Genomic DNA, 92,763 nt, shown 5'->3' on the forward strand with positions numbered 1-92,763 from the left:
AGCACCGGGTAGCCGCCGGCCCATTTGCCCTTGGTGGGGATGGTGCGCGACCACAGGTCCCGGCCGGTCTGCGACGGCGAGCCCATCAGCACCGCGTCGTCCCAGTGCCGGCGCAGCGCCTGCCACAGCAGCGTGAACGCCTGGCGGCAGGTGACGACGTCGGCGCCGTCCGGGTCGAACCACTCCCCGAGGGAGCGGATCTCGGTGGTGCCGCTGTCGGGGGCGGCGGCGGGGGCGTAGCGGCCGACGGGCTGGCGCTGGTGGACGAAGTGGCCGGCCAGCTTGTCCCGGCCGCTGCCGACGGCGGTGGTCCATCGCTCGGACGGGGTGTTCAGCCACGCGGCGACGGCGTCCTTGAGGGTGGAGTAGCGCTCGGCGCCGTCGTGCCAGGGGGCGCCGGCGGTGATGTAGATCCGCTCCGTGCCGGGGGCGGTGGCGAGGACGGCGTCCAGGATCTCCCCGGGGGTGCGGGCGCCGAGGTCGAGGCGGACGGTCTGGTCGCGGACGGCGAGCAGCCCGGCGGCCGCGTCCAGGAACACCGTGCTGCGGGCCTGCTGGGTGAAGTTGGGGCGTTTGGAGAGCAGGCCGGTGGTCACCGCCTCGAACCGTGCGCCGGCCGGGCCCTCGGGGAGGGTGGGCAGCTCGCGCGGGGCGACTGCGGCCGGCGGACGCTCCACGGCAGCGGCGGGGGCGGCTGGGGCGGCCTGGTCGGCTTGGTCGGCTTGGTCGGCCGGCGAAGCGGCGGGGGCGGGGCGGGTCAGCGCCGGGGCGACGGCGGCGACGGGCTCGGCGGCCGGCGCGGACTCGGGCGCGGGCTCGGGCTCGGGCTCGGCCGCGGGCGCCTGGACGGGCGCGGGCGCGGCGGCCTGGTCCTCGGACTTGGCCGCGCGGACGGCCGCCGGCGTCGGGTCCAGCACCGGGGCGATCCGCACGACGTCGCCGACCGACAGACCCGCGGCCTTCGCGATGGCGTCGGCCTTCGCGCCCTCGTACCCCGCGAGCCCGGTCACCCGGCGCGCCCGCTGGGCGGCGAGCCTGTCCAGTTCCTTCTGCGCGGCCGCGATCTGCTTCTCGGCGGCCGTGATCTCGGCGCGCAGCTCCCGCAGCGAGGCGAGCTCGGTGGTGTACGTCTTGCGGTCCATCAGCGGGTCACTCCCCCTCGGCGGTGGTGGTGGCGGTGGTCGGGTTGGTGGTGACGTAGGCGATCGGGCCGCCGGAGACCGATGGCAGGCGGACGCCGGGGACCACGCCGGTGGCGATCAGCTTCCTCACCGTCGGGATCGAGCACCCCAGGGCCAGCCCGGCCTGTCCGGTCGTCACGAACACACCCGCATACCTTCCACGCCTATCGACCTGGCTTGAAACGCCAGGACGACCCTACGCCTCCCCGCCGACACCGCCCGCACTGGTCGTGACCTGGTCCTGAGGATGTCCCCGGCGCGCTCTGCCGACGGCCCCGCCGGGCCGGTGGCGGTCGGTCAGGGCCGGCGGCACAACCAATTAGCGTGCGCAGCGCACGCTTTTCCTGTACAGTCATAAGCGTGCTTCAGGCACGCATCTCCGATCGAGCCACGGCGGGACACTCCCGCCCGTCACCGAAGGAATCCCCGTGAACCGCACCGGTATCCGCACCGACATCCGCACCGCCATCACCGACCTGCTCCTCACCCCGGGCCTCGACCTGGACGAGGCCGCCGACCGGCACTTCGCCCCCGACTACCGCCAGCGCACCGACGGAAGCTGGGCGGACCGCACCGAGTTCCTCGCCCACATCGCCCACCTGCGCACCGTCGTGGCCGGCGGCTCGGTCGAGGTGCACGACGAGCTCGCCGACGGCAACCGGTACGCCGACCGCCACACGATGGAGGTCCGCAAGACCGACGGGTCCACCGTCCGCATGGAGGTCTACGTCTTCGCCGAGTTCGCCCCCGACGGCCGCTTCCGCCGCGTCGAGGAGACCACCCTCCTGCTCGAAGGCGCCGAGCACGACCGGAACCTCGGCAGCGCCCGCTGACCCCCGGCCCGTCCGCCCCCCCCCCCCGAGCACCCGGCACCCGGCACCCCGCGAAACCGCCTCCCGGCCGGGCCGGGCCGATCCCCGTGCTGCGCCGTGGGAGGTTCCCCGGAGAGGCGACCACGGTCTGCCCCATCGTTCCCGTACGGATTCGGGCGGGACTCGCGAGCGGCGGCCGCGGATCGGAAGGGTCGTGCGGTGTCGGGGCGGCCGGGCGAGGACGATTCGGTCTCGATGCGACGGTGACGTCGAAGGCGCTGCGACTTCTACCGACTACCGTCGGCATGACGGTCATCTCGGCCAACTGTCGTATCACCGAACAGGATTGGACGTCCGCCCCGCAGGGGAGGCGGTACCGCCGGTAGCCCCGCCGAGTGGGGGGCGCACAGAGGATTTCCTCCCGTTGGCGTCGAACATCCTGCGTGTCCGAAACTCCACCGTGCTCAACCAGCCTTTCCCTTTCGTGCAGTTCCGTTCTGTTCCCTTTGGATTGCGCCGGTTCCGGCACCACGCCGGCACGGCCGGAATCCGTCACCTCCCCGGGCGCAAGTGCCTCCGGGCGGAGACCGTGTCATCCCGTCGAACGAGCTCCCGGTACCCGATCGACGGGAATTCCGCTGCGGCCATCCGGGATGGCCCAAGATGCCCCGAGTGCCGGAATCTTCGACTGCTACGTTCCCAAAGCCGGTTGCCACCAAGGCAGTTCCCGATCCCGGGGGCTGCCGGGCCGGCCACGAATTCGGGGAGCCCACTCATGTCACAGCCGCAGTCGCAGTCGCAGTTACGGACCTCACGGTCCCGACGGATCACCGCCACCGTTGCCCTCGCCCTGAGCGCGGCGGTTCTCGCGCCGATACCGGCGGCCCACGCCGGGCCGGCCCAGGCGGAGCCCTCCACGGCACGGGCCGGTGCCACGTTCACCGTCACCGAGGACCTCGGCAACGCCACCGCCACGCTCACCGTCGACCTCGACCCGCCCACCCCGTCGAGCGACGGCTCCCCGCCGGCCCGCTCCGATGCGGACATCGCCCAGGAACTGACGAAGCTGACCGAGGTGGTGGCCGCCACCCCGGCCTCCGCGAACGACCTGCTGAGCGCGGAGGAGCGGGCCGTCCTGGAGGCCGACGTCGTCTCCCCCGACGAGCCGGATGCCGTCACGGTCCCGGCGGCGACTGCGGCCAAGGGCGGTGACCCGGTCGCCGCCGGTCAGGACCCGGGCGGCGGCTCGCCCGGCCGGGGCGTGCTCAAGTGCTACGACAACCGCAGCTGGACGGACGCCCGGGGGACCTTCTCCGCCCGCCACAACTGCGCCTACAACAACATCAACTGGGGGTACAAGATCTCCCCGGCGATCCAGGCCATCATCAGCAGCCCGGTACGGGAGACCGGTCTGCGCTGGTGGCGCAACGGCAAGTCGCAGCCGGCCAACAGCCCCCACACGGTGGGCAAGTCCTACCTGTTCCACGGGACGATCGGCCAGGTCGCCTCCTGGGACGCGATCGACTACCAGGACTACTTGACATCCTCTCCCCCCTAAAGGGGGGCGATTCCCCTCAGCCTCGCGGCTGAGACGCCCCGCGTGTGCGGGGTGCTGGGACGACTTCCTGCTTCACCGACGACTGCCCGCCCGGAGTGCTCCGTTGAGGTCTGACACCGTCTCCACAGGCTGTAACCGCCAGCCCGGCGGCCAGGATGTTCTTCGCCGCGTTCACGTCCCGGTCGTGGGTCGTCCCGCAGCCGCACGTCCACTCGCGGACGTTCAGCGGCATCCTGCCTTGCAGGGTGCCGCAGGCCGAGCACAGCTTCGAGCTGGGGAACCACCGGTCCACGGTGATCACCTCGCGTCCGTACCAGTCGGCCTTGTACTCCAGCATCGACCGCATCTCGGTCCAGCTCGCGTCCGCGATGGCTCGGGAGAGCCTGCGGTTCTTGAGCATGTTCCTCACGGTCAGGTCCTCGATCACGACCACTTGGTTTTCGCGGACGAGTCGAGTGGTGAGCTTGTGCAGGAAGTCCCTGCGCCGGTCGGCGATCCGCGCATGGGTCTTGCCGACCCTGATACGCGCCTTCGCCCGGTTGGTGCCGTCGCCCTTGGCCTTGCGGGCAAGGTCCCGCTGGGCCCTGGCCAGGCGTTCCCGGTCCCTGCGCTCGTGCCGCGGGTTGGTGATCTTCTCTCCGGTGGAGAGTGTCACCAGTGCGGTGATGCCGGCGTCGACACCCACTGCCGCATTGACCGGGGCGGGCATCAACGGCCTGTCGTCGCACAGCATCGAGACAAACCAGCGTCCCGCGCCGTCCTGCGACACCGTCACCGTGGACGGCAAGACACCCTCCGGAAGCGGACGCGACCACACGATGTCCAGCGGCTCCGCCATCTTCGCCAAGGTCAGCCTGCCGTCGCGGAACCGGAACCCGCTGGTGGTGTACTCCGCGCTCTTGCGGGACTTCTTCCGGGACTTGAACGTCGGGTACTTCGCCCGCTTCTGCCAGAAGTTGGTGAACGCCCCCTGCAAGTGCCGCAGCGTCTGCTGCAACGGAACGGAGGAGACCTCGGACAGGTAGGCCAGATCCTCGGTCTTCTTCCACCCGGTCAGCATCGCGGAGGTGGCGTTGTAGTTCACCCGCTCCTGACGCAGGGTCCACGCCTCCGTGCGCGCCTGCAACGCCAGGTTGTAGACCTTGCGAACACACCCGAACGTGCGCGACAGCTCAGCCGCCTGCGCATCGGTCGGGTAGAAGCGGTACTTGAACGCCCGCTTCACGTGATTCGTGGTCACGCTCACAAACTAGCGGGGCCACAGGATAACGATCAAATCTGCGGATCAGAGCACCGCGGTCCGCCTTGGCTGCGAATCGCAGCCCCATGCCCTGCTCCGCAGGAGTTTCGTTTCTCCCCCGCAAGCGGGAGGCACCCCCACCCCCGGCTGAAGCCGGGGGTATCCACGAAAGGACTCAGATGACCTTCTCGGTCACCGTGGGCGGGCGTCCCGGTCGCGGCACGCTGACGTTCGCCGGCGGCCTGGTGCCGCTTCGCGGATAATCGCCGGATGACCAATCCTGCGACGACGGCGGCCGTGTGGGCCGGGACGGTCGTCGACCGTCTCGGCCTGGGCGGCCGGTGCCGTATCGACGTGACGACCGTGCCGGAGGGTCGGCCCTCCCCCGCCCCGCTGCCCGGCCCCGACGCGCCGTACCGCTCGGCGCTGACCATCGCAGCGCCGGACGGACCGTCGGCCTCGTCCGACGGCCCGCCGCTGGACGCCGGCGTGTACGTGACCGTCACCCTGGACGCGGAGTGGACGCGGGTCCACCTGCCACTCGACCTGGCACCGACCGATGCCCTGGTGCTGCTCGCGGACCGGCTGCAGGACTGGGCGGTCGAACTGACCCACGGAACGGCGCTGCCCCCGTGCCCGGGGCACCCGCACCCGATGCGCGCGGCCGTGGTGGACGGCGCCGCCGTGTGGTGCTGCCCGGCCCGGCCGGACGGCACCGGCCCGCTCCTCCCGATCGCCTGACCGACCGTAGCGCCGCCCCGAGGGCCGCGGGAGCCGGCGCCTGGTGCGGCGGTCGGCGCCGGCTGCGGTGGGTTTTCTCGGTGTCGTGGGGTTCGGATAGGTTGCCCGGATGATTGACACGGACCCGCTGGTGCCCGTCCTCGCCGGACTGGTCGTGGACACTCTCTGGTTCCTCGACAACTGCGGGGACGAGGAGGTGGATCCCGACTCCGCGGTGAAGATGGCGGAGAGCGTGACCTGGGTGCTGCGGCAACTGCCGCCGGGCCAGCGCGGCCGCTTCCTGCGGGTGCTCGGGGACTTGGCCGCGGTCGAACCGGATCCGAGGCGGCGCGAGTACCTGGAATCGTTCCCCTTCGCCTGCGGCCTGGTCGAGGAGCGACCTGCCTGAGGCCGGGAGCGGTCCGGCCGGGCTCGCTCCGGGTCGAGTCGCACCGTGCGCAGGCACATACGATCATCGCCGCATCGGGCGCCGGGTGAGGGAGCGAACATGGTGGTGTGGCGGCGGAGTCGGGCGCGCAAGCACGACCCTCGGCTTGTCGGCTCCCTGACCGACGAGGCGAACCGCCTGCTGACCGGCGGTTCGTGGGCGGAGGCCGAACCCGTCCTGCGGCAGGTCGTCCGACTGCTGACCGAGCAGCTGGGCGCAACCGATCGGACCACCCTGAGCGCGCGCATCGGCCTGGCATGGGCACTGATCGAGCTGCGGCGCCACGAGGAAGCAGTGGCGGAGCTGCGTGTGCTGCTCCCCCTGGCCCTGGCCGCCTGGGGAGAGCGGCACGAGTCCGCCAACGGGGTCCGACTGCACCTGGGGAAGGCGCATTTCGCGTCGGGGCGCCCTGAGCGCGCCGAGGAACTGGCACGCGTCATCCTGGCCGTGTACCCGACCATGGACGGGCTGCGCCTGCGGGCATGGAGGCTCCTGGCGGAGGCACTCAGCGACCTGGGCCGCCACCGCGAGGCCGCGGACGAGTACACCGCTCTCCTGACCGCCGCCTCACCGGTCTACGGCGGAGACGACAAGCAGCTGATGTGGGTGCGTGCCGCCCGACTGCACCAACTCGCGTTCCTGGGAGAGCGCGACCTGGTCGAGCGGGAGTCCCGGGCCCTTCTGACCGGCCTTGTCGACGACGACCCCCTGCGGGAGAACGTCAGCGGCGCCCATGCCTTCGTCCTCAACAGTGCCGGCCACCACGCCCAGGCCGAGACCGTCCTCAGGGCCGCCCTCGCCCACCACGACCGAACCGGCCTCTCCCTCGGCCTCGCGCGCAGCCTCAACGGCCAAGGCCGCCACGAGGAAGCGTTGCAGGTGCTCACCGACGTCGAGGCGAGGTGCCGGCAGGCCCGCGGTACCGGATACGCGGGCCTGCTCCACACCCTCACCGCCCAGGCCCTGCTCGGTCTCGGACGACCGGACGAGGCCGAGCCCGAGGCCCGTCAGGCGGTTGAGGCCGCTGAGGCCGCTGAGGCCTGCCACGGCCTCACCGATCACCGCAGTCTGGAAGCGGCCACCGTCCTCGGCAGCGTCCTCGCCGCGCAACACCGCCGCGCCGAGGCGAGGGAACACCTCACCCGCTGCGCCGCCGCCTGGCGCCGGCGCTTCGGCCCCCACCACCCCCGCACCATCGCCACCGACGCCGAACTCTCCGCCGTGCCGCAGTCCTGACCTCGCCTCGGCGTGGCCATCGCCGGCAAGCAGGGCGGATCGACTTCGCTGACGGGTCTCTGACCTGCTAGTATTCTTCTCGTCGCGAGGAGCTGATTCCTCGCCAGGCGTCAGCGGTGCTACCAGAGCACGTCCTACTTTCAGTAGGGAGAGTCCGTGCGATCCGGGCCTGGCGCTCCACGGTCGGACGAGGTCCGGTGCCCTTCGGGGTGCCGGGCCTCGTCCGCGTTTGCTGGCCGTTCGCGGGGCAGGGCGGTCCGTCGGCGCACGCGGATGTGTCGATCTCGGCGGGCGCTGGCGGGGCGTCAACTCGGTTGCCGGGCGGGCGTCGAGTGCGGGTGAGCCCGCAGGTGAGCCGGCGAAGTACATAGATCATCTTGTAGTAATCTCGCTCCGCCGAGGGACGGGGGAAGCGGCGTCACCCTCGTGCGGAGGCCGTGCACGGGCCTCCCGCCGATTGCGAAAGTCGTCGTCGAAGATGTCCGTCCTGACCTATCCCGAAGCCGTCGGTATCGGCCTGTTGCAAGGCGTCACCGAGCTGTTCCCGGTCTCCAGCCTGGGCCACGGCATCCTGCTGCCCGCGCTGATCGGCGGGCGCTGGCGGCACGACCTCGACGTGTCCGCGCCGGGCTCGCCGTACCTGGCCGTCCTGGTGGGGCTGCGGCTGGCCACCACGCTGGCGCTGGTGATCAGGTTTCGGCAGGACTGGGCGCGGATCGTGCGGGGCCTGTGCGGTTCGGTCCGCCGGCGGCTGATCCGCGAACCGGACCAGCGCCTCGCCTGGCTGGTGATCGCGGGCGCCACGCCCGTCGGGGTCGCCGGGCTGGCCATCAGCGGGGTGTTCAAGGCGGCGCTGGGCAAGCCCGTCCCCGCCGCCGTCTTCCTCACCGTGAACGGACTCGTGCTGTTCGGCGTCGAGTTGCTCCGGCGCGACGGCTCCGGCCGGCGCCGGGCGCAGCCGTACGTCGCCCCGGGCGACGAGCACCTCTCCGCCGAGGGGCAGTCGGACCGCCGGATCGTCCAGTTGAGCTACTGGCAGGCGGCCTGCATCGGGGCGGCGCAGATCACCGCCTTCCTGCCCGGGATCAGCCGCACGGGGATCACCATCGGCGCCGGCGTCCTCAACGGCCTGTCCCACGAGGACTCGGCCCGCTTCGCGTTCCTCCTCACCGCGCCCGTGATCGGGTCCGCCGCCCTGTTCGAACTGCCCTCGCTGATCGACGCGTACGGCGCCGATCTCGGCGCACAGGTGCCGGTGGCGACGGTCATGGCCTTCGTCGGCGGGTACGCGGCCGTGCACTTCCTCAGCAGGTACTTCAGGACGCACACGCTGAAACCGTTCGCCTGGTACTGCTCGCTGGCCGGGCTCGGCGCGCTGGTCTGCCTCACGGCCTGAGCTCCGCCTCGAACGAGCAAGTCCATGGTGGGCGCGGTCACAGCCGGGGGCGCCGCCGCCCCGGGTGCAGGGCCGACCTGCAACGTCGCGGCCGCCTCCACGGCTGTTTGAGACGCCATCAGCCGTGTCGGCGCGTGTGCGGGGATCCCTGGTATCGTGACGCCCCGCTTCATTTGAACGCGTTCAATAATGGGGGTGGGCGGAGATGGAGATGGGGACGGCGAGCGCTACCCGTCGGCGGGTGCCACGGGCGGCGCGGGTGCTGGCGGTGCTGGCGGTGGTGTGCGCCGCGCCGGCGCTGGCCTGGGTGGTCGTGGTTGGCGGGTCGTTCATCGACGGTCCGCTGGTGCTCGGTTCGCTGGCGACGGCCGTACCGCTGTTCACGCGGGACGCGGCCACCTTCCGGACGGCCTGCCTGGCCACCGGCTGGGCGGTACTCGTGCTCTCGGCCCTCGGCTTCCTCTTCGGGCTGTTCGCGCTGACGCCGGCGGGCATCGTCCTCCTGACGGCGGGAAGCCGGTCGCACCCCGGGCCGCGCCGCCTACCGCTGCTGGTCGGCGGCCTGGTGTCGGCGACGGCCCTCGGCCTGGCCGGCTGGGTGATCGGCCAGAGCTGGGTCGCCCCGTACTTCCGGGAGCCGGACGCGTACCTCGCCACCGTCCGGGAAGGCAGCCCGCTCCTTGGCCTCGGCCCCCGTCCGGCGGAGATCCGGGGCGACGGCTCCGGCCTTGGCCACGGCGCCACGGACGTCAGCCTGGCCGAGACGGGCGGCGTACCCGGCGGCAGGCTCATCGTCGTCTTCGACCCCCGTACTCCCGCCGCCGACCTCGCCGTCCTGCGCCAGAGGATCGTCGGCCTGCCGGGCGTCGGCGACGTCCGGCTCTGCGACCCGCCCACCCACAACTGCCGCTGACGGGGCCTCCCCGCGACAGCCGGCCCGTGATCGGCTGTCGCCGATGGAGACTCTGACCTGCTAATATTCTTCTCGTCGCGAGGGAGATGATTCCTCGCCAGGCGTCAGCGGTGCTACCAGAGCACGTCCTACTTTCAGTAGGAAGAGTCCGTGCGATCCGGGCCTGGCGCTCCACGGTCGGACGAGGTCCGGTACCCAATTCGGGTACCGGACCTCGTCCGCGTTTGCGGGCCGTTCGCGGGTCGGGACGGCGGCAACGCGGCCGGTCCTGACCCGTCCCGAGGCCGTCGGTGTCGCCGGGCCGCCGCGGTCGGCCCCGGGCGGGAGGACTCGCCCGGGGCCGGGCCCAGGGCTGTTACTGCGGGCGCAGGTTGAGGACGAGGTCGCGGGGCAGGCCGTGGGTGTCGTGGAGGTAGTGGAGGTCGTCCTCGGTCAGCGGGCCGCGGAAGCGGGGGCGGGAGAGCACCTGGCGGCCACGGTCCAGGAGGCGGCCGAAGCGGTGCTCCTCGTCGAGCAGCACCTGGCGCACGGACTGCGGGTCCACGTCCTGGCGGAAGCGGTCCAGGGTGTGCCGGACCAGTTCGAGGGGCAGGTCGCCGAGTCCGCGCCGCGGGTCGTCCCGGCGCAGCACGGTGAGCACCCGGCGGACCAGGCGGCGCAGCACGTAGCCGCGGCCGGTGTTGGACGGGCGGACGCCGTCGCCGATGACGACGATGCCCGAGCGCAGGTGGTCGCAGACCAGCCGCAGGGACGGTTCGTCCAGCTGCCACAGGGGCGGGACGAGGCGGCGCCAGGGGTCGAAGACGTCGCACTCGAAGACCGACGAGCGGCCCTGCAACAGCGAGGAGAGCCGTTCCAGGCCCAGTCCGGTGTCGATGTTGCGCTGCGGGAGCGGGACGAGCGTGCCGTCGTCGAGGCGCCGGTGGCGCATCATCACGTGGTTCCACACCTCCACCCAGCGGTCGTCGCGGGTGGGCGTCGACTGCGGCGGGGTGTCGCCGGTCCACAGGAAGATCTCCGAGTCCGGGCCGCACGGGCCGGTCGGTCCGTTGGACCACCAGTTGTCCTCGACGGTGAGCTCGACCGGCACGCCGCGGTCCTGCCACAGCTCCAGCGAGCCGGTGTCCGGGCCGACCTGGTCGTCGCCGCCGAAGACGGTGACGTGCAGCAGGCCCGGATCGATGCCGAACCCGTCGGTGAGCAGCCCGTAGCCCCAGTCGAGGCTCTGCGGGCCCTCGTAGTCGCCGAGGGACCAGGTGCCGAGCATCTCGAAGACGGTCAGGTGGGTGCGGTCGCCGACCTCGTCGAGGTCCGTGGTGCGCAGGCAGCGCTGGACGTTGACCAGCCGCCTGCCGAGCGGGTGCGGGCGGCCCTCCAGGTAGGGCGTGAGGGGGTGCATGCCGGAGGTGGTGAACAGCACCGGGTCTCCGGGCGGGGGCAGCAGGGTCGAGCCGCTGATCCGGCGGTGGCCGCGTTCCTCGAAGTACTCGATGAAGGTGCGGACGAGCTGATCGGTGGTCATGCCGGTGGTCATGCCGGTGTTCATGGGGTGGCTCCGGAGGGAAGCAGGGGAGGCACCGGACAACAGTCCACGCGATCGTCGGGACCGGGGAGGCGAACGCCCCGGGGCCACCACCGGCGGACCGTTTCCGGTCGCCGGGGGGATGAGGTACGTCAGGCGGCGGCAACCGGCGAGCTGGTCGCTCGCGCGGTCGCGGTGAGGGTGCTGGGGCCGGTGACGTTCATGGTGCCGAGGGTAACGCGGCCCGCTCCCCCGGTGCACCCGGTTTACCGCCAGGAGCCCGGTACCGTGACGTGTCCGGCGGATGACGGCCGGGCCGCGGGCCGGCGGCGCCGGCGGCAGGGAGCGATGGAGAGGCAGTGGACGGATGACCCTGGAGGAAGGCCGGCGCGTCAGGTTGGCCGAGGACCTCGGGATCGGTGAGGCGCTCGCCGGGGAGCCCGGGGCCGTCGTCGGGTTCCTCTCGCTGGGCGCCGGGACGGAGGGCACCGTCGAGCGGGTGGAGGGGGAACTCCCGGAGAGCCACGAGGTGCGCGAGTACCAGCGGCTCAAAGCACTGTTCGAGGACTACGGCCACACCATGCCGGCGGCGAGCCGGGAGCGGCTGGAGGCGGAGATCGCCGCGCTGGAGCCGGAGTGGGCCGCGCACCGGGAGCGCGGGAGCCGGGTGACGGTCCGGGTCCGGCTGGACAACGGCTTCGTCCTCGACGGGCTGCACCAGGACGTCCTCACCCCGGTTTGACGGCGGACGGACGGTCCGAGGGCCGGTCAGCCAGCCGCCGGAGGTGTGGAGACGACCCTCGCGGTGGCCGGGCCCGGCACGAGGGGGGCGATGACGTGCCGGGTCGGGTTGGTGTCGTCGTCGTTGTCGTCCGAGTTCACCGAGGCGGTGACCGAGCTCGTCGCCCAGGAGAGCAGGCCGAGGAGGACGAAGACGACGAGCAGGCCGCGCCCGGCGGAGCTCAGGACGAGCGGGCGGGTGGCCGACACCGGACCCTCCGGCTCGCTGTCCGGCTCCTCCCCGAACAGGCGCTTGGGGTAGGCGGAGGAGAGCATCACCAGGTAGGCGACGTAGCGCACCCGGTAGCGCAGGATCGCGGTCGTCGCCTCGTACAGCGGCTGCGGCATCCGGCCGAGGACCAGGACGACGAGCCAGCTGATGAACGAGACCGTCCACCACCCGGCGTACACCAGGCCCTGCACGATCGACGCCGGGATGACGAGGATGATGCGGAACAGGACGGCGAGCCGGTTCAGCTCACCCGGCCGCAGCCCGACCTGCACCGGGTGGTCGGGGGCCCGGAAGCGGAACGGCGGGTAGCTGTCCACGGTGAGCATCAGGTACGCGCTGACGCGGGTCTCGTACGGGACGAACGCGCTGAGGTAGTCCGCCGCGAAGCCGGGCAGCCGGCCGAGCACCAGCGCGCCGAACCAGCCGATGACGGCGACGAAGAACGCCGCCACCGACAGCACCCACACCACCACGAACTGGGGGATCAGCAGCAGGGCGCGCAGCAGCACCGTCCAGCGGTTCTGCGGGCCGGACGCCGGCATGTCCAGCACCGGGAGCCACTCACGGCTGACGGGGGCGGGGGGCGCCTGCCACATCCGGGCCTCCACGGTCTCGGGACGGCGGGACCCGGCGGTCGGGCGCGGCCGGGCGTCCTCCGAAGATCGCAGCACCCCGCCCGGCCCGCGCGTCACGCTGCGCCGGACGGGCCAGTCGGACGGGCCAGTCGGACGGGTCAGTAGAGGTTCGTCGACGAGGAGGCCGTCGTCGACGCGGCATCGGAGTCCCCCCGCAGGGCCGGTGGCCGGCCGCCGGGCCGATGGGGGCGGGCGGCGCGAGAATGGCGGCAGCTGCTGTTTCCATCGGCTTGGGAGGCATCCGTGAAGGATCTTGAGTTCGAGCAGAAGCGCACGCTGTCACGCGCCGAGGCCGCCGATCAGCTCGACGCGCTGGCGGCCGCGCTCAGGCGCGGTGGCCAGGCCGAGCTGGACCTCGGGCCCGGGAAGCTGACGCTACGGGTCCCCGACGAACTCCGCACCGAGATCGAGGTCGAGCTGGAGAACGGCGAGATCGAGCTGGAGATCGAGCTGTCATGGCACACGGGGCAGCCGGACCGGGCTGCGGAGGCCGGCGACTGACCGTAAGGCGAGCGGGGGCGCGTGGGGCCGGCTCTGCACGTCCGGGCGCGATCGGGGGCGGCACCGGGCGCGGAGCGGGCGCCGGTGGCCGGGCGGGCCGGGGCCTGGTCGGGCGGTGGATCCCGTAGGGTCGGCCAATGGCGAAGTACTTCGACGTGCACCCGCAGACCCCGCAGGCCCGCACCATCGGCACGGTGGCCGACAGCCTCCGTTCCGGGGCCCTGATCGCTTACCCGACCGACTCCTGTTTCGCCCTGGGCTGTCGCATGGGCGACCACGAGGGTCTCGAACGGATCCGGTCGATCCGGCGGCTGGACGACCGCCACCACTTCACCCTGATGTGCGAGAACTTCGCGCAGCTGGGGCAGTTCGTCCACATCGACAACGCGGTCTTCCGTGCCGTCAAGGCGGCGACGCCGGGCAGCTACACCTTCATCCTCCCCGCCACCAAGGAGGTCCCGCGCCGTCTGATGCACCCCAAGAAGAAGACGGTGGGGGTCAGGATCCCCGACCACGTCGTCGCACGGGCGCTGCTCGCCGAGCTCGGCGAGCCCCTCGTCTCCAGCACCCTGATCCTCCCCGGCGAGGACGAGCCGATGACCCAGGGGTGGGAGATCAAGGAACGGCTGGACCACGTGCTGGACGCCGTGGTGGACTCCGGCGACTGCGGAACCGAGCCGACGACGGTCGTCGACTTCTCCGGCGGCGCGGCGGAGATCGTCCGGCGCGGGGCCGGCGACCCCACGCGCTTCGAGTGACGGCACCACCCGGTACGGCTCGCCGACGCCTTGAGGGCCGCCGGGCCGTGGAGGACCGGGTCAGTGGGGAGAGCCGGACCGGATGACGGGGTCAGCGGGGGCCGGCTTCGCGGACGCCGCCCGTGGCCGCCGCCGGCCCGTCCTCGTTCCCCGAACCGCCGTCGCGGGCCGCGGGTTCAGGCCTCCAGTGCGGCCAGCAGGTCGCGCAGCAGGTCGTTGAGCTGGGCGGCCCGCTCGGGGCCGAGGGTGTCCACGGCGCGGCGCTGGACGTCGAGGCCGGCGGCCACCGCCCCGTCGATGATCGACCGGCCCTCGGGGGTGAGGCTGATCCGCAGTCCGCGGCGGTCGTTCGGGTCGGGGGAACGGGTGACCAGGCCGGCCCGCTCCAGCTTGTCCAGGCGGCCGGTCATGCCGCCGGTGGTCAGCATCAGGGTGGCGGTCAGTTCGCGCGGCGAGAGCGAGAACGGCTCGCCGGAGCGGCGCAGGGTGGCCAGGACGTCGAACTCGCCGCGCCCGATGCCGAATGCGGCGTACGCGCGCTCCATGCGGTCGCCCATGCCGCGGGAGAGTCGGTAGATCCGCCCGAAGGCCTCCATGGCGTGCAGGCACTCCGTCAGATCGGGCCGCTCCCGGCGCCACTGGGCGGCGATCGCGTCCACCGGGTCGGGGGCGGCGGTGGCCGTGGCGACGGTGGCCGGGGCAGCGGTGTGGGGCGGGTTCGGGGCGGCGTCGGCGCTGATGGTCATGCGGTCAGTGTGGCACAGGATCACTTGCCAGAAAGAAGCTTGACAGCAATTAGCTTAGTGCTAAGTTACTTACATGCTTTCAAAAAGGAGCCCGGGCTTCCCCGGCGAACGCAGCCTGATGACGGCCCTGGCCATCGACGCCCTCGGCAACGGCATGTACGTGCCGTTCAGCCTGGTCTTCTTCCGCCACGTCACCGACCTGCCGCTGGCCGTCATCGGACTGGTGCTCACCGCCACCGGCCTGCTCGCAATGGTCGCGCTGCCGCTGGTCGGCACCGCCGTGGACCGCTTCGGCGCCCGCCGCATGCAGATCGCCCTCCACCTGGTCCGGGCCGCCGGATTCGCCGTCTACCCCTTCGCCTCGGCGCTGCCCGCCTTCGTCGCCGTCACCCTGGTCACCGCCGTGGCGACCCGCGGCTACCCGGCCGTCCAGCAGGCCAGGATCGGCGAACTCACCTCCGGCAGCGGCCTGGAACGCGTCAACGCCCTCGGCCGCAGCCTCGCCAACGCCGGCCTCGGCGCCGGCAGCATGCTCGCCGCCCTGCTCGTCGGCCTGGCCGGCGACGGCGGCTACACCGTCGCCGCCCTGCTCAACGCCGCCAGCTTCCTGGCCGCCGCCGCCCTGGTCCGCCGTGTCCCGGACGCCCGCCCGGACACCGGCCCGGCGGCTGCCGACGGCCCCGCGACCGGCGACGGCCCCGCCCCGCGCAGCACCGGGCACGTCGGCTACCGCGCGGTCCTGGCCGACCGGCCGTTCCTCGGCCTGGCCACCGCCAACCTGCTGATCTCCCTCAGCTACGCCTCGCTCGCGGTGCTGCTCCCGGTGTACGTGACGGGCGTGCTGCACGCCTCCGCCTCGTTGGCCGGCCTCGCCTTCGCCGTCAACACCGTGCTCTGCGCCGCCCTCGGCGTCCCCGCCGGGCTCGCCGTGCGCCGCTTCACCACCCGCAACCGGGCCGCCGCCACCGGCGCCGCCCTGTTCGCCGCCGGCTTCCTCGCCCAGGCCCTGCTGGTGCCCGCCACCGGACGCTTCACCACCGCCGGACTGCTCGCCGTGGTGGTCGTGGTCACCCTCGGCGAGATCGTCCACAACCCGGCCGCCTCGGCCCTGGTCACCGACACCGCCCCGGCCGCCGTCCGCGGCCGCTACATGGCCACCTACCAGCTCTCCTGGTCGCTCTCCGCGGCCCTCGCCCCCTCGCTGCTCACCGGGCTGCTGGCCCTCGACAGCCGACTGCCCTGGCTGGTGCTGGCCGCCACCGCACTGGCCGGCGGCGCCCTGCTGCTCCGCCTGGAGCGCCGACTGCCCGCCCGGGCCGTCCGCCCCGAACCGCGGCAGGCCGACCTGACCACGGCGGCCTGAGCACCGCGGCCCGAGCGCTGCGACCTGAGCACCGCGAACCCCGCCGAGCAGGACCTCCTCCGCCGCCGCCTGGCCGGTCGCCCCCACCGGACGACCGACCAGGCGGCGGCGGAGGGCTGTCGAGCGGGCACGACGTCACCCGCGCGGCCGGCGGGGGCGGCACAGGGGCGGTATGGGCCGACACGGGCGCGGCACGCGGGGACGGCACGGGCCCGGATGCCGTGGCGGTGACGCGGCAGCAGCGACGGCCGGCCGGCGGCCCGCGCGCCGGAAGGCGCAGTCCGGCACGCCGGTGTCCCGCGGCTGCGTGACGATCGGCAGGACAGCACACCGCGCTCCGGCCGCACGGGAGAAGGGCGCGCCATGACCATCGACCGACGACGCCTCCTCGCCGCCTGCGGCGCCGCCGCCACCCTGGCGGTGGTCCGCGGCACACCCGCCGCCAGCACGCCCGCCCCCGGCACGCCCGCCCGCGCGCTGGCGGCGTTCCCGGCCCGCGACCGCCGGTGGGCGGCCGCGCCTGCCGACTGGCAGGCGCTGCGGAAGCGTCTGGGCAGCCGGCTGGTGCTCCCGGCCGATCCCGGGTACGGCACCGCCCGGCTCGGCTACAACCGGCTGAACGACGGTCAGCTGCCGGCCGCGGTGGCGCAGTGCGGGTCGGCGGACGACGTGCGGGCCTGCCTGGACGTGGCGCGCGGGCACGGGATCCCGATCGCGGCCCGCAGCGGCGGCCACAGCTACCTGGGCTACAGCATCCCCGCCCGGGGCCTGGTGATCGACCTGCGCGGGATGGCCGACGTCCGGGTGCGCCCCGACGGCACCGCCGAGGTCGGCGCCGGCGCCCGGCTGATCGAGGTGTACGCGGCGCTCGCCCAGGCGGGCCGGCTGATCCCGGGCGGCAGCTGTCCGACCGTCGGGGTCGCCGGCCTGGCCCTCGGCGGCGGCATCGGGGTGCTGACCCGCAAGTACGGGCTCACCTGCGACCGGCTGGCCGCGGCCGAGCTGGTGGCCGCCGACTCGCGCCTGCTCACCGCCTCGCCGTCGCAGGAGCCCGACCTGTACTGGGCGCTGCGCGGTGGCGGTGGCGGCAACTTCGGCGTGGTGACCCGGTTCGACTTCGCCACCGCTGCCGCGCCCGGGCTGACCGTCTTCGTGCTCCGCTTCCCGGCCGGCTCGGTGACCCAGGTGCTCGGGGCCTGGCAGCAGTGGGTGGCCGGGGCCCCGTACGAGCTCTGGGCCAGCTGCCAGATCTCCGGCGGCACCCCGCCCGGCTGCCGGATCGTCGGCTGCTGGGTGGGTGACCCGAGCGGCGTCGACCCGCTGCTCGACCGGCTGGTGCGGGCGGCCGGCACCACCCCGACGTCGCGCACCGTCTCCCCCAAGGACTACCTGGGAGCGATGATGTTCATGGCGGGCTGCTCGAACGACACCGTCGCCCAGTGCCATCCCACCTGGGAGGGCGGCGTGCTGCCCCGGGCCGGCTTCGTCGCGGTCTCCCGGATGCTGGGGCCGGCGCCGCTGGATCCGGCGAAGGCCACGGCGCTGATGGCGGGGCGTACCGGCGTCAGCCTGCTGCTGGACTCCCTGGGCGGGGCCGTCGGCGAGCTCGCCCCGGACGCCACCGCCTTCCCGCACCGTGACTCGCTCGCCAGCGCCCAGGTCTACGCCGGCGCCACGGCCATCAACGAGGACCGGGTCCGTGCCACCGTGGACGCGATCCGCGACGGGCTGGCCGGGATCGGCGCGCACGGCGCCTACGTCAACTACATCGACGCCACGCTGCCCGACTGGGGCCGCGCCTACTACGGCGGGAACCTCCCGCGGCTGAAGGACGTGGCCCACCGCTACGACCCGGACGGCGTCTTCGCCTTCCCCCAGTCGGTGGCGGCCGCCTGAGTCCTGCCTCCCCGGGCGGGGGCCGTGCGGTGCGGTGCCCGCGGGTTGAGAGGATCGCCGCATGGATTTCGACGACCCGGCCGTCATGCGCCGGCTGTGTGTGGAGCGGCTCGGCCCGGAGGCCGGGCGACAGTTCGCGGCGATGGCCCGGCGGGGCTTCCGGCTGGTGCCGGCCTCGCCGGAGGCGCCCGCCGCCGGCCGGTCCCGGCTCGGTGGGCCCGCGCTGCTCGAACCGGGCACCCCGTGGCCGGTGTCGGCGGGCGTCCCGCTGTCCCTGCACGCCGTGCTCGACACCGATGCGCTCGCCGAGTGGCTCGGGGATCAACTGCCCACCCGGCCGGGCCTGCTGAACTTCTTCTACCTCGATCCCGACGTGCCGTACGAGGAGTACCGCGAGCTGGACCCGTACCACCCCGACGCGTGGCGGGTGGTTCCCGCCGATCCCGCGCGGGCGGTCGCGACGACGGCCCCCGAGCCCGCCCTCCGCTACCCGCAACGACCCGTCCACGCGGTCGAGGTGACGATGCTCCCGGACGGCTGGGACCTCGAGAACGACGACCTCCCGTACGACAAGGACCGGCACTGGGGCGCGCCCTCGCTCGTCCTCGACGAGATGCCCGACCTCAACGGGAACACCGCCGGCCACCACTGCGCGTTCGGCTGGCCCGACACCTCGTACACGGTGTCGGTGACCTCCCGTGACGACGACGGTCCCGCCGTCCATCTGCTCCAGCTCCCCGAGGACGCCGAACTCGGGTGGGGCTGGGGCGATGCCGGGACGATGTACTTCACCATCCCCGCCGGGGCGTTCGCCGCGGGCGACTTCAGCAGGGCCGAGGCGCACGGCTACTGCTGCTGAGCCCCCGGTGCTCACGGGCTTCACCCAGGGCAGAACGCCGTGGTCTTCCCCCGGCGGCGTGGATGCCTAGGCTGAGGGAGTGAGCACTCATGCGCCGAACGAAGCCCGTGTCATTCCCCTGCGCCCGCAGGCCTCGCCGCCGACCGGGGCGGGTGGGGCGGGCCGGGGCCCGCAGCGGCCGGCGGGGGGCCCGCAGGCGCCCGCGGTGCGGGAGCCGTTGCTGCGTGACCTCGTGGGGGGTGTGCTGCGGCGTGAACGGCTCGCGCAGGAGCGGACGTTGAAGGACGTCGCGGAGGCGGCGCGGATCTCGATGCCGTACCTGTCGGAGCTGGAGCGCGGGCGCAAGGAGGGCTCCTCCGAGGTGCTCGCGGCGGCCGCGCAGGCCCTCGGGCTCGGCCTCGGCGATCTGCTGTCGCTCGCGCAGGACGAGCTGGTCCGGTACAGCCGCAGCAGCCGGGCGGGCCTGGGGCGGCACTCCCCCACGGCGCAGTACGACGGGCTCTGCCTCGCGGCCTGACGGACCGACGGCCGGTACACCCCCGTCGTACCGGCCGCCGGTTCGGCCACCGGCCACCGGCGCAGGGTCAGGCGAACGCGCGGCGGCGGCTCAGCACCTCGTCGGCGAGTCCGTAGGCGACGGCCTCCTCGGCGCTGAGCACCTTGTCCCGGTCCATGTCCGCGCGCAGGGTCGCCACCTCGTGGTGGGTGTGCCGGGACAGGACCTCCTCGACCTGGGAACGGATGCGGACCATCTCCTTGGCCGCGAGGCTGAGGTCGGAGACCGTCCCCTGGCGGCCGCCGCTGGCGGGCTGGCCGAGCAGGACCCGGGCGTGCTGGAGGACGAAGCGCCGCCCGGGGTCTCCGCCGGCCAGCAGCACCGCGGCCGTCGACGCCGCCTGGCCGACGCAGAAGGTGGAGATCGGCGCCTGCACGAAGGTCATCGTGTCGTAGATCGCCATCAGCGAAGTGAACGATCCGCCGGGCGAGTTGAGGTAGATCGAGATCTCGCGCTCCGGGTTCTCCGACTCCAGGTGCAGGAGTTGGGCGATGACCACGTTGGCGACCCCGTCGTCGATCTCGGTGCCGAGGAAGATGATCCGCTCGTTCAGCAGCCGGCTGAAGACGTCGTAGGAGCGCTCGCCCTGCGCGGTCCGCTCGATGACGTAGGGAACCGTGTACGACCCCATGTCACAGCCCCATCCGTCGGCGCGGCGCGGCCGGGCGGATGTCGGCGAACGACTCCGCCACCTTGTCCACGAGCCCGTACTCCCTGGCCTGTTCGGCCGTGAACCAGCGGTCCCGGTCGCCGTCGCGGGCGATCGTCTCCGCGCTCTGCCCGGTGTGCTCGGCGGTGATCCGCTCGATGGTCCGCTTGGTGTGCTGGAGGTTCTCCGCCTGGATCTCGATGTCCGCGGTGCTGCCGCCGATGCCCGCCGAGGGCTGGTGCATCATGATCCGCGCGTTCGGCAGCACGAACCGCTTGCCGGGCGCCCCGACGGTGAGCAGGAACTGGCCCATGCTGGCGGCGAACCCCATCGCCAGGGTCGCCACGTCGTTCGGGATCAGCCGCATGGTGTCGTAGATGGCCAGACCGGCGGTGACCGACCCGCCGGGGCTGTTGATGTACAGGCAGATGTCGGTGCGCGGGTCCTCCGCCGACAGCAGCAGCAGCTGCGCGCACACCCGGTTGGCCGACACCTCGTCGACCTGGGTGCCGAGCAGGACGATCCGCTGGGCGAGCAGCTGGGCCGCGAGCTGGTCGTCGAAGCGGCTGGGCGGGGTGTCGCCCTGCTCCGCGCGGGGCGGGGGCGTGGCGAGGGGCGTGGTGAAGGGAGTCATCGGGGCTCCTTGTCCGGGGGCGGGGATGCCGTCGACTCCACTGTTGACCTCGGGGGCGGCCCGGATGCGGTTTCTCTGCCCGCGGCAGATTCGCCGCGGGCAGAGAACGCCGGAGGCGCTATGAGCGGTAGCGGAAGCGGATGCGGCCGCGGGTGAGGTCGTAGGGGCTGAGTTCCACCAGGACCCGGTCGTGCGGGAGGATCTTGATGTGGTTCTTGCGGATCTTTCCGCTGATGTGGGCGAGCACGGTGTGCCCGTTGGGGAGTTCCACCGTGAAGGTGGCGTTGCGCAGGCATTCGAGGACGGTGCCCTCGACCTCTATGGCGTCTCGTGTTTTCGTCATGACGGTCCCTCGGTTCGGTGTGCGGTGACGGGGGGGGATGTGGCGGGGTGTCAGGGGCGGGAGAGTTCCAGGGTGCTGCCCTCGCGGCGGGCGCCGATGCCCTCGAACAGGGCGACGGCGGCGGTGTTGGACTCGTCCACCTCGGCCCAGGCGGTGGTGGTGCCGCGGTCGTGCAGGGCGCCGAGTGTGTGGGCCAGCAGGGCCCGGGCGATGCCGCGGCGGTGGCTGTCGGCCCGCACCGCGATCAGCCCGATCCGTGGCCGGCGGGGCAGCGGCGTGACCCGGACCAGTCCCACGTACCGGTCGCGCTCGCGTGCCACCGCGTACTTCGCGGGGTCGAGCAGGGTGACGCCCGCCGGGCGGGGCAGCACCTCGGCCGGCATCGTCCGCCATCCGGCGGTGGCCTCGACCTCGTCGCGGACGACGCGGTCCAGGGCGCGCAGCGGGCCCTCCTCGGCCTCGCCGGCGGCCAGGACGCTCACGCCCGACGGGGGCCGCACCGGGCCGAGCCCGGTGAGTTGCGGGTCGGTGGGGACGCAGTAGCCCCACTCGCGGCGGGCGACGGTGAAGCCGGCCCGTTCCCAGGCGGACTTCGTGTCGTGGTCGGCCTCGTCGACCACGGTGTGCAGCGGCGTGGGCAGGTCCGTCAGCATCGCGGCGGCGATGCGGTCGTGGACCGCGGCGTGCCAGGCGTCGACGCTGATGAAGAGCCGCCCGTCGGGGCGGCGGGCGGCGTCGCCGTGGCCGACCACCCGGTCGTCTGCCACGGCGTGCCACTGGGTGTCCGAGATCCGGGTGACCACGAGCGTGTCGTCGTCGCCGGGGTTCGCGGTGGAGTGCGCGGTGGAGTGTGCGGGGTTCACAGGGTTCATTGGTGTTGCCTTTCGGGAGTGCCTGCGCTCAGGCGCTCCCGGCGACACCTACGTCAGCCGCCCACCGTGACGGAAAGGGGGGAGCACCCATACGGATACCGCCTTCATGGGTCTCACCTCCTCGTTCGCTCTCACGGCCACCCGGACGGTACCAAGCGGGGGCGGGTGGGCCCAACCCATTTACGGGCGGTCGGCGGGGCCGGCGGCGCGGTCCTCGACGAAGCGTTTGAAGCGGCGCAGGTCGCCCCGTACCTGGACGCCGAGGACGCCCAGTTTGTCGGCCGCCTTCTCGGCCAGGCCGGTGGGCTGGAAGACCATGGTCATCGTCACCCTGGTCCGGGCCTCGCCGAGCGGTTCGAAGTCGACGGTGCCGGTGTGCTTCACGCTCTCGCCGGTGGTGCGCCAGGCGACCCGTTCCTCGGGCACCCGCTCGACGATCTCGGTCTCGAACTCCCGGGTCAGCCCGGCGATCTTCGTGCGCCAGTGGGCGTGCCGGTCGTCCAGTTGCCGGACCTCCGCCACGCCCTCCATGAACTTCGGGAAGTCCTCGAAGGTCGCCCACTGGTCGTAGACGGCCCGGACCGGCACGTCCACCTCGATCGATTCCTCGACCCTGCTCATCGCCACACCTCTCCACGCCGTCCCGTTGCACCCCCTTCGACCATGCCAGCAGCAGTCGGCCGGGCGCAGCACGACGCCGGTGAGGTCACACGAACGCCCCCCGGCGGCGCGGCGCGGCGCCCGGCCGGTCGTCGGGCGGGCTAGGTCGGGCGGGTGGGCCGGGGCGGGCTGTCCGTCGGGGCGGTGCCGGGCTGGGTCGTCGGGATGCGGGGCACGAAGAACAGCCCGAGGAGCCCGGTGAGGACGAGGACGGCCAGGGCGGCCTGGAGGCCCTCGATCCGGGCGTGGTCATTGGCGTCGAGGACGGCCTGGGTCGCCTCCGAGTTCGCGCCGGCCTGGTCCAGGGCGCTCTGCAGCTGGGCGTCCGAGACGAACGGGACGCCGCCCGCCAGTTCCACGGCCGCCCGGCTCTTGGCCTCGGCGGGGATCGCCGGGCTCTGCTCCACGGTGCTCAGGAACGACGCGGTGAGCACCCCGATCATGATCGATCCGGCGAGTGCCGTGCCGATCGAGGCGCCGAGGTTGGTGACGGTGTTCTGCAGGCCGCCGACCTCGTCGCTGCGCTCGGTCGCCACCGCGGAGACGGTGACCGCGCCGAGCTGGGAGGCGAGGGCGCCCATGCCCAGGCCGACCAGCAGCAGCGGGACGGTGGTCACCTCCGCGCCCGATCCGGCGTCCAGGGCCGCCATCAGGACGGCGGCGCCGGCGACCATCGTCAGCAGGCCGAGCCGTACGACGGCGCGCGGGGACGCCTTCGGGAACAGCCGGGGGATCCCGACCGCGGCCAGCAGCAGGGTCAGCGACAGCGGCATGATGCGCACGCCCGTCGTCAGTGCGGACAGGCCGAGCGCGACCGACAGGTAGAGCGGGACGACGAAGAACACGCCCATCTGGACGAGGTACTGGAAGAAGAACATCGTCAGGCCGCCGGCGAACTGCCGGTTGTGCAGCAGGGTCAGGTCCACCAGCGGCTCCCCGCCGCGCCGGGTGACGCGGTGCTCCCAGCGCAGGAACAGCCACACCACGAACAGGCCGGCCATCATCAGCCAGATCACCGGCGAGATCCCGAACCAGGACGGCTCCCCCGGCTTGGGCCGGAACCAGCCCCACTCGTCGGATCGGAGCACCCCGTACACGAAACTGCCGAGCCCCAGGGCCGAGAGGAACGCGCCGACGAGGTCGATCCGCGGGCGCCGGGCGGGCGGCGTGTCGGCGACCTTGCGGGCGAGCGCGAGGATGGCGAGGACCACCACCACCTCGCCGGCGAACACCCAGCGCCAGGAGAAGTACGTCGTGGCGATGCCCCCGATCAGCGGCCCGAGCGCGACCGCGACCGCCCCCGCCGCCGCGACCATTCCGTAGGCGGCCGGGCGCCGCTGCTCGGGGAAGTTCCCGGCGACCAGCGTCACGATCGCCGGCAGGATCAGCGCCGCGCCGACGCCCTCCAGGAACGACCAGCCGAGCAGCAGCACCGGCAGGTTCGGGGCGATCGCCGTGGTGAACGAGCCGCAGCCGTAGACGGCGCAGCCGGCCATGAAGGCGCGTCTGCGGCCGATGATCGCGCCGACCTTGCCGCCGGGGATCATCAGCACCGCCATCACCAGGGTGTAGGCGGTGATCGCGCCCTGGATGCCGGTCACCGAGGTGCCCACGTCCTGGGCCACGGTCGCGATCGACACGTTCATCACGGAGCTGTCGAGTGCCATCAGGAACTGTCCGGCGGCCAGTGTCAGGAGGACGAGCCCCGCGCTGGTGGCCTGCTCGGACGAGCCGTCGGGTACGCCGGTTCTCGCAGTCATGGCCGCATCCTCCCGTCGGTGGCGGGGCTTGCCCGCTCACCCCGCCGCGATCGGGGCGGGCCCCGCCTGCCCGGCCACCCGGTCGGCGCAGCCGGGTGCGGGCCCCGGGTGCGCGGGGAGGGTGGGCGGGGAGCGCGGGTGGTGCGGGTGGTGCGGTGGGGGCGTGCTCGGCCGGGGCGAGCCGGTGGGTCCGGGCGGCCACCGTCGGGGGCAGGGGCCCAGGTCGGAGCGGGGGCGGGGGCGGGCTTTGTCAAGCCCGTACCGGGGGCGCCGGTTCGGCAGTAGCGTCGGCAACGACGGTTGTGGTGAGGCGAGTTGGAGGTGGTGGTGGCGGTGTCCGAAGGCGAGCCCGGGACCGGCGAGTCCGGGTCGGGGGCGGACGGTGGTCAGCTGCACGAGCGGGAGGCGGAGATCCGGTCGGCCGGGCGGGCGGTCGAGGCGCTCATCCGGGGCGCCGACGGCGGGCTCGGGGAGCTGCTGCTGTACACCGGCGCGGCCGGGCTGGGCAAGACCGCGGTGCTCACCGAGGTGCGGCGCCGGGCGGGAGGGGCCGGGTGCACGGTGCTGTTCGCCCGGGGCGGGGAGCGGCAGCGTCACGATCCGTTCCACGTGGTGCGCCAGCTGGTGCAGCCGGTGCTGGCGGCCCTGCCCGACGAGGAGCGGTCGTGGGTGTTCGGGCCGTGGGAGGACATCGTCGGCCCCGCGGTGGGGCTGCTGCCGCCCGGCGGGCAGCTCGACCCGCAAGGCGTGCGGGACGGGCTGGACTTCGTGCTCACCCGCCTCGTCCAGCGCCGCCCGCCGCTGGCCCTGATCGTGGACGACCTGCACTGGGCCGACCCCGAGTCGCTCGGCTGGCTGGCCGGCTTCGCGCTGCGCGCCCGCGAACTGCCCGCCCTGCTGGTGCTCGCCTGCCGCGACGAGTTCCCCGACGACGCCCTGGCGCTGCAACGCGGCCTCGTCGAACGGGCCGACCGGCGCCACGAACTGCGGCCGCTCCAGCCGGCCTCGGTCGCGCACCTGGTCCGCGCGGCCCTGGGCGAGCAGGCGCAGGACGCCTTCTGCCGGCACGTCTGGGCCGTCACCGCCGGCAACCCGTACGAGACCTGCGCGCTGCTGCGCGAGGTGCTCGACCAGCGGCTCGACCCGGTCGAGGAGAGCACCGGCCAGCTGCGCGAACTCGCCGCCAACGCACGGGGGATGACGCTGCGGCACTGGGTGGACAAGCTCGGCCCGGTCGCCCTGCGTTTCGCCTGGGCGGCGTCGATGCTGGGCACCGACATCCGCCCCGACCTCGCCGCCGTCATCTGTGCCCAGGGCCCGCAGACCGCCGCCGAGTCGGTGCGGGAGCTGCGCCGCCACCGGGTGCTGACCGGGGCGCCGGACGGTCGGCTGGAGTTCGTCCACCCGCTGATCGCCACCTCGATCTACCAGTCGATGCCGCCCGCCACCCGTACCGGGATGCACGGTGTCGCGGCCGTCGAGTCCGAGAACGCCGGCCTCGGCCTGCTGGCCGCCTCCCGGCACCTGCTGGAAACCCTGCCCGACGGGGACGGCGAGACCGTCGCCAAGCTGCGCCAGGCGGCCCGCGAACACCTGGCCATCGGCGCGCCCGAGGCGGCCCAGCGCTGCCTGCGCCGCGCCATCAGCGAACCGCCCGACGACGAGGACCGGGCCGTCGTGCTCTACGAACTCGGCTGCTCGGCGCTGCTCACCGACCCGGCGACCACCGTCAACCAGTTGCGCCTGGCGCTCGCCGACCCGTACGGGCTGGGCCCCGACCTGCGGGTCGACGCGACCTTCCGGCTCGCCCAGGCCCTCGCCCACAGCAACCGGCTGGGCGAGGCCGCCGCGGTGTGCGCCGAGGAGGCCGTGCGCACCCCGCCCGGCCCGGGACGCCTGCGCTTGCAGGTCGCCCACTTCATGTTCGCCGCGTTCCGGTCCGAGGAGGAGGACGGCCCGGGCCGCTCCCGGCGGCTCGCCCGGTTCGACCGGACGCTCGGCACGATCGGCCTGGCCTTCAGCGACACCGGCACCGGCGCGTACGGCGGGGAGGGGGACGACGGCCCGGGTGTGTTCGAGGACGACGGGCTGGCCCACGCGGTGGCCGTGCTGCGCTGCTGGGACCTCACGCTGCGCGGCGCCGACCGCGAGGAGGCGATCGCCCTGGCCGAATCCGCCCTCCCGCACGGCCGCCTGCCCCACAGCCTCGGCTGGACCAACACCACCTGGGGCTTCGAACTGCCCGGGATCCTCGGCATCAGCTACCTCTACGCCGACCGGGTCGACCGGGCGGAGGAACTGTTCACCGAGGCCGTGCGCGCCTACGAGATCGCCGGCTGGAGCGGCGGCCACCTCGGCTTCGCCTACCTGCTCACCGGCATGCTCCGGTTCCGCTGCGGCGACCTCGCCGCGGCGGAGGACTACCTGCGCCGGGCCCTGCACATCGCCGAACGGATCGGCCCCGGCATCCCCCTGCACTGGGACGCGGTCGGGGCACTGGCCGAGACCCTGGCCGCGCGCGGCCGGCTCGCCGAAGCCCTGGAACTCGCCCGCCGGCACGCCTTCGGCCCGCCCTACCCGACGGTGATGGTGCTGCCCGACGCCCCCACCCTGTACGGCCGCCTGCTGCTGGCCCGCGGCGACACGCAGGGCTCGGCCACCACGCTGGCCGCCGCCGGCGCGGCCCTGGACGCCCGCGGGTGGCGCAACACGGTGTGGGCGCCGTGGCTGGCCCACCTGGCCCGCGCCCTCGCCCCCGACCAGCCGGACCGGGCCCGCGACCTCGCCGCGGAGGCCGTCCGCCGGGCCCGGGAGAGCGGCACCCACTCGGCCATCGGCAGCGCCCTGCGGCTCAGCGCCGCCGTCCACGACCGCCCGCACGCGGCCGAGCTGCTGACCCAGGCCGTCCAGCACCTGGAACGATCCCCCGCCCGCTACGAGCACGCCCTCGCCCTCGTCGACCTCGGCGAGGCCCTGGCCCCCGCCCCGGCGGCCCGCACCGCCCTCACCCAGGGGCTGGAACTGGCCACCCGCTGCCACGCCGACGGCCTCGCCACCCGCGCCCGCACCCTCCTGCACCCGGGCGCGGCGGGCTGACCCGCAGCCGGGGACCGGGAGATGAGCGGGGACGGTCCAAAGCCACCGGCCGGAGCGCCTCCGCCGGCGGGGGCCCGGCTCCGAGCCGGTGGGTGGCGCGACCGCCGGGGTGACCGGCGGGCAGGCAGCCGCATCCCGGCCCCCGCGCGGGCCCGGGCCCGCGCGGGGGTCGTGGGGCTGGGCCGTGGGGGGGTGTGAGAGAGTCGGCGGCTCATCGACGGCGAGGAGGGCCGGTGGACGGGAGCGGGGCCCAGACGGTGGCCGGTGGGCGGGTGTTGGTGGTGGATGACGATGCGGCGATCCGGCGGACGTTGGAGCGGGGGTTGCGGCTGAGCGGGTTCGCGGTGTCGGTGGCCGCGGACGGGGAGGCGGCGCTCGGGTCGGTGGCGGCGGCGGGGCCGGACGTGCTGGTGCTGGACGTGTCGATGCCCGGGATCAGCGGGGCCGAGGTGTGCCGGACGCTGCGGGCGCGGGGGGACGACGTGCCGGTGCTGATGCTGTCGGCGCTGGACGAGCCCGCCGACCGGGTGGCCGGGTTGCAGGCCGGGGCGGACGACTACCTGGTGAAGCCGTTCGCGCTGGAGGAGCTGGTGCTGCGGTTGCGGGCGCTGTTGCGGCGCCGTCCGCCGCAGCCGGCGGACCGGGTGGTGGTGGGGTCGCTGGTGGTGGACGCGGGGACCCGGCAGGCGTACCTGGACGGGCGGGAGCTGGGGCTGACCCGGCGGGAGTTCGAGCTGCTGGCGCACCTGGTCAGGAACGCGGGCATCGTGCTGTCGCGGGAGCTGCTGCTGGAGCGGGTGTGGGGGTACGACTTCGAGGTCCGCAGTGACGTCGTGGACACGTTCGTGAGTTATCTGCGGCGCAAGACCGAGGCGGGCGGCGGGCCGCGGGTGATCCACACGGTGCGGGGCGTCGGTTTCGTGGTGCGGCCGTGAGGCTCTCGACCCGGATCGCGCTGTGGGCCGCCGCCGTGGTGCCGGTGCTGGTGGTGCTGGCCGGGTTGCTGCTGCTGCCGCTGGTCGGCCGGGACCTGCGCCACCAGCAGGACGCACGGCTGAACGACCGGGCGGCGGCCGTGCTGCCGGGGGTGCGCGCGCTGGTGGCCGCCGACAGCCGGGGCCGGCCCAAGGTGGAGCAGAACCAGCAGCGCAAGGTGCTGGACGCGGCGCTGGACTCTGGGGTGCGGGTGGCGGCGTCGGACGGCACCGTGCTGCTGGCCGTCGGCCCGCAGCCCGCCGACGAGCAGACCTTCCCCACCGCGCCGGGCGGGCCGGTCACCGTCCGGGACCAGGGCGCGGCCTGGCGGGTGCTGACCGTACGGGTCTCCGGCGGCGGCGCGGGCAGCGGCAGCGGTGGCGGCGGCACGCTGTGGGTCGTCGCGCCCGGCGGGCAGGCCGACAGCCAGACCGCGGCGGTGCGCCGGCGGGTCCTGCTGGTGGCGGCCGTCGCGGCGCCGGTGGCCGCGCTGATCGGCTTCGCGCTCGCCGAACGGGCCACCGCCCCGCTGCGCCGGCTCAGCCGGCGGGCGGCCGAGCTCGACCCGGCTCACACGCCCGCCGGAGGTACCGACGGGGCAGGCAGCGACGCGGCCAGGTTCACCGCGCAGCGCAGCGGGACCGCCGAGGTGGACGAACTCGCCGCCGCCCTGGCCCTGTTGCTCTCCCGCTACGACGAGCAGGCGCGGCGCACCGCCCAGGCGCTGGAGACCGCGCGGTCGTTCTCCTCCGCCGCCTCGCACGAGATGCGCACGCCGTTGATGAGTCTGCGCACCAACTTGGACGTGCTGGCCGCGCATCCGGACCTGCCGGCCGGTGAGCGGGCGGAGGTGGTGGCGGAGCTGGCGGACGACCACACCCGGCTGCTCGATCTGCTGACCGCGCTGGGCATGCTCGCACGGGGCGATCTGGTGGAGGTCGACTCGTTCGGGCCGGTGAACCTGGCCGAGCTCGTCGACGCGGCCGTGGCGGAGGCGCGGCGCCGTCACCCGGGGGCCGTGTTCGAGGCGGACGCCCCGCAGGAGGTGCGGGTGTTCGGGTGGGAGCCGGGGCTGCGGATCCTGCTGGCCAACCTGCTCGGCAACGCCGCCGTGCACGGGCGCGACGGGTCGGGGCCGGCCCGGGTGGCGGTGCGGCTGGCGGCCGACGGTGCGGGGGTGCTGCTGACCGTGGACGACGAGGGGCCGGGGGTGGAGCCGGGTGAGCGCGAGGCGGTGTTCCGTCGTTTCCACCGGCGGCGGGACAGCCCGGGCTCGGGGCTGGGGCTCACGCTGGTGGCGCAGCAGGCCGCGCTGCACCGGGGTGCGGTGCGGATCACCGTGCCGCCGGGCGGCAGCGGCTGCCGGGTGGAGGTCCGGCTGCCGGCGGTGGGGGCGGAGGCGCCGACGGTGGAGCTGCCGGTGTTGCGGGACTGGATCTCGGGGCCGGTTCCGGAAGGGGACCGGTTCCACAGGGAATCCACAAGAAGCCGTCCTACGCTCCCGGCGTCCGGCCGGTCCGGCCGGACGCCATCGGATTGAAGGGACGCCCATGCCCGCCAACCGCACGTCCGTCGGCCGCAAGGCCGCCGCCCTCGGTGCCCTCGCCCTCACCGGCTCGCTGCTGGCCGCCGTGCCCGCCCAGGCCGCCGAGCAGGGCGGCTCGCCCTCGGGCGCCCCGTCGGTGCGGGCGGTGCCGACCGGTGACGGCGCGAAGGCCGTCTGCAAGCGGCTGCCGAAGACCGAGGAGCGGGTCACCAAGGCCCTCGCCCGGCTCAACGGCGACGCCACCGTGGTCGGCTCGATCGCCCGCATGCAGCAGCGGGCCGCCAACGCCAAGACCGCCGGGCACACCGAGATCGAGAAGCTCCTCAACGACCGGGTCGCCGCCCGCAAGGCCCTGGTCATCACCTTGCAGACCCGGCAGAACGACCTGACGTCGGTGGCGACCTGGTGCGCCGCCCACAACCAGGGCGAGTCGAAGTGACCCGCCGTCCGGCCGGTGTCCGCGCGGCCGTCGCGGCGCTGGTTCTGGCCGGGGCGGCCCTGCTCACCGCGTGCGGGCCCGCCGGGCACGCGGACTCCGGCCAGGGGGCCGGTGCCGGGGCCGGTGCGGGGGCGGCCGACAGCAGCCAGGTCCAGGACCTCCAGCACAAGGTCGACGCCGCCGAGAGCGCCGCGGCCCAGGCCGACGCGGACGCGGCCGACGACGGCAACGGCTGACGACGGCCCCCGGGGTCCGGGCGGCGGCACGGCAGGTCCTCGTGACGGCCGCGCAGCCGCCCGGGCCCCCTTTTGTTGTTCGCGCTATTGTTGCGGTGCTTTTCGGTGCCGATACCCGCGGAGTCCGGCCGTTTCATTCCGGTGGCAGGTTGTCAAGGAATGCAAAGATTTCCAGGTTCTGCCAAGCCGGTATGACGGAGCGTCAAGACGGGAAAACGGCCGGGGTTCTGCGGCGGGGGCGGCTGCTAGCGTGCTGGTATGGATATTTTCACGCTGCCCCGGTTCGGGCTGGTCGTTCCGCCGGAGAATCCGGTCGCGGAGCCGGAGTTCCACCGGCTGATCGGGTCCGAGGTGAATGTGTACGCCACGCGTTTCCCGGTGACTCCGGAATTCGTGAAAACCACGATGGAGATGTACAACGAGGTGCTCCCGGACGTGCTCGCCACGTTCGGGCAGCTGCGTCTGGACGCGGCCGTGGTGGCGTGCAACGCCTCGCACTACCTGCTGGGGCCCGACGGCGACCAGGCGTTCCTCGCGCAGCTGTCGCAGCGGTTCGGCTTCCCCGTGATGTCCTCCTCGTCGGCGATCCTGGCGCTGTGTGAGCACCTCGGGGTGAAGCGGCTCACCCTGGTCTCCCCGTACGCGCCGTGGCTGACCGAGACGTCGCACGCGTTCTGGGAGCAGGCCGGGCTGACGGTCGACCAGATCGTCCTCGCGCCGGCCGGGACCCCGGTGGCGGGCGAGGAGGAGCGGTTCAACCCGTACGAGGTGACGACCGAGACCCTGCTGGGCCGGGTCCGTGCGGCCGGGCCGTCCGAGGACTCCGCCGTCCTGTTCACCGGCACCGGCATGTACACCCTGGCCGCCGCGGCCGAGCTCGCCCGCGAGGACACCCGGCGCACGCTGCTGACCTCCAACCTCGCCTCGGCGTGGTGGGTGCGGCGCACCGTGGGGGCCACCGCCGCGCCCGCGCACCCGCTGCTGCGGCGCCTGGAGGACCAGGGCGCCGCGTGAAGTCCCCGCTCGATCCCGCCGCACGTTCCCGCGCACGTTCCCAAGGAGGCGCCCGCCGTGGCCGTCAGCACTGAAGCACAGACGTCGGATTCGCTCGTGGCCGTGGTGAGCGGCGGCGCCTCCGGGATCGGGGCGGCCGCCGCGGCCGCGCTCCGCGCCCGCGGGGTGCGGGTCGCCGCCCTGGACCTGAAGCCCGAGGAGGTCGCCGCCGACGTGGTGGGGATCGCCTGCGACGTGTCCGACGACGCGTCGGTGCGGGCGGCGGTCGCGGAGGTGGTGGCGCGGTTCGGGCGGATCGACGTCCTGGTCAACAACGCCGGCATCGCCGCCCAGGGCACGGTCGCGGACAACTCCGACGAGGAGTGGCTGCGGGTGCTGGACGTGAACGTCGTCGGCATGGTGCGCCTGGCCCGGGCCGCGCTCCCCCACCTGCGCGAGTCGCCGGCCGCGGCGATCGTCAACACCTGCTCCATCTTCGCGCTGACCGGGCTGCCGGCCCGGGTCCTGTACTCGGCGTCCAAGGGGGCGATCCACTCGCTGACCCTGGCGATGGCGACCGACCACATACGCGAGGGCATCCGGGTCAACGCCGTCGCCCCCGGCGCCGTCGACACCCCGTGGATCGCCCGGGTGCTGGCGAAGACCGAGGACCCGGCCGCCTCGCGGGCCGCGCTGAACGAGCGCCACCCGTCGGGGCGGCTGGCGCGGCCCGAGGAGGTCGGCGAGGCCATCGCCTTCCTGGCGCTCTCCGCCACCGACACCACCGGGACGGTTCTGCCCGTCGACGGCGGCCTGCACGCGCTGCGGATGCAGTAGTCCCCTCGGCAGTACCCCTCGGCACCTGAACCTCCGGCCCTGACGGCATCCCCCCACGACCGCCGCTCAGGGCCCAGCCATGGCCCCGTCCGTCGCCCCGCCCGCTCCCCCGGTTCACGCACCCCGTCCAGCCCGGACTTGACCCTCACATTAATGGAAAGGTTTCAGCATCCCGTCATGAGGAGCACCGAGCCCACCGTCGGCACCGCCGCCCCCGCACCCCCCGCCCCCGACCCGGCACCTGACGCGCCCTCGGCCAGGGAGCCGAAGCTGCCAATGCCGGCGCTGCTCGCGCTGGCCGTCGCCGTGTTCATCACCAGCCTCACCGAGACGCTGCCCGCGGGCCTGCTGCCCGCGATGAGCGACAGCCTGGGCACCAGCGAGTCGGCCGTCGGCCAGACCGTCACCATCTACGCGCTGGGGACGGTGCTGACCACCATCCCGCTGTCCGCGGCCACCGCCGGCTGGCGCCGCAAGCGCCTGCTGCTGACCGCCATGGCCGGCTTCGCCGTCGCCAACACCGTCACCGCCCTGTCGGGCAACTACCCGCTCACCCTGGTCGCCCGGTTCGTCGCCGGCGTCGCCGCCGGCCTCGCCTGGGCGCTGCTGGCCGGCTACGCCCGCCGCATGGTCGCCCCCCAGCAGGAGGGCCGGGCGATCGCGATCGCCATGGCCGGGATCCCGGTCGCCCTGTCACTGGGGGTGCCGGCCGGCACCTTCGTCGGCAAGGTGGTCTCCTGGCAGGCCGCCTTCCTCGCCATGACCGTGCTGACCGCGGCGCTGCTGGTGTGGATCACCGCGGTCGTGCCGGACTACCCCGGGCAGCAGGCCGGCGGCAAGATCCCCGTGCGCACGACGCTGCGCGTGCCGGGGGTGACGCCGGTGCTGTTCGTGATGCTGGTCTTCGTGCTGGCCCACACCCTCCTGTACGCCTACATCGCCTCCTTCCTGGACGACATCGGCCTGGGCGACCAGACGGACGCGACGCTGCTGGTGTTCGGCGTCGCCTCGCTGGTCAGCATCTGGGTCGTCGGCACCTACATCCAGGGCCACCTGCGCACCCTGACCATCGCCAGCACCCTGCTGGTCGGCGCGGCGGTGGCGCTGCTGGGCGCCTTCTCCGGCACCCACGCCCTGGTCTACGTCGCGGCCGCCCTGTGGGGGCTGGGCTGGGGCGGGGTGCCCACCCTGTTGCAGACCGCCGCCGGACAGGCCGGCGGGGAGGCCGCGGACGCCGCCCAGGCCATCCTGGTGGTGCTGTGGAACGTCGCGATGGCCGGCGGCGGCATCATCGGCGGTGTGCTCCTGGACGCCGTCGGGGCCTCGCCGTTCCCGTGGACCGTGCTGGGGCTGCTCGCCCCGGTCCTGCTGGTCGTGCTCGCCGCCCGTGCGCACGGGTTCCCGGGCCGGCAGGCGGGCGGGGCGAGTTGAGTTGACCGCTCCCCCGGCCCGCAGCGGGTCGGGCGGGGCAGGCCGAAGGCCGCGCGGGGTGCTGGTGGTGGGAACACCACGAGCACCCCGCGCGGCCTTCGCCGTTGCCTGGAAGCCTTGGCGAGGATGCGCCGACCAGCCTGCGGGAGGGGGAAGTTGGCGGCACCGAGCGGCCGAGGGCGCCGGACGGGCGGCGAGGACGGGCCGGCGAGGACGGGCCGGCGGGGCGGGAGGAGCCGGGGCGCAGCGAGCCGGCCGCCAGTTGCGGAGAGGGCGGGAGGATGAGCGAAAAGGCGAGCAGGGACGGGAAGTTGATGGCCGGGGTGCGGGAGGAGCCGGGCGCACAGCAAGCCGGCCGCCCGTTGCGGAGGCGGCGGGCGGCCGGGGAGGACGGGTGAAAGGGCAAGCGGGGCCGGGCAGTTGAGGGCCGGGCCGGAAACGCCAAGGAGGCTCCCCGGCGGGCGGGGTGGGACCCGGGTGGGTCCCACCCGGCCGCCGGGGAGCCTCGTCGGCCGCCCGGGGAGGGGTCTGGTGTCGCCGGTCAGGCGTTGTAGCCGCCGTCGACGGCGATGCCGGTGCCGGTGACGTAGCGGCCGCCGGGGCCGGCCAGGAAGGCGACGGCGGCGGCGATGTCCTCGGCCTCGCCGAAGTGGCCCAGGGCGGTGATGCCGCGCTGGAAGTCGCCGGCCTCGCCGTCGGCCGGGTTCATGTCGGTGTCGATCGGGCCCGGGTCGACGGTGGTGACGGCGATGCCGCGGGGGCCGAGCTCGCGGGCGAGGGCCTTGGTGAAGCCGATCAGCGCGGTCTTGGCGGTGGCCTGGAGGACGAAGTTCTCGCCGGGCACGTGGCCGTTGAAGCAGGAGCCGACGCTGATGATCCGGCCGCCCTCGCTCATTTGCCGGGCGGCGGCCTGGGCGCCCAGGACGATCGCCTTGACGTCCACGGCGAGGACCCGGTCGAGGTGTTCGGGGGTCACCTCGTCCAGCGGGCCGTAGGCGAGGAAGCCGGCGTTGTTGACCAGGATGTCGATGCGGCCGAGCTCGCGCACGGTCTGCTCGACGGCGTCGGCGGCGGTGGTGGCCTCGGTCAGGTCGGCCTGGATGACCAGGGCGGTGCCGCCGTCGGCCTCGATCTGCTTGGCCACCTCGCGCGCCTGGTCCTCGGCCTGGACGTAGGTGATGGCCACCGACGCGCCGGCGGCGGCCAGGCGCTTGGCGATCGCCGCGCCGATGCCGCGGCTGCCGCCGGTCACCAGGGCCACCTTGCCGGTCAGGTCGTTGCTCACGATGTCTCCTCCGATGGACGTGGACGTCTTGCTGTTCGTCATGACGGGATACTGGAACCTTTCCATTAATGTGAGGGTCAAGTCGGATGGTCCGACACGTGAACGGGCTGGAGTGCCATGCGAATTGGCGAACTGTCACAGCGCACCGGGACCTCGCGGCGGCTGTTGCGCTACTACGAGGAGCAGGGGCTGATCTTCTCCGCCCGGCAGGCCAACGGGTACCGGGACTACGACGAGGCGTTCGTCGACCGGGTGTTGCAGATCCGCGGTCTGCTGGCCGCGGGGCTGCCGACCCGGATCATCCGGCAGATCCTGCCCTGCCTGAGCAAGCCCTCCACCATCCACTTCGAGGAGGCCACCCCCGAGATGCTGGCCACGCTCGAACAGGAGCGTGACCGCATGACCCAGCGCATCCGGTGCCTTCAGCGCAACCGCGACGCGGTCTCCGAGTACCTCGCCGAGGTGCGCCGCCGGCAGGCCGAACCCTCCGTGCTGGACGCGCTGGACGTCGTGGGCGCGGGCGCCGCGTCAGGAGGCCGCGGCCACGCCGCCGTACTGGACGGGGTTTGACAGGGCGACGCCGTGGCTGGTCACGTCGATGACCATGCGGTCGCCGTCGGTGAGCTGGAAGCCGTCGTGGAAGCTGCTGCGGTCGGCGCCGGTGAGCACGTAGTTGACCAGGCCGGGGCGGCGCAGCGCGGGGAAGGAGAAGAGCCGTTCGGTCAGCTCCTCGACGGTGAAGTAGAGGGAGTCGGAGCCGATTTCGAACTTGCCCTCCCAGGCGGTGGCGCCGTCGCGTTCGATGGCGACGCGGCCGGTGGCGGCGCGGGGCGGCTCGCCGAGGAACAGGTGCGGGGAGATGGCGGTGTCGCAGAGCTTGCCGGTGGGGGTGTAGCCGGGGTCGATGCGGTGCAGGCCGATGTCGCACAGGTCGTTGCCGAAGGTGTAGCCGGCGTAGTGGGGGGTGCCCTCGTCGTCGTTGACGTAGACGAGGACGATCTCGGCCTCCTCGATCAGCCAGACCGGTTCGGCGGGGACGACCAGGGGCTGGCCGGGGGTGCGCAGCCAGGAGCCGAGGCCCTTGAAGAACCACTTGGGCAGCGGCGGCTGGTCGCCGTGGGCGACGATGGCCGCGGACTTGGACTTGTGGGTGCCGAGGAAGCCGCTGACCAGGGCGGTGCCGGGGCCGGTGGTGGGCAGCAGCGGGGGCAGCGGGCGCAGTTCGGGGTCGCCGGCGGTGACGGTGAGGGTGTCGGCGGCCTCGGTGAGGGCGGTGACGGCCTCGGGGCCGGCGTCGGTGAGGACGGCGGCGAGCAGGCGGCCGTCGGGGACGTGGTGGAGGGTCTGGGGCTCGCCGGGGGCGGTGGTGCCGAGGCTGACGTAGCGGCGGCCGCGGTACTCGTACTCGCTGATGGTGGTGGACATGGGGTGGTGGACCTCCGGTGGTCTCGGGTGGTCGGTGGGCGGGGTCAGACGCGTCCGGTGAGCGCCGCGGTGGCGGGTGCGGGGCGGGCGGCGGGCGGGACGAGGTCGTCGAGGACTTCGGCGATGCGGTCCAGGGACGCCTTGATCCAGGGCAGTTCGAGTGGGGTGTCGGCGGTGAGCGCGGCCGTGCGTTCGGCTTCGCTCTCCCCGTACAGGCGGCTGGTGGCGATCCGGATGCGCAGGTGGTGGTCGGCTTCGCCGAAGGCGCTGCCGGGGAGCAGGCCGACGCCGTAGCGCTGCGCGAAGAGGGCGGCCAGCTCCCCGGCCCCGGACACCCCGTGCGTTTCGACGAGGTGGTCCCGGAGCGGCTCGAAGCTCGGGTAGAGGTAGGAGGTGGCGCGTACGGGGGTGAGTTCGGCGCCGGCGGCGGTGAGGTGGCGGGCCACCTCGCGCACGATCTGTTCGTGCAGGCGCCGGGCGGCGGCGACGTAGGCGCGGACCTCCTGCGGTTCGGTGAAGGCGTAGGCGGCGGCGTCCTGGACGGGCGCGGCGGTGGAGGACCAGAGCTGGCTGGCGACGGCCTCCAGCCGTCCGTACAGGGCGCGGCCGAGCGGGCCTTGGGGCAGGCGGGCGACCCCGGTGCGCCAGCCGCCGAGTGCCAGGTTCTTGGTCAGCCCGGTGGTGACGACGGTGCGTTCGGGGGCGAAGGCGGCCGGGGAGGGGGCCGGGTGGGTGTCGCGGTCGTAGACCAGGTCGCAGTAGATCTCGTCGGAGACGACGACCAGGTCGAGTTCGCGGACGGCCTGGCCGAGCCGGTGCAGGGTGTCCGGTTCGGCGATGGTGCCGGTGGGGTTGTCGGGCAGGGTGACGATGACGCAGCGCGGGTCGCGGCCGGCGGCGCGGGCGGCGGTGACGGCGGTGCGCAGCGCGTCCGGGTCGGGCACGCCGCCCTGGCCGGGGAGGGTGGGGACGTGGATCGGGTGGGCGCCGGCCAGGCGGGCCTGGGCGGCGTAGCTGACCCAGCTGGGCACGGGTACGACGACGTCTCCGCCGATGGCGAGCATCAGGGCGAACAGCAGGGGTTTGCTGCCCGGTCCGCACAGCACCAGGTCGGGGTCGGTGTCCAGGCCGCGCCGGCCCCAGTAGTCGGCGGCGGCGGCGCGCAGGGCCGGGTGGCCGGCGACCGGGCCGTAGGCGTTGCGGCCGGCGGCGCGGGCGAGGCGTTCCTTGAGGGCGGGCAGGACGGGCAGGCCGATCTCGCCGCTGGCCAGGGACAGGACCTGTTCGCCGGCGCGGCGCCGGCGTTCCAGTGCCTCGTCGGCGGCCAGGGTCGCCGACTTCGTCACCGGCACGGGTTCGGGCATGGTGGGCTCCAACGGGTCGGGCGGCGGGTCGGGCGGCGGGGTCGGGCGGTGGGACGGCGGGCGGGTCGGGCTGTGGGGCGGGCCGCGGTGTGGGGACCGCGGTTTCGGGCGCCGGGCCGCCCCGGCCGGGGGACGCCAGGGCGGTGCCGGGTGCTGCGGGTGCCGTGCGGTGGTGCCGGTGGTGCTGGGTGGTGCGGCCGGGCGCCCGGTCGGGGGGATTGCCGGGCGCCCGGAGCGGGCGGGCCGTCAGCCGGTGGCGTAGCGGCGGCGCAGTTCGATCTTGCGGACCTTGCCGGTGAGGGTCTTGGGCAGGGCCGTGACCACCTCCAGCCGCTCGGGCAGGAAGCGGGCGTCCTGGCCGGCGCCCAGCAGGTGGGCGCGCAGTTCGGCCAGGTCCGGGGCGCTGTCCCCGCGGGCGACGACGACGGCGAGGATCGGGTCGTCGATGTGCCCGGTGGGGCCGACGATCGCGGCCTCGGTCACCTTGGGGTGGGCGGCGATGACGGACTCCAGTTCGGCCATCGGCAGGACGATGCCGTCGCGCATGATGGCGTCCTTGGCGCGGCCCAGGACGCGGATGCCGCCGCGGCCGTCCTCGCGGGCGACGTCGCCGGTGTCGAACCAGCCGTCGGCCATCACGTCGGCGTCGAAGACGTCCTGCTGCTTGAAGTAGCCGAGGGCCTGGGAGGCGCCGCGCACCCGCAGTTTGCCGACCGAGGCGCGCTGGGTGGGGTCCTGGCAGGCGTCGATGCGGATCTCCATGGAGTCGATCGGCCGGCCGTGGCTGTGTGCCGCCCAGTCCTGGTTGTAGTCGAGCCGGCTGATGGTGACCGGCCCGAACTCGGACATCCCCCACACCGAGTAGGTGCGGGCGCCGAAGGTGTCGCGCAGTTCGTCCACCAGGTTCTGGAGGACGGGGGCGGCGCCGGTGATGGTGTGGCGCAGGCTGGACACGTCGTGCGGGTCGGCCTGCTGGGCGGCGGCCACCCCGGTGAGGGTGGGCGGCGGCCCGTAGATCAGCGTGGCGCCGTAGCGCTCGACCAGGTCGAGCAGGCCGACGTGGTCGGGGCCGTCCTGGAAGGCGATGGTGCCGCCGAGCATCACGGCGGCCAGCACCCCCTGGCCGAAGCCGGAGTAGTGCACCAGGGGGGTGGTGACCGCGGCGACCAGGTCGTCGCGCAGCAGGAAGGTGTCCACGTAGCCGCGCACGCCGGAGTGGACGGTGTTCTGGCTGTGCACCACGCCCTTGGAGAAGCCGGTGGTGCCGGAGGTGAACAGCACCACGAACGGCTCGTCGGGGCGCAGTTGGCGGCCGACCAGGTCGCCCATGCGCCGCTTCTCCCAGTGCTCGGAGACGAAGTGGTCGTGGAAGTCGACGGCGCCGGCCGGGGCGTGGCCGTCGAGGACCACGACGTGGTCCAGCGCGGTCTCGGAGCGCAGTTCGACCAGGGCCTCGGCGAGCGGGTAGCCGTCGTACTCGGCGACCGTGATGATCACGCGGGCCTCGGTGAGGGCGAGCCGGTGGCGCAGCTCCTCCTCCTGGCAGACCGGGGCGATGGGGCAGATGATCGCGCCGGCCGCCATGCAGGCGAACATCAGCGGGACCATCTCCCAGCGGTTGGGCAGTTGGACGGCGACGACGTCGCCGCGCTGCACGCCCAAATCGAGCAGGGCGCCGGCGAACCGGTCGGTCAGGCGGGAGAGTTCGGCGTAGTCGAGGGTGTCGGTGCGGGCCTCGTCGAGGCGGCGGCCGGCGACGGCGAGCTTGCGCGGGCGTTCGCGGGCCTGGCGGCGCAGGTCGTCCAGGAAGGTCTCGTCGCGCCACCAACCGCGGCGGCGGTACTCGGCCAGTCTGTCGGCGGCCGAGGCGGGGGTACTCATCGGTGAAGCTCCTGGCGGCGGGCGGCGAGCAGTTCGGGCAGCGGGTTGCCGGGGCGGGCGGCGGCGATCTCCAGCAGGTCGCGGGTGTTGAGCCGGACCCGGTCGGCGACCCAGTCGAAGACCCACTGCTTGCGGGCCTCGGCGCCGAGGTCGAAGGGGACGACGCGGGTGACGGCCAGGGCCGCGGAGCCGGCGCCGCCGATGTTGGCGATGACGCCGGGGACCAGGACGGTGCCCTGGGCGGCGACCTTCTCCTTGGCCTCGGCGCTGGAGGCGAGGTTGGCGCCCTCGACCACGACGCGGGCGCGCAGCCGGTGGGCGTTCTCGGCGTTGAGGGCGTACTTCTGGGCGGCCAGGACCAGCAGGTCGGCGTCGACGTCGAGCCAGGCGTCGCTCTCGCGGCTGACGGTGACGTGCTGGGGCAGGCGGCTGTGGTCGATGCGGCCGAACTCGTCGGTGATGGCGACCAGGTCGGCCACCGGGAGGCGGTCGGCGCTGATGGTGCCCTGGACGTCGGCGACGGCGACGATGACGTGGCCGCGCTCCTCCAGGAAGCGGGCGACGGCGCGACCGACGGCGCCGAAGCCCTGGATGGCGACCTTGGCCGGCTCGGTGCGTCCGCCGGCCTCCAGGGCGGTGAGCGCGGCGACGCCGACGCCGTGGCCGGTGCAGTCGATCAGCGGCTCGTAGTAGGTGCGCCAGTCGATCGGCATGTCGGGGGCGCCGAGGCGGTAGCGGGGGTCGTAGCCGGCCTCGTCGAAGAAGACGGCCCGGTCGGCGGGGGTGACGCCCATGTCGATGCCGAGGTGGATGCCGCCGTGCAGCAGTGGCTTGACGGTGCGTCCGAAGGTGCGGAAGGTCTGTTCGCGGTTGGCGCCGTCGGCGTTGGTGTCGGTGGCGACGATGCCGGCCTTGGCGCCGCCGATGCGCAGGCCGGCCAGGGTGAACTTCTCGGTCATGTCGCGGGCGAGGCCGGCGACCTCCTCCTCACTGACGGCGGTGGTCATCCGGGTGCCGCCCATGGCCAGGCCGTCGACGAGGGTGTCGACGACCACCCAGCCCTTGATCGGGGCGCCGCTGCCGTTGAGGTGCACGGTGAACGCGGGCTGGTGCGGGTCTTCCAGGTCACTCATGTCAAGTCCTTGGGTACGTAGGGTGGTTCACCGGTCCGGAAGGTGGGCGCTGGCGGCGGCGGGGTCACTGGTAGAGCTGCGCGAAGCCGCGCAGGATCTCCAGGCCGTCGCTGCGGAACTCCAGGTGGGCCTGGGCGCCGTAGACGCGACCGTCGTCGGAGCGCAGGAACTCCACGGGGGCGTGTTCGGAGCGGCCGATGGAGCGGAAGCCGGCCGGTGCCTCCTGGAGGTAGAGGGTGTGGCGGTGGAAGACCGTCACGGTCGGCTTCACGTGGGTGAACAGCGGGTCCTCGGTGTCGACCTGGACCTCGTAGCCGCCGACGCGCTGCGGGCCGTCGGCCAGGCGGCCGCCATTGGCGACCGCGATGATCTGCATGCCGCCGCAGATCCCGAAGACCGGGATGTCGGCGCCCATGACGAGGTCGACGAGCGGCTTGTAGAAGTCCTGGTCGTAGGCCCGGACCTTGGTGCCGCTCAGCACGACGGCCTGGTAGCCGGCGAGGCTGGCGGGGACGGAGGCGGCGGTGACGGCGTCGGTGTCGGAGCCGAGGTCCTCGAAGCGCTTGCGCAGCTGCGGGAGGGACAGGGTTCCGTTGTTGACGACCAGCACGCGGGATCGCGCCATGGGGGTGCTCCTCAGGTTCGCGTGATGAGGGTGCCGGTGCGGGCGTCGAGCAGGTCGGTGACGCTGGCGCTGCCCAGGACGACCCGTTCGACTCCGCCGTCCAGGGCCTCGCCGGCGGCGCGCAGTTTCTTGCGCATGCCGCCGGTGGCGCCCTTGTCGCGGAAGGCGGCGGCGTCGGCGGCGCTGATCCGCCGCACCGGTTCGCCGTCGATGAGCAGGTGGGCGACGTCGGTGACCAGGACGAGGTCGGTGGCGCCGGCGGCGCCGGCGATCGCGGCCGCGGCCCGGTCGGCGTCGTTGTTGACCTCCTGGCCGGCCGCGTTGCGGGCCAGCGGGGTGACCAGGTAGGCGTGGCCGGGCTGGAGGTTCTTCAGCGGGGCGGGGTCGACGCCGGTGATCGGGCCGACCAGGTTGTCGAGTTCGACGAGCTGCTTGTCGCGCCACCACCAGCGCTCGCCCGGGCCGGCCTGGACCAGGCCGTCGCTGCCCAGCAGGCGCTCGGCAGTGATGCCGCGGGCCTTCAGGCGGGCGAAGACGTCCTCGGCGAGGGCGGCGCTGACGGTCTTGATGTCGGCGATGACCTCGGGGGTGGTCCAGCGGCTCTGGTTGCCGTAGCGGTCGCGCAGGATCGCCGAGGGCTCGCTGTAGCGGGGGTTGAGCTCGCGCAGCGGCTTGGACCAGCCGTGGACGAGGATCAGCGGGTGGCGGCGGCCGTGTTCGGCCAGGTCGTCCCACCAGGTGCCGTCGAGGCCGTCCAGGCAGCTGCCGCCGAGCTTGACCACGGTGGGGGTCGGGTTGCCGGTCATACCGGCATCACCGGGTGCATGGTCAGGCCGGTCTCCTCGGGCAGGTGGAAGCGCAGGTTGGTGGCCTGGACGGCCTGGCCGGCGGCGCCCTTGATGAGGTTGTCGAGGGCGGCGAGGACGACGATGCGCCCGCCCTCCTCGTCGTGCATGACCGTCACGTCGCAGTAGTTGGAGCCGAGGACGGCCTGCGGGTCCGGGACCGGGATGAGGGTCTCGGTGTTGCGGCGCACCCGGACGAAGCGGTGCTCCTTGTAGAAGCGGGTGTAGGCGCGCTGGAGTTCACGCTGGTCGACGGTGTCGTCGGTGAACACGTAGGAGCTGGTGAGCAGGCCGCGCACGTGCGAGACGCCGTAGGCGGACATGGTCAGCGAGTCGATCCGCCCGGCGGTGGCGCCGGCGGGCTTGGCGCGGGCCAGGAAGTCGGCGACCTCACCGGCGTGGCGGTGCCCGGTGGGGGCGTACGGGGCGATCGCGCCGCTGCGGAACGGGTGCAGGTCGGCGGTGCGCAGGTGCAGGCCGCCACCGCTGGAGCCGGACTTGCCGTCGACGACCACGGTCTTCAGGTGCAGGCCCAGGCCCAGGGTCAGCGGTGCCAGGCCCAGGGTGAGGGAGGTGGCGTAGCAGCCGGGCAGGGAGATCAGCTCGGCGTCGGCGAGCTGGTCCTTGATCAGCTCCGGGACGCCGTAGACGAACCGGTCGGCGAGGTCGGTGCGACGCTTGACCTTGGGGTACCACCGGTCGTGGAGCTCGGGGGTGCGGATGCGGAAGGCACCGCTGAGGTCGACGATGGCCGGGACCTTGTCGGCCAGCAGTTCGGCGAGCTGCGCCGAGACCGGGGCCGGGGTGGCCAGGAAGAGGACGTCGACCTTGTCGGCGACCTCCTCGGTGACCGGCTGGACGGTCAGGCCGAGGTCGAGGCGCAGGTTGGGGTGGAGTTCGGCCGGGCGCCGGCCGATGTTGGAGGAACCGCCCAGGAACGTCAGTTCGAGGTCGGGGTGCTGGGTGATCAGCCGGATCAGTTCGCCGCCGGCGAGCCCGGAGGCTCCGACGACTCCTGCTCGGATCATGCTATGAGCTCCTGCACGTACGAGGCGATGGCGGTGGGGATGTCCGCGCCGGTGGTGGAGGCGACGCCCTTGAAGGCGGGGGCGTGGTTGACCTCGTTGACGACGAGGCCGTCGTCGGTGCGGAACAGGTCGACGCCGTAGATCCCGGCGCCGAGTTCGTTGACCACGGCGTCCACGATCTTCACGACCTCGGGGTCGTGGGCGATGGCGCTGCTGCGGTTGCCGAGGGCGGCGTTGCTGCGCCAGTCGGTGCCGGCGCTGGTGAACTCGGCGGCGGCGACGATGTCGTGGCCGGCGACCAGGCAGCGCACCGAGGAGCCGCCGGCCAGGAACGGCTCGACCAGGCAGGCCTGTTCGAAGGCGTGGCCGAGGTCCTCGACGTAGTCGTAGACGGACTGGGCGGTGTCGGTGTCGCGGATCAGGGTGACCCGCTTGCCCATGCCGCCGAAGATCGGCTTGAGGACGACGGGGACGCCGAGTTCCTCCAGCGCCTTCTCGAAGTCCTTGCGGGACAGCACGAGGCGGAAGTCCGGTACCGGGACACCGGCGTCGCGCAGCACGGTGCGCAGGACGGCCTTGTTCTCGCAGGCGTTGATGGCCCGGGCGGTGTTGAGGACCGGGATGCCGGCGGACTCGGCGAGGGTGGCGACCAGGCCGCCGCGGGTGTAGCTGCGGCTGCGCACCAGGAGCGCGTCGTAGGACTGCACGGCGGGGGCGCCGGGGTCGCCGAGGCACAGCGACTCGTCGTTGATCCAGTCGACGTGCAGGCCCAGCGCCGGGGCGGCCTGGATCAGCTGGCGTTCCTCCCAGCTGATCCGGTCGGCGACGATGGCGACGTTCTTGGGCATCTCACTGGCCCCAGTCGCGCAGCTGGACCTCGACCATCTGCAGGGACAGCTGGCCGTCGCGGACGTCCTCGACGCGCAGGGTGAGCATGCACTCGGGGCAGGAGAGGGTCTCGCCCTGGACCATCGGCGGGACGGTCAGGTCGGTCTCGCACTCGGGGCAGACGCCGGTCAGGGTGGCGGTGGACATGCGGGAACTCCGGTTCGTTGTGGTGTGCGTGGCGTGTGACGGGCCGGCTCAGACGGCTCGTGCACGGTGGTGCGGGATGGTGCACGGTGGTGCGGGGTGGGCTCAGGCGGCTGGGAGCTCAGGCGGCCTGGAACTCGATGGCGGCCTTGCGGATCGCGTCGCGGTCCAGCAGCGGGGCGCCGGCCTCGATCTGGCGCTCGACCAGCCACGGGGTGAAGGCCTCGACGTCGACGAAGACGCCGGACTCGGCCAGTGCCCACTTGACCAGGGCCGGGGTGAGGCGGGTGCGGACCAGCAACTCGCGGGAGTTGCCGACGAGTTCGGCCGGCAGCGTCTCGTAGGCCTCGGGGTGGGTCAGCTGGCCCGGCAGCTCGTAGGCGAAGGAGTGCGGGGTGGTGGGGCCGGACTGGAACGCCTCGCCGAGGCCGGCGCCCTTGAGCGCGATCCGGGACAGCTCGGTGAGGTGGGAGAGGTTGAAGCGGGTGTCGCCGTAGATGACCCGCAGCGAGGTGAGCAGTTCGGCCAGCGGGGCGTTGCCGCCGCGCTCGCCGATGCCGCCGACCGTCGCCGAGATCCACTGGGCGCCGGCGCGCACGGCGGCCAGGGAGTTGGCGACCGCCATGCCGAGCATGTTGTGCGAGTGGATCTCGATCTCGGAGCCGTCGATCGCGGTGAGGTCCGCGATGACGTCCTGCATCTGCCAGGGCGACAGGTAGGCGACGGTCTCCGCGAGGCGGAAGCGGTCGGCGCCGGCCTCGAAGCCCGCGGTGACGTAGGGGACGAGGCGCTCGGCGGGGGTGCGCGCGCCGTCCTCGCCGCTGAAGGTGACGTGGAAGCCGCGGTCCTTGGCCTGCGAGATCGCCGAACGGGCCAGCGTGTTCAGGAACTTGGCGCTGGGCGAGCCGAGCTTGAGCTTGGCGTGCTGCTCCGAGGTGGGGATGGAGTACATGACGTGGTGCACGCCCAGGCGCTCGGCCTCGTCCAGGGCGGTGGCGACCTGCTGGCGGTCGCGCACGACCACGAGCGTCATGCTGCGCTCGGGGGTGACGGCCTCGTGGGTGGCGAGGACGAGGTCGGCGTCCTTGGAGTTCGGCCCGGCGACCATGCCGACCTCGACCAGGTCGACGCCGGTCTTCACCAGCAGGTCGGCGATCGCGGCGGCGTCCCGGGGGCCGAATTCGACACCGGCCATGTGGGCGGAGTCCCGCAGGGTGGCGTCGGATATGTGGGGAAGTCTCGGGAGGCTTTCCTGGTGCTCTGTCACTGGCATTGCGTTCCCTCCTCCTGAATCCGGGAAGGTCTTTCCCGGATCGCGGTGCGGTGCGCTCTGTCGACCATCCTGGACGGCCCTGACCTGGTCGGGCAACGCTTTCCGGCCGGGAGTTTGTCAAGGACTGTCAGCGGACGTCATCGACGGTGGACGGTGGCAAATCTTCTCGGATTTCGGGGACGGCCGGCCCTGGAAAGCGCTGCGGACGGCTACGATGTGCGGGCACGCAGGATTTCGGCGGCCGCCCGAAATCCGGGTGGTGCGGAATTCCGGGTGGCCGGCGCGAGCGGCCGGGAAATGTCGAAATGTCGCGGGGTTTCTCAGCCGCGGCCGAGGCGGTAGCCGACGCCGTGCACCGTGATGATCCACTTGACGCCGAGTTTGGCCCGCAGGTTGCTCACGTGGGTGTCGATGGTGCGGCTGGAGGCCGCCCAGGTGGTGTCCCACACCCGGGCCATCAGCTCCTTGCGCGACAGCACGCTCTTCGGGTCGGCCGCCAGGGTGTGCAGCAGGTCGAACTCCTTGGCGGTGAGGATCACCGGCCGGCCGTGCAGGGACACCTCGCGGGTGGTGCCGTCGATGTGCAGCGGGCTCAGCGAGATGGTGTGCGCGGCCTGCGGCCGCGGATGGGTGCGGCGCAGCACGGCCTCGATGCGGGCGAGCATCTCGCGGATGCCGCAGGAGGCCACCACGCAGTCGTCCGCTCCGGCCTGGAGGGCCAGGACGCGGTCGAGTTCGGTGTCGCGGGTGGCGATGGAGATGATCGGCTTGTCGCCGCTCCTGCGCAGCAGGCGGCAGACCTCCAGGCCGTCGATGTCGGGCAGGTCGAGGTCGAGCAGGACCAGGTCCGACTGGTGGTGCGCGGTGAGCGCCTGGGCGCCGGTCTCCACGCTGCTCGCGGTGTAGCCCTGGCGTTGCAGGTGGCGCACCCGGGTCTCGGCGGTGGCGGCGTCGCCTTCGACCACCAGGACGGAGAGGGCCGGCGCCCCGGTGGCGGGGGTTCCGGTGGCGGGGGCTCCGGTGGCGGGTAAGCCGGTGCCGGGGGTGCCGGGGGCGGGTAAGGCGGCGCCGGCGGGGCGGTGGGCGGGGGCCGTGGTGGCCGGTGTGCGGTGTGCGGGTGCGGTGTTCCACGGTCGGTGCGCGGCCGGCGCCGCCGGTCTGGGCCGCTGGGTCGTCGTCTGGACCATTGCCATTGCTGCTCACCCGTTCTTCTGCCAGTGGGGTGTTCGTCGGGACCGTGCGGTGTCCGGACCCGCCCCGACCAGGCGCTGATTCAAACATACACTCAAGTCCGTTTCATAGCTACGGACTAAAGATGTATCAGGGTTCACCAATCGCGGGCGCGCTGTGTTTGGATGGACGGACAACGATGACCAGCCATGCAACAAGGTCGATGCGCCTGGAGGCCTCGTGCGCCACCCCTCGGACGAAGCAACACCCCCCGTTCCGCGGCGCGTTCGCGACAAGGAACGCACCCGCCGGCGCGTGTACGCCTCGGCCGTGGCCCTGTTCAGCCGCCAGGGGTACGCGGACACCTCCGTCGCGGAGATCGCGGAGCACGCGGGCATCGGACGCGGCACCTTCTTCGACTACTTCCCGCGCAAGGAGTGCCTGATCAGCGCCTGGGCCCAGGAGCGCGCGCGCAAGCTGACCTGCCGTCTGACCCCGCGGCTGGAGGGCGCGGCCAACGCCGCCGAGGCGCTGCGCGCCTGTATGTCCACCCTCAGCGACCTCAACGAGGAGGAGCCGGAGCTGAGCGCGGCGATGCTCACCGCCTGGATCGAGACCGGCCGCCTGCTCACCCAACGCCCTTACGTGGGCGTGGTGTTCACCGACATCGTCGAGCGGGGCCGGGCCCGGGGCGAGATCCGCACCAGCGTCAGCTCCGAGCTGATCGGCGAGACGCTGCGCGACCTGTACGTCGGCGCGCTGCACCGCTGGACGCACCCGGACCCGGACGGGCGGCGCAGCCGGCTGGACGTCGAACTACAGCTGGCCGTCAGCCTGTTGCTGCACGGCCTGGACCCGGCACCGGCACCCGCGGACTGACCCCCGCCCGCCCGCGGCCCGGCCGGGAGCGCGGCCGACCGACCGGGGCCGACCAGGCGTGACGGCGCACTGATGTGCCGTCACATCCGGTCGGCCTCCGCCGTGTTCACTCCCACAACCGTCGCACTTCGGCCACACTTCGGCCATCTCAGCGGCTGAGAAAAGCTGTTCTCTTTTAGCAATGCTGGGGTCAAACTTGACCGTCAGTGTAACTTTGGATTCCGCTAGTCCAAGGGCGCCGCCATCCCCACGGCACCGCCAGCCCTACGGCACCACCAGCCCCACGGCACCACCAGCCGCACGGCACCCGCTTCCCACGGGCAGCTGAAACGCCCTCCTCATCGGTCGGATCGAGCTAGAGGTTGGACCATCCCATGACGCACTCGAAAGACGTCCCTTCCACCCCCGTCGCCGTCATCGGCCTCGGGTGCCGCTTCCCGGGCGCGGACGGGCCGGCACAGTTCTGGGACAACCTGCTGGCCAACACGGACTCGGTGACCCCGGTCCCCGCCGAACGGTTCGACATCACGGCCGACTACGCGCCGCACTCCGGCACCCTCGGCAAGACGGCCTCGCGCCACGGCGGCTTCATCGACGACGTGTTCGCCTTCGACCACGCCTTCTTCGGCATCTCCCCGGCCGAGGCCAAGGCCGTCGACCCGCAGCAGCGCCTGCTGCTCCAGGCCACCTGGGAGGCCCTCGAACAGGCCGGTATCCGCCCCTCCGGCCTGGCCGGCACCCACGCCGGCGTCTTCGTCGGACAGGCCACCGCCGAGTACTCCGAGGTCTCCGCCGGCCCCGGCGGGCCCAACATCCGCGACATGGCCGGCAGCCGGCTGCGCGCCGTCACCGCCGGGCGGCTGTCCTTCGCCCTGGACCTGCTCGGCCCCAGCGTCGTCCTGGACACCGCCTGCTCCTCCTCCCTGGTCGCCGTCCACAGCGCCCGCCAGAGCCTGCTCACCGGCGAGTGCGACCTCGCCCTCGCCGCCGGCGTCAACGTCGTCCTCTCCAGCCACGACGCCATCGCCTACTCCCAGGGCTCGATGCTCTCCCCCGACGGCCGCTGCCGCTTCGGCGCCGACGACGCCAACGGCTTCGTGCGCAGCGACGGCGTCGGCGTCGTCGTCCTCAAGCGCCTGGCCGACGCCGAACGCGACGGCGACCTGATCCTGGCCACCCTCCTCGGCAGCGCCGTCACCAACGACGGGCGCGGCAGCGGCCTGCTGCTGCAACCCGCGGTCAGCGGACAGGTCGCCATGCTGCGCGCCGCCTGCCGCGCCGCCGGCATCACCCCCGACCAGCTGGACTACGTCGAGTCCCACGGCACCGGCACCGCGGTCGGCGACGCCGTCGAACTGCGCGCCCTGGCCGAGGCCACCACCCGCCCCGCCGACCGCCCGCTGCTCACCGGCTCGGTGAAGACCAACATCGGCCACGCCGAGTCCGCCGCCGGCATCGCCGGCCTCATCAAGGCGATCCTCATCGCCCACCACGGCGTCATCCCCGCCTCCCTGCACTGCACCCGGGAGAACCCGGTCATCGCCGACGAGCGCCTCGCCGTCTCCGTCGTCACCCGCAACACCGACCTCGCCCGGGCCGGCGCCCAGGCCCGCATCGGCGTCAGCTCCTTCGGGATCTCCGGCACCAACGCCCACATCGTCGTCGGCACCCACCACTCCAGACCCGTCCCCGCCGCCGCTCCCGCTTCCGTCCAGCCGGCAACGGCAGCAGCGGCCCACCCGACCGCCGTGGGGGCGGCCGGCGCGGAGCAACTGCTGGTCCTCAGCGCCCGGTCCGCCCGCTCCCTCGGCCGCCTGGCCCACGCCTGGGCCGCCTACCTGGAGGGCCCCGGCGGCCGCCACCCGCTGCCCGAACTGTGCGCCGCCGCCGCGCTGCGCCGCGACCACCACCCGCACCGGCTCTGGGTGCGCGGCGACACCCACACCGCCCTCGCCAAGCACCTGCGCGCGCTCGCCGACGGCGACACCACCGCCGCCGGCGGCATCGCCGAGGCCGGCTTCGGCGCCCCCCGGCGCACCGCCTTCGTCTTCTCCGGCCAGGGCTCCCAGTGGCTCGGCATGGGCCGCGGACTCCTCGCCTCCTCCCCCGCCTTCCGCGCCACCCTCACCGAGTGCGACGCCGCCATCCGGGCCGAACTCGGCTGGTCCCCGACCGACCTGCTCACCTCGGCCACCGCGTTACCCACCGACATCGACAAGGTCCAGCCGACCCTGTGGGCCGTCGCCGTCTCGCTGGCCGCCGCGCTGCGCGAGGCCGGCCTGGACCCGGACGTCTGCCTGGGCCACAGCATGGGCGAGATCGCCGCCGCCCACGTCGCCGGCGCGCTGAGCCTGCGCGACGCCTGCGCCGTCATCTGCCGCCGCAGCCGCCTGATGCGCCGCCTGGCCGGACGCGGCGCCATGCTCGCCGTCGAACTCTCCGCCGACGCCGCCCGCGACGTCCTCGCCGAACGGAGCGAGTTCGCCGGCGTCTGCGTCGCCGCCGAGAACTCCCCCACCGCCACCGTGCTCGCCGGCCCGCCCCGGGCGCTGGCCGCCGTCACCGAGGCCCTGGAGGCCCGCGACGTGCTGTGCCGCACCGTGCGCGTCGAAGTCGCCTCGCACTCCCCCGACATGGACCTCATCGGCGAGGAACTCGTCACCGCCCTCCAGCACCTCGCCCCCCGCCCCGCCACCACCGCCCTGGTCTCCAGCCTGCTCGCCGCCCCCGTGCGCGGCGACGAACTCCTCCCCCAGTACTGGCAGGACAACCTGCGCCAACCGGTGCGCTTCACCGAGGCGGTACGCCTGCTGTGCGCCGAGGAGACCCTGTTCGTGGAGGTCAGCCCCCACCCCGTGCTGACCGCCGCGGTCGAGGAGACCCGCCGCACCGCCCACGCCGAGGGCACCGTCCACGCCGAGGGCGCCGCGATCGCCACCCTGCGCCGCGACTGCGAGGAACCCCCCGCCCTGCTCGACGCCGTCGGCCGGGCCTTCGCCCACGGCGCCCGCATCGACTGGACCCGCCGCCACCCCACCGCGCCCCCGGTCCTGGAGGACCTGCCCACCTACCCCTGGGACTCCGACGTCCTGCGCCACCCCGGCACCCCCACCCGCACCGCCCCCGGCACCGCCGCCACCCCCGCCCCCTACGTCCGCGAGGCCGCCCTCACCGACTGGGGCGCCGGCGGCTGGGACACCGGCGTGAGCGTGCGCGGCCTGCGCCCGCTGCCCCCCACCGTCTACCTGGGCGCCATGCTCGAAGCCGCCCGCGCCGCCACCGGCGAGCCCGCGGCCCTGCACGCCGTCCGCCTCGGCGACAGCGCCCTGACCCTGGACGAACTGCCCTCCGCCGTCCTGCGGGTGAGCGTCGAGAGCCCCGCACCGGACGGCACCCGGCGGGTGCGCGCCGAGGCCCGGCGCACCGCGGACGCCCCGCTCGAACCGTGCGCCGAGGCCGTCCTGCGCCCCCGCGACCCCCGCACCGCGCCGCCCGGCCCGGCCAACCGGCGCGAACTGCTCGACCGCACCCTCGCCCGGCGCCTCGACTACCTCTCCGCCACCGACTTCCTCACCGCCGCCGCCGAGTCGGGCTTCGACATCGACGAGGGCCTGCGGGCCGTCCAGCACGTCTGGCGCCGCTGCGGCCGCGCCGTCGCCCGCCTGCGCCCCGCCCCCGGCAGCGCCGCCGCCACCCCCGCACCCGCCGTCGGCGCGGCCGGCGCCCCCTCCTGGGAGTCCGGGCTGCTCGCCCTGCTCGCCGCCTACCGCCCCGGCACCGCCCACGTGCCGACCGGCTTCGACTCCGTCCAGGTCCACGGCGACCTCGGCGAGGAGTTCTGGGCGCTGTGCCGGGTCCGCCCCGCCGCCGGCCAGGGCCGCACCCGCGGCGACGTCCTGCTCCTGGACCCCGACGGGTACGTCCTCGCCGAGTTCCTCGGCATCGACCTGCGGGCCCTGCCCTCCCTGCGGCCGGGCCCCCTCGCCTCCCTCGCCGCCGCCGGACGGCGGCCGGTGCTGCCCCGGCGGCGCACGGCCGGGGCCGGGGCCGGGGCTGCGGGTCCGGTCGGCGCGGCGGGTGCCGGGGAGGAGTTCACCGCGCGCACCCCGGACCCGCGCACGCCGGACCCGCGCACCCCGGCCGCGCACATCCCCGCCCCGCGCGCCCCGCAGCACGGCGCCGCGGCCGGCCCGGGCGCGGCCGTCACCGCCGCCGAGGCCCTGGTGCAGCGCGTCGCCCGCCTGCTGGAGATCCCCGAGGACCGGATCGACCACCGCCGCCCCCTGCGCGACCTGGGCCTGGACTCGCTGATGGCCACCCAGCTGCGCACCGAACTGCGCTCGGACTGGGGCCTCGACCTCACCGCCGGACGCCTGCTCGGCCCCGAGAGCCTCAACCGGATCCTGGAGACGATCGGCCGCTGACAACGACGACCACGACGACCGCCGTACCACCAGACGGACCGCCAGGCCGCCACACCCGGCCTGGCGGTCGGTCGCTTCCCGATCTCCCCCACGTCACCTGGTGGACGCCGCGCGGCAACTCCCGACGCAGGGACCGGCGATTACGATCCGGCACAACCCGACCCGAACTCACGACACGCCACTAACTTTGACTGCGCATCATAGTTAAACTGTAGTGCACCAACGAATGACGGGAGGGTCTGGGGGGCCCTCTCTGATTCACACTGAACAGATCGGAGTAACTCGTGAGCCCGACAGAAGTGGCCGCAGGTCAGGCTGCGGTCCCCCTGGGTCGGCGGGAACGCAACAAGCTCAGGGTGAAGGAACGCCTGTACGACGCCGCCATCACCCTCTTCTCCGAACAGGGCTACGACGAGACCTCCATCGACGAGATCGCCGAACGCGCCGACGTCGCGCGCGGAACCTTCTTCAACTACTTCCAGCGCAAGGAGGACCTCCTCGGGGCCTGGGGCGAACAGCGCCGCGACTCCCTGCTGGCCACCCTCGCCGCCGACAACGACGACGCGGACTCCGCCGTCGGCCAGCTCCGCAACTGCATGACCACCCTCGGCCGGATGAACGAGAGCCACCAGCAGGAGACCAACGCCCTGCTGATGGCCTGGGTCCGCGCCGGCCGGCCGCTGCTGGAGGACCCCTACCTCGCCGAACTGTTCGCCCAGATCGCCGCCGACGGCATCCAGCACGGCGAGTTCCGCGCCCGCTTCACCGCCAAACAGATCGGCAACGCGCTGCGCGACCTCTACCTCGGCGCGCTCTACCGCTGGTGCGGCCAGTCGGCCGGAGCCGGCGACCAGCTCACCGACGAACTCCTCACCACCCTCGACCTGATCCTGGAAGGCATCCTGATCAGCCCCTCCCCCGCCACCTCCTCCTGACCCGCCGCCCCTCGCCGGGCCCGGGGCGCGCCTTGTGGATCTTGTCGGACCGGCCGGCCCGGCAAGATCCACAAGACACGCCCTGGTTCGTTCGCGTCCGGTGTGGTGGGATGTGCCGTCGTGAGGTGAAGGCCGCTGACGGGGGTGTGTGTGGTGAGGAGTGGACGGCTGCTCGGGCTGGACGCGGACGCGGTGGATCTCGCCGCGGTGGGTCTGGTCCGGCTGGCGGTGGACGGATGCCCGGCCGGGACGGACGGAACGGACGGGAAACCCGGGACGGTCGGGGGCCCGGCGTGGCTGTGGCGGATGCGGGCGGCCGCGTTCGCCGACACCTGGTTGGCGCTGGGCGAACTGTCGGCCCCGGGCCTGCGGGTGCCGGCGACGGCGGTCGTACGCTCGATCGCCTTCCGGGCGGCGGAGCTGGTGCTCCAGGCCCGCCGGGGCGACGGCCCGGCCGCCCTGGAGTGGCTGGGCCGCCGCTCCGCACAGGCCCGCGAGCAGGCCGCCGGGGCCGGCGTGACGCATCCGGCCGAACCCGCCGCGTTCGTCCTGGTCTGGCACGGCATCCAGGCGATCGGCGACGAGGAGTGGGAACCCCACGAGGAGCACATCGCCACCCGCTGCGAGGCCTACGTCCGCCAGCGCCACCACCGCCAGGACACCCTCGCCCTGATGCTGGCCTGCGCCCGCATCGCCGCCACCGCCCTCGTGGAACTGAGCGACGGCGACCCCTCCCGGGCCGGCCGCCACCTGGAGGAGTACGCCGAGCGCTACATGCCCCGCTCCGGCCCCGTCCCCCCCTGGGTCCCCGGCCGCCCCACCCAACCCGCCGGCTGACCGGCGCTACGCCCGGCGGGGGCGGAGCCTGGGGCGGGGGATGCGGCTGATGACCGAGCCGATCAGGGTGCCGACCGAGACGCCGAAGACGGCGGAGACGGCGGTCAGGACGGCGTGGGCGCCGTTGCCGACCTCGATCTGGGCGGCGTTGAGCAGGCCGAAGGAGCCGGGCACCACGATCCAGAACGCGGGCAGGTAGACCACCTGCCACAGCGGCCCGCCGGGCAGCCAGTGGGCGAGGGTGGCGGCCACCGCGGCGGTGACCGCGCCGGCCAGGCCGCCCACCGCGGCGCCGCCGGCGGCGCTCACCGGCACCTGCACGGCGGCGGTGACCGCGACCACGGCGACGATCCACGGGATCGCCCGGGGCGGCGTGTGGACGTTGACCACGATGCCGGCCACGGCCAGGGCCAGCCCCAGGCAGGTCGCCCACCAACCGGCGGTGGCGGTCTGGACGTTGGCCAGCGCGGACGCCGGCGCGTGGACGGCGCTGGCGGCCGCCGCGACCCCGGTGAGGAACAGCGCGAGCTGCACCGACCCGGACACCAGACGGGCCGTCCCGGCGCTCGCCGCACCCGCCGCGATCTCGGACAGCCCGGTGACCAGCAGGGCGCCCGGCAGCAGGATCGCCAGGGTCGCCACGATCGTGCGCAGCGGGCCGTCCAGCAGGCCGCCCTGGGCGGCAAGCAGGACCAGGAGGGCGACCAGGAAGCCGGCGGTGACCGGCAGCAGCGGGCGCAGCAGGGGCAGGCGGCGGGTGAGGGTGGTGAGCGCGGCCACGATCAGCGAGCCGACGGCGGAGGCGGCGATGTTGGCGGGCACCGGTTGCAGGTAGAGGCAGATGCCGACGCCGACGGGGACCACGCCGAGGTCGGCGACCCAGGCGGGCCAGTGGGCGGGGGCGCGGCGGATCCGGTCGAGCTCGGCCAGGGCTCCATGGCCGTCGAGGTGGCCGTCGAGGCGGCCGGTGCGCAGGCGGTGGACGAGGTGGAGGACGTCGGCGGTCTGTTCGAAGCGCAGGCCGGGGCCGACGGGCTGGAAGACGGTGGCCTCCTCGTCGTCGAGGGCGACGAACAGGCCGGTGGTGAGGGCGGCGACGCGGGCCTCGGGTGCGCCCAGGGCCCGGCCCAGGGCGCGTAGCTCCTCCTCCACGTCGTGGACGGGCAGGCCGCCGGCCAGCAGGGCGGCGCCCAGGTCCAGGAGCAGTCGGCGGCGGGGGTCGGCGGGTGGGCCGGGGCGGTGCGGGGGCGAAGCGGTGGTGCTGGGCATGGCGGGTATCGTCCCATGCGCCCGGATCGTCCGGTGTGCCCCGGGTCGGGGCGTGCGGGCTCAGGGTGTGGTGACGATGCGCCAGGCGACGCGTTTGCGGGCGGCGCTGCCGCAGGCGAGGTGGAGGGCGTCCTCGATGAGTTTGACCTGTTCGCGGACGGTCTTGGCCCAGGCCTGTTCGCGCAGGTAGGCGTCGATGGTCTCGGCGTCGTCGGGGCGGCGGGGGGTGCCGAGCAGGGCGGTGCGCAGGGCCTTGAGGCCGGCCTGGAGGGCGAGCACCTCGGCGTCCAGGTGGAGGCGGAGCATGCAGGCCAGTTCCAGCGGGTTGCGGTGGAAGACCTGTTCGTGGCGCCAGCGGGCCGGGGCGAGGTCGAACAGCCAGTCCTTGGCGGACTGTTCGAACTCCGCGCAGCCGGGGCGGCGGACGGCCCCGGGCCAGCGGGCGGGCGCGGCCCGCGGCGTCCTGGGCGGGCTTGCCGGTCGCGCCGGTCGCGCCGGTCGCGCCGGTCGCGGCGGGGGGATCGCGTCGGAGGTGCTGCTGAGGGTCAATGGTCACCCCTGGTGGTTCGCTGGGTCGCCCTGGTGGGAGCGCCCTCGGCGGCCGTCGGCGTCGCTGCGGCGGCATCGGTGCGGCGGCGTCGTGCGGCGGGCGCGGCGGGTCGGCGGCCCGGGCCGCGTGCGGTGGCGTTGGACCCCCGGCAGGGCCCGCGGGCACCCCGGGGGTGCGACGAGTTTCGGCCGACGGCGCGGCGGGTGTCAAGGGTCGCGGGGGGCGGGGGTGGGTCAGGCGCGGTGGACGCGGACGCCGGCGGTTTCGATGGCGTCGGCCTGGGCGGGGGTGAGGGCGTCGTCGGTGACCAGGTCGTGGATCTCGGACAGCGGGCAGATGGAGGCGAAGGTGATCCGGCCGATCTTGGTGCTGTCGGCAAGGACGACGGCGCGGGTGGCGCTGCGCAGGAAGGCGCGGTCGGTCTGGGCCTCCATCTCGTCGTGGGTGGTGCAGCCCTCCTGGACGGTGAGGCCGTCGACGCCGGTGAAGGCGAGGTCGACGTGGTACTGGGCGAGCATGTGCTCGGCGGCCGGGCCGACGAGTTCGTAGCTGGCCGAGCGGGCCAGTCCGCCGATCACGACGAGGCGGACCTCCGGGCGCACGATGAGTTCGGCCGCGATGTTGACGGCGTTGGTGACGACGGTGAGGTTGCTGCGTTCGGCCAGGACGCGGGTGAGTTCGGTGACGGTGGTGCCGCCGGTGAGGCCGACGACCGCGCCGTCGGGGACGAGGCGGGCGGCGGCGCGGGCGATCCGGCGCTTCTCGTCCTGGTGTTTCTCGCTGCGGTGGCGCAGCGGCAGTTCGAGGTTGACCGCGCCGGTGACGGCGCCGCCGCGGGTGCGGTGCAACAGGCCCTGGTCGTGGAGGTGTTGCAGGTCGCGGCGCACGGTCGCGCCCGAGACGCCGAGGAGTTCGGACAGCGCGTGCACGTCCGCGCTGCCGGCCTCGGCGACATGGGTCAGGATCCGGGTGGCGCGATCAGCTTTGAGCATGCCGGGAGTGTAGCCGTGTGGGCCGGTCAGGGCTGGGGTGATGGCGGTTCAGGGGGGTGTGGGGCGGGGGTCGGGGGGTGGCGGGGCTGCGCGGAGCTGCCCGTTCCTGTCGTGTTCCAATCAACTGTGGACAGGAGCCCCGAGGGGCACCCCGAATGCCCGCCCGCAGTACTGCTGCCCCGGACGGTCGTTTGATAGAACGAACGCCTGAGGCGGTGTTCTTCCCCTTTTCGCGGGGTTGTGTTCGGTATACCGTACGAAGCCGTACGAACCCTGACGGCCGGATCATCCTGGGGAGATCAAAGATGAGCGAGCGCACGAAGCGGAAGAACGGGCTGCTGCAAGGGGTGAGCGAGGAGCTCGCCGCGCACATGCGCCAGGGGTGGGGCGACACCGAGCTGCACGGCCTGGAGCCGATCGCGCAGGCCGCGCACACCGCGCGCCGCCGGGCCGAGCTGTCGGCCCGCTTCCCCGGCGAGCTGCTGGTGGTGCCCTCGGGCAATCCGAAGGTGCGCTCCAACGACACCGACTACCCGTTCCGGCCGTCCTCGGACTACGTGTACCTGACGGGCGACCAGACCGAGGACGCGGCGCTGGTGCTGGAGCCGGCCGAGGACGGCGGCCACCGCGCCGTCGCCTACGTGCTGCCGCGCTCGAACCGGGACAACGGCGAGTTCTGGCTGGACCTGCACGGCGAGCTGTGGGACGGGCGGCGCTACAGCCTGGAGGAGAACGCGCAGGTCCTCGGCCTGGAGTGCCGGGACGTGCGCACCCTGGCCGCTCGTCTGGGCACGGAGGGGGGCCCGGTGCGGGTGCTGCGCGGCCACGACGAGGGCCTGGAGGAGGCGCTGGCGGGGCGCACCGACGCCGGGCGGGACGAGGAGCTGCGGGTCTTCCTGTCCGGGATGCGGCTGGTCAAGGACGAGTTCGAGATCGCCGACCTGCGCTTCGCCTGCGAGGCGACCGCCCGCGGCTTCGAGGACGTCGTGCGGGTGATGGGCCCGGACGCCGAGACCTCGGAGCGCGTCATCGAGGGCACCTTCTTCCTGCGGGCCCGTACCGAGGGCAACGACATCGGCTACAAGAGCGTGTGCGCGGCCGGCTCGCACGCCACCACCCTGCACTGGGTGCGCAACGACGGCCACGCCCGCCCGGGCGAACTGCTGCTGCTGGACGCCGGGGTGGAGACCACCAACCTCTACACCTCGGACGTGACCCGCACCGTGCCGGTCAGCGGCCGCTTCACGCCCATCCAGCGCAAGGTCTACGACGCGGTGTTCGCCGCGCAGGAGGCGGGCATCGCCGCCGTCAAGCCGGGTGCCGCCTTCCGCGACTTCCACGTCGCGGCGCAGCGCACCCTGGCCGAGCACCTGGTCGCGTGGGGGCTGCTGGGCGAGCGGTCGGTGGAGGAGGTGTTCGAGCAGGGGCTGCACCGGCGGTGGACCCTGGCGGGCACCGGGCACATGATCGGCCTGGACGTGCACGACTGCGCGGTGGCCCGCACCGAGGACTACGTGGACGGTGTGCTGGAGCCGGGCATGGTGCTGACCGTCGAGCCGGGGATGTACTTCCAGGCGGACGACCTGAGCGTGCCGGAGGAGTACCGGGGCATCGGGGTGCGGATCGAGGACGACGTCCTGGTGACGGTGGACGGCAACGAGAACCTGTCGGCCGACCTGCCGCGCGCGGCCGAGGACGTCGAGGCGTGGATGGCGCGGCTGCGGGGCTGACCGCGGCACGCCGCAGGGGCCGGGCGCACCGTCGGGTGCGGCCGGCCCCTGCGTGCGTTGCGGTGTCACAGCAGGCCGTGCAGGTGGAGGTCGGCGACGTACTTGGTGAGGTAGGCGGGGGTGAGGGAGGGCAGCGGGGTGGTGAGGGCGGCGGTGAAGCGGGTGGCGCGGGTCCAGCTGCCGGGGCGGGGTTCGCCGGGGCGGGCGTAGGCGGGCATGAGGGGCAGCAGGGTGTGGCGGCGCTGGTTCTCGGGCAGGCCGCGCAGGGCGGCGGTGCAGCGGGCGTGCCACTCGCCGTGGTCGAGGCGGGTGATCGGGTGGCCGGCCTCGATCAGCCAGTCGACGACCTCGTCGAGCGAGATGCCGTCGTCGTTGGCGTTGACGGTGTGGTAGGTGGCGTGGCCGTCCTGGGGGTTGGCGGTGAGGTCGGTGATGGCCCGGGCGGTGACGTCGACGGGCAGGCCGCTGTAGTGGGCGCGTCGGCGCCGGCCGTCGGCGTCGAGGCGGTAGAAGGAGTGCGGGGCGAGGCCGGTGGCCAGCACGGTCAGCAGCAGGCGGGTGAAGCGGTCGGGCAGGTTGAGCCGGCCGGGCAGCCGGCGGTGGGCGAGGATCATGTCGGGGCGGAAGACGGTGACGGGCAGGCCGGTGCGCTCGTGGGCGCGGCGCAGCAGGATCTCGGCGGCCCATTTGCTGGTGGCGTAGCCGCCGGCGTCGGAGGCCTCGTCGAGGGGGCGGGTGGGGCAGGCGGCGGCGAGGTCGGTGTCCTCGGCGAGGAGGGTGCCGTCGGGGTGCATGGCGGCGGCGATGGTGGAGACGAAGGCGAAGCGTTTGCGGGGGCCGGTGAGGGCGAGGGCGAGGAGTTCGGTGGTGGCGGTGACGTTGGGCGCGAACAGCCGGCGGTAGGGCAGGACGTGGTTGACCAGGGCGGCGACGTGGACGATCTGGTCGACGCCGTCGGCGAGTTGCTGCCAGGTGTGGTCGGTCAGGCCCAGGCGGGGGGCGGCGAGGTCGGCGGCGTGGACGTCGAGGTGGCGGGCGGCCAGGTCGTCGAGGTCGGTGTCGTCGCCGGCGGCGTCGCGCAGGGCGGTGAGGGCGCGCTCGCGGGCGGCGTGGTCGTCGTCGGCGCGGACCAGCAGGGTGAGGCGGCCGCCGGTGGCGGCGAGGCGCTGGAGCCGGTCGAGGGCGAGGAAGCGGCCGAGGTAGCCGGTGGGGCCGGTGAGCAGGACGTGCCGGGCGGGCGCCTCGGGTACGGGGGCGGGGGTGAGCAGGGCGGGGTCGAGGAAGCGCTCCAGGGTGAGGTCCTCGGCGCGGGCGTGGCGGGCGTCGGGGCCGTGGACGGTGGCGAAGGTGGCCCGGGAGGGGGCGCTCGACTCCGGGGCGGGGCGCAGCTGTTCGGCGATGCGGCGCAGGGTGGCGGTGGGGCCCAGCAGGCGCTGGACCGGGACTTCGGTGTCGAAGAGCTGTTCCAGGACGGTGGCGAAGGTGTGGGCGGACAGCGAGTCGCCGCCGAGGTCGGTGAAGACGGCGTCGGGGCCGATGCGGGAGGCGGGGTGGCCGAGGGTGATCTGGACGGCGGTGCGCACCGCCTGGAGGGGGTCGGCGGCCGGGCCGCGGGCCTTCAGGGCGGCGAGCTGGCCGGTGCGGCCGGCGGCGATGTCGGCGTAGCGGCGTTCCAGGCGGGGGCCGTAGTGCTCCTTGAGGGCGGGGCGCAGGAGTTTGCCGACGCCGGAGAGCAGGCCGCCGGCGATGGTGAAGGGCCGGCGTTCGATCAGCACGTCGTACGGGATCTCGTAGGCGTGCAGGCCCGCGCCGTGGGCGAGTTCGCGCATCGAGTCGAGGACGGCGGCGCGCGCGGTGTCGTCGTCGGCGTCGGCGAGGTGGGGGGCGGGGTGGACGACGGCGAGCAGGAAGGACTGTTCGCTGTTGCCGTAGACGTAGATCTGGGCGATGTCGGCGCTGGTGCCGTACAGGGCCTCCAGGGCGGAGACGGCGACGAACTCGCCCTGGGAGAGCTTGACGACGTTGTTGATCCGGTCGACGTAGACCAGGCGGTCGGGGGCGGTCTCGGCGAAGACGTCGCCGGTGCGGTAGTAGCCGTCCTCGTCGAAGGTGCGGGCGGTGACCTCGGGCTGACGGTAGTAGCCGGGGATCAGGCTGTCGGACTTGAGGCGCAGTTCGCCGCGCGGGTGGGGCTTGTCGGTGGTGAAGTAGCCGAGTTCGGGGACGTCGACGAGTTTGTAGTCGGTGATCAGGGGGCGGCGGACCTGCTGGTCGACGATGACGGCGCGGGTGGTCTCGGTGGAGCCGTAGCAGTCGGTGATGGTGGTGCCGAGGACCTGGGCCATGAAGGTGTGCATCGCCGCGGACAGCGGGGCGCTGCCGCACACGGCGGCGGCGACGCGGCCGCCGAGCATGTCGTCGCGCACCCGGGCGAGGGCGGTGTGTTCGGCGTCGGGCTGCGGGGTGCCGGTGCGGGTGAGGCGGTCGGCCTCCAGGCGGTGGCGCTGCTGGACCATGTCGCAGATCCGCGGGACCAGGGAGAGCACGGTGGGGCGGGCGAGGCGGATGTCGTCGAAGAGGGTGGAGAGGTCGGCGCGGGCGGTGTAGTGGCCGATGCCGCCGGAGGCGAGCGCGGAGACCAGCCAGGAGCGGCCGTTGACGTGGCTCATCGGCATGTAGTGCAGGACGATCGTGGGCAGCGGGCGGCCGGCGGCGGTGTTGCCGGCGCAGCTGTTGTGCCACATGCGGGTGATCATGGCGGCGGTGTAGATGGCGCCCTTGGGGGTGCCGGTGGAGCCGGAGGTGTAGACCAGGGCGGCGAGGCGGTCGGGGTCGCCGTCGTGGGGCGGTGCGGGGGGCAGGTTCTCGCCGTGGCGCAGGTCGTGGGCGAGGGTGACGACGGTGGCGCGGCCCTGGAGTTTGTCGGCGGCGGCGCGCAGGGCGTCCTGGTGGTCGTCGACGCGTTCGTCGCAGTCGAAGACGACGAGGCGTTCGATGCTCTGGTGGGCGAGGACGGTGTCGACGGCGGCGTCGAGGGAGACGAGGTCGGCGGCGAGCAGGCGCGGGGCGGTCTCGGTGACGACGGGGGCCAGGCGCTCGGCGGGTGAGCCGGTCGCCAGGGGGACGGAGACCGCGCCGAGGTAGAGGCAGGCCAGGTCGATGACGGCGTAGTCGACGCTGGTGAAGCCGAGGGTCGCGACGAAGTCGCCCGGGTTCAGGCCGGTTTCGGCGCGGTCGGCCCAGGCGGTGGCGAGGGCGGTGACCCGCTGCCAGAGCCGGCCGTAGGTCAGGTAGGTGAAGGACGGTCCGAGGTGGAGGGTGGTGCGGCCGGTGGCGGGGTCGCGGACCGGGGTTTCGGTGCGGCGGGCCAGTGCCGGGCGGTTGGCGTAGCCGTGCATGGCGGCGGCGATGGTGCCCGCCAGGCCGCCGTCGGCGGTGCGGATGGCGTCGGCGACGGCGGGTGAGGGGGCGGAGTGGGTGAAGTCGGGGTCGTGGGTGTGCAGGTGGGCGAGGCGCTGGGCGAGGTCGTCGCCGCTGGGCAGCTCGGGCGCGGGCATCGGGAAGCTCCGTACGGTGTCGGGTGGGCCGGGCGGCGGCGGGCCGGGCCGGGTGGTCGGGTGGCGGGTGGGCCGGTCGGCGGCGGGCCGGTCGGTCGGCCGAGGGGTGGGACGTCAGGCGGTGGCGGGTGCGGGGAGGCGGCGGGCGCCGGTGGCGACGGCGAGGGCCAGCAGCAGGTAGAGGGCGACGGCCGCCAGCGCGGGCGCGAGGATGCCGTCGGTGCTGGGCAGGCCGCCGAGCAGGGCGACGCCGATGGTGGTGCCCGAGGAGCGGCCCGCCGACATCAACCCGCTGGCCAGGGCGGAGCGGTGGGCCGGGGCGGTGGCCATCACCAGGGTGATCTGGGGGACGGTGGCCAGGCCGAAGCCCAGGCCGATGAAGACCAGCCCGACCCCGGTGCCGACCGGGGCGCGGCTGCCGACCAGGGCCAGCAGCACGCCGCCGGCCAGGGTGAACGCGACCGCGATGCCGAGCACCCGGGGCGCACCCAGGCGGGCGTGGACGCGGCCGGCGACCAGCGGCATCAGGGTGATCGGCAGGGCGCAGGGCAGGAAGCACAGCCCGGTGGTGACGGGGTCGTAGCCGCGGGACTGCTGGAGGTAGACGCTGAGCGAGAACACCAGGCCGTAGTAGCCGGCGAACAGCAGCAGGCCGGCCGCGACGAAGTTGCGAAAGCCCGGGGCGCGGAACAGGTCGGCGGGGATCATCGGGTGGGCGCAGGTGCGCTGGCGCAGCACGAACGCGGCCGCGGCGAGCACCGCGACGGCGGCGGCGCAGGCCGGCAGCGGGTGGGTGAAGCCCAGTTCGCGTCCTTCGGTCAGGGCGAGGGCGATCCCGCCGAGGACGGCGACGGCCAGCAGCTGGCCGGGCAGGTCCTGCGGCTGGTGGCGGGCCTGCGGCTGGGCGGGCGGCATGTGACGGGACGACAGCCACAGCACGGCCAGCACCACGGGCACGTTGACCAGGAAGATGCTGCGCCAGCCGACCGCGGACACCAGTGCCCCGCCCAGCACCGGGCCGAAGGCGACCGGGCTGCCGCCGACCATCGCCCATACCGAGACGGCCTTGGCCCGGTCGTCGGGGTCGCGGTAGGTGTCGGTGAGCATCACCAGGGTGGCGGGGGTGAGCAGGACGCCGCCCAGGCCCTGGAGGGCGCGCCCGGCCACCAGCGCCGGCCCGTCGGGGGCCAGTCCGCACAGCACGGAGGTGACGCCGAAGACGGCCACGCCCAGCCGGAACATCCGCACCGCACCGTAGCGGGCGACCAGCGCCGCCCCGGCCAGCACCAGGCTGGCCATCACCACCGCGTAGGCGTCGACGACCAGTTGCATGGTGGACAGGCCGCTGTGCAGGCTCGCGCGGATCGCGGGGATGGCGACGTTCACGATGCTGACGTCGATGACGATCATCGCGGTCGCCAGGCTCGCCGCCGTCAGGACGCGCCGGGGTCTGAGGAGGGTCTCGTCCGCGGTGGTCGGGTCGTCGTGGTCGACGCTGGTCGCTTTGGCCATGCGGCTGCCGTTCCGGTGAGGCGGTCAAGGGCGGGGCGCGGTGGGGCGGTTCGGGCGGTCGGGCGGTGCGGCGTCAGGCGGTGCGGCGCAGTGCCGCGGTGAATTCCGCCGGGCGGTGCCGCGAAATCCTAGCCACGGGAAAAGCGGTGCCGTCAACCACGGCCCCGCCATAACCGCCGGAATACCCGGATACGTCCGATTCCAGGGTCCGGTGTAGAAGATCCTCTGCTTCCCCGGCGCGGTCGGCGCTCCGTAGTGTCGGGGCCGCCGAGAACAGCGAGAGGAGGCAGCATGGGAGCACACGGAACGGGTTCACCACTGCCTTTCCCGGAGCGGAACCGGGGAATTCCGCAGCGCCCTTCGTCGATGCCGTTCCAGCGCTATGCGCGGAACGAGCCGATGCCCACCGCAGGTTGGCTGCGGCGCTGGCCCGACCGGGCCCTGGACCGGGCCCCGGTGTGGGCGTCGGTCGACCTGCGGGACGGAAACCAGGCACTGGCCGATCCGATGGACCCGCCGAGGAAACGGCGGATGTTCGAGCAGCTGGTCGCCGCCGGTTTCAAGGACATCGAAATCGGATATCCGGCGGCCAGCACCGACGATTTCGATTTCGTCCGGTCCCTGGTGCGTTCCGGGGAAATTCCGGACGACGTGACGGTGTCGGTTTTCACGCCGGCCCGGCCGGAACTCATCGAGCGGACCTTCGAGGCCGTTCGCGGGGCCGAGCGCGCCACCGTCCACCTGTGCCACGCGACGGCCTGCCTGTGGCGGGAGGTCGTGTTCGGCATGACCCGCGAGCAGGTGCGGCAGATGGCCCTGGACGGCGCGCGGCAGCTGGTCCGCCTCGCCGAGCGGGCCAAGGGCACCGACGTGCGGTTCGAGTACTCGCCGGAGACGTTCAACCTGACCGAGCCGGAGTTCGCGCTGGAGATCGCGAACCTGGTGGCCGAGACCGTGGAGGCCTGCCCCGAGCGGCCGCTGGTGCTCAACCTGCCCACCACGGTGGAGACCCACTCCCCCAACGTGTTCGCCGACCAGGTGGAGTGGATGCACCGCAACCTGGAGCGGCGCGAGGCGATCGTGCTGTCGGTGCACCCGCACAACGACCGCGGCACCGCGGTGGCCTCCGCAGAGCTGGCGCTGATGGCCGGCGCCGACCGCGTCGAGGGCACCCTGTTCGGCAACGGGGAGCGCACCGGCAACGTCTGCCTGGTGACGCTCGCGCTCAACCTGTTCAGTCAGGGCGTCGACCCGCAGCTGGAGTTCGGCGACATCGACGCCGTGCGCGCGGTGGTCGAGGAGTGCAACCGGCTGCCGGTGCACCCGCGCCACCCCTACGCCGGGGACCTGGTGTACACCGCGTTCTCCGGCACCCACCAGGACGCCATCGCCAAGGGCCTGGCGGCGCTGGCCGCCCGGGCCGGCGAACAGGGCGTGCCGGTCGGGACGTTGGGCTGGCAGGTGCCGTACCTGCCGATCGACCCGAAGGACGTCGGGCGCACCTACGAGGCGATCATCCGGGTGAACAGCCAGTCCGGCAAGGGCGGCATCGCCTACGTGCTGAAGGCCGGCTGGGGCATCGACCTGCCGGTGCCGCTGCGGCGGGACTTCGCCACCGTCGTCCAGGGCGCCGCCGACCGGCTGGGCCGGGAGCTGGAGCCCGCCGAGCTGCGGAGCCTGCTGGAGAAGACGTACCACCTGGACGCGGTCTCGACCGCGCCGCAGGGCGTCGACGCGCCGGAGGCGGTCGCCAAGCTGGCCGCCGCGCACGGCCTGGCGTTCGGCCCCGTGGAGACGCAGGCCACCACCGGCGACGGCACGGTGTGCTTCACCGCGCTGGAGCACGGCGGGCGGACCTGGTGGGGCATCGGGTTCGCGGACGGCGCCGCCGACGCGGCGCACCGCGCGGCCCGCTCGGCGCTGCGCCGGGCCGGCCTGGAGCAGCTGAAGGAGGGGGAACGGTGAAGGGCGGCTCCTACACCGAGGTGGCACCCGGGGTGTTCCGGGAGGACCACGGCATGTTCTACGAGGACTTCGTGCCCGGCGAGGTGGTCGAGCACCGGCCGGGGCGCACGATCACGATGAGCGACAACACGTGGAGCTCGCTGCTGTGCCTCAACCAGCACCCGCTGCACATCGACGCCGTCTACGCCGAGCAGACGCAGTTCGGGAAGATCCTGGTCTCCAGCCTGGTGACCTTCGGGATCGTCAACGGGATGACGGTGTCCACCATCAGCGCCAAGTGCGTCGCCAACCTGGGCTGGGACAAGGTGCGGATGACCGCGCCGGTCTTCGTCGGCGACACCCTGTACGCCCGCACCCGGGTGCTGAGCCGGCGGGAGTCGGCGAAGCGGCCCGGGGAGGGGATCGTGACCGTCCACACCACCGGTGAGAACCAGGACGGCGTGTCAGTGATCGAATTCGAGCGGACGGTCCTCGTCCCGCGGCAGGAGGCCAAGCGATGATCCCGGTCATCACCCTGGAAGCGGCTCTCGGGAGCGGCGAGGCCGAGCGCGCGGTCGCCGAGGAGATCTCCGAGGCGTGCCGCACCACCGGGTTCTTCGTGGTGCGCGGTCACGGCATCGCGCCCGCGGTGTTCGACGAGGCGTACGCGGCCTCGCTGGACTTCTTCGCGCTGCCGCTGGAGGAGAAGCGGGAGCTGGCGATGCGCACCAGCACCGCGCGCGGCGACAACGACTACAGCCCGTACGGGTACAGCGCGTTGCTGTCGGAGAACGCGTACGCCTACACGGGCCGGCCGGGGATGCCCTCGGACTACGTGGAGAAGTTCAGCGTCGGGCGCCTGGTCCTGCGGGACGAGGAGGAACTGCCGTTCCCGGACAGTGAGTCGGGGGCGGCGCTGCGCGGTTCGCTGAAGCGGTACTTCACGGCGTGCGAGCAGGTGGCCGGTCGGGTGGCGGAGCTGCTGGCGCTGGCGCTGGACCTGCCGCGGGACTTCTTCGCCACCCGCACCGACACCTCCAACGACTCGCTGCGCTCGCACCTGTACCCGGGGGTGGCGCCGGAGTTCCTGAACGACCAGGGGATGGGGCAGCACACCGACGGGACGCTGATCACCCTGCTGACCCAGGACGGTCCGGGCCTGCAGTTGCAGGACCGCTCGGGGCGGTGGCTGGACGTGCAGGCCGGCGGGCGGGACAGCTTCATCGTCAACATCGGTGACCTGATGGCGCGTTGGTCCAACGACGAGTACGTCTCCACGCCGCACCGGGTGCGCCTGGCGGAGCGGCGGCGGCAGTCGATCGTGTTCTTCAAGCTGGCCAACGACGACACCGTCATCGAGTGCTTCCCGAAGTTCACCGCCGAGCGGCCGGCGAAGTACGGGCCGATCCGCTACGAGGACTTCTCCCGGCAGAAGATGAACCTGCTGTTCGGGCGGGAGGACGCCAAGTGAGGTCGTACGCGAGCCTGTTGTACACCCCGGCGCTGCGGCTGGCGAAGATGGCCGAGCCGGGCCGGGTGCGCGCGGACATGCTGGTGGTGGACCTGGAGGACTCCGTCCACCCGGAGAAGAAGGCCGAGGCGCGGGCGCAGCTGGGGCAGGTGGACCTGACCGGGGCGGGCCTGCCGGCGCTGGGGCTGCGGGTGAACAGCATCACCACCCCGGCGGGCCTGGAGGACCTGCGCACGCTGCTGGAGCTGGACGCGGTGATCGGCGGGGTCCGCGTCGACGTGGTGTTCGTCCCCAAGATCTGCGGCGCCGGGGACGTGGCGGTCTACCGCCGGCTGCTGGAGCTGACGTCGAGGCCGCCGCGGATCTGCAGCTTCATCGAGACCGTGGACGCGGTGGAGAACGCCTTCGCGATCGCGCAGGTCAGTGACGGTCTGTGCTTCGGGCAGGCGGACCTGACGGCCGAGCTGTACGCGGAGGACCCGTTCTACCTGGACTACGCGCGTTCGCGGCTGTGTGCCGCGGCGGCCCGCCACCGGGTGCCGGCGATCGACACCAACTCCTTCGAGCTGCACGACCTGGAGCTCGTCGCGGCGCAGTGCCGGGCCTCGCGCGCGGCCGGGTTCACCGGGAAGGCGGCGATCCACCCCGGGCAGGTCGACACGATCGCCCGGACCTTCACGGTCGGTTCCGAGGAGCTGGCCGAGTACCGGCGGGTGGTCGCGGACTACGACGCCGAATCCGGGTTCCGGGTGGAGAAGGACCGGGTGCTGGCGCCGCCGTTCGTGCTGCGGGCCAAGCGCATGCTGGCCCTCCACGCGCCCGACGCCTCCCGGCCGTCCTCCTGACGATCCATCAACTCTCTTCCTGTACGTACGATTTCGGGAGCATCCCTGTGAAGACCCTGCCCGCGCACGCGCTCGTCGACGTCTCCGCCTACCCGACCGAGCTGGTCGACGGCCGGCTGCGCCCGGTCGGCGACGCCGTCGTCACCGAACTGGTCCATCTGGTGGCCGAGGGCGAGGGCGTCGCCGTCTGCCACGGTGCGGCCCAGGTGCTGGAGCGCCACGGCCTGGACGTCCACGACACCCAGGACGCCGAAGTGGCCCGTGACTACCTGGAGTCGCTGTTCCGCGCCTTCGGCGAGCGGATCGACGTCGCCCCGTTCAGTCCGGTCGTGATGGACTACGACCGCATCGCCGGCATGGACGTCGACGGCTACAACAAGAACACCGCCTTCACCCCGAACGGCGACCACACCGCCGAGCGCGAGTTCCTCACCACCAAGTGCGTGCACTTCGACTCGGCCACGCCGTTCGTCGGCAACATCTACGGCCCCAACACCAACATCGCCGGCGGCGTCCCGGTCATCTGCGACACCCGCGCCTACTGCCGCGACACCGGCACCGCGCCGGGCGAGCTGATCGAGCTGATGCCGCACAGCTACAACGTCGCGGTGCGCGAGGAGCACGCCGCCCCGATCCTGGCCGGCTACGCCAGCGCGCTGGAGGTGGACCTGTCCGCCGACCTGGCGATGGTGGTGCTGCTGAACGAGGTCGACGGCGGGCTCGCGCACGCCGGCTCCGAGCCGCGCCCGGTCGACGCCTCCCGGCCCTCGCGCCGCCCGATCCGGCACCTGGAGTACCAGTTCGCTGAGGGCGTGGAGCTGGCCAAGTGGTTCACCCACTACGGCCTGGAGACCCCCGCGCCGATCATGCACGCCCCGGACGAGGCCTCCCGCGAGCGCTACCACCGCGGCATCGCGCCCGTCGAGGCCGCCGCCGGGCAGCACGAGGACGGGGCCGCCGGGCGATGAGCTCCACCCCGACCGGCGTGCCGGTCATGTCCGCGGGCGACGCCGCCGAGCTCGCCGAGCTCCTGGCGTCGCTCGCGGCGCACGACTGGCCCGCCGACATCGACGAGGCCCGGCAGTTCTACGACGCGTGGGGCACGCCGATCGCCGACGACGTCGTCGTCGAGGCCCGCCCGGGCGGCTTCCTGCTCACCCCGCCCGAGGTCGACGGCGAGCGCACCGGGCTCTTCCTGCACGGCGGCGGCTACGTCTACGGGTCGCTGCGCAGCCACGGCGCGCTGGCCGCCGAGATCGCCCGCGCCGCCCGCTGCCGGATGTTCTTCGTGGACTACCGGCGCGCCCCCGAACACCCCTACCCCGCCGCGCTGGACGACGCCGTCGCCGCCTACCGGGCCCTGCTGGCCGGCGGCACCGCCGCCCGCGACGTCGTGTTCGCCGGCGACTCCGCCGGCGGCGGCCTGGTGCTCGCCACCCTGCTGCGGCTGCGCGACCAGGGCGTCGAGCTGCCCGCCGCGGCCGCCTGCATCTCGCCGTGGACCGACCTGACCGGCTCCGGCGAGACCCACCGCACCCTGGCCGACCAGGACCCGATGCTCAGCCAGGACGTGGTGGCGCTGGTCACCGCCGCCTACCTGGCCGACGCCGTGCAGCCCGCCGACCCGTACGTGTCCCCGCTGTTCGGGGACGTCACCGGCCTGCCGCCGGTGCTCGTCCAGGTCGGCAGCCGCGAGGTGCTGCTCAGCGACGCCCAGCGCTTCACCGCCGCCCTGGACGCGGCCGGCGGCACCGGCGAGCTGGAGGTGTGGCCCGGCATGGTCCACGTCTGGCACCTGCACCACGCCCGCCTGGGCAAGGCCCGTCAGGCCGTCGCCCGGCTCGGCGCCTGGCTGCGCGAACACCGTGGTGAACAGCACCGCGGTGAACAACGAGGAGAAGCGCGATGAGCGAGTCCATCACCGGCAACGGTGACATCACCGGCCCGCACCGGTGGCGCAACAACCAGAAGATGGTCCCGGCCAGCGAGGCCGCCTGGGGCCTGGCCCGCGAACACGGGATGCTCGGCCTGGTCGTCGAGGCCGTCGACGGGCAGAACCGGCTGCGCGAGGTGCGCACCGGGCACGAGTTCGCGAACCTGTCGTCCTGCTCCTACCTCGGCCTCAACAGCCACCCCGTGGTCGTCGAGGCCGGGCGCGCCGCGCTGGCCCAGGAGCGCGTCACCGGGCTGTCCATGGGCGAGTTCCGCATCCGGCTGGGCATCGTGGAACGCCTGGAGGAGGAACTGTCCGCGCACTTCGGCGCGCACGTGCTGCCGTCGGTGTCCTGCGGGGTGCTCAGCGCCGCGATCCTGCCGCTGCTGGCCTCGGGCCACCTGACCGACAGCGAGCCGCTGGTCGTCGTGTTCGACCGCTTCGCGCACTTCTCGATGAACTTCCTCAAGCCCGTCCTCGCCGACGAGACGCTGGTGCTCACCTGCCCGCACAACGACATGGAGTACCTGGAGGACGTCTGCAAGAAGTACCCGCGGGTCGCCTACGTCGGCGAGGGCGTCTACTCGACCGGCGGCCAGGCCGACCTGGAGGGCATCCGGGCCCTCCAGGAGCGCTACGGCATGTTCGTCTACCTCGACGACTCGCACGCGCTGTCCGCCGTCGGCGAGGGCGGCCGCGGCTACGCCCGCACCGTCTTCGACGACCTGGGCGAGCGCACCCTGCTCGTCGCCTCCATCGCCAAGGCCTTCGGCTCCACCGGCGGCCTGGCCATGACCGGGCAGCGCCGCCTGTTCGACCTGCTCTACCGCTCCGGCCCGCTCGCCTGGTCCCAGGGCCTGCGCACCGCCGCCATCGGCACCACCCTGGGCTCCCTGGAAGTCCACCGCAGCCCCGAACTCGGCGAACGCCAGCGCCAACTCGCCCACAACATCGCCCTGTTCGACGAACGCCTGGACGGCCACGACCTGCGCGGCACCGGCTCGCACATCAAGTTCGTCGTCACCGGCGACAACGACCGCGCGGTCAGGCTGTCCAACGAGCTCTACCGGCGCGGCTACTACTGCTCCGCCATGTTCTTCCCCATCGTCGCCCAGAACCAGGCCGGCGTGCGGATGATGCTGCGCGGCGACATGCCCACCGACCTCACTGAACGCTTCGCCGCCGACCTGCTCGACGCCCTGGCCGAGCTGTGAACCCCTCGCAGCCGCGCCCCCCGTACATGGACCACGCGCCCGGCGCGGTGACGGCCGTCGCCGCGCTGCTGCACGAGAGCCTGCGCAGCGGCGCCCTGCGGCGGATGAGCGTGCCGCTGCGCCAGACCGTCGAGGACGGGCACGGCACCCGCGGCCTGGCCATGCCCGCGCTCTCCCCCGACCTCGGGCTCTACGTCGTCAAGACCGCCACCATCACCGACGGGAACGGGCCGACCGTCACCTCCGTCGTCCCGGTGTTCTCCACCGCCACCGGCGAACTGCTGGAGGTCCTGGACGGCGCGGCCGTCACCAACCTCAAGTGCGCCGCCGTCACCGCCCTGGTCACCGACCACTGCGCGGCCCCCGCCGCCGCCGAGCTGGCGATCGTCGGCTCCGGGGTGCAGGCCTGGCAGCAGTACCTCGGGGTGACGGCGGTGCGCGGCATCACCCGGGTGCGGGTGCACTCCCGCACCCCGGCCGGCGCCGCCGCGCTGTGCGCACGGATCCGGGCCACCGGGGCGGTGGAGGCGGTGGCCTGCGCCTCCGTCGAGGAGGCCACCGAGGGCGCGGACGTCGTCTCCACCGCGACCACCTCGGTGCTGCCGCTGCCGCTGGCCGCCGACCTGCCCGCCCACGTGCACGTCAACTGCATGGGCGCGCACACCACCGCCTCCCGCGAGGTCCCGCACGAGCTGCTGGCCGCCGCCACCGTCGTCGTCGAGGACGTGCCGACCGCCGTCGCCGAGGCCGGCGGGATCCACCGCGACGCGCTCGACCTGCACGCCCTGCTCGACCGGGCGGACCGCGACCCGGACGCGCTGTGGCGGGGCCCGACCGTCTTCAGCTCCACCGGGCACGCCTCGCTCGACCTCGTCACCTGCGCCCACCTCGTCGGGCGCACCCACCGCACGACCCGCTGAACGCGCTGCTGCGTTGCTGCACGTACCGAGCTCGTGCACGTACCGAAGGGAAGACCGCCCGTGCCACACGCCGGCACCACCGAGGAGGCGGCCCAGGCCGCGGACCGGGAGTTCACCTCCCTCCTCGCCCGCCTGGACATCGCGATGCCGCCGGACCTCGCCCCCGGCGTCCTGGCCGGCCACCGCTCGCTGCGGGCCATGGCGCAGCTGCTGCGCGACCTGGACCTGGAGAGCGCCGATGTCTGACGTCTCCGCCGCCGCCGACCTGTCGGAGCTGTCCGTCGCCCGGGCCGGGGCGCTGCTGCGCACCGGGGAGCTCACCTCGGTGGAGCTGACCGAGCACGCGCTGGCGCGCATCGACGCGCACGACGCGGCGCTGCACTCCTTCGTGCTGGTCGCCCGCGAGCAGGCCCTGGAGCGGGCCCGCCGGGCCGACCGGGAACTGCGCGCGGGCCGGGACCGCGGCCCGCTGCACGGCATCCCGTACGCGCTGAAGGACATCTTCGACGCCGAGGGCCTGCCCACCACCAACCAGTCGTTCCTGACGCTGGAGCGCGTCGCGAAGCGCGACAGCGCGGTGGAGGAGCGGCTGCGCGCCGGCGGCGGCGTGCTGCTGGGCAAGCTCGCCACCTACGAGTTCGCGATGGGCGGGCCCAGCCACGACCTGCCGTTCCCGCCCGCCCGCAACCCGTGGCAGCTCGACCACATCCCCAGCGGCTCCTCCTCCGGTGCCGGGGTGGCGGTGGCCGCCGGGTTCCTGCGGGTCGCCTTCGGCTCCGACACCGCCGGCTCGATGCGCGGCCCGGCCTTCCACTGCGGCACCGTCGGCCTCAAGCCCACCCACGGCCTGGTCTCCGGGTACGGCGCGACCCCGCTGTCGCCCACCATGGACCACTTCGGGCCGATCGGCTGGACCGTCGCCGACACCGCCGCCGCCCTCCAGGCCGTCGCCGGGCCCGACCCGCGCGACCCGCGCACCCGCGACGCGCCCACCGCCCCCGACTACCTGGCCGGGCTGGACGGGGACGTGCGCGGCCTGCGGGTGGCGTACTCCAGCGCCTGGTACGCCGACGACCCGGACACCCTGCCGGAGATCGTCCGCGGCATCGAGCGGGCCCTGGAGCACCTGGAGCAGCGGGGCGCCGTCGTCGAGGAGGTGCGACTGCCGGCGTACGAGCTGTTCAACGCCTGCGGACGGATCGTCATGGCCGCCGAGGGCTTCGCCGTGCACGAGCGCAGCCTGCGCGAGGCGCCGCGCTCCTTCGGCCGCATCACCTACCAGAAGTTCATGCCCGGGGCCGGGATCGCCGCCGCCGAGCTGCTGCGGGCGATGGAGGTCCGCGGCCGGCTCGTCGAGGCGCTCGACCGGCGGGTCTTCGCCGACCACGACGTGCTGGTCACCGCCTGCGGCCAGACCACCGCCGCCCGCTTCGACGACTTCCCGCTCGACTGGCCGCCGCCGCGCCTGGCCAACGACATGCAGACCATCCCCTTCGCGCTCACCGGCCACCCCGCGATGTCCCTGCCGCTGGGCCCGGCCGGCAACGGCCTGCCGATCGGGGTGCAGCTGGTCGGCCCGCGCTTCGGCGAGGCCGCCCTGCTGCGCGCCGGGGCCGCCCTGGAAGCCGCGTTCGGCCACCGCGACCTGCGCCCCTCCGCCTTCGTCCGCCCTCAGGAGCAATGACCGTGACCGCCCCCTCCCCGGCCGCCGTCGCCGACCCGCGGCAGCTGCACAACGCCCTCGACCACCAGTTCCGGGGCTTTCGCACCTTCTGGTTCGACCGCCTCTCCCCCGCCGGCCCGCTCGTGCTGCCCGCCGAACGCGGCGTCGAACTGGAGGGCGCCGCCACCCGCCTCGCCGGCCTGCTGCGCACCGCCGCCTGGCACCTCGGCGACACCTGCCTGGCCCGGCACCGGGCCCTGGGCCTCGACGAACGGCTCACCGCCTTCTACCGCGACGATGACTTCGAGCACCGCTACGCCACCGCCATCGGCCGCCCCGACGTCATCCTCACCGACGAGGGCTGGAAGTTCATCGAGTTCAACTTCTGCTCCGCCACCGGCGGGCAGGTCTTCACCCACCTCCTCAACGAGCTGTGGCGCCAGCTGCTGCCCGCCCGCGTCAGCGCCGCCCTCACCCTCGACGACCCGCTGACCGCCCGCAACGACCTGCTGCGCACCGTCCTCGCCGACCACGGCCTCGACCCGAAACTCGCCCTGATCGGCTACCTGCCCGACGTCGGCGTCCAGGACCGCCGCTACTACGGCATCGAGATCGACGCCCTGCGCAAGGCCGGTATCGACGCCGAGTACTTCGACACCGGCGAGTTCGTCGACGCCCTCGCCACCCGGCGCGGCGAGTTCCCGCTGGTGCTGGAACGCGTCGTCCCCCAGGAGTGGATCGACGCGGGCCGCGACCCCGCCGCACTGCTGCCCATCCGCACCTGCGGCGCCACCGTGCTCACCCCGCAGAGCTCCTACCAGGTCGCCAACAAGCAGCTGTTCGCGGTGCTGTCCGGCCACCCGGAGTGGATGGGCGCGGCGGACCGGGAGTTCGTCGACACCTACCTGCCCTGGACGCGCGGCATCCGCGAGGACGACGTCGAATTCCAGGGCGAGAAGTGGCAGTTGACCGACCTGCTGACCCGCCGGCGGGCCGACTTCGTGCTCAAGCGCTCCGACGGCGACCAGAACTTCGACGTCCACCTGGGCTCCCGGTACGACGACGCGCAGTGGTCGGCGGTCATCACCAAGGCCCGCACCGCCGGCACCTGGATCGTCCAGCAGGCCGTCCACAGCACCGCCCTCGCCGCCGACGTGTACGACCGCGAACGCGAGGAGTACCTGCCCCTGTCCACCGCCGCCGTGTTCGGCCCCCTGATCGTCGGCGGCCGAATGGCCGGCTGCCCCGTGCGCTACGAGACCCCCGCCGTCCCGGGCGCGGCGGCCTCCAGCATCCTCGGGACCACCGGCTGGTCGACGCTCTGACGGTGCCGAGGACACGAACTCGCGGGGCCGTGCCGGCGGCGCGGCCCCGCGAGTCGGTGAAGGTGTGCGAGCCGGATCAGATGGCGGCGGGTGCCGCCTCCTGGCTGTCAGCGGATGGTGAACATCTTGTTGAAGGCCGCGATCTCGAAGACCTGCTGGACCGCCTCACGACAGTTGCAGAGCTCCAGCGACTTCTTCTGGCCTGCGGCACGCTCCTTGAGGAGCAGGAGCATCCCGAGCGCGCTGGAATCGAGGAACGGGACCTGGTCGAAGTCGATCTCGATCAGCTTCACCTCCGGATTGTCGAGGAGTTCCTGCGATGCCTGCCGGAACTCGCGGTGAAGGTTGAAGTCGAACTGGCCGATGAGGATCATCTTGCCGGTGCCGCCGTCGACCTTGACGATCGGACGCATGAGGGTTGCTCCTTTGTGCTGTTGGGCCCCGGTCGGGGCGGAGGAGGGGATGGTCCGGCGGAGCGTGACGCGGGTGCCGCCGCCGGGCGGGAAGGCGAAGTCGACGTCGTCCATGAGCGCGCGCATCAGCAGAACGCCCCGGCCGTGGGGCAGACGTATGCGCTCGGCGGCGAGCGGATCGGGACAGGACGCCGGGTCGAACCCGGGCCCGTGGTCCGTGACCGTCGCCACGATCCGCCCGGCCACGACGTCGAGGTCGAGCGTTGCCGCCTGTTCCTCGTCGCCGCGACCGTGCCGGACGGCGTTGACGACCGCTTCGAGAACCGCGACGTGGACCGCCGAACGCTCGACCTCGGCCAACGGCAGAGCGGCAAGGAACGTCCGCAGCTCACGCTGGATTCGCGCCAGGCCCTGCTCCTCCCCCGGACGGAGAGTCAACTTCACAGGGCTGCGGCCCAGTTCTGGCGGGCCGGTTTCGCGCGCATGAGCGCCTTCCCTTCTTGATCGAACGATCCCCCCGTCCTCTCCCCTCTCTCCGGACCACCAAGCTCGCCTGATCGAGTGAACCGTGCTGCTCGGCACCGCAGACCCGCAGGTCAGCAAGGCGCCCCTGCAGTGCGTGACCTACTGCTTCTGGTGGCGCTCGTCGCGGCGGGCGAGTGCCACCAGCTGGACGCGTGAGCGCACCCCCAGCTTGCGGTAGATCCGGGTCAGCACCGCCTCCACGGTCTTCACGCTCACGTAGCGGGCCGCCGCGATGTCCCGGTTGCCGTAGCCGTCGGCGACCAGCTCGGCCACGCCCTTCTCCGCGTCCGTCAGCCCCGCCAGCCAGGACGGCTCCCCCGCCTGCTCCCGCCAGCCCGGACCCCACAGCGGCGCGCCCGCCCGGGCGAACACCGCCTCCGCCTCCGCCTGCAACTCCCGCGCCCGGGCCGGACGGCGGCGGCGGCGCTCCACCGCCGCGTGCGCCAGCAGCACCCGGCCGCGCTCCAGCGGGTACCCCAGGTCGTCGAAGGTGCCCAGCGCGCGCAGCAACAGCTCCTCGGCCGGCTCGAACGCGCCCGCCGCCGCGTGGCACAGCGCCCCCGCCCGGTCCAGCGCGGCCAGCACCCCCCGGCGCCCGGACTCCCGTGCCCGGCGCCGTGCTGCGGCCAGCGTCCGGGTCGCCGCCCCCAGGTCCCCCGCCGCCACCAGCGCCTCCGCCAGATCCGCGTCGAAACGCACCGCCGCCGGATCCGCCACCGCCAGGCCCCGCACCAGATCCCGCACCCGCAGCAGATCCGCGAGCGCCCCGGCCGTGTCGCGCAGCAGCAACCGGGTGCGGCCCGACAGGTGCAGGCAGTGCGCGGCGAACAGCGGATCCCCCTCCTGCTGGGAGGCCGTCAGCCCCAGGGCGGCGTAGCCGAGCGCCTGCTCCAGGCTCCCGCCCGCCAGTTCCGCCGCGGCCGCGGCGAGGAACGGCGGCCCCGGCGAGGCCCCCGTCTCCCGGGCCAGCGCCAGCATCCGCCCCGCCGCCTCCCGGGCCTGCCGCCCCTCCCCGGCGAGGACGTGGATCTGCACCCGGCCGTCCAGCAGCCACAGTTCGTCGGCGGGCCCGCCGCGCGCCACCAGCGGGCGCAGCCCGTCCAGCAGGCGGGCGGCCTCGGCCGGGCGGTCGTCCAGCAGCGCGAAGCACACGGCGAGGCGGCGCGGGTCCTCGGCGAGGCGGGCACCGTGGGGTGAGGTGGTGGGGGCGGCGGCGAGCGTGGCGGTGTGCTCGGGGCGGCCGCGGCCCTGCTCGATCCGGGCGGTCAGCGTCACGGCCGCCGCCACGGCCGCCGGATCGCCGGACCGCCGGGCCCAGCGCAGCGCGTCGCGGGCATGGGCCAGCGCCTCGGGGTGACCGCCGCGCTGGAGGTGGACGCCCCGCGCCAGCCACAGGTGCGCCGCCGACACCAGCACCGGATCACCCGTGGCGACGGCGTCCACCAGCGCCTGCACGGCCACCTCCTGCACCAGCGCGGCACCGCGCCCGGCCGCGTCCAGCACCGCCAGCCGCGCCCGCACCCGCGCGGCCCGCACGGCGGGGGACGGGAAGAACCGCACCCGCCCCAGCCGCTCCAGCGCCGCCCACGCCAGATCGAGCCGCCCCGCCACGGCCGCATCCTGCGCGGCCAGCACCAGCAACTCCGCCGCCCCGGGCTCCCCACCCCCGGCCCCCACACCGGCACACTCGCCACCGCACCGGCCCGGCGCCACAGCCCGGCCGCACTCACCGAGCCCACCGGCGGCGGGCGGGCCGGACTCCCCGTCACGGGTGGGGAGGGCGGCAGCCTCCTCGGCCGGTTCGTCCAACTCGCCTGCGCAGGACGGGACATCACACCATCCGCCAGCGGCGAAAGCCACATCGGGCCCGACGACACCCACACACCCGACCGGCCCACCAGCCCCACCACGGCCATCGCCGGCAGCTACCGGGCCGGGCCGGACCACAGCCGCACGCCCGCCGCCCGGCACGCCCAACTCTCGGCCACGGGCGGGTACATCGGGCGAGCCGTTGGCTCTCTCGGCAGCGGGCAGGCCAGAGGCGGCGGGTGGACCGGGTTGGGGGGCCGCCTGGCAGGTGGGGGCCGGCGGGCCGGCCTGGGTGTGCTCGGCGTGGGTGGCGGCGAGGAGGGTGAGTTCTGCGGCGCGGGTGTGGTGGCCGCGGGTGCGGGCGGTGGCTGCGGCGGCGGTGAGGGCGGGCAGCAGGGGGTGGGGGGCGGGCAGCAGGGGGTGGGGGGCGGGTGGGGCGAAGGCGCTGGCCTGGTGCCAGGTGCGGTCGTCGGGTTCGGGGGAGGCGGCGGCCAGGGCATGGTGGGCGCGGCGGACCGCCTCCTCGCCCGCCTCGGCGGCGACGCCGTCGCGCAGGAGCGGGGCCGGGAAGTGCACGGTGCCGTCGGTGAGGCGGATCAGGCCGGCGGCTTCGGCGGTGGCCAGGGCGGCGTCGGCGGCGGGTCCGGCGGCGCGGCGCAGGGTGTCCAGGGTGGGCGTGGCGGCCAGCGCGGCCAACAGCAGCACGTGGCGGGCGGGTTGGGGCAGGTCGGCGAGCCAGGTCCGGATGGTCTTGCGGGCGTACGGGGCGAGCGGCCCCACCTCCAGCGGCCCGACGCCGAGCGGCCCGGTGTCCTGGGTTCCGGGGTCGTGGGACCGGGTGCGGGGCGGGCGGGTGCGGGCGAGGGCGGTGGTGAGGTCGGAGACGAGGCGGGGGTGCCCGCCGGTGGCGGTGTGGATGCGGCCGGCGGTGCGCAGCGGGATGCCGAGGGAGTGGGCGAGGGCGGCGGTCTCCTGCGGGCTGAGGGTGGGGATGCCGATTTCGACGGCGCCGCCGCCGAGGACGTCGTGGGCGGCGGGGCCGTCGGGGCGCAGGGCGGCGAGGAGGGTGACGCTGCCGCGGCTGCGGCGGGCGGCGAAACCGAAGACGTCGAGGCTGTCCGGTCCCCACCAGTGGACCTCGTCGGCGGCGAGCAGGGGGCGGGCCTGGCGGCCCCAGGCCTGGAGGCAGGACAGGACGGTGACGCGCAGGGTGGTGGCGTCGGGTTCGGGTCCGGTGGTGCGGCGCAGGACCCAGTCGACGGCGGAGCGCTGGTGGTCGGTGAGGGTGCCGGCAACGTCGGCGGGGCAGGCGGTGAACAGGTCGACGAGGGGGGCGTAGGCGATGTGGGCGTCGGCGGGGGCGGAGCTGAGCCGTACGACGGGGTCGCCGGCCTGCTGCCAGGCGGTGCAGACGGCGTCGAGGACGGCGGACTTGCCGTAGCCGGTGGGTCCGACGACCGCGACGGCGCCGGCCCGGCGCAGTTGCCCGCAGACCTGGTCGACCAGGGGGCGGCGGTCGGTCATCGGAGGGAGGCGAGCCAGGTCTCGACCTCGTCCGCGCTGCGGGGCAGGTCGGCGGAGAGGCACTGGGCGCCGTCGGGGGTGATGAGGAAGTCGTCCTCGATGCGGATGCCGATGCCGCGCAGTTCCTCGGGGACGGTGAGGTCGTCGGGCTGGAAGTAGAGGCCGGGTTCGACGGTGAGGACGTGGCCGGGCTGGAGGGCGGCGTCGTGGTGGGTGCGGCGGGGGGCGTCGGCGCTGTCGTGGCAGTCGAGGCCGAGCATGTGGCCGGTGCCGCAGACGGTGTAGCGGGTGTGGCGGCCGGGGGTTGCGGGTGGCAGGGCGGCGGTGGGGGGCAGGCCCCAGGCGTCGAGGCCTTCGGCGATGACGGTGGCGGCGGCGTGGTGGGGGTCGGTGAAGCGGGCGCCGGGGCGCAGGGTGGCGATGGCGGCGCTCTGGGCGGCGTGGACGAGGTCGTGGACGCGGCGTTGGACGTCGGTGTAGCGGCCGTTGACGGGCAGGGTGCGGGTGAGGTCGCCGGTGTAGAAGGTGTCGGCTTCGACGCCGGCGTCGAGGAGGAGCAGGTCGCCGTCGCGCAGCGGGCCGTTGTTGCGGGTCCAGTGCAGGACGCAGCTGTGCGGGCCGGCGGCGGCGATGGTGTCGAAGCCGAGGCCGTAACCCTCCAGACGGGCGCGGCGGTTGAAGGTGCCTTCGATCCAGCGTTCGCCGCGCTCCAGGGTGGTGGCGTGGCGCAGTTCGGCGGCGGCGTCGTGGAAGCCGGCGACGGTGGCGGTGACGGCGTGGCGCAGTTGCCGGATCTCCCATTCGTCCTTGACGAGGCGCAACTCGGAGAGGACGGCGCGCAGTTCGGCATCCGGGTGGACGCCGAGGCGAGAGCCGGGGTGGGCGTCCGGTGGGACGAGGTCGTCGACGAGCGGGTCGTGGCCGCGCAGGATGCGGGTGGGGACGGGGGTGGCGAGGGCCCGCGGCAGGTCGTGGCGGTGGGCGGCGTCGAGGCCGAGGGCGTCGGCGGTCTCGGCGAGGGTGCGGCGGCGTCCGGTCCAGAACTCGCCGTGGCGCAGGTCGCGGTAGAACTCGGCGGCGCCGGGGCCGTCGTGGCGGGGTGAGCGCGGGCGGGTGTAGAGGGTGGCGGTGTGGCCGGTGCCGGTGGGTTCGAGGACGAGGACGCTGTCGGGGACGGCGTGGACGCTCTGTTCGGCGGTGAGGTGGACGTAGGCGGAGTGCGGGCGGAACGCGTGGTCGAAGTCGTTGCTGCGGGTGGTGAGTACGCCGGCGGGGATGACGAGGCGTTCGCCGGGGAAGCGCGCGGACAGGGCGGCGCGGCGGCGGGCGGCGTGGTCGGTGCCGGACTGCGGCGTCAGGTGGCGGGTGGTGTCGGCCCAGCCGTGCCGGAAGGGCTCGGCCACGGTGTCGTGCTGCGGTCTGACCTCGTGTTGTTCGACCTCGGGCTGTCCGACCTCGTGCTGTCCGACCTGCTGCTCCATCGCACGCTCCGATCGTCGGGGGTCTGCTCAGAGGGAAAATAACATTTCACATGTCACACTTCCAGATCTTGGACGTGATCATGGCGCCCGCCCTCTGCGCACTGCCGGCACCGTCAATGCCCGGTCCGCGCTTGGTCCGTGCGCAAACGGCCGCGACCTGGGACACTGCCCTCACCTGTACGAACACCTTTGAGGCAAGGCGGGGGAAACATGGTCGGTGTGGTGCTGGTCGGCGTCCTGGTGCTGGTCGTCGGCGGATGCGTGTGCGTGGTGTGGGCGGACCGCGGCGGACCGGTCTGGGTCCGGGCCGTGGCCGCCGCGACCCTCGGCGCGGGACGGATGCTGCGCCGCTACCAGCGCGCCGAGCGCCGCCGCCGTATCAACAGCGGTGGTGGCGGCGACTGAGCGGACGCCTACCGCTCGACGGGGCGCTCTGCGATCATGACGCGATGAATGATCATCAGCAGCGACAGACCGTCAGTTCCGGTTCGTACCTCGAACCCGAGATCGGGTTCTCCCGCGCCGTGCGCATGGGCCCGTACGTCGCCGTCGCCGGCACCGCCCCCATCGGCGAGGACGGCGCGACGGCGGGCGTGGGCGACGTCCACGCGCAGACCGTCCGCTGCCTGGACATCGCCGAGGCCGCGCTGAAGGAGGCCGGCGCGTCCCTGGCCGACGTGGTGCGCACCCGCATCATGCTCACCGACGTGACGCGGTGGCGAGAGGCCGCCCGCGCGCACGGGGAGCGGTTCGCCGCGATCCGGCCCGTCACCACCTTCGTCGAGGTCTCCCGCTTCATCGACCCGGAGTGGCTGGTCGAGATCGAGGTCGACGCCGTCCTCGGGTAGGTGGTGTCACATCTGATCCCGCTGCGCTGTCCTCACTACGGCAGCCAGAGAAGGGATCGTAAAGATGAAGGCCGTCATCGTGTGCGCCTCCGTGTCGCACGGCAATACGCGTCGCGTCGCCGACAGCATGGCCCAGGTGCTGGGCGCGAAGGTCGTCTCCCCCGAGCAGGCCGACCTGACGGAGCTGGCCGACGCCGACCTCGTAGGATTCGGCTCGGGCGTCTTCTACGGCAGGCTCCACCCCCACCTGACCGACTTCGTCAAGGCACTTCCCGCCGGGCGGGGCCGGGCGTTCGTGTTCGCCACCAGCGGGCTCCCCGAGATCCCGCTGGCGCCGTTCACCCGCCCCCTGGTCCGGCTCCTCGAAGGCAAGGGCTTCGACGTGGACGGGAGCTTCTCGTGCCGGGCGTTCGACACCTGGACGCCCTTCAAGCTCGTCGGCGGTATCAACAAGCAGCGGCCGGACGCCGGGGACCTGGCTGCCGCGCGGGCGTTCGCCGGGCAGCTGAGGGACAGGCGAGGGCCGGTGTCCTGACAAGAGCCGTTCCGGGGGCCTCTGCCGCGTCCCGGACGCAAAGGTCACGATCCACAGCTGGAGTGGCAGCCGAGGTGCCGTTGGAGGAACCGCGGTGCGGCGTCGGCCCGACGGATTCTTGACGCCGCACCAGCAGGCCCTGCCCGGCGCGCCCGTCCGCTCGTACGCTGGGGTGCGCGACACCGACAAGGGGAGACGGGGGCGGGCGATGCGCAGCGGATGGCCGAGCCGTGAACAGCTGGAGCGTACCTTCGAGTGGATGCTGACCGACGCCCTCGCCGGGCGCGGGATCCGCAGCTGCACCGGGCTCGACGACGACACCGAGAACGCGCTGTGGGCGATCTGCGACGCCGACCCGGACGGGCCCGCGGGCGACCGGGCGGAGCTGGTGGCGGCCGCACGCCGGGCGTTCGCGGGGCAGTTGGACGGCAGCAACGCGGCCCGCTGGCGCGAGAACCTCGCCCGGAAGATCGCCGAACGCTCCGCCCGAGCCGCCGGCGGTGCTGACTGATCCCGTCCCCTAGGGTGGGGCGGGTGAGCGTTCATGTGATCGTCGGATACGGGCCCGCCGGGGCCGCCACCGCCCAGCTGCTGGCCGAGCAGGGACACACCGTCCGCGTGGTCACCAGGTCCGGCCGCCCCGCCTCGGGCAACGCGCCGGCCTCCATCGAGCACCTCGCCCTGGACGCCACCGACCCCGCCCGGCTGGCCGAGGCCGCCCGCGGCGCCGTCGCGATCCACAACTGCGCCGCCCCGCGCCTTCAGGACTGGGTCACCGGGTGGCCGCCGCTGGCCGCCTCGCTGTGCGCGGCGGCCGAGCAGAGCGGCGCGGTCCTCGTCCTGCTCGGCAACCTCTACGGCTACGGCCCCGTCGAGGGCCCGCTCACCGAGGACCTGCCGCTCGCCGCCACCGGTCCCAAGGGCCGGGTGCGGGCGGCGGTGTGGGAGCAGGCCCGCGCGCTGCACGAGGCCGGCCGGATCAGGGCGGTCGAGGTGCGGCCCTCGGACTTCTTCGGCCCCGGCGTCACCGACGGCGGCCACCTCGCCGCCCGCGCGATCCCGGCTCTGCTCAAGGGCAAGCCGGTCAGCGTCCTCGGCGACCCCGACGCCCCGCACAGCTGGACCTACCTGCCCGACGTGGCCCGCGCGATGGCCGAGGTCGCCGGCGAGGAACGCGCCTGGGGCCGCGCCTGGCACGTCCCCACCGCCCCCGCCCTGTCCGCACGTCAGATGGTCGACCACCTCGCCACCGAGGCCGGCACCGCCCCCGTCGCCGTCCGCCGCCTCTCCCCCGCCCTGCTGAACGCGGCGGCCCTGTTCTCCCCGCTGCTGCGCGAACTGCGCGAGGTCCGCTACCAGTTCGACCGCCCGTTCGTCGTGGACGCCTCCGCCTACGAGGCCGCCTTCACCCTGCGCGCCACCCCGCTGGAGGAGCAGATCAGGTCCACCGTCGCCTGGTGGCGCGCCCGGCTGCCGTAGCCGCAGCCGCGAGCGGGGTCAGTGCTTGAGCGCGTCGACCCCGCGGTAGCCGCCGCCCGGCACGCCCTCGATCAGGATGATGTCGGCGACCATGTGCCGGGTGCGCAGCGGCAGGATCTCCCGGTAGGCGGGCGAGTCCCACCAGGCGCGGGCCCGCTCGTAGTCGGGGAACTCGATGACGATCGTGCCGCCCGCACCCCAACGGCCCTCCACCGTCTCGTACGTGCCGCCGTGGACGAGGAAGCGGCCACCGAAGGGGTCGAGGGTGGCGTCGATGCGCTCCAGGTACTCGACGATGTCGGGGCCGAACTCGACCGACTGGACCTGGGCGATCGCGTACGCGCTCATGGCTGCTCCTGCGGGGTTCGTCGTGGGCGTTTCCTGCTGACGTCCCCGACAGTAGGGCGCGCGAGGTGGCGGGCGAATCCGTCACGCATCAGTAGCCCGTACGTATCCCCGGCAGCCCCCTGCGCAGTTACTCACCTCATTCGGCCGAGAAGTCGCTCCACGGCCGGGCACCTGAAGCGAAGTCGAAGACCTCGGACAGTGTCGTAAAGAAGGCGGCATCGCCGTTTCCGACCCAGAAGTAGCGCTTCTCCGGTGATTCGCCGTCCCACACCATGAAAATCCCCACCGAGCCGTCACGGTTCACCGAGATCGGCACCAGCACCGCGTCCTCTGCGAGGCCCTCGTCGACGTGGACGTCGATACCGGTGACAACGTCGAGGAATCGACGCGCCCGGGCGAGATCGTCTCCGGACGGCCAGTCCCGCCACCCCAGGATGGGCATTCCCGCAAAGAAGTTGTCCATCCCGTCGGAAAACTCCAGGAACTCCCGATAGCCCGGCTCGAGCGGCCGCCCCATCCACTCCTCGAGCTCCAGGATCTGGCTCGCGCCGGCCGGTGGCCGCAGCCCCGGAGCCGCCGCGAGGGGCGACTCCGGGTCCGATCGGTGGTCATCGACCCTGGCAGCCACAAGCCGTTCGATCCACTCAGTCAACTCGCACCAACCTCATCGTCGTCAACCTCCCACTACCAGGCGGCGGCCGAGTCCTCACCTTCGGCGCAGGCGGCGGACGCCGGTCGGCGCCCGCCGTCCATGCCACAAACCCCGGGGCCCGCTACGAAGCCCGCACCGGCCCGAACCGCTCCACTGACTTCTCTCCCGGCGGGACGTGGTAGTCCCGCAACGCAATCGGATTCGAGAAGTCCTGCCCGCTGTTCGGACCGGTCATGTCCTCCCCCCGCAGGTAGCGGCAGAACCACTCGGTGAAAGTGAGGTCGTAGCGGTAGAACTCGTCGTCGTCCCCGACATAGACCACGATGCACCAGCCGTACGCGGAATCGCTGCGGGCCAGGAAGACCGACTCCCCGTGCGCCGTCGGCATGATGGGGATCAGACCGTCCGGCGCACCGAACCCCAACGGCTCGGGAAACCCCGGGAAGTTCTCCTCCGAGAACTCGCAGGCCTCGTACGCGACCACGGTCTCCCGCATGTAGTCGCCCAGATCGTGGGCGACCGTCGCGGGCCCCATCAGCCAGATCGACCGGCCGATCTGGATCGGTGCGTACTGTCCGGCCAACTCCTTGAAGTCGCCGGGCAGCTCCACCCCCAGGTCGGATTCCAGCCCACGCCAGCTCTCCGCCGGAACACCGGGCCCGCTGGGCGGCCCGATGACCGCCCGCACTTCCTCCACGTGGTCCACCACGGTTCTCCTCCCACCGGTCGGCAACTGCGTGATCACACAGTGCTCGTGGACGTTGCCCTGCCCTCAAGGATGAAGTCTCGGGAACCCACCCGACGGCCAAGGAGAGGCAGGCGAAACGACGGTAGGTATATCTGACTGTCGGTAGACAGACAAATGGCCCCCGAGCCCAAGTGGCGTAGATCGCGGTGCGAAACGGTGGAAACGCGGAGCGTACGGAAGGCCGGGGCGGGCGGGGTGGGTTCGCTAGGCTCGGGGGGCTTGGGTACGGCTGCAGTACGGGCCTGGGTACGGGCTTTGGGTACGGGCTTTGGTGCGGGTTGGCGGGGGCGGGTGGGTGGCCCCGGGGTCTGGGTCGAAGGGCGGGCTGCGCGGATGCTGGAGTACGACGCCGAGGGGTTCCGACGGGGCGGGGTGGCGCACCGGGTGGTGGCGGGGGCGGTGCACTACTTCCGGGTGCATCCGCAGCTGTGGGAGGACCGGCTGCGGCGGGTGCGGGCGCTGGGGGTCAACACCGTGGACACGTACGTGCCGTGGAACTTCCACGAGGTGCGCCACGGGCCGGCGGACTCGCCGGCCGGCCTCCCGGCGGATATCCGGGTGGACTTCACCGGGTGGCGGGACGTGGGGCGGTTCGTGCGCCTGGCCGGCTCGCTGGGGCTGGACGTGATCCTGCGGCCCGGCCCGTACATCTGCGCCGAGTGGGAGTTCGGCGGGCTGCCGGCCCGGCTGCTGGCCGTGGACGGGCTGCGGCTGCGCTGTGCCGATCCGGCGTACCTGGCGGAGGTGGACGGCTGGTTCGACGCGCTGGTGCCCGAGGTGCTGCCGCTGCTGGCGAGCCGGGGCGGCCCGGTGGTGGCGGTGCAGGTGGAGAACGAGTACGGCAGTTACGGCGACGACGCCGCGTACCTGGCACACCTGCGCGACGGGCTGGTGCGGCGCGGCGTGGACTGCCTGCTGTTCACCGCCGACGGCGCGCACGACACCATGCAGCAGGGCGGCGCGATCCCCGGCCACCTGGCGACCGCGACGTTCGGCTCGCGCGCGCCCGAGCGGCTGGAGGTGCTGCGCCGCCGGCAGGCCGACCGGGGCGAGCCGGTGGAGGGGCCGCTGGCGGCGATGGAGTTCTGGGTCGGCTGGTTCGACCAGTGGGGGCTGCCGCACCACGTCCGCGACGCGAAGGAGAGCGCCGCCTCGCTGGCCGAACTGCTCGACACCGGCGCCTCCGTCAACCTGTACATGGCGCACGGCGGCACCAGCTTCGGCCTGTGGTCGGGCGCCAACCACGCCGGTGCGCACCCCTTCGACGCCGGCTACGAGCCGACCGTCACCAGCTACGACTACGACGCGCCGATCGGCGAGGCGGGCGAGCTGACCGAGAAGTTCCACGCCCTGCGCGAGGTCATCGGCCGGTACGTGGACGGGCCGGCCGAGGAGCCGCCGGCCGTACCGGCCCGGGTGGCCCCGCAGCGGATCGCCCGCGCGAGCGGCCGGGCGCTGCTGCTGGAGCAGCTGGACGTGCTGTCGCAGGCGGTGGAGCGGGCGGCGCCGCTGCCGATGGAGCAGGTCGGGCAGGACCGCGGCCTGATCCACTACCGCACCCGCGTCCTCGGCCCGCGCCCCGAACTGCCGCTGCGCATCGACGGGTTGGCGGACCGGGCGCAGGTGTTCGCGGACGGCCGGCTGCTGGGCGTGCTGGAGCGCAACTCCCCCGGCACGACACTGCCGCTGGCCACCGGGCCCGACGGGGTCACCCTGGACATCCTGGTGGAGGCGCTCGGGCGGGTGAACTACGGCCCGCAGATGGACGACCGCAAGGGCATCACCCGCGGCGTCTCGCACGGCCACCAGCGCCTGTTCGGCTGGCAGATCCGGCCGCTGCCGCTCACCGACCTCGGTGAACTGCGCTACGAGGAGCCGGAGTTGACCCCGGTGCGGGACGGGCACCCGGCGTTCCACCGGTTCGAGGCCGTGCTGCCGGAGCCCGCCGACGCCTTCCTCGCCCTGCCCGGCTGGGGCCGCGGACTGCTGTGGCTCAACGGCTTCCTGCTCGGCCGCTACAACGCCGCCGGCCCCCAGCGCACCCTCTACGCCCCCGGCCCGCTGTGGCGCGCGGGCGAGAACGAGCTCGTCGTCCTCGAACTCGACCACCACGGCGAGGCGTTGGAGCTGCGCGACAAGCCGGACCTGGGGCCGACGGCGGCGGCGCCGAGCTCCGAGTACTGAGCCGCCCTGCCCGTGGTCAGTCCCACCAGAACGACCAGCGGGGGAAGGCGACGAGCAGCTCGGCGTAGGCGGTGAGGGTGCCGGTGCCCTGGAAGACGAGGTCGGGGCAGAGGGCGGTGTGCTCGGCGGCCAGCGGCAGGGCCTCGTCGAGGGTGGCGGGCGGGGCGGCGACGCTCAACTCCAGGGTGTCGAAGCCGGCCTGGACGACGCGGGCGCCGAAGCGGCGTTCCCAGGAGGCGAGGACGGCGGCGATCTTCGCGGTGTCGTTCTCGTGGTTGACCGGGCCGTTCCAGCCGCAGGCGGCCAGTGCCGCAGCCCCGCCGGCGGCCCGGACCAGACCGAGGCGCAGCCGCCCGCCGTCGGCCTCCAGGCCCGCCGCCAGGATCCGGGCGCACTCGCCGGCGTCCGCCACGCACGGCAGGGGTACCGGGTCGGCGGCGAGACCCGGCCAGGTGGCGTCGTAGGGGGCGAGGACGGGGTCGAAATCGTCCTCGTCCTCCTCCTCGTCCTCCACGTTCGGGCCCTCCCACCAGCCGCGCAGCAGGGCGGCCGGGTCGTGGTGGGCGGGGTCGGAGACCAGGGCGGGGAAGAGTTCGCCGGACAGCCAGGGACGGAAGTCCGGCTCGTCCGCCAGCGGGGCGAGCAGCAGCGGGTAGAGGCCGGACTGCGGGTGGGCGCGGTGGAGTTGCCCCCACAGCCCGGCGGGCGGGCGCTCGTCGCTGACCCACAGCAGCGGCTGCTGCCCGCGGCCCTCGTCGCCGACGACGGAACGGCCGGGCGGGAGCGGGACGGGCGGGGAGACATCGAAAGGCCAGGTCATGCGCCCACCCTAGGGGCGGGGGCCGACAACGGGGGCCGCCGCCCACCCGGCTTCCGGCCTGACACCGACGCAGTGCGGTCAGTCGGTGCGCTGTCCGTGGAGAAGGACGGGCAGCGTGCGGTGGGCGAGGGCCTCGGTGACGCGGGCGGCCTGGGAGGGGGCCATGACGTCGGGCAGTTCACGGACGGGGACGAAGCGGGCGCCGAGCAGCCCGCTCCTGTGCTGCGGCGGGACGGTGAGGCGGGTGCCGTCGCGGACCGTGCCGCCGTGGAAGACGAGGTTGCGGCGCTCCAGGTAGCGGTCGGCCGGGGTGAAATCGACCGCCAGGATGTCGGTCAGGCGCAGGGTGAGGCCGGTCTCGGCGTGCAGGTGGCGGGCAGCGGCCCGGTGCGGGGGCTCGTTGGGGCGGGCGGCGCCGCCGGGCAGGATCAGGCCGTCCAGGTAGTCGGGGTCGACGAGCAGGACGTCGCCGCGCCGGTTGCGCACGAGGACGAGGCAGCCGAGCCGGGTGACGGGCGGCTTGGCGAGGAGGTGGGGGTCACGCATCGGGCAGTTCACTTCCTGAGGGCTGCGAGGAGGATGAGGGAGAAGCCCGCCCACCAGAGCAGGCGGGCGAGGAGTTCAGTCGTCATGCGCCAGGCGCTCGTACCGCAGGCCCTTGCGGAGCAGGTCGACGATCCGCAGCAGTTCGAGGGTGCGGGCCGAGCCGAGCTGGACGAGGTAGCACCCGGTCAACCGCCCGTGCTCCCAGTCGACTTCGACCGACGGCAACGTCACCCCGCCGAGCGCGAGCACGGAGATGAGGTCCTCCGTGACGGAGGCGGCCTCCCGCCGCTGCCCGGCGGTCACGCGAGAGAGCATCGAGCCCATCACTTCTCCCCCGGCCGCTTGTGGACCTCGAAGACGCGCCAGGCGCTCCAGGCGTCGGAGAAGGAGCCGAACCCCTTGAGCTCCCCGGAGTCCTGGCACAGCCACTCCCCCGTGCTCTCGTTGCGGACCCGGTACAGGCGGGCGGCGGGGTCGAAGCGCACCCCGTACCCGTGGAGACGGGGAACCTGCTCATGGGCCATGGGGAAACCTTCCGTTGTCGAACTTTGGCCAGGTCGATCGAACGCGCCCCGAGATCTCGTGGAGCGCGTGCAACCCGATCGTGCCCGCCGATGCGTAGCCGCCGCGACGACGGCAGGGCGTCTCTCCGGTGCGCTGACAAGACGTCATTTAGGCGTCATAGAAAGCCTCTTGGATCTAATCTGTTGCCGTGACAACGCCGAACGAGACTTTGCGGGCCGTACGCCGCGGCCTGCGTCTGAGTCAGGACGAGTTCGCGAAACGCCTCCGGGCGGTGGGAATGGAACAGGGCGAGCCCAACGAGGCGAGCAAACGCCTGGTCCAACGCTGGGAATCCGGGGAGGTGCGAGCCCCCCGACCGGTGTACGTTCGTGCTCTTGAGGCTGTCACGAGTCTTCCTGTCGACCGCCTCGGGTTCGAAACGCCGCAGCTACCTTCCGGGGTGACCCTGGATGGCACAGGAGGACATGACATGGCCAACGGCAAGCCGGGCATACCGGTGCAGGTGGCTCCCGCCCCGGCGGGTGAGGATCACTCCGGGATCTGGCTGAGCCGTTACGAGTTCTTCAGCAGCAGCCGCGACAACACGTTCACCGGGCTGCACCATGTCATCCTCACGCACCACGGGAACCGCATCACGGGCCACTCGTTGCCCAACGCGTCGTTCAATCCCGACTCCCCGCTCTCCTTCGACCTGACCGTCGACCGGAACATCGTGACCGGCACCTGGGTCGAGCAGACCGCGCAGGACGGCTACTACCAGGGCGCCCGGTACCACGGAGCCATTCAGCTGCTGCTCGATCCGACCGGCCGGCGCATGGCCGGAAAGTGGGTCGGTTTCGGCAAGGAGTTCGACGTGAACACCGGCCCCTGGGAGCTCCGGCTCCTCGACAGGTCCACGACGGACGAAACCCTGGCCCAGTACAGCGCGCCGCCCGCCGACCACCCAGACGCCCGCACCTGACCGACCGGCTCAGGCCCCGCCGCCCCAAGCCTCGGGCGGCGGGGCCTTCTCGATCCAGGCAAGCCTTTGCCTTCCCGCCCGTTCTCCTCGCCGCCGCCCCTTCGCGAGGGGCGGCGGCGAGGAGGCCGGTCGTCCGCGCGGGTGCGGGGCGGGCGCTGACAGCGGGGGGTTCAGGACCAGGGCAGGGTGGCGCGGGTGTGCCAGTACGTCTTGGCGGGTTCGGCGAGCGGGGTGAGGGAGGCGAGGTCGGCGGGGGTGAGGTGGAGGGTGGCGGCGGTGAGGTTGGAGGTGAGCTGGTCGACGGTGGCGGCGCCGGAGAGCACCAGGTCGGCCCAGGGCTGGGCGGCGGCCGCGGCCAGGGCGACGGCGTCGCAGGAGGCGCCGAGGCGGGTGGCGAGGGCGCGCAGGGCGGCGGTGTCGTCGCCGGTGGCGTTGCGGTCGGCGAGGCGGCCGTTGGCCATGCCCTCCTTGACCACCACCAGCCACCCAGCCGCGTGGGCCTCGGCCAGGGCGGGGGCCGCGGAGGTCTCCAGCGGGTTCCAGGTGGCCTGGACGGCGGCGAACAGCGGGCGGCCGTCCACGGTGACGGCCAGGGCCTCGCGGATGGTGTCGGCCTGAGCGGGCCCGCTGGTGGACAGGCCGACCCGCACGCCCTGGGCGGCCAGCTCCGCCAGGCGCGCGTGCAGGGCGGGGTCGGTCAGGGCGGGGCTGTCGGGGGTGACCGAGTGGACCAGGTAGACGTCCAGGTGGGAGCCCAGCAGCGCCCGGGTCTCGGCGATCTGGCGGTCGAACACCGCCGCCGAGTGCTCCTTGACCTCGTGCGCGGCCACCCCCGAGGCCTGCCAGTCAGCAGTGTAGGTGTAGCCCCACTTGCTGCCGACCGTCATCGCGGCCGCGGCCTCGGGCCGGTGCGCCAGCCAGTCGGCGACGAACTCCTCGGCGCGGCCGTAGGAGCGGGCGGCGTCGACGTAGCGCACACCGGCGGCGTACGCGGCGTCGAGCAGGGCGTGGGTACGGCGGCGCAGCGCCTCGATGGTGCGGTCGGCGGGCAGGTCGGCGTCGCGGCCGAGCGTGATGTAGCCGGGGCGTCCGACGGCCGCGGTGCCCAGGCCGAACCGGGTGATCGGCGATCCGGCGGGTCCGGTGACGGCTCCGGCGGCGGGGGCGGTCGGCATGGCGGGGCTCTCCTCGGGCGTGCGGCGGTGCGGTGGTGCGTTCGCGCAGGCGGGGCGGGGCGCCGCGCCGTCACCCGAGCCTACCGATGCCCGACACCGGCAGGGGCGGAGCCGGCCCGGGGGTCGATCGTCGAGAAGGGCCAAGCACCCGGCAATTGACCGGGTTGACCCGTTCTCGCACGATCGACCCTCCCCCGGGTTCGGGATGTCAGCCCGCCCGCCGGGGTCAACTGGCATGGATAGCTGGCATAGCTGGATCCATACCAGCTGATTCCCTTGGGCTATCGTGACCTGGCCGGCCCTGCCCCGTCCATCCCGACCGTGACGTGGAGGGCCCGGGTGAGGAAGGTAGGGGGCATGGGGGACATGGGGGGCATGGCGGAGTCGGCCCGGGGGGACGCGGCAGCGCAGCCGTCCGGTCTCGCGGACGCACCGGCGGAACGGCAGGAGCGGGCGGGGCAGCCGTCCGGCCTCTCGGCCAGGATCGAGGCGCTGTTCCGGACCGTCCGCCGCTCCGACCGCGAGCAGTACACCAACGAGGAGGTGGCCCGGGCCTGCCGCGAGGCGACCGGGGAGTCGTTCTCCACCACCTACCTGTGGCAGCTGCGCACCGGGCGCCGGGACAACCCGACCAAGCGCCACCTGGAGGCGCTGGCCCAGTTCTTCCAGGTCCCGCCCGCGTACTTCTTCGACGAGCAGCAGGGCGCCGAGATCGCCAAGGAGCTCGCCCTGCTCGGCGCGCTGCGCGACGCGGGCGTGCGCAGCCTGGCGCTGCGGGCGGTCGGGCTCTCGCCCGAGGGGCTGGACACGGTCAGCGAACTGGTCGACGTGATCGCCCGCCGGGACGCGGCCCGCAGGCGCCCGGCGTCCTGACCGCTGGCCGGGGTCAGGCAGGGACGACACGACGGCGGGAAGGAGCACACCGTGCGAGGTGACAAGGAGTGCCGGTCGGTGCTGCGGCGGTGCCGCCGGACGGGCGAACAGCCGGAACTGCCGGGCCCGTTCGACGCCACCGTGCTGCTGGCGCGGCTCGCCGCCGGCGCGGGCGGCCACCGGTGACCCGCCGCCGCACCCCGCTCCTGCTCGCCGCCGCCCTGCTCCTGGCCACCGGCACCGCGGGCCTGCTCTGGTACCTCTTCGCCGTCCTCCCCGCCCGGGTCCTGCGGGACTGGGACTGACCGACCGGCGACTTGTCACCGCCGCGTCCTAGGTGTATTGACCCGCGGGGTTGTTCACGCGGCTGATCGGTGGCTTGCCTCCGAGTGCGGTGTGGCAGCGATGGTAGTTGTACTGGTGCAGGAAGTGG

General features: G+C 73.7%; 88 protein-coding genes and 2 pseudogenes. 49 read left to right on the forward strand and 41 right to left on the reverse strand.

All coding sequences use genetic code 11. The features are described from left to right. Together ABTY15_RS21925 and ABTY15_RS21930 are read right to left on the reverse strand one after the other, a co-directional pair. Positions 1-1,142 (reverse strand): annotated as a pseudogene (locus ABTY15_RS21925) (hypothetical protein); the annotation flags it as partial. Positions 1,143-1,149: 7 nt separating this feature from the next. Then, complete coding sequence (locus ABTY15_RS21930; RefSeq protein WP_350596317.1) at positions 1,150-1,326, reverse strand: MerR family transcriptional regulator; 177 nt, start codon at positions 1,324-1,326, stop codon at positions 1,150-1,152. Between the two features lie 283 nt (positions 1,327-1,609). Here ABTY15_RS21930 and ABTY15_RS21935 point away from each other — a divergent pair, with 283 nt between their 5' ends. After that, positions 1,610-2,014, forward strand: coding sequence for a nuclear transport factor 2 family protein (locus tag ABTY15_RS21935; protein WP_350596321.1), 405 nt, complete (start codon positions 1,610-1,612; stop codon positions 2,012-2,014). Positions 2,015-2,768: 754 nt separating this feature from the next. After that, positions 2,769-3,551: a hypothetical protein gene (locus tag ABTY15_RS21940; RefSeq protein ID WP_350596325.1), complete on the forward strand. Its 783-nt coding sequence runs from the start codon at positions 2,769-2,771 to the stop codon at positions 3,549-3,551. A 16-nt stretch (positions 3,552-3,567) separates the two neighbouring features. Here the strand turns inward: ABTY15_RS21940 and ABTY15_RS21945 are convergent, their stop codons facing one another. Beyond that, on the reverse strand, positions 3,568-4,797 hold the full coding sequence (locus ABTY15_RS21945; RefSeq protein ID WP_350596328.1) for an RNA-guided endonuclease InsQ/TnpB family protein: 1,230 nt from the start codon (positions 4,795-4,797) through the stop codon (positions 3,568-3,570). A gap of 264 nt (positions 4,798-5,061) precedes the next feature. Here ABTY15_RS21945 and ABTY15_RS21950 point away from each other — a divergent pair, with 264 nt between their 5' ends. The 5 genes from ABTY15_RS21950 (at position 5,062) to ABTY15_RS21970 (ending at position 9,504) form a co-directional block, all read left to right on the forward strand. After that, a complete protein-coding gene (locus tag ABTY15_RS21950) occupies positions 5,062-5,532 on the forward strand; it encodes a hypothetical protein (RefSeq protein WP_350596331.1) in 471 nt (156 codons plus the stop codon). 109 nt (positions 5,533-5,641) lie between these two features. Beyond that, on the forward strand, positions 5,642-5,920 hold the full coding sequence (locus ABTY15_RS21955) for a hypothetical protein (RefSeq protein ID WP_350596334.1): 279 nt from the start codon (positions 5,642-5,644) through the stop codon (positions 5,918-5,920). Positions 5,921-6,019: 99 nt separating this feature from the next. Then, positions 6,020-7,195, forward strand: coding sequence for a tetratricopeptide repeat protein (locus ABTY15_RS21960; protein WP_350596336.1), 1,176 nt, complete (start codon positions 6,020-6,022; stop codon positions 7,193-7,195). A 478-nt stretch (positions 7,196-7,673) separates the two neighbouring features. Then, positions 7,674-8,591 (forward strand): undecaprenyl-diphosphate phosphatase, encoded by a 918-nt coding sequence (locus ABTY15_RS21965; RefSeq protein ID WP_350596338.1) that lies wholly within the window; start codon positions 7,674-7,676, stop codon positions 8,589-8,591. 205 nt (positions 8,592-8,796) lie between these two features. Further along, positions 8,797-9,504, forward strand: a complete 708-nt coding sequence (locus ABTY15_RS21970; protein WP_350596342.1) for a hypothetical protein — start codon at positions 8,797-8,799, stop codon at positions 9,502-9,504. Positions 9,505-9,859: 355 nt separating this feature from the next. Here the strand turns inward: ABTY15_RS21970 and ABTY15_RS21975 are convergent, their stop codons facing one another. Beyond that, positions 9,860-11,026, reverse strand: coding sequence for an alanine--tRNA ligase-related protein (locus ABTY15_RS21975; RefSeq protein ID WP_350596653.1), 1,167 nt, complete (start codon positions 11,024-11,026; stop codon positions 9,860-9,862). 367 nt (positions 11,027-11,393) lie between these two features. On the opposite strand from ABTY15_RS21975, the gene ABTY15_RS21980 reads away from it, so the two are divergent. Then, positions 11,394-11,768, forward strand: a complete 375-nt coding sequence (locus ABTY15_RS21980) for a hypothetical protein (RefSeq protein ID WP_350596344.1) — start codon at positions 11,394-11,396, stop codon at positions 11,766-11,768. A 26-nt stretch (positions 11,769-11,794) separates the two neighbouring features. Here the strand turns inward: ABTY15_RS21980 and ABTY15_RS21985 are convergent, their stop codons facing one another. After that, positions 11,795-12,634, reverse strand: coding sequence for a DUF4389 domain-containing protein (locus ABTY15_RS21985; protein WP_350596347.1), 840 nt, complete (start codon positions 12,632-12,634; stop codon positions 11,795-11,797). A 282-nt stretch (positions 12,635-12,916) separates the two neighbouring features. Here ABTY15_RS21985 and ABTY15_RS21990 point away from each other — a divergent pair, with 282 nt between their 5' ends. Continuing rightward, positions 12,917-13,174 carry an amphi-Trp domain-containing protein gene (locus tag ABTY15_RS21990; RefSeq protein ID WP_350596350.1) on the forward strand — a complete coding sequence of 86 codons (258 nt, stop codon included), beginning with the start codon at positions 12,917-12,919 and terminating at the stop codon, positions 13,172-13,174. Positions 13,175-13,311: 137 nt separating this feature from the next. Next, positions 13,312-13,932 carry an L-threonylcarbamoyladenylate synthase gene (locus ABTY15_RS21995; RefSeq protein ID WP_350596357.1) on the forward strand — a complete coding sequence of 207 codons (621 nt, stop codon included), beginning with the start codon at positions 13,312-13,314 and terminating at the stop codon, positions 13,930-13,932. Positions 13,933-14,108: 176 nt separating this feature from the next. On the opposite strand, the gene ABTY15_RS22000 is transcribed toward ABTY15_RS21995, so the two are convergent. Beyond that, positions 14,109-14,678, reverse strand: coding sequence for a MarR family winged helix-turn-helix transcriptional regulator (locus ABTY15_RS22000; protein WP_350596362.1), 570 nt, complete (start codon positions 14,676-14,678; stop codon positions 14,109-14,111). A gap of 73 nt (positions 14,679-14,751) precedes the next feature. Here ABTY15_RS22000 and ABTY15_RS22005 point away from each other — a divergent pair, with 73 nt between their 5' ends. The 4 genes from ABTY15_RS22005 to ABTY15_RS22020 all read left to right on the forward strand — a co-directional run bounded on the left by ABTY15_RS22005 (position 14,752) and on the right by ABTY15_RS22020 (position 19,313). Further along, positions 14,752-16,041, forward strand: coding sequence for an MFS transporter (locus ABTY15_RS22005; RefSeq protein ID WP_350596368.1), 1,290 nt, complete (start codon positions 14,752-14,754; stop codon positions 16,039-16,041). A gap of 363 nt (positions 16,042-16,404) precedes the next feature. Continuing rightward, the gene (locus ABTY15_RS22010) at positions 16,405-17,937 is read left to right on the forward strand and encodes an FAD-binding oxidoreductase (RefSeq protein ID WP_350596373.1); all 1,533 of its coding nucleotides are present in this window, start codon (positions 16,405-16,407) and stop codon (positions 17,935-17,937) included. 61 nt (positions 17,938-17,998) lie between these two features. Then, on the forward strand, positions 17,999-18,796 hold the full coding sequence (locus ABTY15_RS22015; protein WP_350596376.1) for a DUF1963 domain-containing protein: 798 nt from the start codon (positions 17,999-18,001) through the stop codon (positions 18,794-18,796). A gap of 79 nt (positions 18,797-18,875) precedes the next feature. Further along, complete coding sequence (locus ABTY15_RS22020) at positions 18,876-19,313, forward strand: helix-turn-helix domain-containing protein (RefSeq protein ID WP_350596380.1); 438 nt, start codon at positions 18,876-18,878, stop codon at positions 19,311-19,313. Positions 19,314-19,380: 67 nt separating this feature from the next. On the opposite strand, the gene ABTY15_RS22025 is transcribed toward ABTY15_RS22020, so the two are convergent. From ABTY15_RS22025 to ABTY15_RS22050, 6 genes are all read right to left on the reverse strand, one after another. Then, positions 19,381-19,983 carry a ClpP family protease gene (locus ABTY15_RS22025; protein ID WP_350596384.1) on the reverse strand — a complete coding sequence of 201 codons (603 nt, stop codon included), beginning with the start codon at positions 19,981-19,983 and terminating at the stop codon, positions 19,381-19,383. Position 19,984: 1 nt separating this feature from the next. Continuing rightward, positions 19,985-20,635: a ClpP family protease gene (locus tag ABTY15_RS22030; protein WP_350596386.1), complete on the reverse strand. Its 651-nt coding sequence runs from the start codon at positions 20,633-20,635 to the stop codon at positions 19,985-19,987. A gap of 118 nt (positions 20,636-20,753) precedes the next feature. After that, positions 20,754-20,978, reverse strand: coding sequence for a translation initiation factor IF-1 (infA, locus tag ABTY15_RS22035; RefSeq protein ID WP_350596390.1), 225 nt, complete (start codon positions 20,976-20,978; stop codon positions 20,754-20,756). Between the two features lie 50 nt (positions 20,979-21,028). Continuing rightward, positions 21,029-21,841 carry a GNAT family N-acetyltransferase gene (locus ABTY15_RS22040; RefSeq protein WP_502893563.1) on the reverse strand — a complete coding sequence of 271 codons (813 nt, stop codon included), beginning with the start codon at positions 21,839-21,841 and terminating at the stop codon, positions 21,029-21,031. Between the two features lie 189 nt (positions 21,842-22,030). Further along, the gene (locus ABTY15_RS22045; protein WP_350596400.1) at positions 22,031-22,471 is read right to left on the reverse strand and encodes an SRPBCC family protein; all 441 of its coding nucleotides are present in this window, start codon (positions 22,469-22,471) and stop codon (positions 22,031-22,033) included. A gap of 140 nt (positions 22,472-22,611) precedes the next feature. After that, on the reverse strand, positions 22,612-24,270 hold the full coding sequence (locus ABTY15_RS22050) for an MFS transporter (RefSeq protein ID WP_350596403.1): 1,659 nt from the start codon (positions 24,268-24,270) through the stop codon (positions 22,612-22,614). A 333-nt stretch (positions 24,271-24,603) separates the two neighbouring features. Here ABTY15_RS22050 and ABTY15_RS22055 point away from each other — a divergent pair, with 333 nt between their 5' ends. The 8 genes from ABTY15_RS22055 (at position 24,604) to ABTY15_RS22090 (ending at position 33,823) form a co-directional block, all read left to right on the forward strand. Next, positions 24,604-27,366: an ATP-binding protein gene (locus tag ABTY15_RS22055; RefSeq protein WP_502893564.1), complete on the forward strand. Its 2,763-nt coding sequence runs from the start codon at positions 24,604-24,606 to the stop codon at positions 27,364-27,366. A 233-nt stretch (positions 27,367-27,599) separates the two neighbouring features. Further along, positions 27,600-28,301, forward strand: coding sequence for a response regulator transcription factor (locus tag ABTY15_RS22060; RefSeq protein ID WP_350596414.1), 702 nt, complete (start codon positions 27,600-27,602; stop codon positions 28,299-28,301). Next, on the forward strand, positions 28,298-29,881 hold the full coding sequence (locus tag ABTY15_RS22065; RefSeq protein WP_350596418.1) for a sensor histidine kinase: 1,584 nt from the start codon (positions 28,298-28,300) through the stop codon (positions 29,879-29,881). The genes ABTY15_RS22060 and ABTY15_RS22065 overlap by 4 nt, the downstream gene beginning before the upstream one ends. Positions 29,882-29,891: 10 nt before the next feature. Continuing rightward, positions 29,892-30,326 carry a hypothetical protein gene (locus ABTY15_RS22070; protein WP_350596421.1) on the forward strand — a complete coding sequence of 145 codons (435 nt, stop codon included), beginning with the start codon at positions 29,892-29,894 and terminating at the stop codon, positions 30,324-30,326. Then, a complete protein-coding gene (locus tag ABTY15_RS22075) occupies positions 30,323-30,562 on the forward strand; it encodes a hypothetical protein (RefSeq protein WP_350596425.1) in 240 nt (79 codons plus the stop codon). Before ABTY15_RS22070 ends, ABTY15_RS22075 begins: the two co-directional genes overlap by 4 nt. A gap of 258 nt (positions 30,563-30,820) precedes the next feature. Continuing rightward, entirely contained in the window at positions 30,821-31,576 is a 756-nt protein-coding gene (locus ABTY15_RS22080; RefSeq protein WP_350596429.1) for a maleate cis-trans isomerase family protein, read from the forward strand. 57 nt (positions 31,577-31,633) lie between these two features. After that, positions 31,634-32,392, forward strand: a complete 759-nt coding sequence (locus ABTY15_RS22085) for an SDR family NAD(P)-dependent oxidoreductase (RefSeq protein ID WP_350596435.1) — start codon at positions 31,634-31,636, stop codon at positions 32,390-32,392. Positions 32,393-32,569: 177 nt separating this feature from the next. Beyond that, complete coding sequence (locus tag ABTY15_RS22090) at positions 32,570-33,823, forward strand: MFS transporter (protein ID WP_502893560.1); 1,254 nt, start codon at positions 32,570-32,572, stop codon at positions 33,821-33,823. Positions 33,824-34,364: 541 nt separating this feature from the next. Here ABTY15_RS22090 and ABTY15_RS22095 read toward each other — a convergent pair. Further along, positions 34,365-35,150 carry an SDR family NAD(P)-dependent oxidoreductase gene (locus tag ABTY15_RS22095; protein WP_502893561.1) on the reverse strand — a complete coding sequence of 262 codons (786 nt, stop codon included), beginning with the start codon at positions 35,148-35,150 and terminating at the stop codon, positions 34,365-34,367. 75 nt (positions 35,151-35,225) lie between these two features. On the opposite strand from ABTY15_RS22095, the gene ABTY15_RS22100 reads away from it, so the two are divergent. Continuing rightward, entirely contained in the window at positions 35,226-35,678 is a 453-nt protein-coding gene (locus ABTY15_RS22100; protein WP_350596442.1) for a MerR family transcriptional regulator, read from the forward strand. Here ABTY15_RS22100 and ABTY15_RS22105 read toward each other — a convergent pair. The 11 genes from ABTY15_RS22105 to ABTY15_RS22155 all read right to left on the reverse strand — a co-directional run bounded on the left by ABTY15_RS22105 (position 35,637) and on the right by ABTY15_RS22155 (position 46,901). After that, complete coding sequence (locus tag ABTY15_RS22105; RefSeq protein ID WP_350596445.1) at positions 35,637-36,533, reverse strand: fumarylacetoacetate (FAA) hydrolase; 897 nt, start codon at positions 36,531-36,533, stop codon at positions 35,637-35,639. The genes ABTY15_RS22100 and ABTY15_RS22105 overlap by 42 nt on opposite strands. Positions 36,534-36,577: 44 nt before the next feature. Next, a complete protein-coding gene (locus ABTY15_RS22110) occupies positions 36,578-37,897 on the reverse strand; it encodes a pyridoxal phosphate-dependent aminotransferase (protein ID WP_350596449.1) in 1,320 nt (439 codons plus the stop codon). 246 nt (positions 37,898-38,143) lie between these two features. Further along, positions 38,144-39,778 (reverse strand): AMP-binding protein, encoded by a 1,635-nt coding sequence (locus ABTY15_RS22115; RefSeq protein WP_350596454.1) that lies wholly within the window; start codon positions 39,776-39,778, stop codon positions 38,144-38,146. Continuing rightward, the gene (locus tag ABTY15_RS22120) at positions 39,775-40,911 is read right to left on the reverse strand and encodes a Glu/Leu/Phe/Val dehydrogenase dimerization domain-containing protein (RefSeq protein ID WP_350596459.1); all 1,137 of its coding nucleotides are present in this window, start codon (positions 40,909-40,911) and stop codon (positions 39,775-39,777) included. Before ABTY15_RS22120 ends, ABTY15_RS22115 begins: the two co-directional genes overlap by 4 nt. 64 nt (positions 40,912-40,975) lie before the next feature. Then, the gene (locus tag ABTY15_RS22125) at positions 40,976-41,536 is read right to left on the reverse strand and encodes a type 1 glutamine amidotransferase (protein WP_350596462.1); all 561 of its coding nucleotides are present in this window, start codon (positions 41,534-41,536) and stop codon (positions 40,976-40,978) included. An 11-nt stretch (positions 41,537-41,547) separates the two neighbouring features. Next, positions 41,548-42,342 carry an amino acid kinase family protein gene (locus tag ABTY15_RS22130; RefSeq protein ID WP_350596466.1) on the reverse strand — a complete coding sequence of 265 codons (795 nt, stop codon included), beginning with the start codon at positions 42,340-42,342 and terminating at the stop codon, positions 41,548-41,550. Next, positions 42,339-43,409 (reverse strand): N-acetyl-gamma-glutamyl-phosphate reductase, encoded by a 1,071-nt coding sequence (gene argC, locus ABTY15_RS22135; RefSeq protein WP_350596469.1) that lies wholly within the window; start codon positions 43,407-43,409, stop codon positions 42,339-42,341. The genes ABTY15_RS22130 and argC overlap by 4 nt, the downstream gene beginning before the upstream one ends. Further along, on the reverse strand, positions 43,406-44,257 hold the full coding sequence (locus ABTY15_RS22140; RefSeq protein WP_350596475.1) for an ATP-grasp domain-containing protein: 852 nt from the start codon (positions 44,255-44,257) through the stop codon (positions 43,406-43,408). Before ABTY15_RS22140 ends, argC begins: the two co-directional genes overlap by 4 nt. A 1-nt stretch (position 44,258) precedes the next feature. Beyond that, positions 44,259-44,444, reverse strand: coding sequence for a lysine biosynthesis protein LysW (locus ABTY15_RS22145; RefSeq protein ID WP_350596480.1), 186 nt, complete (start codon positions 44,442-44,444; stop codon positions 44,259-44,261). A gap of 118 nt (positions 44,445-44,562) precedes the next feature. After that, positions 44,563-45,714, reverse strand: a complete 1,152-nt coding sequence (locus tag ABTY15_RS22150) for a hydroxymethylglutaryl-CoA lyase-like TIM-barrel protein (RefSeq protein ID WP_350596485.1) — start codon at positions 45,712-45,714, stop codon at positions 44,563-44,565. Between the two features lie 320 nt (positions 45,715-46,034). Continuing rightward, the gene (locus ABTY15_RS22155; protein ID WP_350596489.1) at positions 46,035-46,901 is read right to left on the reverse strand and encodes a winged helix-turn-helix domain-containing protein; all 867 of its coding nucleotides are present in this window, start codon (positions 46,899-46,901) and stop codon (positions 46,035-46,037) included. A 313-nt stretch (positions 46,902-47,214) separates the two neighbouring features. Here ABTY15_RS22155 and ABTY15_RS22160 point away from each other — a divergent pair, with 313 nt between their 5' ends. The 4 genes from ABTY15_RS22160 to ABTY15_RS22175 all read left to right on the forward strand — a co-directional run bounded on the left by ABTY15_RS22160 (position 47,215) and on the right by ABTY15_RS22175 (position 53,959). Then, positions 47,215-47,763 carry a TetR/AcrR family transcriptional regulator gene (locus ABTY15_RS22160; RefSeq protein WP_350596494.1) on the forward strand — a complete coding sequence of 183 codons (549 nt, stop codon included), beginning with the start codon at positions 47,215-47,217 and terminating at the stop codon, positions 47,761-47,763. A 374-nt stretch (positions 47,764-48,137) separates the two neighbouring features. Beyond that, positions 48,138-52,187 (forward strand): type I polyketide synthase, encoded by a 4,050-nt coding sequence (locus ABTY15_RS22165; RefSeq protein ID WP_350596498.1) that lies wholly within the window; start codon positions 48,138-48,140, stop codon positions 52,185-52,187. A gap of 356 nt (positions 52,188-52,543) precedes the next feature. Then, complete coding sequence (locus ABTY15_RS22170) at positions 52,544-53,122, forward strand: TetR/AcrR family transcriptional regulator (protein WP_350596504.1); 579 nt, start codon at positions 52,544-52,546, stop codon at positions 53,120-53,122. A 153-nt stretch (positions 53,123-53,275) separates the two neighbouring features. Beyond that, positions 53,276-53,959: a hypothetical protein gene (locus tag ABTY15_RS22175; RefSeq protein ID WP_350596507.1), complete on the forward strand. Its 684-nt coding sequence runs from the start codon at positions 53,276-53,278 to the stop codon at positions 53,957-53,959. 6 nt (positions 53,960-53,965) lie between these two features. On the opposite strand, the gene ABTY15_RS22180 is transcribed toward ABTY15_RS22175, so the two are convergent. From ABTY15_RS22180 to ABTY15_RS22190, 3 genes are all read right to left on the reverse strand, one after another. Next, positions 53,966-55,228 carry a threonine/serine exporter family protein gene (locus tag ABTY15_RS22180; protein WP_350596512.1) on the reverse strand — a complete coding sequence of 421 codons (1,263 nt, stop codon included), beginning with the start codon at positions 55,226-55,228 and terminating at the stop codon, positions 53,966-53,968. A gap of 60 nt (positions 55,229-55,288) precedes the next feature. Continuing rightward, positions 55,289-55,777: a hypothetical protein gene (locus ABTY15_RS22185; RefSeq protein WP_350596515.1), complete on the reverse strand. Its 489-nt coding sequence runs from the start codon at positions 55,775-55,777 to the stop codon at positions 55,289-55,291. A 234-nt stretch (positions 55,778-56,011) separates the two neighbouring features. Further along, complete coding sequence (locus ABTY15_RS22190) at positions 56,012-56,770, reverse strand: DeoR/GlpR family DNA-binding transcription regulator (protein ID WP_350596518.1); 759 nt, start codon at positions 56,768-56,770, stop codon at positions 56,012-56,014. A gap of 305 nt (positions 56,771-57,075) precedes the next feature. Here ABTY15_RS22190 and ABTY15_RS22195 point away from each other — a divergent pair, with 305 nt between their 5' ends. Next, positions 57,076-58,500 (forward strand): aminopeptidase P family protein, encoded by a 1,425-nt coding sequence (locus ABTY15_RS22195; protein ID WP_350596521.1) that lies wholly within the window; start codon positions 57,076-57,078, stop codon positions 58,498-58,500. A gap of 65 nt (positions 58,501-58,565) precedes the next feature. Here the strand turns inward: ABTY15_RS22195 and car are convergent, their stop codons facing one another. Together car and ABTY15_RS22205 are read right to left on the reverse strand one after the other, a co-directional pair. Next, the gene (car, locus tag ABTY15_RS22200) at positions 58,566-62,057 is read right to left on the reverse strand and encodes a carboxylic acid reductase (RefSeq protein ID WP_350596526.1); all 3,492 of its coding nucleotides are present in this window, start codon (positions 62,055-62,057) and stop codon (positions 58,566-58,568) included. A 114-nt stretch (positions 62,058-62,171) separates the two neighbouring features. After that, positions 62,172-63,569: an MFS transporter gene (locus ABTY15_RS22205; protein WP_350596529.1), complete on the reverse strand. Its 1,398-nt coding sequence runs from the start codon at positions 63,567-63,569 to the stop codon at positions 62,172-62,174. A 291-nt stretch (positions 63,570-63,860) separates the two neighbouring features. Between ABTY15_RS22205 and ABTY15_RS22210 the strand changes: the two genes are divergently transcribed. Genes ABTY15_RS22210 through ABTY15_RS22260 form a run of 11 tightly spaced genes read left to right on the forward strand, consistent with a single transcriptional unit; the run spans position 63,861 to position 74,884 of the window. Beyond that, positions 63,861-65,534 (forward strand): 2-isopropylmalate synthase, encoded by a 1,674-nt coding sequence (locus ABTY15_RS22210; RefSeq protein ID WP_502893562.1) that lies wholly within the window; start codon positions 63,861-63,863, stop codon positions 65,532-65,534. A gap of 53 nt (positions 65,535-65,587) precedes the next feature. Next, positions 65,588-66,034, forward strand: coding sequence for a MaoC family dehydratase (locus tag ABTY15_RS22215; RefSeq protein ID WP_350596663.1), 447 nt, complete (start codon positions 65,588-65,590; stop codon positions 66,032-66,034). Beyond that, positions 66,031-66,984 (forward strand): isopenicillin N synthase family dioxygenase, encoded by a 954-nt coding sequence (locus ABTY15_RS22220; protein WP_350596539.1) that lies wholly within the window; start codon positions 66,031-66,033, stop codon positions 66,982-66,984. The genes ABTY15_RS22215 and ABTY15_RS22220 overlap by 4 nt, the downstream gene beginning before the upstream one ends. Beyond that, positions 66,981-67,829: an HpcH/HpaI aldolase/citrate lyase family protein gene (locus ABTY15_RS22225; protein WP_350596541.1), complete on the forward strand. Its 849-nt coding sequence runs from the start codon at positions 66,981-66,983 to the stop codon at positions 67,827-67,829. Before ABTY15_RS22220 ends, ABTY15_RS22225 begins: the two co-directional genes overlap by 4 nt. Positions 67,830-67,876: 47 nt before the next feature. Further along, complete coding sequence (locus ABTY15_RS22230) at positions 67,877-68,797, forward strand: hypothetical protein (protein WP_350596545.1); 921 nt, start codon at positions 67,877-67,879, stop codon at positions 68,795-68,797. Beyond that, positions 68,794-69,738, forward strand: coding sequence for an alpha/beta hydrolase (locus ABTY15_RS22235; RefSeq protein ID WP_350596550.1), 945 nt, complete (start codon positions 68,794-68,796; stop codon positions 69,736-69,738). The genes ABTY15_RS22230 and ABTY15_RS22235 overlap by 4 nt, the downstream gene beginning before the upstream one ends. Continuing rightward, positions 69,735-70,976, forward strand: coding sequence for an aminotransferase class I/II-fold pyridoxal phosphate-dependent enzyme (locus ABTY15_RS22240; RefSeq protein WP_350596553.1), 1,242 nt, complete (start codon positions 69,735-69,737; stop codon positions 70,974-70,976). Before ABTY15_RS22235 ends, ABTY15_RS22240 begins: the two co-directional genes overlap by 4 nt. A gap of 26 nt (positions 70,977-71,002) precedes the next feature. Beyond that, positions 71,003-71,896 (forward strand): ornithine cyclodeaminase family protein, encoded by an 894-nt coding sequence (locus ABTY15_RS22245; protein WP_350596557.1) that lies wholly within the window; start codon positions 71,003-71,005, stop codon positions 71,894-71,896. A 60-nt stretch (positions 71,897-71,956) separates the two neighbouring features. Then, the gene (locus ABTY15_RS22250) at positions 71,957-72,142 is read left to right on the forward strand and encodes a hypothetical protein (RefSeq protein WP_350596560.1); all 186 of its coding nucleotides are present in this window, start codon (positions 71,957-71,959) and stop codon (positions 72,140-72,142) included. Then, positions 72,135-73,580 carry an amidase gene (locus ABTY15_RS22255; RefSeq protein WP_350596564.1) on the forward strand — a complete coding sequence of 482 codons (1,446 nt, stop codon included), beginning with the start codon at positions 72,135-72,137 and terminating at the stop codon, positions 73,578-73,580. The genes ABTY15_RS22250 and ABTY15_RS22255 overlap by 8 nt, the downstream gene beginning before the upstream one ends. A gap of 2 nt (positions 73,581-73,582) precedes the next feature. Further along, positions 73,583-74,884 carry a hypothetical protein gene (locus ABTY15_RS22260; protein ID WP_350596568.1) on the forward strand — a complete coding sequence of 434 codons (1,302 nt, stop codon included), beginning with the start codon at positions 73,583-73,585 and terminating at the stop codon, positions 74,882-74,884. Between the two features lie 107 nt (positions 74,885-74,991). Here the strand turns inward: ABTY15_RS22260 and ABTY15_RS22265 are convergent, their stop codons facing one another. The 3 genes from ABTY15_RS22265 to ABTY15_RS22275 are packed head-to-tail and all read right to left on the reverse strand — an operon-like array spanning position 74,992 to position 80,636. Then, the gene (locus ABTY15_RS22265) at positions 74,992-75,879 is read right to left on the reverse strand and encodes an ATP-binding protein (RefSeq protein WP_350596573.1); all 888 of its coding nucleotides are present in this window, start codon (positions 75,877-75,879) and stop codon (positions 74,992-74,994) included. 42 nt (positions 75,880-75,921) lie between these two features. Next, a complete protein-coding gene (locus tag ABTY15_RS22270; RefSeq protein ID WP_350596576.1) occupies positions 75,922-79,155 on the reverse strand; it encodes a helix-turn-helix transcriptional regulator in 3,234 nt (1,077 codons plus the stop codon). Further along, positions 79,152-80,636, reverse strand: a complete 1,485-nt coding sequence (locus ABTY15_RS22275; protein ID WP_350596581.1) for an aminopeptidase P family protein — start codon at positions 80,634-80,636, stop codon at positions 79,152-79,154. Before ABTY15_RS22275 ends, ABTY15_RS22270 begins: the two co-directional genes overlap by 4 nt. A 210-nt stretch (positions 80,637-80,846) precedes the next feature. Between ABTY15_RS22275 and ABTY15_RS22280 the strand changes: the two genes are divergently transcribed. The 5 genes from ABTY15_RS22280 (at position 80,847) to ABTY15_RS22300 (ending at position 83,498) form a co-directional block, all read left to right on the forward strand. Beyond that, positions 80,847-81,041 carry a hypothetical protein gene (locus ABTY15_RS22280; RefSeq protein ID WP_350596585.1) on the forward strand — a complete coding sequence of 65 codons (195 nt, stop codon included), beginning with the start codon at positions 80,847-80,849 and terminating at the stop codon, positions 81,039-81,041. A 44-nt stretch (positions 81,042-81,085) separates the two neighbouring features. Next, a complete protein-coding gene (locus ABTY15_RS22285) occupies positions 81,086-81,484 on the forward strand; it encodes a RidA family protein (RefSeq protein ID WP_350596588.1) in 399 nt (132 codons plus the stop codon). 64 nt (positions 81,485-81,548) lie between these two features. Further along, positions 81,549-82,019: a flavodoxin family protein gene (locus ABTY15_RS22290; protein WP_350596591.1), complete on the forward strand. Its 471-nt coding sequence runs from the start codon at positions 81,549-81,551 to the stop codon at positions 82,017-82,019. A gap of 259 nt (positions 82,020-82,278) precedes the next feature. Next, positions 82,279-82,530: a hypothetical protein gene (locus ABTY15_RS22295; protein WP_350596595.1), complete on the forward strand. Its 252-nt coding sequence runs from the start codon at positions 82,279-82,281 to the stop codon at positions 82,528-82,530. Positions 82,531-82,553: 23 nt separating this feature from the next. Continuing rightward, a complete protein-coding gene (locus ABTY15_RS22300; RefSeq protein WP_350596599.1) occupies positions 82,554-83,498 on the forward strand; it encodes an NAD-dependent epimerase/dehydratase family protein in 945 nt (314 codons plus the stop codon). An 18-nt stretch (positions 83,499-83,516) separates the two neighbouring features. On the opposite strand, the gene ABTY15_RS22305 is transcribed toward ABTY15_RS22300, so the two are convergent. From ABTY15_RS22305 to ABTY15_RS22315, 3 genes are all read right to left on the reverse strand, one after another. Further along, positions 83,517-83,846 carry a DUF1330 domain-containing protein gene (locus ABTY15_RS22305; RefSeq protein ID WP_350596602.1) on the reverse strand — a complete coding sequence of 110 codons (330 nt, stop codon included), beginning with the start codon at positions 83,844-83,846 and terminating at the stop codon, positions 83,517-83,519. Positions 83,847-83,982: 136 nt separating this feature from the next. Then, positions 83,983-84,498, reverse strand: coding sequence for an SMI1/KNR4 family protein (locus tag ABTY15_RS22310; RefSeq protein WP_350596608.1), 516 nt, complete (start codon positions 84,496-84,498; stop codon positions 83,983-83,985). A 121-nt stretch (positions 84,499-84,619) separates the two neighbouring features. After that, positions 84,620-85,204 carry an SMI1/KNR4 family protein gene (locus tag ABTY15_RS22315; RefSeq protein WP_350596613.1) on the reverse strand — a complete coding sequence of 195 codons (585 nt, stop codon included), beginning with the start codon at positions 85,202-85,204 and terminating at the stop codon, positions 84,620-84,622. A gap of 375 nt (positions 85,205-85,579) precedes the next feature. Here ABTY15_RS22315 and ABTY15_RS22320 point away from each other — a divergent pair, with 375 nt between their 5' ends. After that, a complete protein-coding gene (locus ABTY15_RS22320) occupies positions 85,580-87,430 on the forward strand; it encodes a glycoside hydrolase family 35 protein (protein WP_350596617.1) in 1,851 nt (616 codons plus the stop codon). Positions 87,431-87,446: 16 nt separating this feature from the next. Here the strand turns inward: ABTY15_RS22320 and ABTY15_RS22325 are convergent, their stop codons facing one another. The 4 genes from ABTY15_RS22325 to ABTY15_RS22340 form a co-directional block, all read right to left on the reverse strand. After that, positions 87,447-88,250 (reverse strand): DUF4253 domain-containing protein, encoded by an 804-nt coding sequence (locus ABTY15_RS22325; RefSeq protein WP_350596621.1) that lies wholly within the window; start codon positions 88,248-88,250, stop codon positions 87,447-87,449. Positions 88,251-88,328: 78 nt separating this feature from the next. Continuing rightward, positions 88,329-88,796, reverse strand: a complete 468-nt coding sequence (locus tag ABTY15_RS22330; protein WP_350596626.1) for an NUDIX domain-containing protein — start codon at positions 88,794-88,796, stop codon at positions 88,329-88,331. A gap of 75 nt (positions 88,797-88,871) precedes the next feature. After that, positions 88,872-89,111, reverse strand: coding sequence for a hypothetical protein (locus tag ABTY15_RS22335; RefSeq protein WP_350596629.1), 240 nt, complete (start codon positions 89,109-89,111; stop codon positions 88,872-88,874). An 8-nt stretch (positions 89,112-89,119) separates the two neighbouring features. Next, positions 89,120-89,320 (reverse strand): hypothetical protein, encoded by a 201-nt coding sequence (locus tag ABTY15_RS22340; RefSeq protein ID WP_350596632.1) that lies wholly within the window; start codon positions 89,318-89,320, stop codon positions 89,120-89,122. Positions 89,321-89,556: 236 nt separating this feature from the next. On the opposite strand from ABTY15_RS22340, the gene ABTY15_RS22345 reads away from it, so the two are divergent. After that, a complete protein-coding gene (locus ABTY15_RS22345) occupies positions 89,557-90,282 on the forward strand; it encodes a helix-turn-helix domain-containing protein (protein ID WP_350596666.1) in 726 nt (241 codons plus the stop codon). 170 nt (positions 90,283-90,452) lie between these two features. Here ABTY15_RS22345 and ABTY15_RS22350 read toward each other — a convergent pair whose 3' ends face one another. Next, positions 90,453-91,457 (reverse strand): aldo/keto reductase, encoded by a 1,005-nt coding sequence (locus ABTY15_RS22350; protein ID WP_350596637.1) that lies wholly within the window; start codon positions 91,455-91,457, stop codon positions 90,453-90,455. Between the two features lie 357 nt (positions 91,458-91,814). Between ABTY15_RS22350 and ABTY15_RS22355 the strand changes: the two genes are divergently transcribed. From ABTY15_RS22355 to ABTY15_RS22365, 3 genes are read left to right on the forward strand one after another with little or no spacing between them, the layout of a single operon-like run. Next, on the forward strand, positions 91,815-92,330 hold the full coding sequence (locus tag ABTY15_RS22355; protein ID WP_350596641.1) for an XRE family transcriptional regulator: 516 nt from the start codon (positions 91,815-91,817) through the stop codon (positions 92,328-92,330). Positions 92,331-92,381: 51 nt separating this feature from the next. Further along, the gene (locus tag ABTY15_RS22360) at positions 92,382-92,516 is read left to right on the forward strand and encodes a hypothetical protein (RefSeq protein ID WP_350596644.1); all 135 of its coding nucleotides are present in this window, start codon (positions 92,382-92,384) and stop codon (positions 92,514-92,516) included. After that, positions 92,513-92,635: a hypothetical protein gene (locus ABTY15_RS22365; protein ID WP_350596648.1), complete on the forward strand. Its 123-nt coding sequence runs from the start codon at positions 92,513-92,515 to the stop codon at positions 92,633-92,635. Before ABTY15_RS22360 ends, ABTY15_RS22365 begins: the two co-directional genes overlap by 4 nt. Before the next feature lie 28 nt (positions 92,636-92,663). Here the strand turns inward: ABTY15_RS22365 and ABTY15_RS22370 are convergent. Then, positions 92,664-92,763, reverse strand: a pseudogene (locus tag ABTY15_RS22370) (IS481 family transposase); the annotation flags it as partial.

This window comes from Kitasatospora sp. NPDC097643, from assembly GCF_040302625.1.
Classification (GTDB): domain Bacteria; phylum Actinomycetota; class Actinomycetes; order Streptomycetales; family Streptomycetaceae; genus Kitasatospora.

Excerpts from the sequence above, each read along its gene's own strand:
- ABTY15_RS21940 (WP_350596325.1), top strand. The coding sequence starts at position 2,769 with ATGTCACAGCCGCAGTCGCAGTCGCAGTTACGGACCTCACGGTCCCGA.
- ABTY15_RS21950 (WP_350596331.1), top strand. The coding sequence starts at position 5,062 with ATGACCAATCCTGCGACGACGGCGGCCGTGTGGGCCGGGACGGTCGTC.
- ABTY15_RS21955 (WP_350596334.1), top strand. The coding sequence starts at position 5,642 with ATGATTGACACGGACCCGCTGGTGCCCGTCCTCGCCGGACTGGTCGTG.
- ABTY15_RS21960 (WP_350596336.1), top strand. The coding sequence starts at position 6,020 with ATGGTGGTGTGGCGGCGGAGTCGGGCGCGCAAGCACGACCCTCGGCTT.
- ABTY15_RS21965 (WP_350596338.1), top strand. The coding sequence starts at position 7,674 with ATGTCCGTCCTGACCTATCCCGAAGCCGTCGGTATCGGCCTGTTGCAA.
- ABTY15_RS21970 (WP_350596342.1), top strand. The coding sequence starts at position 8,797 with ATGGAGATGGGGACGGCGAGCGCTACCCGTCGGCGGGTGCCACGGGCG.
- ABTY15_RS21975 (WP_350596653.1), bottom strand. The coding sequence starts at position 11,026 with ATGACCACCGATCAGCTCGTCCGCACCTTCATCGAGTACTTCGAGGAA.
- ABTY15_RS21980 (WP_350596344.1), top strand. The coding sequence starts at position 11,394 with ATGACCCTGGAGGAAGGCCGGCGCGTCAGGTTGGCCGAGGACCTCGGG.
- ABTY15_RS21985 (WP_350596347.1), bottom strand. The coding sequence starts at position 12,634 with ATGTGGCAGGCGCCCCCCGCCCCCGTCAGCCGTGAGTGGCTCCCGGTG.
- ABTY15_RS21995 (WP_350596357.1), top strand. The coding sequence starts at position 13,312 with ATGGCGAAGTACTTCGACGTGCACCCGCAGACCCCGCAGGCCCGCACC.
- ABTY15_RS22000 (WP_350596362.1), bottom strand. The coding sequence starts at position 14,678 with ATGACCATCAGCGCCGACGCCGCCCCGAACCCGCCCCACACCGCTGCC.
- ABTY15_RS22005 (WP_350596368.1), top strand. The coding sequence starts at position 14,752 with ATGCTTTCAAAAAGGAGCCCGGGCTTCCCCGGCGAACGCAGCCTGATG.
- ABTY15_RS22010 (WP_350596373.1), top strand. The coding sequence starts at position 16,405 with ATGACCATCGACCGACGACGCCTCCTCGCCGCCTGCGGCGCCGCCGCC.
- ABTY15_RS22015 (WP_350596376.1), top strand. The coding sequence starts at position 17,999 with ATGGATTTCGACGACCCGGCCGTCATGCGCCGGCTGTGTGTGGAGCGG.
- ABTY15_RS22025 (WP_350596384.1), bottom strand. The coding sequence starts at position 19,983 with ATGGGGTCGTACACGGTTCCCTACGTCATCGAGCGGACCGCGCAGGGC.
- ABTY15_RS22030 (WP_350596386.1), bottom strand. The coding sequence starts at position 20,635 with ATGACTCCCTTCACCACGCCCCTCGCCACGCCCCCGCCCCGCGCGGAG.
- infA (WP_350596390.1), bottom strand. The coding sequence starts at position 20,978 with ATGACGAAAACACGAGACGCCATAGAGGTCGAGGGCACCGTCCTCGAA.
- ABTY15_RS22045 (WP_350596400.1), bottom strand. The coding sequence starts at position 22,471 with ATGAGCAGGGTCGAGGAATCGATCGAGGTGGACGTGCCGGTCCGGGCC.
- ABTY15_RS22050 (WP_350596403.1), bottom strand. The coding sequence starts at position 24,270 with ATGACTGCGAGAACCGGCGTACCCGACGGCTCGTCCGAGCAGGCCACC.
- ABTY15_RS22070 (WP_350596421.1), top strand. The coding sequence starts at position 29,892 with ATGCCCGCCAACCGCACGTCCGTCGGCCGCAAGGCCGCCGCCCTCGGT.
- ABTY15_RS22080 (WP_350596429.1), top strand. The coding sequence starts at position 30,821 with ATGGATATTTTCACGCTGCCCCGGTTCGGGCTGGTCGTTCCGCCGGAG.
- ABTY15_RS22090 (WP_502893560.1), top strand. The coding sequence starts at position 32,570 with ATGAGGAGCACCGAGCCCACCGTCGGCACCGCCGCCCCCGCACCCCCC.
- ABTY15_RS22095 (WP_502893561.1), bottom strand. The coding sequence starts at position 35,150 with ATGACGAACAGCAAGACGTCCACGTCCATCGGAGGAGACATCGTGAGC.
- ABTY15_RS22100 (WP_350596442.1), top strand. The coding sequence starts at position 35,226 with ATGCGAATTGGCGAACTGTCACAGCGCACCGGGACCTCGCGGCGGCTG.
- ABTY15_RS22105 (WP_350596445.1), bottom strand. The coding sequence starts at position 36,533 with ATGTCCACCACCATCAGCGAGTACGAGTACCGCGGCCGCCGCTACGTC.
- ABTY15_RS22110 (WP_350596449.1), bottom strand. The coding sequence starts at position 37,897 with ATGCCCGAACCCGTGCCGGTGACGAAGTCGGCGACCCTGGCCGCCGAC.
- ABTY15_RS22115 (WP_350596454.1), bottom strand. The coding sequence starts at position 39,778 with ATGAGTACCCCCGCCTCGGCCGCCGACAGACTGGCCGAGTACCGCCGC.
- ABTY15_RS22120 (WP_350596459.1), bottom strand. The coding sequence starts at position 40,911 with ATGAGTGACCTGGAAGACCCGCACCAGCCCGCGTTCACCGTGCACCTC.
- ABTY15_RS22125 (WP_350596462.1), bottom strand. The coding sequence starts at position 41,536 with ATGGCGCGATCCCGCGTGCTGGTCGTCAACAACGGAACCCTGTCCCTC.
- ABTY15_RS22130 (WP_350596466.1), bottom strand. The coding sequence starts at position 42,342 with ATGACCGGCAACCCGACCCCCACCGTGGTCAAGCTCGGCGGCAGCTGC.
- argC (WP_350596469.1), bottom strand. The coding sequence starts at position 43,409 with ATGATCCGAGCAGGAGTCGTCGGAGCCTCCGGGCTCGCCGGCGGCGAA.
- ABTY15_RS22140 (WP_350596475.1), bottom strand. The coding sequence starts at position 44,257 with ATGCCCAAGAACGTCGCCATCGTCGCCGACCGGATCAGCTGGGAGGAA.
- ABTY15_RS22145 (WP_350596480.1), bottom strand. The coding sequence starts at position 44,444 with ATGTCCACCGCCACCCTGACCGGCGTCTGCCCCGAGTGCGAGACCGAC.
- ABTY15_RS22150 (WP_350596485.1), bottom strand. The coding sequence starts at position 45,714 with ATGCCAGTGACAGAGCACCAGGAAAGCCTCCCGAGACTTCCCCACATA.
- ABTY15_RS22155 (WP_350596489.1), bottom strand. The coding sequence starts at position 46,901 with ATGGTCCAGACGACGACCCAGCGGCCCAGACCGGCGGCGCCGGCCGCG.
- ABTY15_RS22165 (WP_350596498.1), top strand. The coding sequence starts at position 48,138 with ATGACGCACTCGAAAGACGTCCCTTCCACCCCCGTCGCCGTCATCGGC.
- ABTY15_RS22180 (WP_350596512.1), bottom strand. The coding sequence starts at position 55,228 with ATGCCCAGCACCACCGCTTCGCCCCCGCACCGCCCCGGCCCACCCGCC.
- ABTY15_RS22190 (WP_350596518.1), bottom strand. The coding sequence starts at position 56,770 with ATGCTCAAAGCTGATCGCGCCACCCGGATCCTGACCCATGTCGCCGAG.
- ABTY15_RS22195 (WP_350596521.1), top strand. The coding sequence starts at position 57,076 with ATGAGCGAGCGCACGAAGCGGAAGAACGGGCTGCTGCAAGGGGTGAGC.
- car (WP_350596526.1), bottom strand. The coding sequence starts at position 62,057 with ATGCCCGCGCCCGAGCTGCCCAGCGGCGACGACCTCGCCCAGCGCCTC.
- ABTY15_RS22205 (WP_350596529.1), bottom strand. The coding sequence starts at position 63,569 with ATGGCCAAAGCGACCAGCGTCGACCACGACGACCCGACCACCGCGGAC.
- ABTY15_RS22210 (WP_502893562.1), top strand. The coding sequence starts at position 63,861 with ATGGGAGCACACGGAACGGGTTCACCACTGCCTTTCCCGGAGCGGAAC.
- ABTY15_RS22215 (WP_350596663.1), top strand. The coding sequence starts at position 65,588 with ATGTTCTACGAGGACTTCGTGCCCGGCGAGGTGGTCGAGCACCGGCCG.
- ABTY15_RS22220 (WP_350596539.1), top strand. The coding sequence starts at position 66,031 with ATGATCCCGGTCATCACCCTGGAAGCGGCTCTCGGGAGCGGCGAGGCC.
- ABTY15_RS22235 (WP_350596550.1), top strand. The coding sequence starts at position 68,794 with ATGAGCTCCACCCCGACCGGCGTGCCGGTCATGTCCGCGGGCGACGCC.
- ABTY15_RS22240 (WP_350596553.1), top strand. The coding sequence starts at position 69,735 with ATGAGCGAGTCCATCACCGGCAACGGTGACATCACCGGCCCGCACCGG.
- ABTY15_RS22245 (WP_350596557.1), top strand. The coding sequence starts at position 71,003 with ATGGACCACGCGCCCGGCGCGGTGACGGCCGTCGCCGCGCTGCTGCAC.
- ABTY15_RS22255 (WP_350596564.1), top strand. The coding sequence starts at position 72,135 with ATGTCTGACGTCTCCGCCGCCGCCGACCTGTCGGAGCTGTCCGTCGCC.
- ABTY15_RS22270 (WP_350596576.1), bottom strand. The coding sequence starts at position 79,155 with ATGACCGACCGCCGCCCCCTGGTCGACCAGGTCTGCGGGCAACTGCGC.
- ABTY15_RS22275 (WP_350596581.1), bottom strand. The coding sequence starts at position 80,636 with ATGGAGCAGCAGGTCGGACAGCACGAGGTCGGACAGCCCGAGGTCGAA.
- ABTY15_RS22280 (WP_350596585.1), top strand. The coding sequence starts at position 80,847 with ATGGTCGGTGTGGTGCTGGTCGGCGTCCTGGTGCTGGTCGTCGGCGGA.
- ABTY15_RS22285 (WP_350596588.1), top strand. The coding sequence starts at position 81,086 with ATGAATGATCATCAGCAGCGACAGACCGTCAGTTCCGGTTCGTACCTC.
- ABTY15_RS22290 (WP_350596591.1), top strand. The coding sequence starts at position 81,549 with ATGAAGGCCGTCATCGTGTGCGCCTCCGTGTCGCACGGCAATACGCGT.
- ABTY15_RS22295 (WP_350596595.1), top strand. The coding sequence starts at position 82,279 with ATGCTGACCGACGCCCTCGCCGGGCGCGGGATCCGCAGCTGCACCGGG.
- ABTY15_RS22305 (WP_350596602.1), bottom strand. The coding sequence starts at position 83,846 with ATGAGCGCGTACGCGATCGCCCAGGTCCAGTCGGTCGAGTTCGGCCCC.
- ABTY15_RS22320 (WP_350596617.1), top strand. The coding sequence starts at position 85,580 with ATGCTGGAGTACGACGCCGAGGGGTTCCGACGGGGCGGGGTGGCGCAC.
- ABTY15_RS22325 (WP_350596621.1), bottom strand. The coding sequence starts at position 88,250 with ATGACCTGGCCTTTCGATGTCTCCCCGCCCGTCCCGCTCCCGCCCGGC.
- ABTY15_RS22330 (WP_350596626.1), bottom strand. The coding sequence starts at position 88,796 with ATGCGTGACCCCCACCTCCTCGCCAAGCCGCCCGTCACCCGGCTCGGC.
- ABTY15_RS22335 (WP_350596629.1), bottom strand. The coding sequence starts at position 89,111 with ATGCTCTCTCGCGTGACCGCCGGGCAGCGGCGGGAGGCCGCCTCCGTC.
- ABTY15_RS22340 (WP_350596632.1), bottom strand. The coding sequence starts at position 89,320 with ATGGCCCATGAGCAGGTTCCCCGTCTCCACGGGTACGGGGTGCGCTTC.
- ABTY15_RS22350 (WP_350596637.1), bottom strand. The coding sequence starts at position 91,457 with ATGCCGACCGCCCCCGCCGCCGGAGCCGTCACCGGACCCGCCGGATCG.
- ABTY15_RS22355 (WP_350596641.1), top strand. The coding sequence starts at position 91,815 with ATGGGGGACATGGGGGGCATGGCGGAGTCGGCCCGGGGGGACGCGGCA.